The 112,262-nt window shown below is 70.8% G+C and carries 110 protein-coding genes and 1 pseudogene (1 of these 111 running past the window's edge); 56 read left to right on the plus strand and 55 right to left on the minus strand.

Going from position 1 to position 112,262, the window contains the following annotated elements; translation table 11 throughout:
- Positions 1-139 precede the first annotated feature (139 nt).
- Together AB0D18_RS31620 and AB0D18_RS31625 are read right to left on the minus strand one after the other, a co-directional pair.
- On the minus strand, positions 140-337 hold the full coding sequence (locus tag AB0D18_RS31620; protein WP_362426273.1) for a hypothetical protein: 198 nt from the start codon (positions 335-337) through the stop codon (positions 140-142).
- A 10-nt stretch (positions 338-347) separates the two neighbouring features.
- Entirely contained in the window at positions 348-506 is a 159-nt protein-coding gene (locus AB0D18_RS31625; protein ID WP_362426276.1) for a hypothetical protein, read from the minus strand.
- On the opposite strand from AB0D18_RS31625, the gene AB0D18_RS31630 reads away from it, so the two are divergent.
- The 4 genes from AB0D18_RS31630 (at position 505) to AB0D18_RS31645 (ending at position 5,077) form a co-directional block, all read left to right on the plus strand.
- Positions 505-762, plus strand: coding sequence for a hypothetical protein (locus tag AB0D18_RS31630; protein ID WP_362426278.1), 258 nt, complete (start codon positions 505-507; stop codon positions 760-762). The two genes, AB0D18_RS31625 and AB0D18_RS31630, sit on opposite strands and share 2 nt — an antisense overlap.
- Before the next feature lie 649 nt (positions 763-1,411).
- Positions 1,412-2,182 (plus strand): RNA polymerase sigma factor, encoded by a 771-nt coding sequence (locus AB0D18_RS31635; RefSeq protein ID WP_362426280.1) that lies wholly within the window; start codon positions 1,412-1,414, stop codon positions 2,180-2,182.
- A gap of 227 nt (positions 2,183-2,409) precedes the next feature.
- Positions 2,410-3,519, plus strand: coding sequence for a hypothetical protein (locus AB0D18_RS31640; RefSeq protein ID WP_362426283.1), 1,110 nt, complete (start codon positions 2,410-2,412; stop codon positions 3,517-3,519).
- A 553-nt stretch (positions 3,520-4,072) separates the two neighbouring features.
- The gene (locus tag AB0D18_RS31645; protein ID WP_362426286.1) at positions 4,073-5,077 is read left to right on the plus strand and encodes a nitroreductase/quinone reductase family protein; all 1,005 of its coding nucleotides are present in this window, start codon (positions 4,073-4,075) and stop codon (positions 5,075-5,077) included.
- On the opposite strand, the gene AB0D18_RS31650 is transcribed toward AB0D18_RS31645, so the two are convergent.
- Complete coding sequence (locus AB0D18_RS31650) at positions 5,067-6,557, minus strand: FAD-dependent monooxygenase (RefSeq protein ID WP_362426289.1); 1,491 nt, start codon at positions 6,555-6,557, stop codon at positions 5,067-5,069. The genes AB0D18_RS31645 and AB0D18_RS31650 overlap by 11 nt on opposite strands.
- 38 nt (positions 6,558-6,595) lie before the next feature.
- Between AB0D18_RS31650 and AB0D18_RS31655 the strand changes: the two genes are divergently transcribed.
- Both AB0D18_RS31655 and AB0D18_RS31660 read left to right on the plus strand, forming a co-directional pair.
- Positions 6,596-7,261 carry a TetR/AcrR family transcriptional regulator C-terminal domain-containing protein gene (locus AB0D18_RS31655; protein ID WP_362426292.1) on the plus strand — a complete coding sequence of 222 codons (666 nt, stop codon included), beginning with the start codon at positions 6,596-6,598 and terminating at the stop codon, positions 7,259-7,261.
- A 66-nt stretch (positions 7,262-7,327) separates the two neighbouring features.
- The gene (locus tag AB0D18_RS31660) at positions 7,328-7,912 is read left to right on the plus strand and encodes a Uma2 family endonuclease (RefSeq protein ID WP_362426295.1); all 585 of its coding nucleotides are present in this window, start codon (positions 7,328-7,330) and stop codon (positions 7,910-7,912) included.
- A gap of 21 nt (positions 7,913-7,933) precedes the next feature.
- On the opposite strand, the gene AB0D18_RS31665 is transcribed toward AB0D18_RS31660, so the two are convergent.
- From AB0D18_RS31665 to AB0D18_RS31685, 5 genes are all read right to left on the minus strand, one after another.
- Positions 7,934-8,371, minus strand: coding sequence for a nitroreductase family deazaflavin-dependent oxidoreductase (locus AB0D18_RS31665; protein WP_362426298.1), 438 nt, complete (start codon positions 8,369-8,371; stop codon positions 7,934-7,936).
- A gap of 205 nt (positions 8,372-8,576) precedes the next feature.
- Positions 8,577-9,542 (minus strand): hypothetical protein, encoded by a 966-nt coding sequence (locus tag AB0D18_RS31670; protein WP_362426301.1) that lies wholly within the window; start codon positions 9,540-9,542, stop codon positions 8,577-8,579.
- Positions 9,539-9,685, minus strand: a complete 147-nt coding sequence (locus AB0D18_RS31675) for a hypothetical protein (RefSeq protein ID WP_362426303.1) — start codon at positions 9,683-9,685, stop codon at positions 9,539-9,541. The genes AB0D18_RS31670 and AB0D18_RS31675 overlap by 4 nt, the downstream gene beginning before the upstream one ends.
- Before the next feature lie 179 nt (positions 9,686-9,864).
- Positions 9,865-11,232: an alpha-2,8-polysialyltransferase family protein gene (locus AB0D18_RS31680; RefSeq protein ID WP_362426306.1), complete on the minus strand. Its 1,368-nt coding sequence runs from the start codon at positions 11,230-11,232 to the stop codon at positions 9,865-9,867.
- The gene (locus tag AB0D18_RS31685) at positions 11,232-12,233 is read right to left on the minus strand and encodes a glycosyltransferase family 2 protein (protein WP_362426309.1); all 1,002 of its coding nucleotides are present in this window, start codon (positions 12,231-12,233) and stop codon (positions 11,232-11,234) included. The genes AB0D18_RS31680 and AB0D18_RS31685 overlap by 1 nt, the downstream gene beginning before the upstream one ends.
- A gap of 164 nt (positions 12,234-12,397) precedes the next feature.
- Here AB0D18_RS31685 and AB0D18_RS31690 point away from each other — a divergent pair, with 164 nt between their 5' ends.
- The 10 genes from AB0D18_RS31690 (at position 12,398) to AB0D18_RS31735 (ending at position 24,605) form a co-directional block, all read left to right on the plus strand.
- Positions 12,398-13,717, plus strand: a complete 1,320-nt coding sequence (locus AB0D18_RS31690; RefSeq protein ID WP_362426312.1) for a DUF6716 putative glycosyltransferase — start codon at positions 12,398-12,400, stop codon at positions 13,715-13,717.
- Positions 13,717-15,078, plus strand: a complete 1,362-nt coding sequence (locus AB0D18_RS31695; protein WP_362426315.1) for an acylneuraminate cytidylyltransferase — start codon at positions 13,717-13,719, stop codon at positions 15,076-15,078. Before AB0D18_RS31690 ends, AB0D18_RS31695 begins: the two co-directional genes overlap by 1 nt.
- An 11-nt stretch (positions 15,079-15,089) precedes the next feature.
- Positions 15,090-16,007, plus strand: a complete 918-nt coding sequence (locus AB0D18_RS31700) for an N-acetylneuraminate synthase family protein (RefSeq protein WP_362426318.1) — start codon at positions 15,090-15,092, stop codon at positions 16,005-16,007.
- 5 nt (positions 16,008-16,012) lie between these two features.
- Positions 16,013-17,134: a hypothetical protein gene (locus AB0D18_RS31705; protein WP_362426321.1), complete on the plus strand. Its 1,122-nt coding sequence runs from the start codon at positions 16,013-16,015 to the stop codon at positions 17,132-17,134.
- A gap of 133 nt (positions 17,135-17,267) precedes the next feature.
- Positions 17,268-18,491 carry an amidohydrolase gene (locus AB0D18_RS31710; RefSeq protein ID WP_362426598.1) on the plus strand — a complete coding sequence of 408 codons (1,224 nt, stop codon included), beginning with the start codon at positions 17,268-17,270 and terminating at the stop codon, positions 18,489-18,491.
- A gap of 261 nt (positions 18,492-18,752) precedes the next feature.
- Positions 18,753-19,796: a BMP family ABC transporter substrate-binding protein gene (locus AB0D18_RS31715; RefSeq protein WP_362426324.1), complete on the plus strand. Its 1,044-nt coding sequence runs from the start codon at positions 18,753-18,755 to the stop codon at positions 19,794-19,796.
- Between the two features lie 402 nt (positions 19,797-20,198).
- The gene (locus AB0D18_RS31720) at positions 20,199-21,806 is read left to right on the plus strand and encodes an ABC transporter ATP-binding protein (RefSeq protein WP_362426327.1); all 1,608 of its coding nucleotides are present in this window, start codon (positions 20,199-20,201) and stop codon (positions 21,804-21,806) included.
- The gene (locus tag AB0D18_RS31725) at positions 21,803-22,915 is read left to right on the plus strand and encodes an ABC transporter permease (RefSeq protein WP_362426330.1); all 1,113 of its coding nucleotides are present in this window, start codon (positions 21,803-21,805) and stop codon (positions 22,913-22,915) included. Before AB0D18_RS31720 ends, AB0D18_RS31725 begins: the two co-directional genes overlap by 4 nt.
- Positions 22,912-24,198, plus strand: coding sequence for an ABC transporter permease (locus AB0D18_RS31730; protein WP_362426333.1), 1,287 nt, complete (start codon positions 22,912-22,914; stop codon positions 24,196-24,198). The genes AB0D18_RS31725 and AB0D18_RS31730 overlap by 4 nt, the downstream gene beginning before the upstream one ends.
- Positions 24,195-24,605, plus strand: coding sequence for a cytidine deaminase (locus tag AB0D18_RS31735; RefSeq protein ID WP_362426336.1), 411 nt, complete (start codon positions 24,195-24,197; stop codon positions 24,603-24,605). Before AB0D18_RS31730 ends, AB0D18_RS31735 begins: the two co-directional genes overlap by 4 nt.
- 101 nt (positions 24,606-24,706) lie before the next feature.
- On the opposite strand, the gene AB0D18_RS31740 is transcribed toward AB0D18_RS31735, so the two are convergent.
- The gene (locus AB0D18_RS31740; protein ID WP_362426339.1) at positions 24,707-27,226 is read right to left on the minus strand and encodes an SdrD B-like domain-containing protein; all 2,520 of its coding nucleotides are present in this window, start codon (positions 27,224-27,226) and stop codon (positions 24,707-24,709) included.
- A 553-nt stretch (positions 27,227-27,779) separates the two neighbouring features.
- Here AB0D18_RS31740 and AB0D18_RS31745 point away from each other — a divergent pair.
- The 3 genes and pseudogenes from AB0D18_RS31745 to AB0D18_RS31755 all read left to right on the plus strand — a co-directional run.
- Positions 27,780-29,057, plus strand: coding sequence for a thymidine phosphorylase (locus tag AB0D18_RS31745; RefSeq protein WP_362426342.1), 1,278 nt, complete (start codon positions 27,780-27,782; stop codon positions 29,055-29,057).
- A 262-nt stretch (positions 29,058-29,319) separates the two neighbouring features.
- Positions 29,320-30,708 carry a hypothetical protein gene (locus tag AB0D18_RS31750; RefSeq protein ID WP_362426345.1) on the plus strand — a complete coding sequence of 463 codons (1,389 nt, stop codon included), beginning with the start codon at positions 29,320-29,322 and terminating at the stop codon, positions 30,706-30,708.
- 411 nt (positions 30,709-31,119) lie between these two features.
- Positions 31,120-31,308 (plus strand): annotated as a pseudogene (locus tag AB0D18_RS31755) (STAS domain-containing protein); the annotation flags it as partial.
- 33 nt (positions 31,309-31,341) lie between these two features.
- Here AB0D18_RS31755 and AB0D18_RS31760 read toward each other — a convergent pair.
- The 3 genes from AB0D18_RS31760 to AB0D18_RS31770 form a co-directional block, all read right to left on the minus strand.
- Positions 31,342-32,454, minus strand: coding sequence for a sigma-70 family RNA polymerase sigma factor (locus AB0D18_RS31760; RefSeq protein ID WP_362426348.1), 1,113 nt, complete (start codon positions 32,452-32,454; stop codon positions 31,342-31,344).
- Positions 32,455-32,553: 99 nt separating this feature from the next.
- Positions 32,554-33,279 carry a L,D-transpeptidase family protein gene (locus AB0D18_RS31765; protein WP_362426601.1) on the minus strand — a complete coding sequence of 242 codons (726 nt, stop codon included), beginning with the start codon at positions 33,277-33,279 and terminating at the stop codon, positions 32,554-32,556.
- Positions 33,280-33,400: 121 nt separating this feature from the next.
- The gene (locus AB0D18_RS31770) at positions 33,401-34,735 is read right to left on the minus strand and encodes an MFS transporter (RefSeq protein ID WP_362426351.1); all 1,335 of its coding nucleotides are present in this window, start codon (positions 34,733-34,735) and stop codon (positions 33,401-33,403) included.
- A 62-nt stretch (positions 34,736-34,797) separates the two neighbouring features.
- Between AB0D18_RS31770 and AB0D18_RS31775 the strand changes: the two genes are divergently transcribed.
- Positions 34,798-35,790 carry a LysR family transcriptional regulator gene (locus AB0D18_RS31775; RefSeq protein ID WP_362426354.1) on the plus strand — a complete coding sequence of 331 codons (993 nt, stop codon included), beginning with the start codon at positions 34,798-34,800 and terminating at the stop codon, positions 35,788-35,790.
- Positions 35,791-35,799: 9 nt separating this feature from the next.
- Here the strand turns inward: AB0D18_RS31775 and AB0D18_RS31780 are convergent, their stop codons facing one another.
- Positions 35,800-36,903, minus strand: coding sequence for an ionic transporter y4hA (locus AB0D18_RS31780; protein WP_362426357.1), 1,104 nt, complete (start codon positions 36,901-36,903; stop codon positions 35,800-35,802).
- Positions 36,904-37,217: 314 nt separating this feature from the next.
- Positions 37,218-37,973 (minus strand): prolyl oligopeptidase family serine peptidase, encoded by a 756-nt coding sequence (locus AB0D18_RS31785; RefSeq protein ID WP_362426360.1) that lies wholly within the window; start codon positions 37,971-37,973, stop codon positions 37,218-37,220.
- Between the two features lie 126 nt (positions 37,974-38,099).
- Between AB0D18_RS31785 and AB0D18_RS31790 the strand changes: the two genes are divergently transcribed.
- Entirely contained in the window at positions 38,100-39,215 is a 1,116-nt protein-coding gene (locus tag AB0D18_RS31790; protein WP_362426604.1) for an adenosine deaminase, read from the plus strand.
- Positions 39,216-39,395: 180 nt separating this feature from the next.
- The gene (locus tag AB0D18_RS31795) at positions 39,396-39,746 is read left to right on the plus strand and encodes an ATP-binding protein (RefSeq protein WP_362426363.1); all 351 of its coding nucleotides are present in this window, start codon (positions 39,396-39,398) and stop codon (positions 39,744-39,746) included.
- Between the two features lie 83 nt (positions 39,747-39,829).
- Here AB0D18_RS31795 and AB0D18_RS31800 read toward each other — a convergent pair whose 3' ends face one another.
- From AB0D18_RS31800 to afsQ1, 5 genes are all read right to left on the minus strand, one after another.
- Complete coding sequence (locus AB0D18_RS31800) at positions 39,830-40,030, minus strand: PspC domain-containing protein (protein ID WP_362426366.1); 201 nt, start codon at positions 40,028-40,030, stop codon at positions 39,830-39,832.
- 101 nt (positions 40,031-40,131) lie between these two features.
- Positions 40,132-40,704, minus strand: coding sequence for a VanZ family protein (locus AB0D18_RS31805; RefSeq protein ID WP_362426369.1), 573 nt, complete (start codon positions 40,702-40,704; stop codon positions 40,132-40,134).
- Between the two features lie 179 nt (positions 40,705-40,883).
- Positions 40,884-41,543, minus strand: coding sequence for a hypothetical protein (locus tag AB0D18_RS31810; RefSeq protein ID WP_362426372.1), 660 nt, complete (start codon positions 41,541-41,543; stop codon positions 40,884-40,886).
- The gene (locus tag AB0D18_RS31815; protein WP_362426374.1) at positions 41,543-43,072 is read right to left on the minus strand and encodes an ATP-binding protein; all 1,530 of its coding nucleotides are present in this window, start codon (positions 43,070-43,072) and stop codon (positions 41,543-41,545) included. The genes AB0D18_RS31810 and AB0D18_RS31815 overlap by 1 nt, the downstream gene beginning before the upstream one ends.
- Positions 43,069-43,746: a two-component system response regulator AfsQ1 gene (gene afsQ1, locus AB0D18_RS31820; protein ID WP_189820919.1), complete on the minus strand. Its 678-nt coding sequence runs from the start codon at positions 43,744-43,746 to the stop codon at positions 43,069-43,071. The genes AB0D18_RS31815 and afsQ1 overlap by 4 nt, the downstream gene beginning before the upstream one ends.
- A 181-nt stretch (positions 43,747-43,927) precedes the next feature.
- On the opposite strand from afsQ1, the gene AB0D18_RS31825 reads away from it, so the two are divergent.
- Entirely contained in the window at positions 43,928-44,767 is an 840-nt protein-coding gene (locus AB0D18_RS31825; protein ID WP_362426376.1) for a SigE family RNA polymerase sigma factor, read from the plus strand.
- Positions 44,768-45,198: 431 nt separating this feature from the next.
- On the opposite strand, the gene AB0D18_RS31830 is transcribed toward AB0D18_RS31825, so the two are convergent.
- Entirely contained in the window at positions 45,199-45,900 is a 702-nt protein-coding gene (locus AB0D18_RS31830; RefSeq protein WP_362426378.1) for a uridine kinase, read from the minus strand.
- Positions 45,901-46,081: 181 nt separating this feature from the next.
- Between AB0D18_RS31830 and AB0D18_RS31835 the strand changes: the two genes are divergently transcribed.
- On the plus strand, positions 46,082-46,510 hold the full coding sequence (locus AB0D18_RS31835; protein ID WP_362426380.1) for a hypothetical protein: 429 nt from the start codon (positions 46,082-46,084) through the stop codon (positions 46,508-46,510).
- A 246-nt stretch (positions 46,511-46,756) separates the two neighbouring features.
- Positions 46,757-47,878 carry a hypothetical protein gene (locus AB0D18_RS31840; RefSeq protein ID WP_362426383.1) on the plus strand — a complete coding sequence of 374 codons (1,122 nt, stop codon included), beginning with the start codon at positions 46,757-46,759 and terminating at the stop codon, positions 47,876-47,878.
- A 78-nt stretch (positions 47,879-47,956) separates the two neighbouring features.
- Here AB0D18_RS31840 and AB0D18_RS31845 read toward each other — a convergent pair whose 3' ends face one another.
- Positions 47,957-48,607, minus strand: a complete 651-nt coding sequence (locus AB0D18_RS31845; RefSeq protein ID WP_362426386.1) for a PH domain-containing protein — start codon at positions 48,605-48,607, stop codon at positions 47,957-47,959.
- A gap of 171 nt (positions 48,608-48,778) precedes the next feature.
- Here AB0D18_RS31845 and deoC point away from each other — a divergent pair, with 171 nt between their 5' ends.
- Genes deoC through AB0D18_RS31860 form a run of 3 tightly spaced genes read left to right on the plus strand, consistent with a single transcriptional unit; the run spans position 48,779 to position 52,090 of the window.
- The gene (gene deoC, locus AB0D18_RS31850) at positions 48,779-49,741 is read left to right on the plus strand and encodes a deoxyribose-phosphate aldolase (RefSeq protein WP_362426389.1); all 963 of its coding nucleotides are present in this window, start codon (positions 48,779-48,781) and stop codon (positions 49,739-49,741) included.
- Entirely contained in the window at positions 49,741-51,177 is a 1,437-nt protein-coding gene (locus AB0D18_RS31855) for an aldehyde dehydrogenase family protein (RefSeq protein WP_362426606.1), read from the plus strand. The genes deoC and AB0D18_RS31855 overlap by 1 nt, the downstream gene beginning before the upstream one ends.
- Complete coding sequence (locus AB0D18_RS31860) at positions 51,170-52,090, plus strand: aldehyde dehydrogenase family protein (RefSeq protein ID WP_362426392.1); 921 nt, start codon at positions 51,170-51,172, stop codon at positions 52,088-52,090. Before AB0D18_RS31855 ends, AB0D18_RS31860 begins: the two co-directional genes overlap by 8 nt.
- Before the next feature lie 112 nt (positions 52,091-52,202).
- Here AB0D18_RS31860 and AB0D18_RS31865 read toward each other — a convergent pair whose 3' ends face one another.
- The 6 genes from AB0D18_RS31865 to AB0D18_RS31890 all read right to left on the minus strand — a co-directional run bounded on the left by AB0D18_RS31865 (position 52,203) and on the right by AB0D18_RS31890 (position 57,271).
- Positions 52,203-52,670: a hypothetical protein gene (locus AB0D18_RS31865; RefSeq protein WP_362426395.1), complete on the minus strand. Its 468-nt coding sequence runs from the start codon at positions 52,668-52,670 to the stop codon at positions 52,203-52,205.
- A 226-nt stretch (positions 52,671-52,896) separates the two neighbouring features.
- On the minus strand, positions 52,897-53,958 hold the full coding sequence (locus tag AB0D18_RS31870; protein ID WP_362426398.1) for a hypothetical protein: 1,062 nt from the start codon (positions 53,956-53,958) through the stop codon (positions 52,897-52,899).
- The gene (locus AB0D18_RS31875; RefSeq protein WP_362426401.1) at positions 53,958-56,192 is read right to left on the minus strand and encodes a hypothetical protein; all 2,235 of its coding nucleotides are present in this window, start codon (positions 56,190-56,192) and stop codon (positions 53,958-53,960) included. The genes AB0D18_RS31870 and AB0D18_RS31875 overlap by 1 nt, the downstream gene beginning before the upstream one ends.
- A gap of 46 nt (positions 56,193-56,238) precedes the next feature.
- On the minus strand, positions 56,239-56,634 hold the full coding sequence (locus AB0D18_RS31880) for a hypothetical protein (RefSeq protein ID WP_362426404.1): 396 nt from the start codon (positions 56,632-56,634) through the stop codon (positions 56,239-56,241).
- A gap of 62 nt (positions 56,635-56,696) precedes the next feature.
- The gene (locus tag AB0D18_RS31885) at positions 56,697-56,972 is read right to left on the minus strand and encodes a hypothetical protein (protein ID WP_362426407.1); all 276 of its coding nucleotides are present in this window, start codon (positions 56,970-56,972) and stop codon (positions 56,697-56,699) included.
- Positions 56,969-57,271, minus strand: coding sequence for a hypothetical protein (locus AB0D18_RS31890; RefSeq protein ID WP_362426410.1), 303 nt, complete (start codon positions 57,269-57,271; stop codon positions 56,969-56,971). The genes AB0D18_RS31885 and AB0D18_RS31890 overlap by 4 nt, the downstream gene beginning before the upstream one ends.
- A gap of 170 nt (positions 57,272-57,441) precedes the next feature.
- On the opposite strand from AB0D18_RS31890, the gene AB0D18_RS31895 reads away from it, so the two are divergent.
- Positions 57,442-57,657, plus strand: a complete 216-nt coding sequence (locus tag AB0D18_RS31895) for a DUF397 domain-containing protein (protein ID WP_362426413.1) — start codon at positions 57,442-57,444, stop codon at positions 57,655-57,657.
- Between the two features lie 7 nt (positions 57,658-57,664).
- Here AB0D18_RS31895 and AB0D18_RS31900 read toward each other — a convergent pair whose 3' ends face one another.
- The 5 genes from AB0D18_RS31900 to AB0D18_RS31920 form a co-directional block, all read right to left on the minus strand.
- Complete coding sequence (locus AB0D18_RS31900; RefSeq protein WP_362426416.1) at positions 57,665-58,225, minus strand: YbaK/EbsC family protein; 561 nt, start codon at positions 58,223-58,225, stop codon at positions 57,665-57,667.
- A gap of 109 nt (positions 58,226-58,334) precedes the next feature.
- Positions 58,335-59,441 (minus strand): hypothetical protein, encoded by a 1,107-nt coding sequence (locus tag AB0D18_RS31905; RefSeq protein WP_362426419.1) that lies wholly within the window; start codon positions 59,439-59,441, stop codon positions 58,335-58,337.
- Between the two features lie 144 nt (positions 59,442-59,585).
- Positions 59,586-61,268 carry a phospho-sugar mutase gene (locus AB0D18_RS31910; protein ID WP_362426422.1) on the minus strand — a complete coding sequence of 561 codons (1,683 nt, stop codon included), beginning with the start codon at positions 61,266-61,268 and terminating at the stop codon, positions 59,586-59,588.
- A 362-nt stretch (positions 61,269-61,630) separates the two neighbouring features.
- Positions 61,631-62,440 (minus strand): purine-nucleoside phosphorylase, encoded by an 810-nt coding sequence (locus AB0D18_RS31915; protein ID WP_362426425.1) that lies wholly within the window; start codon positions 62,438-62,440, stop codon positions 61,631-61,633.
- A gap of 124 nt (positions 62,441-62,564) precedes the next feature.
- The gene (locus tag AB0D18_RS31920) at positions 62,565-63,002 is read right to left on the minus strand and encodes a gamma-glutamylcyclotransferase (protein ID WP_362426427.1); all 438 of its coding nucleotides are present in this window, start codon (positions 63,000-63,002) and stop codon (positions 62,565-62,567) included.
- A 365-nt stretch (positions 63,003-63,367) separates the two neighbouring features.
- Here AB0D18_RS31920 and AB0D18_RS31925 point away from each other — a divergent pair, with 365 nt between their 5' ends.
- Complete coding sequence (locus AB0D18_RS31925) at positions 63,368-64,807, plus strand: NAD(P)H-quinone dehydrogenase (protein WP_362426430.1); 1,440 nt, start codon at positions 63,368-63,370, stop codon at positions 64,805-64,807.
- Positions 64,808-64,965: 158 nt separating this feature from the next.
- Entirely contained in the window at positions 64,966-65,949 is a 984-nt protein-coding gene (locus tag AB0D18_RS31930) for a DeoR/GlpR family DNA-binding transcription regulator (RefSeq protein ID WP_362426433.1), read from the plus strand.
- A 183-nt stretch (positions 65,950-66,132) separates the two neighbouring features.
- Here the strand turns inward: AB0D18_RS31930 and AB0D18_RS31935 are convergent, their stop codons facing one another.
- Together AB0D18_RS31935 and AB0D18_RS31940 are read right to left on the minus strand one after the other, a co-directional pair.
- Positions 66,133-66,723 carry a TetR/AcrR family transcriptional regulator gene (locus AB0D18_RS31935; protein ID WP_362426609.1) on the minus strand — a complete coding sequence of 197 codons (591 nt, stop codon included), beginning with the start codon at positions 66,721-66,723 and terminating at the stop codon, positions 66,133-66,135.
- A 345-nt stretch (positions 66,724-67,068) separates the two neighbouring features.
- Positions 67,069-68,823, minus strand: a complete 1,755-nt coding sequence (locus AB0D18_RS31940) for a biotin carboxylase N-terminal domain-containing protein (RefSeq protein ID WP_362426436.1) — start codon at positions 68,821-68,823, stop codon at positions 67,069-67,071.
- Positions 68,824-69,193: 370 nt separating this feature from the next.
- Between AB0D18_RS31940 and AB0D18_RS31945 the strand changes: the two genes are divergently transcribed.
- Positions 69,194-69,673 (plus strand): hypothetical protein, encoded by a 480-nt coding sequence (locus AB0D18_RS31945; protein ID WP_362426439.1) that lies wholly within the window; start codon positions 69,194-69,196, stop codon positions 69,671-69,673.
- On the opposite strand, the gene AB0D18_RS31950 is transcribed toward AB0D18_RS31945, so the two are convergent.
- Together AB0D18_RS31950 and AB0D18_RS31955 are read right to left on the minus strand one after the other, a co-directional pair.
- Complete coding sequence (locus tag AB0D18_RS31950; RefSeq protein WP_362426442.1) at positions 69,654-70,283, minus strand: nucleoside triphosphate pyrophosphatase; 630 nt, start codon at positions 70,281-70,283, stop codon at positions 69,654-69,656. The genes AB0D18_RS31945 and AB0D18_RS31950 overlap by 20 nt on opposite strands.
- Positions 70,284-70,364: 81 nt before the next feature.
- Positions 70,365-70,493, minus strand: a complete 129-nt coding sequence (locus tag AB0D18_RS31955; RefSeq protein WP_362426445.1) for a hypothetical protein — start codon at positions 70,491-70,493, stop codon at positions 70,365-70,367.
- A gap of 198 nt (positions 70,494-70,691) precedes the next feature.
- Between AB0D18_RS31955 and AB0D18_RS31960 the strand changes: the two genes are divergently transcribed.
- Positions 70,692-71,957 carry an SGNH/GDSL hydrolase family protein gene (locus tag AB0D18_RS31960; protein ID WP_362426448.1) on the plus strand — a complete coding sequence of 422 codons (1,266 nt, stop codon included), beginning with the start codon at positions 70,692-70,694 and terminating at the stop codon, positions 71,955-71,957.
- Between the two features lie 95 nt (positions 71,958-72,052).
- On the opposite strand, the gene AB0D18_RS31965 is transcribed toward AB0D18_RS31960, so the two are convergent.
- Both AB0D18_RS31965 and AB0D18_RS31970 read right to left on the minus strand, forming a co-directional pair.
- Entirely contained in the window at positions 72,053-72,259 is a 207-nt protein-coding gene (locus AB0D18_RS31965; RefSeq protein ID WP_362426612.1) for an acyl-CoA carboxylase epsilon subunit, read from the minus strand.
- Positions 72,260-72,288: 29 nt separating this feature from the next.
- Positions 72,289-73,884 carry an acyl-CoA carboxylase subunit beta gene (locus tag AB0D18_RS31970; RefSeq protein WP_362426451.1) on the minus strand — a complete coding sequence of 532 codons (1,596 nt, stop codon included), beginning with the start codon at positions 73,882-73,884 and terminating at the stop codon, positions 72,289-72,291.
- Positions 73,885-74,024: 140 nt separating this feature from the next.
- Here AB0D18_RS31970 and AB0D18_RS31975 point away from each other — a divergent pair, with 140 nt between their 5' ends.
- The 4 genes from AB0D18_RS31975 (at position 74,025) to AB0D18_RS31990 (ending at position 78,541) form a co-directional block, all read left to right on the plus strand.
- Positions 74,025-74,912 (plus strand): biotin--[acetyl-CoA-carboxylase] ligase, encoded by an 888-nt coding sequence (locus AB0D18_RS31975; protein ID WP_362426454.1) that lies wholly within the window; start codon positions 74,025-74,027, stop codon positions 74,910-74,912.
- Between the two features lie 283 nt (positions 74,913-75,195).
- Positions 75,196-76,428: an adenylate/guanylate cyclase domain-containing protein gene (locus AB0D18_RS31980; RefSeq protein ID WP_362426457.1), complete on the plus strand. Its 1,233-nt coding sequence runs from the start codon at positions 75,196-75,198 to the stop codon at positions 76,426-76,428.
- Between the two features lie 69 nt (positions 76,429-76,497).
- On the plus strand, positions 76,498-77,301 hold the full coding sequence (locus AB0D18_RS31985; RefSeq protein ID WP_362426615.1) for an enoyl-CoA hydratase-related protein: 804 nt from the start codon (positions 76,498-76,500) through the stop codon (positions 77,299-77,301).
- Positions 77,302-77,395: 94 nt separating this feature from the next.
- Entirely contained in the window at positions 77,396-78,541 is a 1,146-nt protein-coding gene (locus AB0D18_RS31990; RefSeq protein WP_362426460.1) for a sensor domain-containing diguanylate cyclase, read from the plus strand.
- A gap of 174 nt (positions 78,542-78,715) precedes the next feature.
- On the opposite strand, the gene AB0D18_RS31995 is transcribed toward AB0D18_RS31990, so the two are convergent.
- The 3 genes from AB0D18_RS31995 to AB0D18_RS32005 all read right to left on the minus strand — a co-directional run bounded on the left by AB0D18_RS31995 (position 78,716) and on the right by AB0D18_RS32005 (position 80,827).
- Positions 78,716-79,114 (minus strand): RidA family protein, encoded by a 399-nt coding sequence (locus AB0D18_RS31995; protein WP_362426462.1) that lies wholly within the window; start codon positions 79,112-79,114, stop codon positions 78,716-78,718.
- A gap of 75 nt (positions 79,115-79,189) precedes the next feature.
- A complete protein-coding gene (locus AB0D18_RS32000) occupies positions 79,190-79,375 on the minus strand; it encodes an antitoxin (RefSeq protein ID WP_362426465.1) in 186 nt (61 codons plus the stop codon).
- A 72-nt stretch (positions 79,376-79,447) separates the two neighbouring features.
- Positions 79,448-80,827 (minus strand): DUF2079 domain-containing protein, encoded by a 1,380-nt coding sequence (locus AB0D18_RS32005; RefSeq protein ID WP_362426468.1) that lies wholly within the window; start codon positions 80,825-80,827, stop codon positions 79,448-79,450.
- A 95-nt stretch (positions 80,828-80,922) separates the two neighbouring features.
- Between AB0D18_RS32005 and AB0D18_RS32010 the strand changes: the two genes are divergently transcribed.
- The 5 genes from AB0D18_RS32010 to AB0D18_RS32030 all read left to right on the plus strand — a co-directional run bounded on the left by AB0D18_RS32010 (position 80,923) and on the right by AB0D18_RS32030 (position 88,212).
- The gene (locus AB0D18_RS32010; protein ID WP_362426471.1) at positions 80,923-81,600 is read left to right on the plus strand and encodes a response regulator transcription factor; all 678 of its coding nucleotides are present in this window, start codon (positions 80,923-80,925) and stop codon (positions 81,598-81,600) included.
- Positions 81,601-82,057: 457 nt separating this feature from the next.
- The gene (locus AB0D18_RS32015; protein WP_362426474.1) at positions 82,058-84,235 is read left to right on the plus strand and encodes an ATP-binding protein; all 2,178 of its coding nucleotides are present in this window, start codon (positions 82,058-82,060) and stop codon (positions 84,233-84,235) included.
- A gap of 64 nt (positions 84,236-84,299) precedes the next feature.
- Positions 84,300-85,865 (plus strand): histidine ammonia-lyase, encoded by a 1,566-nt coding sequence (gene hutH, locus AB0D18_RS32020; RefSeq protein ID WP_362426618.1) that lies wholly within the window; start codon positions 84,300-84,302, stop codon positions 85,863-85,865.
- Positions 85,866-85,984: 119 nt separating this feature from the next.
- The gene (locus AB0D18_RS32025) at positions 85,985-87,643 is read left to right on the plus strand and encodes a DHA2 family efflux MFS transporter permease subunit (protein ID WP_362426477.1); all 1,659 of its coding nucleotides are present in this window, start codon (positions 85,985-85,987) and stop codon (positions 87,641-87,643) included.
- A 50-nt stretch (positions 87,644-87,693) separates the two neighbouring features.
- Complete coding sequence (locus tag AB0D18_RS32030) at positions 87,694-88,212, plus strand: MarR family transcriptional regulator (RefSeq protein WP_362426480.1); 519 nt, start codon at positions 87,694-87,696, stop codon at positions 88,210-88,212.
- Here AB0D18_RS32030 and AB0D18_RS32035 read toward each other — a convergent pair.
- Complete coding sequence (locus tag AB0D18_RS32035) at positions 88,209-88,565, minus strand: hypothetical protein (RefSeq protein ID WP_362426483.1); 357 nt, start codon at positions 88,563-88,565, stop codon at positions 88,209-88,211. The two genes, AB0D18_RS32030 and AB0D18_RS32035, sit on opposite strands and share 4 nt — an antisense overlap.
- Before the next feature lie 381 nt (positions 88,566-88,946).
- Between AB0D18_RS32035 and AB0D18_RS32040 the strand changes: the two genes are divergently transcribed.
- On the plus strand, positions 88,947-90,215 hold the full coding sequence (locus AB0D18_RS32040; RefSeq protein ID WP_362426485.1) for an Ig-like domain-containing protein: 1,269 nt from the start codon (positions 88,947-88,949) through the stop codon (positions 90,213-90,215).
- 125 nt (positions 90,216-90,340) lie between these two features.
- Here the strand turns inward: AB0D18_RS32040 and AB0D18_RS32045 are convergent, their stop codons facing one another.
- Positions 90,341-90,847, minus strand: coding sequence for a GNAT family N-acetyltransferase (locus tag AB0D18_RS32045; protein ID WP_362426488.1), 507 nt, complete (start codon positions 90,845-90,847; stop codon positions 90,341-90,343).
- 98 nt (positions 90,848-90,945) lie between these two features.
- Between AB0D18_RS32045 and AB0D18_RS32050 the strand changes: the two genes are divergently transcribed.
- Complete coding sequence (locus AB0D18_RS32050; protein WP_362426491.1) at positions 90,946-91,284, plus strand: DUF1330 domain-containing protein; 339 nt, start codon at positions 90,946-90,948, stop codon at positions 91,282-91,284.
- A 24-nt stretch (positions 91,285-91,308) separates the two neighbouring features.
- On the opposite strand, the gene AB0D18_RS32055 is transcribed toward AB0D18_RS32050, so the two are convergent.
- Positions 91,309-92,229, minus strand: coding sequence for a TetR/AcrR family transcriptional regulator C-terminal domain-containing protein (locus tag AB0D18_RS32055; RefSeq protein ID WP_362426494.1), 921 nt, complete (start codon positions 92,227-92,229; stop codon positions 91,309-91,311).
- A 253-nt stretch (positions 92,230-92,482) separates the two neighbouring features.
- Here AB0D18_RS32055 and AB0D18_RS32060 point away from each other — a divergent pair, with 253 nt between their 5' ends.
- From AB0D18_RS32060 to AB0D18_RS32070, 3 genes are all read left to right on the plus strand, one after another.
- Complete coding sequence (locus tag AB0D18_RS32060) at positions 92,483-93,985, plus strand: MFS transporter (protein ID WP_362426621.1); 1,503 nt, start codon at positions 92,483-92,485, stop codon at positions 93,983-93,985.
- A 6-nt stretch (positions 93,986-93,991) separates the two neighbouring features.
- Positions 93,992-95,338, plus strand: a complete 1,347-nt coding sequence (locus AB0D18_RS32065; protein ID WP_362426496.1) for an alpha/beta hydrolase — start codon at positions 93,992-93,994, stop codon at positions 95,336-95,338.
- Positions 95,339-95,511: 173 nt separating this feature from the next.
- Positions 95,512-96,324, plus strand: a complete 813-nt coding sequence (locus AB0D18_RS32070) for a GNAT family N-acetyltransferase (protein WP_362426499.1) — start codon at positions 95,512-95,514, stop codon at positions 96,322-96,324.
- Here AB0D18_RS32070 and AB0D18_RS32075 read toward each other — a convergent pair whose 3' ends face one another.
- The 3 genes from AB0D18_RS32075 to AB0D18_RS32085 form a co-directional block, all read right to left on the minus strand.
- A complete protein-coding gene (locus tag AB0D18_RS32075) occupies positions 96,325-96,672 on the minus strand; it encodes a hypothetical protein (RefSeq protein WP_362426501.1) in 348 nt (115 codons plus the stop codon).
- Positions 96,673-96,732: 60 nt separating this feature from the next.
- Positions 96,733-97,482 (minus strand): SDR family oxidoreductase, encoded by a 750-nt coding sequence (locus tag AB0D18_RS32080; RefSeq protein ID WP_362426504.1) that lies wholly within the window; start codon positions 97,480-97,482, stop codon positions 96,733-96,735.
- Between the two features lie 128 nt (positions 97,483-97,610).
- Positions 97,611-98,033: a MarR family transcriptional regulator gene (locus tag AB0D18_RS32085; RefSeq protein WP_362426507.1), complete on the minus strand. Its 423-nt coding sequence runs from the start codon at positions 98,031-98,033 to the stop codon at positions 97,611-97,613.
- A 162-nt stretch (positions 98,034-98,195) separates the two neighbouring features.
- Here AB0D18_RS32085 and eno point away from each other — a divergent pair, with 162 nt between their 5' ends.
- Positions 98,196-99,527, plus strand: coding sequence for a phosphopyruvate hydratase (gene eno / locus AB0D18_RS32090; protein WP_362426510.1), 1,332 nt, complete (start codon positions 98,196-98,198; stop codon positions 99,525-99,527).
- A 21-nt stretch (positions 99,528-99,548) separates the two neighbouring features.
- Here the strand turns inward: eno and AB0D18_RS32095 are convergent, their stop codons facing one another.
- Complete coding sequence (locus tag AB0D18_RS32095; RefSeq protein ID WP_362426513.1) at positions 99,549-99,911, minus strand: DUF6086 family protein; 363 nt, start codon at positions 99,909-99,911, stop codon at positions 99,549-99,551.
- A gap of 296 nt (positions 99,912-100,207) precedes the next feature.
- Between AB0D18_RS32095 and AB0D18_RS32100 the strand changes: the two genes are divergently transcribed.
- A complete protein-coding gene (locus AB0D18_RS32100) occupies positions 100,208-100,714 on the plus strand; it encodes a SigE family RNA polymerase sigma factor (RefSeq protein WP_362426516.1) in 507 nt (168 codons plus the stop codon).
- Between the two features lie 66 nt (positions 100,715-100,780).
- A complete protein-coding gene (locus AB0D18_RS32105; RefSeq protein ID WP_362426519.1) occupies positions 100,781-101,599 on the plus strand; it encodes a hypothetical protein in 819 nt (272 codons plus the stop codon).
- Positions 101,600-101,611: 12 nt separating this feature from the next.
- On the opposite strand, the gene msrA is transcribed toward AB0D18_RS32105, so the two are convergent.
- Together msrA and AB0D18_RS32115 are read right to left on the minus strand one after the other, a co-directional pair.
- Entirely contained in the window at positions 101,612-102,274 is a 663-nt protein-coding gene (msrA, locus tag AB0D18_RS32110) for a peptide-methionine (S)-S-oxide reductase MsrA (RefSeq protein WP_362426522.1), read from the minus strand.
- Between the two features lie 131 nt (positions 102,275-102,405).
- Entirely contained in the window at positions 102,406-103,509 is a 1,104-nt protein-coding gene (locus AB0D18_RS32115; protein ID WP_362426524.1) for a hypothetical protein, read from the minus strand.
- 84 nt (positions 103,510-103,593) lie between these two features.
- Between AB0D18_RS32115 and AB0D18_RS32120 the strand changes: the two genes are divergently transcribed.
- The gene (locus tag AB0D18_RS32120) at positions 103,594-104,754 is read left to right on the plus strand and encodes a cystathionine gamma-synthase (protein WP_362426527.1); all 1,161 of its coding nucleotides are present in this window, start codon (positions 103,594-103,596) and stop codon (positions 104,752-104,754) included.
- Between the two features lie 100 nt (positions 104,755-104,854).
- Here AB0D18_RS32120 and AB0D18_RS32125 read toward each other — a convergent pair whose 3' ends face one another.
- The 3 genes from AB0D18_RS32125 to AB0D18_RS32135 form a co-directional block, all read right to left on the minus strand.
- Positions 104,855-105,109 carry a hypothetical protein gene (locus AB0D18_RS32125; RefSeq protein ID WP_362426530.1) on the minus strand — a complete coding sequence of 85 codons (255 nt, stop codon included), beginning with the start codon at positions 105,107-105,109 and terminating at the stop codon, positions 104,855-104,857.
- Entirely contained in the window at positions 105,106-105,606 is a 501-nt protein-coding gene (locus tag AB0D18_RS32130) for a sigma factor-like helix-turn-helix DNA-binding protein (protein WP_362426533.1), read from the minus strand. Before AB0D18_RS32130 ends, AB0D18_RS32125 begins: the two co-directional genes overlap by 4 nt.
- A gap of 90 nt (positions 105,607-105,696) precedes the next feature.
- Entirely contained in the window at positions 105,697-106,200 is a 504-nt protein-coding gene (locus AB0D18_RS32135) for a MarR family transcriptional regulator (RefSeq protein ID WP_362426536.1), read from the minus strand.
- Positions 106,201-106,377: 177 nt separating this feature from the next.
- Here AB0D18_RS32135 and ilvA point away from each other — a divergent pair, with 177 nt between their 5' ends.
- The 3 genes from ilvA to AB0D18_RS32150 all read left to right on the plus strand — a co-directional run bounded on the left by ilvA (position 106,378) and on the right by AB0D18_RS32150 (position 109,742).
- A complete protein-coding gene (gene ilvA, locus AB0D18_RS32140) occupies positions 106,378-107,607 on the plus strand; it encodes a threonine ammonia-lyase (protein ID WP_362426539.1) in 1,230 nt (409 codons plus the stop codon).
- A 291-nt stretch (positions 107,608-107,898) separates the two neighbouring features.
- Complete coding sequence (locus AB0D18_RS32145; protein ID WP_362426542.1) at positions 107,899-108,885, plus strand: ATP-binding cassette domain-containing protein; 987 nt, start codon at positions 107,899-107,901, stop codon at positions 108,883-108,885.
- A 50-nt stretch (positions 108,886-108,935) separates the two neighbouring features.
- Positions 108,936-109,742: an ABC transporter permease gene (locus AB0D18_RS32150; RefSeq protein ID WP_362426624.1), complete on the plus strand. Its 807-nt coding sequence runs from the start codon at positions 108,936-108,938 to the stop codon at positions 109,740-109,742.
- Positions 109,743-109,833: 91 nt separating this feature from the next.
- On the opposite strand, the gene greA is transcribed toward AB0D18_RS32150, so the two are convergent.
- Positions 109,834-110,331: a transcription elongation factor GreA gene (gene greA, locus AB0D18_RS32155; RefSeq protein ID WP_362426545.1), complete on the minus strand. Its 498-nt coding sequence runs from the start codon at positions 110,329-110,331 to the stop codon at positions 109,834-109,836.
- Positions 110,332-110,516: 185 nt separating this feature from the next.
- The gene (locus tag AB0D18_RS32160) at positions 110,517-111,002 is read right to left on the minus strand and encodes a DUF4307 domain-containing protein (RefSeq protein WP_362426547.1); all 486 of its coding nucleotides are present in this window, start codon (positions 111,000-111,002) and stop codon (positions 110,517-110,519) included.
- Between the two features lie 119 nt (positions 111,003-111,121).
- Between AB0D18_RS32160 and mca the strand changes: the two genes are divergently transcribed.
- Together mca and AB0D18_RS32170 are read left to right on the plus strand one after the other, a co-directional pair.
- Entirely contained in the window at positions 111,122-112,003 is an 882-nt protein-coding gene (gene mca / locus AB0D18_RS32165) for a mycothiol conjugate amidase Mca (RefSeq protein WP_362426550.1), read from the plus strand.
- Between the two features lie 21 nt (positions 112,004-112,024).
- A protein-coding gene (locus AB0D18_RS32170; protein WP_362426627.1) for a hypothetical protein crosses the window boundary here: on the plus strand, positions 112,025-112,262 show its 5' portion. 80 nt of this gene lie beyond the right edge of the window; only the first 238 of its 318 coding nucleotides appear in the window; the start codon lies at positions 112,025-112,027; its stop codon lies off the right edge, out of view.

The following is a 112,262-nucleotide window of genomic DNA, read 5'->3' on the forward strand; positions in this document are numbered from 1 at the left end:
GGGCCGTCTTGGCGGCGTGGAATGCCTCGACTGCCGACGGTGTAGGGCGGGGTGCGGGGGCCCATCCGTCGGGTGTTGCGGTGAAGGGGTACCAGCACCGGTTTCAAACCGGTGAGGCCCTCCTCGTTCCGTTCCCTGTCTACCTGCCGCTCTGTCGGCCGGTCTGCTTCTGCTCGGTGTTCTGGGCGAGGTTGTAGCACCCCAGGATCATGGCGAGCAGCAAGGGCGTCACCACGGCGGCCGGGCTGCGGCCGAGCAGTTGGGCCACGAGCGCCAGCGCGAGGAGAATTCCCGTACAGATCCAGCGTATGCGCTCGCCCAGCTTATTGCGGTCCATTCCTTCTCCTTCATTCGATGCCGCTTCCCGGTCGTTCCGCCTTGTTGCCGACGAGCATGCTGGCGCCGACACAGGTCAATGAAGTGACCCAGTCCCAGGCGCCGGCGGCGCTGAAGTCTTCCAGGTGCTGGTCGTCGATCTCTTGGAGGATTCCAACGTTGGGGCTCATGATGAAAAAATCCGATTCACTTGTCTTTGAATGCGCAGCGGAGCGGGGTAAATCCCTCTCATTGCTGGTCTGGACCTGGAAGACTGTAGTGGGCGCGCATCCACATTTCCCCCGTCCCGAGTACGGGGTTTCCACCTCGACCAAAGACGGGGACGGTGCGGCGGAAATCCGTCCGTCCGGCCACGACGACAAAACCCTGAGCGCGTGGCGCGCCCCGGACTTCGAGTTGCCGTGCTGTCCTGGCATCGGCCAGTGAGCCTCTTCCAACCTGCCGGTGAGGCCATCGAGTTGGCTTGCTGCACGACGCAACGAAGCCCCTGGTGGGCGGGTTCTCGACCAAGGTCGCCCGTGTCCGCCAAGAGCTTCGCTTGCTTGTCCACCCGCCGTCGGTCGATCTGTCCGGCCGCACGCGACGAGAACCCTGTCGAGGTCTCTGCCAACGTTCGGCACCACTCCCCGGGATACGCGATGGCGCAGTACGGTCAGCGCCGCGCGGAGGGGGCCAGGAAGCTCGCCTCTGGGACGGCGCAACGCATCGGCCTGGGGGGGATTGAGTGAATGCCCGGATGCGTTGGTCACGCGGGGGGGGGGGGGGGGGGCATAAAATGCCTGGTCAGGGGCCTAAATGCCGGAAGGACGGCCGGGGCCGCCACCCCCCACAGGAGTGACCCCGGCCGCCAATCCGCACGGGCTGTGCGACGAGCCCGTACTCCACTCAGCGCCGCGAGTGCGTTTTCTGTCACACCTCGGTCTGTCAGCGGGTTGTTGCACGTTGTACAGGTCATGGACTAATCGCCCTTTGACGTCGTAGCGTGCACATTCGCGCTGGGGTGGGTCGTGCTGCGTACGCCCACGGGAGAGCCAGTACATCGAAGACCAGCATCGACTGGGGACAGGTTGAGAGAGTGCTGGGGGACGACGCGGAGCTGACCGCCGCGGTGCTCGCGGCGCAGGACGGGAACGAGCAGGCTTTCCGGACTGTGTACCGCGCCGTGCACCCACGGCTGTTGGGTTACATACGCACACTGGTCGGCGAGCCCGAGGCGGAGGACGTCGCGTCCGAGGCGTGGCTCCAGATAGCGCGCGACCTCGACCGGTTCAGCGGCGACGCCGACCGGTTCAGGGGCTGGGCGGCGCGGATCGGCCGCAACCGGGCGCTCGACCACATCCGGATGCGGGGCCGGCGCCCCGCCGTGGGCGGCGACGACACCGAACTCACCGAGAAACCGGCCGAATCGGACACCGTGGGCGAAGCGATGGAATCGCTCGCGACGCACCGGACGATGGCCCTCATCGCGCAGCTGCCGCAGGACCAGGCGGAGGCGGTGGTGCTGCGCGTGGTGGTCGGGCTTGACGCGAAGAGCGCGGCGAAGACGCTGGGCAAGAGGCCGGGTGCGGTACGGACGGCCGCCCACCGGGGGCTGAAGAGGCTCGCGGAACTGCTGGAGAGCAGGGGGGTCGGCGAGCACGCGGAGTACGTGGAGCACGAGGATCGTGCGGCGTACGAGGAGTCGGAGCACGCGGGGCGTGCCGAGTGGGCTGCGGGGGGCGAACTGGACGGCGTACCTCCGCAGCGGGACCGGCGGGCGGCCGCAGTGGCAGGACTGATGCGCGGGAGGCCGCGCGCATCGCAGGGTGTGACGCAATCGCGCGCGCGGACGCAGAAGGAAACGTGATGGCCGACGAGCGCTACGAGTGGCTTGACAAGGAAACGGCGGAACGGCTGCTGCGCGGACAGGCGGGCGACGGGACGTCGGGTTCCGGGTCTGAGTCTGGTTTCGCTTCGGGTTCCGGGTCCGCTTCGGGCCCGGGTTCTGTATTCGCGTCAGGGGCCGATGACGCGTCGGGAGCCGATGTCGCGTCCGAGGCCGAGGGCGTGTCCCGGTCCGAGGGGGCCGAGGGCATGTCCCAGTCCGAGGGCGTGTCCGGGCCCGAGGGCGCGTCCCGGTCCGAGGGCGCGTCCGGGGCCGAGGTCGCGTCCGAGGTGGCGCGGCTTGCCGTCGTGCTCGACGGGTTGCGTACGGGCGTGGGAGCGGCAGGTGCGGGAGCGGGCGCCGGAACCGGTGAGCTTCCCGGTGAGGCAGCCGCGTTGGCGGCGTTCCGGCAGTCCAGGACCGTCGTTTCGGCGCGGCGGCGCAATCGGTGGGGCCGGCCGTTGCGCCTCGGTCTGGTGAGCGTGCTCGCGGCGGGGACGCTCGGCGGTGTGGCCGTCGCCGCCGGTGCGGGGGTGCTGCCCTCGCCCTTCCCGTTCGCCCGCTCCGGCTCGGAGCCCGATCCCGCCTCGTCGGTGTCGGCCGCGTCCGACCCCGACTCTTCGGACTCCGACGGGACCGGTCAGGACGTGGAAGCGGACGTGGATCCGGAACGCAGCGGACGCCCCGAAGACCCGGCGGACGCCCATACCTCCGGCACCTCCGACCGCGACCCGTCCCCCGGTACCGGCGCGAACCGCGAGGTCCCAGGGAAGGACAAGGACCGGGGCAGCGGCTCGAACGATTCGGGTTCGGGCGCCGTCGCGGGGACCGGTTCGGACCACGGCACATCCGACAGCTCCGACTCCTCGGGCTCGTCGTCCTCGGGTACGGACGCGACCGACAGCGCCGGTACGCAGGGCAGACCGTCCGGCGAGTGGCAGCGCCGTACCGCGAAGGCCTGCCGGGAATACCGGGCCAACCGGCTCCCCCCGCACGTCAGGAAGTACCTGGAAGCCCAGGCCCAGGGCTCCGACGGCGTCAACCGCCTCTGCGACCGCGTGCTCGGTGGCGGCTCCGTGCCCGTACCCGGCCCGGGGCAGAGCGACGGCGCCCAGGGCGGCAACGGAGCACCCAGCGGCGGGAGCGGCCCCGGAAGCGGAACCGGAAACGGAGACGGCGACGGAGCCGGTGGCAAGGACGAGAACGACGGCGGGGACGGTGGGAACGGCAAGCAGGGCGAAGCCGGCGGCACTCAGCAGAGTGGCGTCAGGAGCGCGGTCATGAGCCCTGCCCTGAGCCTCGTCCGCAGCGCCGCCTGAGCCCTGTCCGCAGCCGTGACTCCGCCTGCGGTGGCCCTGCTGCTCACCACTTCGCGCATGGTGTGACGTTTTTCGGGGCGGTGACGCTGTAGAGAGTGAGCCGACTGGTCATCGGCTGCGCATGAGCCGGGGTTCCCCCCGTACCTACGGCTCTGCGCACCTGGCGCGGGCGGGATTCGTTCCCCCGGTCCCGCCCGCGCCTCTTTTCACGGGCCTCGTCCCTTTCATGGGCCTCGTACCGCAGCTGCTTCTGTCCGCCGTTGACAATCGCTCCGCCGTTGACAACCGCCGTCCGCCCGGTCTCTAATGGCCGGCGTGCAGCGCGGTGCCGGCCACAGAGCAGTGGGCAGGCCGGCGACCGAGCCAGCACCTTCTCCGCAAGGGGCCAACGCGATGAGTCCAGACTCAGCACCCCTCACCTGACGCCGTTCGTTCCGCGTCCCGCTCCACCTTTCTCCGCTCCACACTTCTCCTCCGCGCCGCACGAGTGCGCCCCAGTGCGCCTCGCTTGCCACGGAGTCACCCACACCTGTTCAGGAGATGTCGACACCGCATGTCGTCCGCAGCCACGCCCGCAGCCACGCCCGCAGCAGAGCCCTTCGACTTCAACCAGTGGGTCATCGACCAGTTCCGTGCCCACGAGGGAAAGGTGGGCGGCCCCTTCGAGGGCGGTGACCTGCTCCTTCTCACCACCAGGGGCGCGAGGTCCGGCAGGCAGTTCACCGTTCCGCTCGGGTACGCCCGTACCGAGGACGGTCAGCTCATCGTCACCGGCTCGAACATGGGCGCCCCGGAACACCCCGCCTGGTACCACAACCTCCTCGCCCACCCCGCCGTCGAGGTCGAGGTCGGCGCGTCGTCCTTCGGCGCGGTCGCCGTCCCGGCGGAGGGCGAACGCCGCGACCGCCTCTTCGAGCGGATCGTCCGCGCCGCCCCCGGCTACGCCGACTACCAGAAGCAGACCACCCGCACGCTCCCGGTGGTCGTCCTCGAACGCACCGAGTATGGAGCCAAGTCCGGAGTTGGGTCCGGAGCTGAGTCCGGAGTGGAGTCCGGCCCCGGGAACGGCGGGCCGCGCCCGATCCTGACCGTCGGCGACAAGCTCATGGAGATCCACACCTGGCTGCGCGGCCAGCTCGCCCGCATCCGTACGGACGCCGAGGCCCACTTCGAGGCGGCGGTCTCGTTCCCGGGCGCGCCCACCCTCCCCGGCCTGGGCCTCCAGATCCGCCAGCACTGCCTGGCCTTCTGCGAGACCCTCGACTTCCACCACAAGAGCGAGGACGCGGCGGTCTTCCCGCAGATCGAACTGCACCACCCGCACCTCGCGGACGCGCTCGCCCAACTCCGCGACGAACACGCAAGGGTGTCGGAGCTCAAGTCCCAACTTGCCGCGCTTCTGGGCGAGTTCCAGACCGCCGACCCCGGTGTCTTCCTCGCCGAACTCACCCGAATGTCCGACGAGTTGACCGCTCACATGGACTACGAGGAGTCGGTGATCCTCCCGATCCTGTCCGGCATCCCGCTCCCGTCGGGCCCGCCCCCGGTTAGCGCGTAGCAGTGGCCATGGCGGTGAACCGGTGAAGCAGCACGTCCAGTTCACCGCCTGCGCTCTTTCCGGCCCACGCCAGATACCCGTCGGGCCGCACGAGAAAGAGCCCGTCGCCGTACGCGGCCAGGGTGGGGACGTGCAGCGTCCGCAGCCAGTCCCTCTCGTACGAATCCAGGTCCGGGTCCGCACTCCCCGCCGCCGGATTCCCCACCGCGAGCAGTGTGAAGTGCGGCCCCCGGAGGGCGTCGAAGAGCCGCCCGGCGCCGCCCGGCAGTACCGCGTCCGGTGCCCGGTCGCCCGCCTCCAGTACCCCGGCGGCGCCGACGGCGAGCGGTCCGCCCCGGTAGCCGATCCCCATCTGCTGGGTGGCCGCGCCCCGCCGCTCCTGCCCGTGGTGCACCCGGGTGCTCAGCCCCAGCATGGCGACGGCGACGGGGCGGCGCTCCGCCTCGTACGTGTCGAGGAGCGCGGGATCGGCCCCGTACCGCAGCACCTGGCCAAGCTTCCAGCCCAGGTTGTACGCGTCCTGGACGGAGGTGTTGAGGCCCTGGCCGCCTGCCGGGGAGTGGACGTGCGCGGCGTCCCCGGCGAGGAAGACGCGGCCTTCCCGGAATCGTTCGGCGAGGGCGGCGCGCGGCCGGAAGTCCGACGTCCACAGCACGTCGGTGACGTCCTCGGCGCTCAAGTGGGTGCGTTGGGCGATGAGTTGGCGGACTCCGGCGGTGGACGTGTCGGGGGTCGAGCCCTCGCTCGCGTACCGCGCCATGAGCTGGAAGTCGCCCGTCCCCGGCAGCGGGCAGAGCGTCAGCAGGCCGTCCGGGGCCTCCGCGAAGAAGTGCCAGTTATCGCGGTCGAGGGCGTCGGGCCGTAGGCGTACGTCGGCGACGAGCATGGGCGCCGGGTCGACGCTCTCGCCGTCCATCCGGATCCCGAGCGCGGCCCGGACCGTACTGCGCCCGCCGTCGGCAGCGACGACGTACGAGGCGCGCAGGGTGCTCCCGTCGTCGAACCGGACGCTCACACCATCCCCGTCCTGCATCAACTCACTTACGGGACAGCTGAATTGGACGGACCCTCCCAGCTCCTCCAGCCTCCCGTGCAGAATCTCCTGCGTCCGCCACTGGGGCAGCATCCACGGCCGACCGCAGTAGGGCTCGGCCTCCGTCTGCGCCGTCGACTCGAACATGTCGTACGCGCCGATCCGCTCGCCGCCCTCCCGCCAGGCCATCCCCACGGGCGCGGGACCGCCGGCCGCGAGGACCGCCCCGACTACCCCCAGGTCGTCGAAGACCTCCATGGTCCGGGGCTGCATGCCCTTGCCGCGCGAGCCGGGGAAGAGCCGGTCGGCCCGTTCGGCGACGAGGGTGCGTACGCCGCGCCGGGCGAGCTCGCAGGCGAGGGCGAGCCCGGTGGGCCCGGCGCCGACGATCAGAACCTCTACGTCTTCCCCGGATTCCCGGGCGTCCTTAACGTTGTTAAGTTCCATGTTCGCCAGCCTGCGCTTAACGCTGTTAAATTGTCAAGGTGGCTACGACGAAACTGGACCGGAAACTGGTCGCCGAGACCGCCCTGCGACTGCTCAACGAGGTGGGCCTGGAGGGCCTGACCCTCCGGGCCATCGCCAAGGAACTGGATGTCAAGGCCCCCGCCCTCTACTGGCACTTCAAGAACAAACAGGCCCTGCTCGACGAGATGGCCACCGAGATGCTGCGCCGCATGACGGCTGAGTTCATGGGTCGCACGGGCGGCCTGACCTGGGACGAAGCCCTCTCCCTCGCGATGCGCGGCCTCCGCGCCCATCTCCTGCGCTACCGCGACGGAGCGAAGGTCTACAGCGGCACGCACTTCACCGACACGTCGTACGCGGCCCCGATGGAAGCCCACCTCCGCGCCCTCGTCGACGGCGGCTTCACGCCGGAGAGGGCGGCCCGTGCCTGGTTCACCGCGTACGGCTACACGATCGGGTACGTCATCGAGGAGCAGTCGATGGGTCCTGCGCCGGGGGAGGCACCCGAGGAGGGGTACGACCTCGCGGCCCGCGCGGAGCGGCTGGCCGCCTACCCGCTGGCGGCCCGGTCGGGCCCGGTCATCTTCGCCTCGGCCGACGAGGGCTTCGAGCTGGGCCTGAAGGCGGTGGTGGCGGGGATCGGGGCGGTGTTGCGGGCACCGGCGGGCCACTCGGACGAGTGATCTCGAGCGGAACGTCAGCTCTGCTGGTTACGCTCGTGGACAGTGGACTCCCGGAAGGAGAATGCCGTGGCCGTAATACAGCACGAGACGACGATCGGCGAGGTCGCTGAGCAGATCACCCGCGTGCTGACGGGGCACCGCGTGGAGATCATCCAGGGGAGGATCACTGTGACACCGCCAGCGGACGGGGGGCATGCCCTGACGTTGACCTGGGTGATTGAGGAATACGGAAGGACGGTGCGGGGGAAGGGGCTGCGGTCGGTGCAGGGAGTCGGCCTGTGGCTGCCGTCAGGCCCGCAGGACTACGCGGTTCCGGATCTCTCGATCGTGGACGCGGATTTCCGCGATGCCCACGTGGAGAAGAACTGCTTCGCTCCGCACGTCTTCCGCATGGTGCTGGAGGTGACCTCCTCCAATTGGGCCGACGACCTCGGCCCCAAGGTCGAGTGCTACGCGCAGGCGGGCATCCCGATCTACGTCGTCGCCGACCGGCGTCACGACGAGGTCCTGCTGTACACGGACCCTCGCGAGGGTGTGTACCAGACCCGCACCCCGTACAAGCGCGGTACGTCCGTCCAGGTGCCGAAGTCGCTCGGCCTGGACATGGAGCTGTCCGTGGACCAACTCCTGGACGGCGACCCCGACGACTGACGTCCCGGCCCGGTTTCCGGCTCAGCCCTGTGTCGTACGCCGCAGCCGCACCACCGGGATGTCCCGGTCCGTCTTCTTCTGGTAGTCCGCGTACGGCGCGAACAGCTCCACCAGTCCCGGCCAGACCCGCGCCTTCTCCTCCGCCGACAGCGTCTCCGCCCGCGCCGCGAACCGCTCGGTCTCGACACGGAGTTGGACGTCCGGGTTCTCCTGGAGGTTCAGGTACCACAGCGGGTGCTCGTCGGCCCCGCCCTTCGACGCGACGATCAGATAGTCGTCGCCGTCGCGGCCGTAGATGAGGACCGTGCGGCGCAGGGTGCCGGAGCGGCGGCCGGTGTAGTCGAGCAGCAGGCACGGGGCGCCCTGGATGGTCAGGCCCTTCGTGCCGCCGGAGGATTCGTACAGCTCGGCCTGCTTGGCCACCCAGCCGGTGGGGCTGACCTCGACCTTCTCGGTCATGTGAACTCCCGTGGTGCGTCGGTGCGTCGGTGCGTCGGTCCGTCGACGAGATGCTTCTTCCGTGCAACGTACGGTCCCGCTGGGTGATTCCTTCCGGGCGACACGGGCGCGGTCTCGGTATGGGCCAGGGGCTCCGCCTGCTCGTGGCCTGAGCGACACGACATGCACCGCAAGCACCGCATGCACCGCATGCACCGCATGGTGCTCAGTCCGCCAGGACATCCACGTGCGGCAGATCCCGGTGCCGGTGGTGGGCCGTGGTCATGGCGGCCAGGTGGGGGCGGTCCAGGGCCGTGTACGCCAGAGTGAGGAGTGTGTGGGCGTGCGCTTCGAGAGCCGTGTCGCCGGCCGAGGCCCAGTGCAGGTCGCGGCCCAGGGTGAGGGCCTCCGCCGGGTCGCCCGCCGCGCAGCGGGTGCGGGCCTCGGCCGTCCGTTCGGCGACCGTTGCCGGGTTGTCCAGCTCCCCGTACACGTACCGCGCGAACTTCTCCTCGTCCGCCCCGTTGTGCGGCGGCCGGTCCAGGATCGTGTCGCCCGCGACCAGGGCGCCCGCACTGTCGAGGGTGGTGAGACGGGTGGGGTCCACGGGGGAGTGGAAGAAGCTTGGGTCGTACGTACGGGAGTAGGCGAGGCCGTGCTCGGGGCGGTCGGCCGTCTCGAACTCACCTATATGCGATCGGAGTTGAGTGAGTGCGTCGACGCGCCTCGTGACTTCCGGGTCCGTCGGGTCGTCGTCGTGCAGGTCGCGCCAGACCCGCTCCAGGATGTCGCGTACGGCGGTGAGCGGGGTGCCGGTCGGGGTGAGCTCGATGCCTCCGCCGTCGTTGTTGTAGTACGAGGCGACTCCGCCGCACGTAAGCCCGTCGTCGAACCACAGGCCGTAGTGCAGGCCGTCCGAGCCGCCGTGCAGGAAGGTCAGGAACTCCGGGGGATCGCGGTAGTAGCGGCCGTGCACGCGGATGTCGAGGCCGGGGCGGGGCGCGCGGGCGGGGTCCGCCAGTACGTCCATGATCCCGGCGGGGGAGACGCCCATGTCCGCGAGAGCGCGGGCGCACTCGGGGGAGAGTGTGTCCAGGAACTCCTTGAAGCGGAAGAGGGAGTCGGGGAGTTCGAAGCCCCAGGTGCGGAGGACTGCCGTCCGGGCGGAATCGGGTTCTTGGTGTGTGCTCATGGGGCGAGGCTAGCCACCTCTTGCACCGCCGCCGTCGGCCGCTCCGGCTGCGGCGCGGACTCCAGCGCGTGCATCATCGGAAACTGCAGGGCCAGCGCGATGACGGTGATGATCACGTGCCGTCGGGGAATGTACGTGGTCATGGTGGGGCTCCCCTCACTGGCCGCCGGTGCCTGGTGGTGCGTATGGGCCAGTGAAGAGAATCTAGGCCGGGGAGAGGGGATCGCGCGTCACCCCCCAGGCCCAACTCCCCTCTGGTACCTGGGTACCAGAGGACTACCCGGCCCCGGCCGGCCGGCCGCCGGCCGGAGTGCTCCTGCCGTTACGCCAGCAGCCGCCGCGCCCGCCGCGCCATCCTCCGTACCGTCGCATTGCGCGGAATGAACGCCAGCTGCTGCGGCACCGCCCCCGGCAGCGCGAGCGCCGTCAGTCGGCGGCGCTTGAAGTAGCGGCGGGTCCTGGGCGAGAGGTGGGAGAGCAAGTAGCCCTCGGCGCGCGTGCGTTGGGCGCGCAGGACCTGCGGCTGCATCGCGAAGCCGACGGCTGCGAGGAGCGCGCTCAGCTCGCCGACGGGTGGGGGAGGGGCGGCACCCGAGCCCGACGCCTCCAGGTCCGGGAGGAGCGCGTCGACCAGCGTCACCGGGATGCGGTTGCTGTTCTCGTACGGGGTGAGGCGTTCGAGGAGTACGTCGGTGCCCACGCGTGCCACCGGGATCCCGTAGAAGGTGTGCGCGGTGAGGAGCGCCGTCGAGAAGCAGCTGACGACCAGGGCCGGGCGCAGTCGGCGGAAGAGCACTTCGGCGAGCAACGGTGCGTCGAAGACGGTGAGTTGGGCGCCGAGCCTCTCCGCCTCCCGCTCCAGCAGCTGCGACCAGCGGCCCGGTGCGGACGGGTGCGGCTTGAAGACCACCCGGCGGTGGCCGCGCGCGACCGCACCCCGCAGCATCCGTACATGCAGGTCCTCTTCCTCCTGTGGCGTGAGGATGGAGAGCGCGGAGAGGTACTGGCCGAGGAGGAGGGCTGGGGCGTCGGCATCAGTGTCCGATGCCAGGCCGCCGTCGCTGTCACCGGCGCCGTCGGACAGTTCGCCCAGTACGGACAGGAACGCTTCCTTCGGTACGATCCCCGGCCGCACCCCGAACTCACTCAGCAGCAGTGGCCGCAGGCCCGGCACCAGGTCCAGGTGGAGCAGGCGCCGAACCCGCCCGCCGACCAGCGGATCCAGCTTGTTGCGGGTAGGGCCGTAGCTCATCAGCCCGTCCGCGTACACGTCGATCGGGGCGTCGGGGAAGCAATGGGCGACCGCCTGCGCGGGAGCGACCTGGATCGACTCCAGGACGAGGGAGAGCGAGGAGTCTCCGAGGTTCCACTCGCGCCTCAACTGCCGTTCCCACAGGGGGACATCGTCTCCGCGCGGTGTCCATCCGCCCGGGTGCAGCGGGGCGATCGCCGCGTTCCAGTCGAGCACGTCGTCGAAGCGGCCCCGGAGCGACTCGAAGCCCGGGGCCTCCGTCAGCGGTGGGGTCGTCTCCGGGGTGGCCGCGTTGTTGCTGACCAGCAGGATGCGGCGGGTGGCGGGCGGGAAGAGGTCGCTGTCGATCGCGGCGGCGAGGGTGGCCGTTCCGTACAGGGTGGAGGCCAGGAAGATCTGCGTCGTGGGTGCCGGGGTCATCGGCGGCGTCGGTGACATCAGCGCACAGCTCCCGTCGGTCCCTGCACCTGTCCCAGCCCCAGCCCGGGTGCGCGCCGCAGTCTCCGCAGCCGGGTCGCCCGGTCCGTGTCCATCGAGTTCAGGGCCTCGTTGAGGATCTGCTGCGGCATTCGCCGCAGTGCCGCCGCGCTCATCGCCCGCAATTTCCTCGCCACCGCCGGTTCGAACCTTTCCGTACTTCCCAGATGGTGGGAAATGATCGCGCAATATGTGCGTACCACCTTCGGAAGAAGGGAACGCGCGTCCGCATCCTGGGCTGTTTCCGCCAGTACCTGATCAAAAGCGCGGATGAAATCCAGTTGGCGCACATCCCCGATCTGAGTGAGCGAGGAGGAAATTCCCCGGCGGTAGAAGACGCCGAGAAGTCCCACCACTCCGAAGGAATCCGCCTCCCGGTGCAGCCGCCAGATCCACGGCCGGTCCTCAGCCGTGCGCAGCCCGTCCGTGAAATGCAGCAGACCCCGGTCCAGGAGGCGGCGGTGGTAGATGCCGGCCCAGGCGTACGCGTAGTCCACCGAGGTCGACCGGTCGGCGGGGAGGATCGCCTCGCGCGGCGACCCGGACTCGCCGCGCCGGCCGTGCGGGACGCGCTGCACCGTACGGGTGCGGCCCGTGCACTGGACGTGGTCCGTACGGACGAAGTCGCAACCCAACTCCTCGATTGTGGCGAGGAGTTGACCGAGATAGCCGGGGGCGAGCCAGTCGTCGCCGTCCAGGAAGGTCAGGTATGTGCCGCGCGCCGCGTCCAGGCCCGTGTTGCGGGCGGTCGCCAGGCCGCCGTTGCGCTCGTGTCTGAGGAGGACCGCGCCCGGAAGGTCGCGTTCCGCGCGACGGAGGAGCTCCGGGGTCTCGTCCGTCGAACAGTCGTCGACGAGAAGGAATTCGAAGTCCTCGCGCGCGTTCGCACGCAGACTTCTCAGGGCATCTGGGGCGTATGTCTGCACGTTGTAGAACGGCACGACGACGGAGAGCTTGACCACCCGGGGGACATTAGGGCGTGCGGACGGATCAGGAGTGAACTGGTCATGTCGCAAAGGTGAATCACGAGGTCTTCCGGCACCGGAATCCGAGCGTCGATTGCTGTTAACCGGCTGTTGCAGCCGAGTTGGGCCGAGAAACGGAACCGTTCTCTAGCTTTCTCGTCGTGCCAGCAAGAACAAGCAGCGGAACAAGCAGCGGTAATTCACTGCGAGTTGCTGTACTCGCGGATTCGGACACTCGTTGGAAATGGGGTGCGCTCACTGCTCGTCGGATTGTGGGAAAGAGCGACCCCGACGGCTCCGGCGACTCCACCGTCACCGGCTTCCTGCTGCGAGGCCGCGCCACTCCCACCGCACGTCAGCTCAGCGAGGTCGGCGGGGGGCTGTCCGCGCCGCGTGAGGTGACCGGAGCCGAATTCATCGGCGCCGTGGGCCGGGAATCGTACGACGTGATCGTCCTCGCCCTGGTGGGCGGCTCCGTCCAGGCACTGCTGCACGGCCTCGCCCGCCTCTGGACCGGCCGGGCCCGCCGGCCGGTCCTCGTCACCGGCTACGTCGGAGTCGTGTACGAAAAGCTCGCCGACGGCCTGCTGCTGCGGCACGGAGCGGACCTCGTCCTCGCCAACTCGCCTCATGACGAACGGCGGTTCAGGGAGGTGTACGAGGGAGTGGGCGCGGACGCGTCGGCGGTGACCGGCGCGCAGCTGCCCTTCCTCGGCGGTACGCCCTACGGCGGTGTCGCCGACACGGTCGTCTTCGCCGCACAGCCGTCCGTGCCGGAGCGGCGGGCCGACCGCACGTATCTGCTGCGCCGGCTGGTCGAGCACGCACGGCTGCACCCGAGGCGTGAGGTGGTGCTGAAGCTGCGCAGCAAGCCGGGGGAGCACACCACGCATGTGGAGGAGCTCCCCTACCAGCGGCTGGTACAGGACCTCGCCCTCGCCCCGCCGCCCAACTTCCGCCTCGCGTACGGGCACATGGGGGAGGTGCTGGACCGGACCGGACTGCTGGTCACGGTCAGCTCCACGGCCGCGCTGGAATCGCTGCACCGCGGCATTCCCACCGCCGTACTGACCGATCTGGGCGTACGCGAGCCGTTGGGCAACCACCACTTCCTCGGCTCCGGCTGCCTGACCTCGTGGGACCGCCTCGACGCGGGGCACCGGCCGACGGCGGACGAGGAGTGGCTGGTCAGGCACGGCGTGACGACGCAGCACGATCCGTACGAGGCGGTACGGGAGAAGATCGCGGACCTCCTCGCCCGCCCCGCCCTTCCGCCGCCCGCGCCCTTCTACACCGCGGAAACCGCCCCCGGCTACCTCCCCGGCATCCTCGCCCGCCACCGCCTCGACGAGGCGCCGCCCGCGCAGGTCACGGGCGTACGGCGGGTCGTACGCGACGCGGTGCGGGATGCGGCGCGGGGGGCCTACCGGCACGGGGTGCAGCGGGTGGCGCCCGTAATCCGACGCATGGGAGAGCTGTGATGCATGCCCCTCGAAGAGTCCTGGCGGTCATCCCCGCACGGGGTGGGTCCAAGGGCGTTCCCGGAAAGAACCTCGCCGAGGTGGGGGGAGTGCCGCTGCTGGTACGTGCGGTACGGGCGTGCCTGGCCGCGCGGCATGTGACCGAGGTGGTCGTCTCGACGGACGACGACAAGATCGCGGCGGCCGCGCTGGCTGCCGGGGCGGAAGTGGTGGTGCGGCCGGGGTCGCTGGCGGGCGACACCGCCACGAGCGAGGCGGCCGTGCTGCATGCGCTGGACGCGCAGGAGCACGACCCGTCCGTGGTGCTGCTGGTGCAGTGCACGAGTCCTTTTCTTACGGGGGAGGACGTGGACGGGGTGGCGGGGGAGGTCCTCGCGGGGGCGGATACGGCGGTGACGGTGGCGCCCTTCCACGGGTTCGTGTGGCGGGAGGGGGAGCTTTCCGAGGAGGAGCCGCTGCCTGAGGCGGTGGCGAGCGCGGACCGGAGCGTGGGGGCGCGCTCCGCGTGGGGGCCGCCCCCTTGCCCGCCCGTTCCGCCCCCGGGGGGCGGCCCCGCCGCCCAAGGGGGCTCGGGGCGCGGGGAACTGCGCGACCAGCCACGACGCACCCGCACGGGATCCGGCGTCAACCATGACAAGTCCACCCGGCCCCGCCGGCAGGACCGTCCCCAGGACTTCCTCGAAACCGGTGCCGCGTACGCCATGGCCGTCCCCGGCTTCCGTACCCACCGGCACCGTTTCTTCGGGCACACCGCCCTGGTCCTTACCGACCCCGCCCGGGTCCTCGAAGTCGACGATCCCTGCGACCTCGGCCGGGCCCGTGCCCTCGCGCCCCTTCTCGATCCGCCCTCGCGGCCCACCCTCCAGGACGTCGACGCCGTCGTCATGGACTTCGACGGGACGCAGACCGACGACCGCGTGCTGGTCGACGCCGACGGGCGCGAGACCGTCGCCGTGCACCGGGGCGACGGGCTCGCAATCGCCGCGCTCCGCGACGCCGGGATTTTGGTGCTCACCCTCTCCACCGAGCGCAACCCCGTCGTCGCCGCCCGCGCCCGCAAGCTCCGCATCCCCGTCCTGCACGGCATCGACCGCAAGGACCTCGCGCTGAAGGAGTGGTGCGAGGAGCAGGGCGTGGACCCCTCCCGCGTCCTCTACGTCGGCAACGACGTCAACGACCTCCCCTGTTTCGCCCTCGCGGGCTGGCCCGTTGCCGTGGCCGACGCCCACGGCAGCGTCCGCGCCGCCGCCCGCACCGTGACCACCACACCCGGCGGCAGCGGAGCCATCCGCGAGATCGCCGCCTGGCTCCTCGGCCCGACCCTCAACACCCCTACCCGTCACACCCCCAACTCCCTTTAAGGACACGCAAGATGACCAACACCTCCCGCCTGCGCACCCTCGGTACCAAGACCGCGGGCCCCGGCCACCCCGTCTACATCACCGGCGAGATCGGCATCAACCACAACGGCGACCTCGACAAGGCCCTCGCGCTGGTCGACGCCGCCGCCGAAGCCGGCTGTGACGCCGTGAAGTTCCAGAAGCGGACCCCCGAGATCTGCACCCCGCGCGACCAGTGGGACATCGAGCGCGACACCCCCTGGGGCCGCATGACGTACATCGACTACCGGCACCGCGTCGAGTTCGGCGAGGACGAGTACCGGGCGATCGACGCGCACTGCCGCGAGCGCGGCATCGACTGGTTCGCCTCCCCGTGGGACACCGAGGCCGTCGCCTTCCTGGAGAAGTTCGACGTGCCCGCCCACAAGGTGGCGTCCGCCTCGCTCACCGACGACGAGCTGCTCCGCGAGCTCCGCGCCACCGGCCGTACGGTCATCCTCTCCACCGGCATGTCGACCCCGGCCCAGATCCGGCACGCCGTCGAGGTGCTCGGCAGCGCCAACATCCTTCTCTGCCACGCCACTTCGACCTACCCGGCCGTCGCGGGCGAGCTGAACCTGCGGGTCATCAACACCCTCCAGGCCGAGTACCCCAACGTCCCGATCGGCTACAGCGGCCACGAGACCGGCCTCCAGACCACCCTCGCCGCCGTCGCCCTCGGCGCCGCGTTCGTCGAGCGGCACATCACGCTCGACCGCGCCATGTGGGGCTCCGACCAGGCCGCGTCCGTCGAGCCCGGCGGCCTCACCCGCCTCGTCCGCGACATCCGCACCATCGAGGCCTCGCTCGGCGACGGCGTCAAGAAGGTGTACGAGTCCGAGCTCGCCCCGATGCGCAAGCTGCGCCGGGTCCCGGGCGTGGTCGCCGAGCAGCAGCCCGTAGGAGTCTGATCGCCATGCCTCCAGCCAGCACCCCGGCCGGCAGCCCCGCCAGTACCCCCGCCAGTACCCCCGCCGGCACCTCGGCACCCGCCACCCCCCGCACCCTCGCCTTCGTCGAGAGCCCCGTTCAGCTCCTCAACGTCCTGGAGTGGGCCCACGTCAGCGCGCACGACATGGCGGAGGTGACCGTCGTCGTCCTCTCTCCCCGCGACCCCATGTCCCGCGGCCAGCTCCGCCGGATGGCCGAGCTGGCCCGGGACGAGGGCTGTGCGGTGCGCTGGGAGGAGGCCCGGGAGGGGGCCGGGGCGCCGCTGCGTACCGTCGGGGGGCTCGCACCCGCCCTGCGGCGGGCCGAGCGGGTCGTCATCGGCGACCCCTTCTCCCGGTACGTACAGCTGCTTCTCACGCTCGTACGGGCCCAGGCCCTGGTGGTCGTGGACGACGGGACGGCGACGATGGAGTTCGCCGGGCAGCTCGCCCGCGGGGAGCGCCTGGTGCGCTGGCACCGGCGCGGCAGCCGCCCGGGGTTGCGCGAGCTCCTCCTCGCCCCCGTCACCACCTCCGCGCGCCGCCGGCTCGCCCCTGGCCCCCGGCGCACCGTGGAGCTCTTCACCGCCATGCCGGTCACCGAGGCCCTGCCCGGCATCACCGTCACCTCCAACGACCTCGCCTGGACCCGCGCCAGGTTCGGCCCGCCCCGGATCACCCGCAGCGCGGACCTCGTCGGTACGTCCCTGGTGGAGACGGGCGTGGTGGACCTGGAGCACTACCTCCGCGCCGTCCGTTCCCTCACCCTCAGCCACGGCGCCACCCGCTACTTCGCCCACCGCCGCGAGAGCACCGACAAGCTGCACCGGCTCGCCCTGGAGACCGGTCTGGAGATCGTCCGGCCCGATCTGCCCCTCGAAGTGATCGCCAGGCGGGGCCCGATCGGGCGTACGATCCTGAGCTTTCCGTCCACGGTCGTACACACGCTCCCGCGCGCACTCGTGGGGACGGACGTAAAAGTTGCGGTGTGCGACATCGACCCCGGCTGGCTGGCGGCCGACGCCTCGCCGCGCGCCCGCGGATTCCTCGCCGGAGTCACCGGGACCGCCCGTGACGTGCGGAAACTCCGCGTACTGCCCGCGACGTAACCAGAAGTCATACCCGTCTCACATCCTGGGCACACCTCGCTCCGTCATTATTCTTACGCCTATCGGGCTGAACTTTTGTTGATGGGTAGGCAGTTGGGGGTCAGGAGCGCCTACCGTGGACGGGGTGAACCAGTTGATCTCCCTCGTGTCCGAAGCCGGTCCCGACGCCGGAGACGATCTCCCCGGCACGCTGCCAGATGCGCTGCGTGCCGAACTGATCGCATTCCGCCGGGACTTGCACATGCACCCCGAGCTCGGCAACCAGGAGTTCCGCACCACCGCCGCGATCAAGGCGCGCTTGGAGCAGGCGGGCCTCGCGCCGCGCGTGCTCGCCTCCGGCACCGGCCTCGTCTGCGACATCGGCGACTGGGACGGCGTGACGCCGATGCTCGCCATGCGGGCGGACATCGACGCGCTGCCCATTCCGGACGCCAAGGTCGGCGTGGCGTACCGCTCGACCGTCCCGGACCGGGCGCACGCCTGTGGCCACGACGTGCACACGACCGTCGCCCTTGGCGCCGGCCTGGTCCTCGCGGAACTGCACGAGCGGGGGCAACTGCCGCAGCCGGTACGGCTGTTGTTCCAGCCCGCCGAGGAGGTACTGCCCGGCGGCGCCGCCGACGCGATCAAGTGCGGGGTACTGGAAGGCGTCGGCAGGATGATCGCCGTGCACTGCGACCCCAAGGTCGACGCGGGGAAGGTCGGCCTCCGTACGGGGCCCATCACGTCGGCCTGCGACCGGCTGGAAATCGCTCTTGACGGACCCGGCGGACATACCGCCCGCCCGCACCTGACCACGGACCTCGTGACCGCTGTGGCGAAGGTGGTGACAGAGGTCCCCGCGGTCATCTCGCGCCGCGTCGACGCCCGCTCCGGGCTCTCCGTCACCTGGGGCCGCATCGAGTCCGGCCACGCCTGCAACGTCATCCCGATGCACGCCGAGCTGGCCGGCACGGTCCGCTGCCTGGACCTGGACACCTGGCGCGACGCGCCCGACCTCATCCACGCGGCCGTCGCCGACATCGCCGACCTGCACGGCGCCAAGTCGCAGATCAACTACATCCGGGGCGTCCCGCCGGTCGTCAACGACGCCGCGGTCGTCGACCTGCTGGTCGGCGCGATGGCGGCCCGGCGCGGCCCGCACTCCATCGAGGACACCGAGCAGAGCCTCGGCGGCGAGGACTTCTCCTGGTACCTCGAACACGTCCCGGGCGCGATGGCCCGCCTGGGCGTCCGTACCCCCGGCGACACCACCAAGCGAGATCTGCACCGGGGTGACTTCGACGCCGACGAAAGTGCCATCACGGTCGGGGTCGAACTGTTCACCGCGGCAGCGCTCCTGGACGTACGGAGCTAGTCCCGGAAGGACGGCAGGAGGGGCGTTCGCGGTGGCCGGAAAGGCCCCGCGGGCGCCCTTTGTAGGTTCCTCCAGGGGTGTTCGCTATGCCCCTTGTGAGTATGTACATTGCTTATGTGCAACACCGTCTGGCGAATCAAACGCGCGCGACGATCCGGTAACGACTGCTGAACGGGTCTTTACGTGACATCTACGCGCGTTACGATCGCCGCGAAACCAGCGCCGCTCAGAGGCGCTTCGGTCAGGTTGAAGGAGCGTCCCGTGCGCCGGGTATCCAAGATCGCTGCTGCGAGCATCGCCACTGCGGCCCTCGCATTCACCGCCACCGCGTGTGGCGAGTCCTCCACCGGGAGCTCCAGCTCCGGTGAGAGCGGCAAGCTCAAGATCGGCATGGCCTACGACGTCGGCGGCCGTGGCGACAACTCGTTCAACGACTCCGCCGCGCGCGGCCTGGACAAGGCCAAGAAGGAGTTCGGCGCGGAGACCAAGGAGCTGACCGCCAAGGCCAGCGAGACCCCGGCCGACCGCGAGGCGCGCCTCGCCTCGCTCGCCGAGGGCGGCTTCAACCCGGTCGTGGCCGTCGGCTTCGCCTACAAGGACGCGGTCGACAAGGTCGCCAAGAAGCACCCGAAGGTCGCCTTCGGCCTGATCGACTCGATCTCCTCCGCGAAGAACGTCGACAGCATCGTCTTCACCGAGGAGCAGGGTTCCTACCTCGCCGGTGTCGCCGCGGCGCTGAAGTCCAAGACCGGTGAGGTCGGCTTCATCGGCGGCGTCGACGTTCCGCTGATCAAGAAGTTCGCCGCCGGCTTCCAGCAGGGCGTCAAGGAGACGAACCCGAAGGCCAAGGTGCAGATCCAGTACCTGTCCACGGGTACGGACATCACCGGCTTCGGCAGCCCCGACAAGGGCAAGCAGGCCGCCAAGGGCATGCTCGACAAGGGCATGGACGTCATCTTCGCCGCCGCGGGCGGCTCCGGCGCCGGCTCCATCGAGGCCGTCGCGGACAAGAAGGGTGCCTGGGCCATCGGCGTCGACTCCGACCAGGCCATGGACCCGTCGCTGTCGAAGTACAAGGCGTCGATCCTCACCTCCGTCGTGAAGAACGTCGACACCGGTGTCTACGAGCTGGTCAAGTCCGTCAAGGACGGCAAGCCGAAGGCCGGCACCTCCACCTACTCCCTCGCCGAGAACGGCGTCGCCCTGACCACCACGGGTGACCACCTCAAGGACATCCAGGCCAAGCTGGACGAGGCGAAGAAGAAGATCGTGGACGGCACCATCCAGGTCAAGTCCACCCTCTGAGCCACCCCCTGAGGGCCACCTCTTGAGGAGGGGGCCCGGCGAGGAGCTTCGGCTGCTCGCCGGGCCCCCTTCACTGTCCGCTGCTCGCCGGGCCCCCTTCACTGTCCGCTGCTCGCCGGGCCCCCTTCACTGTCCGCGCCCGGGTGCCGGAACCGTCGGACGAACCGGAACGGCCTCGCCCCGCTTCACTTTTGGGCCAGGCTGCTCCACAATTTGGCGGAGCTACGCGCGTAGCGAGCGCCGTGCGCGGTACTTTTCCGCCACACCCTGCACGCGACACCCCGTACGCCGTACCCGCCGAATTCCCCGCCTCAGCTTCTCTTCGCCTCCTGCCTAGGAGAGTGCGCCATCAAAGCGTCCAGCAGTCCCCATGCCGCCTCCGGTGCCGCAGCCAGTCCCGCTGTGGAACTGCACGGCATCACCAAGCGTTTCCCCGGTGTCGTCGCCAACCACGACATCGCCATCACCGTGCGCCGCGGCACCGTCCACGCCCTCGTAGGTGAGAACGGTGCGGGCAAGTCCACCCTGATGAAGATCCTCTACGGCATGCAGAAGCCGGACGAGGGCACCATCACCGTCGACGGCACCCAGGTGACCTTCAACAGCCCCGGCGACGCCATCGCCCGCGGCATCGGCATGGTGCACCAGCACTTCATGCTCGCGGACTACCTCACGGTCCTCGAAAACGTCGTGCTCGGCTCGGAGAAGCTGTACGGCATCGGCGACAGGGCCCGCGCCAAGATCAAGGAACTCTCCGACGCGTACGGGCTGAACGTCCGGCCCGACGCCGTCGTCGAGGACCTCGGCGTCGCCGACCGCCAGCGCGTGGAGATCCTCAAGGTCCTCTACCGCGGCGCCCGCACCCTGATCCTCGACGAGCCGACCGCCGTGCTCGTACCCCAGGAGGTCGACGCGCTCTTCGCGAACCTGCGCGAGCTCAAGGCCGAGGGCCTCACCGTCATCTTCATCTCGCACAAGCTGGGCGAGGTCCTCTCGGTGGCCGACGACATCACCGTCATCCGGCGCGGCACCACGGTCGGCACCGCCGACCCGGCGCACACCACGCCCAAGCAGCTCGCCGAGCTCATGGTCGGCAGCGAACTGCCGTCCCCCGAGACGCGCGAGTCGACCGTCACCGACGTACCGATGCTCACCCTCTCGGACCTGCGGCTGAGCGCGACCGACCCGGACGGCGTAGTCCGCACGGTGCTCGACGACATTGCCTTCACCATCCACAAGGGCGAGGTCCTGGGCATCGCCGGCGTCGAGGGCAACGGCCAGGCCGAACTCGTCGAAGCCATCATGGGCATGCGCACCCCGGACACCGGAGCGCTCACCCTCGACGGCGCCGACATCTCGGCCACCCCCACCCGCAAGCGGCGCGAGAGCGGCGTCGGGTACATCCCCGAGGACCGCCACAAGCACGGCCTCCTCCTGGAGTCCCCGCTGTGGGAGAACCGGATCCTGGGCCACGTCACCGAGAAGCCCAACAGCGGCAAGGGGCTCCTCGACCTCAAGGCGGCCCGCGCCGACACCCAGCGGATCGTGCGCGAGTACGACGTCCGCACCCCGGGCATCGACGTCACCGCGGCCTCCCTCTCCGGCGGCAACCAGCAGAAGCTGATCGTCGGCCGCGAGATGAGCCACACGCCCAAGCTGCTCATCGCCGCCCACCCCACCCGTGGTGTGGACGTCGGCGCACAGGCGCAGATCTGGGACCAGATCCGCGAGGCGCGCCGCGAAGGTCTTGCCGTACTCCTCATCTCGGCCGACCTGGACGAGCTGATCGGGCTCTCCGACACCCTGCGGGTCATGTACCGGGGCCGCCTGGTCGCCGACGCCAACCCCGCCACCGTCACCCCGGAGGAACTGGGCTCGGCCATGACCGGCGCCGCCGCCGGACACCTGGTGGCCAGCGCCGAGGACCTGGCACAGGCCCAGGCCGAAGCCGCCGCCGGGCGCGAAGAAGTCTCCGACACCCACCCCCTGACTGGGGGAGAGGACCGATGAAGAAGTTCGACAAGGAGCGGTTGCTCCTGGGCATCGCGGCCCCGCTGCTCGCGATCGTGGCCGCATTCCTGGTCACCGCCGTGGTGCTGCTCGCCACCGGCAAGGAACCGTTCAGCGCCTTCGGGATCATGTTCGACTACGGCACCAAGTCGGACAGCCAGGTCTACATCCTGAACAAGGCCACCACGTACTACCTGGCAGGTCTCGCGGTCGCCGTCGGCTTCCGCATGAACCTCTTCAACATCGGCGTCGACGGCCAGTACCGCCTGGCGGCCTTCTTCGCCGCCGCGGTCGGCGGCGCGCTGACCCTGCCCGGCATCGTCCAGATCCCGCTGATCATCCTCACCGCGATGATCGTCGGCGCCATGTGGGCCGGCATCGCGGGTGTCCTCAAGGTCACCCGCGGCGTCTCCGAGGTCGTCTCCACGATCATGCTGAACATGATCGCCACCGCGATCATCGGCTACCTCCTCCAGCAGGGCCGCCTCGGCCACCTCGACGCCGCCGGCACCAAGGTCGCCACCACGCCGCTGCCGGAGTCCTCGCGCTTCTTCGTCTTCCCGACGCTGCCCGACCCCATCTGGGGCTTCATCGTGGTCGCCGCGATCGCGGGCGTCGCGTACTGGTTCATCCTGTCGCGCACCCGCTTCGGCTTCGACCTGCGCACGGTCGGCCAGTCCGAGTCGGCGGCCGAGGCGAGCGGCGTCAACGTCAAGAAGATGATCGTCACCTCGATGCTGATCTCCGGCCTCGTCGCCGGTCTGGTCGGCATGCCGACCCTGCTCAACGACTCCTTCGAGTACGGCGGCGACTTCCCCACCGGCATCGGTTTCACCGGCATCGCCATCGCCCTCCTGGGCCGCAACCACCCCATCGGCATCGCGCTCGGCGCGCTCCTGTGGGGCTTCCTGGAACGCGGCGCGGGCAAGCTCGAATTCGAGGGATACGACCGGGAGATCGTCGGCGTCATCCAGGGCGTCATCGTCCTGTGCGTCGTCATCGCCTACGAAGTCGTGCGCCGTTACGGCCTCAAGCGCCAGCAGCGGCAGGTCGGCGAGAAGCTCGCCGCCCAGGCCAACAACTCCGAGAAGCAGGAGGTGTCGGCGTGAGTACGGCGACTTCCGTCCCGGCGGCGGCCCCCAAGGCCCCCCGGGGCAAGCAGGCGGGCAAGCGCCGCCTCTCCTTCCCCACGGTTCTGCTGATCATCGCGGGCGCGCTGGTCGCGCTCTCGGCGGTACGCGCCATCACCGGCGCGCAGGACATCACCGCGGCCGGCCAGATCGGCGCCGCGCTCTCTATGGCCGTACCGATCGGCCTCGCGGGACTCGGCGGCCTGTGGGCCGAGCGCGCGGGCGTCGTCAACATCGGCCTCGAAGGCATGATGATCCTGGGCACCTTCTTCGGCGCCTGGGCCGGCTGGCAGACCAACCCCTGGATCGGCGTGCTCGCCGGTGTCGTCGGCGGCATGTTCGGCGGTCTGCTGCACGCCGTCGCCACCGTCACCTTCGGCGTCGACCACATCATCTCCGGCATCGCGATCAACATCCTGGCGCTCGGCGTCACCACGTACTTCGCCAAGCTCTGGTTCAACAGCGGCGAAGCGATGACCAAGGGCGGCAGCCCCAAGCAGTCCCCGCCCGCCGACGACATCGGCACGGTGACCTTCCCCGGCGTCTCCGACTGGCTGTCGAGCATCGAGAAGCACCACTGGTTCTTCGTCTCGGACGTCGCGGGCATCCTCGGCGGCCTGGTCACCAAGGTGTCGCTGCTGACGGTCCTCGCGGTCCTCCTCTTCGCCCTGACCTTCTGGGTGCTGTGGAAGACCTCGTTCGGGCTGCGGCTGCGCTCCTGCGGCGAGAACCCCATCGCCGCCGAGTCGCTCGGCGTCAACGTCTACAAGTACAAGTACATCGCCGTCATCGTCTCCGGCGGCATGGCAGGGCTCGGCGGCGCCTTCCTCTCCCTGGTCACCTCGCACATCTACAACGAGGGCCAGACCGGCGGCCGCGGCTACATCGGCCTCGCGGCGATGATCTTCGGCAACTGGCGGCCGGGCGGCCTCGCCATGGGCGCGGGCCTGTTCGGCTTCGCCGACGCGCTCCAGCTGCGCAACGGCGGCTCGTCCGTGCACGCGCTGCTGCTGCTCCTCGTGGTGCTGCTGGCGGTCCTGGCGCTCTGGAAGGCGTACAAGAAGGCGTACATCGCGGCTGCCATCTCCGCCGTCGTCGCGGCCGGAATGCTGGTCTGGTACCTCGGTACGGACACCGTGCCCACCGAGTTCGTGAGCGCCACCCCGTACGTGGTGACGCTGCTCGTGCTGTCGCTGTCCGCGCAACGGCTGCGGATGCCGAAGGCGGACGGTATGAAGTACCGCAAGGGGCAGGGCAAGTGACGCTCACCGAAGCCGGCTGGGAGAAGCTGCGGGTGGCCGCGCGGGACGCCATGTCCCGGGCGTACGTCCCGTACTCGAAGTACCCGGTCGGCGCGGCGGCGCTGGCCGACGACGGCAGCGGCACGGTCCGCACCGTCGTCGGCTGCAACGTCGAGAACGCGTCGTACGGCCTGTCGCTGTGCGCGGAGTGCGGCCTGGTCTCCGCGCTCCAGGCCGGTGGCGGCGGCCGCCTGACGCACTTCACGTGCGTCGACGGGCAGGGCGCGACCCTGATGCCGTGCGGGCGCTGCCGTCAGCTGCTGTACGAGTTCGGCGGCCCCGAGCTCCTGCTGGAGACCTCGACGGGGGTCCGCACCCTCGGCGAGATGCTGCCGGACGCCTTTGGACCGCAGCACCTCACGGGCTGAGGTCCACGGCAGCGCACGGACCGGAACACGACGACGGCCTCCCTCTTGTCACAGAGGGAGGCCGCCGTCGTCACCCCTGGCTGTCAGGGGTGGGGGTGGGGCTACTTCTTCTTCTTTTCTTCCTCACCCGGCGTGTTCTTGAGGGTGAGACGGTACGGGTTGAACTCGCAGTTCCGCTCCGTGATCTTGATCGGTCCTGTGACGGCCTTGCGGCCCACCGGCAGTACGAAGCCGTCCGGTACGGCGGTCTCGACCAGGTAGTAGCTGCCGACCCCGATCTTCTGGAAGGTGCACTTGCCCTTGGCGTCGGTCGCGCACTCGTCGCGCCGCTTGTCGGGCTTGCCACCGGTGCGCTGCAGACCCGCCTGGCCGTTGGACTCCTGCCACAGCTGGAAGACCGCGCCCTGGACGGGCTTGCCGTCCTTGGCGTTGACCTTGCTCAGGATGATCTGCGTCGGCTTGATGAAGCCGAAGTCGATGTCGTGGTCGTTCTCCCCGGCACCGTCGATGTCGACCTCGGTCGCGGAGAAGCGGCCGCCGTTGCCGTACGGCTTGCCGTTGGAGTCGATGGCCATGTTGCCGCCGTTGCCGAACTGGGTGGGCTGGTAGCCCTCCAGGACGCCGCCCGCGGCGTAGTCGGCCGGGTTGTCCATCCGCACGAAGTACTTGCGGCCGTACACCCAGTCGGCCGGGTCGACGTTCTTGACCAGCGTCGAGTCGAAGTAGTACTCGCCCCGGGCGTTGGTCGTCGTCGTGCCGATCTTCTTGTTGTCCTTGTCGTACAGGTTGACCGTGGCGCCCACGACCGGCTTCTCGTCCGGGTCCTGGACACCGTTCTTCATGCGCTTGCCGTTGTCGTACCAGACCCGGTTGCCGATCTGGAACGGGGCCTCGTCACACAGCACTTCGAGGTCGGCCATGGAGCCGCCCTTGCCGAAGGTGGTGGTGAGCTGGTTGCCCAGCTTCGGGTCACGGGATCCGTCACGGTTGACGAACATCGTGCCGCTGTTCCACGTGGTGTCGACCACGTCGATACCGGAGGTGGCGATGTAGTCCTCGACCTTGGACAGTGCGATGCCGGAGAACGCCGACTCCAGGTGCCAGCCGGCCCGGTACTCACCGGGGTAGTACTCCTTGACGTCGTCGGGCTGTCCGCCGGTGGGGTTGGTCTCGGCGTTGTTCTTGCAGCCGCCGTTGCCGTCCAGGACGAACTTTCCGCCCTTCTTGCACGCCCGGTTCAGGTCACCGCCCGAAGACGGGTCAGCCAGTCCGCCGCCGGTCTTGTTGCGCAGGCCGTTGCCCGACTGGTCGGTGTGGCGGTCGCGGAAGCCCAGGATCAGGTCCCCGTCGGTGTCCACCACGATGTCGCCGAGGATCGGCTGCGGGTAGGCGTAGCGCAGGCCACAGGCCTGGCCGTCCTGCTGGTCACGCCAGCCGTCGGCCCACGGGAACCAGCCGCGGCCCTTGCAGGTGGCGGGCAGGTTGTCGGCCACACCGCGCGGGAAGTCGAGCTTCTCGTCCATGATCGTGCCGGTGAACGTGCCACCCTTGGGATCGAACGTCTGCACGACGGCCCGCATGTCGTCCTTGCTCTGGCTCGACTCCGCCGAGCAGACGCCGCCGACGTAGACCGTGCCGTCCTGGACACCCAGACCGAACGGACGCCAGTCACCGGCCGCCGCACACCCCGGGTTGGGGATCGCGTACGAGGCCTTGGGGGCCGCCGCGGTCTTCTTGGTCGCGTCGTAGCGGTACAGCTTGCGGTCGTTCAGGTTGACGACGTAGAGGTCCTTGCCGTCCTCGGACACCTCCACGTCACCCAGGGACTCCTTGGTCACCTTCGGGCTGAAGGCCAGGTCCATGTCGGGCATCGACATGTCGTGCGCCGTGTTACCGACGTTGGGGACCGTGGTGAACTGGGTGGTCTGCTTGCTCGCCCGGTCGGTGAGGTAGATCGCACCCGGGCCGCCGGGGCCGTACTTGGCGGCGCGGCGTGCCATCGCCCCGGAGAAGACCCACTTCTTCTGCTTGCTCCAGCCGATGCCGTACAGCGCACCCGTGGTGCCCTTGTCCGACAGGTCCGTCGTCTGGTTGTCGTTGCCGCGGGCGTTGTACGGGAAGCCCACCAGCGTGCGACGGCTGTCCGGCTCGGAGAAGCCCTCGATGTCCTTGCCGATACAGGCGGTCACCAGCTCGGCGTTCTTCTGGCAGTAGTCGGCCGGGTTCCAGAACGACGTGGTGACCTCGGCGGTCGCGCCGTCCTTGAGGTCGACGAATTCGACGTTCGACGACAGGACGGTCGGGTCGCTCAGATCGTCCTTCGGTGACGCGAATCCCGGGAAAAGGACTCCCGACTTGGGATTCTTGGCCTCGATGCGGTACTTACCACCGCGCAGCTGGGCGCCGGGACTCAGCGTCACCGTGCCGTCCGCGGCCGTCGTACCGGTGATGCTGCGGCCGTCCGCGTCGGTCAGGGTGACCTTGACCCCGGCCATGCCGGGCTCCAGGACCTCGTCCCACTTGCCGTTTGCGTTGACCTCGCGCACCACGCGGACCGTGGCGCTGCCGTCACCCTCGTCGGCTTGTGCCGTCTGGAGGCTGAGTACCGCTCCTGAAGCCATTACCGGTAGCACCACGGCCAGCGCACCGACTTTTCGCGGCAGCTGTCTGCCGCGGAGAGCGGTAGGAATGATCGTTGGCAAAGCGACTCCTGTCATCGTCCGGACCCGCAGGTTCACAGCAAAACGGGCCACTGTGGGGCTCAGAAGAACTCATGGGCCGGGGAATCGCGCGGCTGAACACTCCAGATGGGAACAAGGTTGCGCCAGACAGCCGCATAAATGGACCAATGTGTACTGCATTCGAATCGAGAGCGATTCAATGACCGAAGTCGGATCGAATTGCATGTAGTGGCGCAAATGGCGGTTGAATTCCACTCGATGACGACCCGTCCGGACCTTTCCCCACAGAGGCGCGGGGCCGCGTCGGCATGCGGCTTTGCCGCGTGGGCGCGACCGGTCACGACAGCGCCGCAGCTCAACGACCGCCCCTCACGGACCCTCGGTGGAGTTCACCAAGTGGCGTGATCGGTGCGGATTGTTGCCCAGCGGGTCTTGGCGTACCGCGTGACGCGCGTAGATTTACGCACAGAGCCGTACGACCGGAAGGAACCCCATGGACGTCATCTCCATCATCCGCACCAAGCGTGACCGCGGTGAGCTGAGCCCCGAGCAGATCGACTGGGTCATCGACGCGTACACGCGCGGCATCGTCGCCGACGAGCAGATGTCGGCGCTGGCCATGGCGATCCTGCTGAACGGCATGAACCGCGGCGAGATCGCCCACTGGACCGCCGCGATGATCGCGTCCGGCGAGCGCATGAACTTCGACTCCCTGTCGCGGCCGACCGCCGACAAGCACTCCACCGGCGGCGTCGGCGACAAGATCACGCTGCCGCTGGCCCCGCTGGTGGCGGCCTGCGGCGCGGCCGTGCCGCAGCTGTCCGGGCGGGGCCTGGGCCACACCGGCGGCACGCTCGACAAGCTGGAGTCCATCCCCGGCTGGCGCGCGCTGCTCTCCAACGCGGAGATGCTCGACGTGCTCGACTCGACGGGCGCCGTGATCTGCGCCGCCGGCGACGGCCTCGCCCCCGCCGACAAGAAGCTGTACGCGCTGCGCGACGTGACGGGCACGGTGGAGGCGATTCCGCTCATCGCCTCGTCGATCATGTCGAAGAAGATCGCGGAAGGCACCGGCTCGCTGGTCCTGGACGTGAAGGTCGGCTCCGGCGCCTTCATGAAGAACATCGAGGACGCGCGCGAGCTCGCCGCCACGATGGTGGGCCTGGGCACGGACCACGGCGTGAAGACCGTCGCGCTGCTGACGGACATGGCGACGCCGCTCGGCCTGACGGCCGGAAACGCACTGGAGGTACGGGAGTCCGTGGAGGTCCTCGCGGGCGGCGGCCCTGCGGACGTCGTCGAGCTGACCCTGGCGCTGGCCCGCGAAATGCTGGACGCGGCGGGACTCGGCGACGCCGACCCGGAGAAGGCGCTGCGCGACGGCTCCGCGATGGACGTCTGGCGGCGCATGATCCAGGCGCAGGGCGGCGACCCGGACGCGGCGCTCCCGGTCGCCCGCGAGCAGCATGTGATCAACGCGTCGTCCAGCGGTGTGCTGACGAAGCTGGACGCGTACGCGGTGGGCGTCGCGGCCTGGCGCCTCGGCGCGGGCCGTGCGCGCAAGGAGGACAAGGTGCAGGCGGGCGCGGGCATCGAACTGCACGCCAAGCCGGGTGACAAGGTCGTCGCGGGCCAGCCGCTGATGACGCTGCACACCGACACCCCGGAGAAGTTCGCGTACGCCCTTGAGGCGCTGGAGGGCGGAGTCCTGACCGCCCCCGAGGGCACCGACTTCGTACCGGCGCCGATCGTGCTGGACCGGATCGCCTGAGTCGGGGCACCCTGGGGGTGTTGCTCGTGTGATGCACGGGGCCGGTGGGAAGTCTTTGGGACTTCCTGCCGGCCCTGTTCTTCGCCGCGTCTTCGTCGTACGCAGAAAGCTTTCGGCGGGGGCCGGGAACGGTTCGCGGCCCCTCTGCCCTCTTTCCGTAAGACACCTGCCTCGCGTACTCATGTACGAACCACCGTGCGTGCCCCGTGCCTGCCCTATGCCTGCCCCATGCCTGCCCCACGTCGCTCAGGAGAGCCGGACCATGACCGTCGCGCCCCCGCCCCAGCGGACCGCCACGCGCCCCGCCCCAGCCCCCGCGGGCAGGGGCACGTCCACGGGCGGGCGGAAGCCGCACCTCCGCGGGCTGTCCCGGCTCCGCCTCCGGCTGCCGCTGAACGGCGACGACCGGGACGTGCTCTGGCTGTACCTGCTCACCCGGGTCGGGCTGTGGGTCACCTCGTACAGCGTGGCCTGGATCTTCCCGAGCGACGGCGAGGCGAAGAGCGCACCGTCGGCGCTGTCGCGCTGGGAGCAGTGGGACTGGACGCACTTCCTGCACATCGCGCAGTCCGGCTACTTCCCGGACGGCGCGGGGCCCTCCACCCCGGACTGGGACAACCGGGAGGCGTTCTTCCCCGGGTTCCCGGTGGCGCTGCGGGCCGTGCATGTGATCGTGCCGAACTGGACGCTCGCCGGGCTGCTGATCTCGTTCGTCGCGGGCGCGGTGGCAGTGCTCGCCCTGGCCCGAATAGCCAGGCTGCACCTGCCCGGGGAGAGCACTGCTCCGGGTTCGGTGCGGCGCTCCGGTCGGGGTGCGGGGGTACGGGGCGAGAGCAGTGCTCCGCTTCCGGCGCAGCGCTCCGGGAGGGGCGCGCCGGCACACGACGAGAGCACTGCTCCCGGCATGGCGCAGCGCTCCGTACTGTTTCTACTGCTCTCGCCGTGTGCGGTGTTCCTCGCCGCCGGGTACACCGAGGCGCTCTTCCTCGCGCTCGCACTGCCCGCCTGGCTGGCGGCGCAGCGCCACCAGTGGCTGCTGGCCGGTGTCCTCACCGCCCTCGCCACCACCGTCCGCATCAGCGGCCTCTTCTTCGCCGCCGCCATCGGCGTGCACTTCCTGATCACCGCCTGGAAGGCCCGCACCGCCCGCGCCTGGCGCCCGCTGCCCTGGACCCTCCTGCCCGCGCTCCCAGCCTTCCTCTACAGCGCCTACCTGCACGCCCACACCGGCGACTGGATGGCCTGGCAGCATGCCCAGGAGCGCGGCTGGTACCGGGAGTTCCACGCCCCCTGGGAGGCGTGGCGGACCACCTGGCAGGCCGCCTTCGAAGGCGCCTACAGCACCGGTTACGCGTACATGTGGCAGGCCGAGCTGCTCGCGATGGTCGTCGGACTGGTCCTGCTCGGCGTCCTGATCGGACTGCGCCGCTGGCCCGAGGCCGTGTACATGGGGCTCAGCCTGTGGGCGCTGGGCACGTCGTACTGGTTCACGTCCGTGCCCCGCGCGACGCTCCTGTGGTGGCCGCTGTGGACGCTGCTCGCCGCGTGGAGCCTGCGCAGGCCACGGATCAAGACGGCGTACGTGGCGGTGGCCGCGCCGCTCATGGTGGTCTTCGCGGTGTCGTTCCTGTCGGGCCGCTGGACGGGCTGAGCCCCCTCGGACCCGAGCCCGCCGAACGACGACCGGGCCGCCGCATCGCGGGCCCGCCGCCTGGCGGGGCACGCCGAACGACCGGGCCCGCCGCACTGCCGAGCACGCCGAACCACCGGGCCCGCCGCCTCGTGGGGCCCGCCGAACCACCGGGCCCGCCGCACTGCCGAGCACGCCGAACCACCGGGCCCGCCGCCTCGCGGGGCCCGCCAAACCACCGGGCACACCGCATCGCGGGGCCCGCCGAACCGCCGTGCCCGCCGAACCGCCGTGCCCGCCGAACCGCCGTGCCCGCCGCACCGCCGGCCACGCCGCACCGGCCCGCCGCACCGCTGATTCCGGGCCTACCGATGAGTTTCGGTCGCCCGTCCGGTCCTACCTCACGTGGAAGACTCAGCGACGCACCACCCCATGGCGATCGCCGGCCCGGTGACCAGGGCCGACGTACCGCACCTGTGCGAGCGGCTGCGCGCGCACATCCTGGCCACCGGCGCGACGGAACTCGCCTGTGACGTCTCGGCCCTCACCGCACCCGGGCTGCCCGCCGTGGAGGCGCTGGCCCGGATGCGGCTCACCGCCCGGCGGCTGGGATGCCGGCTCCTGCTCTGGCACCCCAGCCGCGAGCTGCGCGACCTACTCGACCTTGTCGGTCTGTCCTTCGACTCCGGGGGCCCCAGCGGCAGCGGCAGCCGCGGCGGCGGCCTCGAATCCGGAGATCCCCCCGGGCTCGGCGAGCGGGCCGGGAGTGCCGTCCGCCTCGATCCGCGCCGGGACGCCGAACAGCGGGAACCACCGCTTGGTGTCGAGGAACGTGTTGATGTGGGAGATCCGGCCGTCTGAGATTTCGACGACCTGGAGCGCCCACGGCTCGAAGTGACCCTCGGCCGTCGGGTGGTACTGCGCGAAGGCGGGCGTCCCGTTGGCCACGGTCGCCAGCATCCGCGACCCCTTGCAGGCCGCACCGTGCGTGAGCATGAAGCCCGTGATGTCCGGCGCGCCGACCAGCCACAGGTCGAACGGGGGCATGGAGAGCACGGCGTCCTCGTGGAGCAACGCCGTAAGGGCCTTCATGTCGTAGCCCTCGAACGCCGCCACGTACCGCTCAAGGAGCTTCTGCTGCTCCTCGTCCATCGGCTTCACCGTGTCCGACGAGGCCGTCTGCGACTCGGCGAGCGTGGCCCGCGCCCGCTGCAGCGCGCTGTTGACCGAGGCCACGCTCGTCTCCAGGAGCTCCGCGACCTCGCTCGCCTTCCAGGCGAGCACCTCGCGCAGGATCAGCACCGCCCGCTGCTTCGGCGGCAGATGCTGCAGGGCCGCCACGAAGGCCAGGCGGACCGACTCGCGCGCCACCGCCGTCTCGGCCGGGTCGGCGACGGCGGTCAGCACCCGCCCGTCCGGGACCGGCTCCAGCCAGGTCGCCTCCGGCTGCGGGTTCAACTGCGCCTGGGCGAGCGGTCGCGAGTCAGTGAAGTCCATCGGCCGGGCCCTCTTCTTGCTGCTGCCCAGCATGTCCAGACACACATTGGTCGCGATGCGGTACAGCCAGGACCGCAGCGAGGAGCGGCCCTCGAAACGGTCCTGACTGCGCCAGGCGCGCACCATCGTGTCCTGAACGGCGTCCTCCGCCTCGAAGGCGGAGCCGAGCATCCGGTAACAGAAACCGGTCAACTCGGTCCGGTAGTCCTCCAGTTGTGCATCCACACCTGGCGTCGCGACATCACTCACAGGGTCCACCCCACCGCTCATCCACCCACAACTCCTGTGCTGTGGAACTCTACGGGAGGGGTCTGACAACGGGGGGTGCAATGCCGCGAACTGCCCTTCCCCGTACGGGTGGCGGCCCGGTCAGGTCCCCGGCTTGCGCCCGTACACGAAGACGTCGTCGCCCTTCTTCAGCAGCCCCCAGTACTTCTTCGCGTCCGAAGGGCGCATGTTCACGCACCCGTGCGAGCCCGGCGGGTTCGACATCGGGACCCCCACCGAGTGGAAGGCGATGCCGCCGTCGAAGAACTGCGAGTACGGCATCCGTACGTGGTAGATCGTCGAGTAGTGGTTGATGCTGCGCTGGTAGATCCGCTTCAGGCCGGTCCGCGTCTCGTACCCGTCGCGCCCCGAACGGATCGGCACCGGGCCGTACTTGAGCTTCTTGCCGTCCTGGATCCAGGTCAGCTGCCGCGTCAGGTCGACGCAGGCGATGCGGCCCTTGTTCGTCGGGCACTTCCCGGCCGCGTTCGGATTGCGGGCGGCCTGCTGCCTGTTGATGAGGTCCATCGCCCGCCAGGTCACCGGGCCCGCGTAGCCGATGGCCGGGGTGATGCCGTGCTTGGTCTGGAAGCCGCGTATCGCCTTGCAGTCGGTGGCCGACTGCCTGCCGTCCGCCTTCAGCCCCAGGAACTTCTCCACCTGCTTCTGGTACGGACCCGTACTGGTCGAGCACGAGGCCGCCTGCGCGGGAGCGGCGGCTCCCACCGTCAGTACCGCCGGGACCACCAGCGCGGTGATCCCGACGGCTATGCCCGTACGGGTGCGGAGCGCTGCGCGCACTCTCTTCGTGTCCCCCGTGGATGCCATGGTTGCCATGGATTTCCCTTTCCCCTGCCGTGCGGCACGCGCGTGCGTGCGGTGCTGCACGTTCTGTCCGGCTAGACGGCCCAGGGGTCGATCCGGTTGTACGGACAAGGGAGTCGAAGTGTCACGAATTCGCGACAACGAGGGAGGTACGCCGCTGCAGACGCCGTTCCACCCGCGCGCAGCGCGTCCCGTACAGCGTGATCGACACGACGCCGACGACGGCCAGCAGCCCGAGTGCCACGGTGGCCTCCCAGCCGCCCGCGTGGAACGCCATCGCGCCGAGGGTGCCGCCGACGCTGGAGCCGAGGTAGTACGCCGACTGGTACAGCGCGGAGGCCTGGGCGCGCCCGGTCTTCGCCGCGCGGCTGACCGACGACGAGGCGACCGCGTGCCCGGCGAAGAAGCCCGCCGTGATGAGGACGAGCCCGGCCAGCACACCGGCCAGGGAGTCCGACAGCGACAGCAGGAGTCCGGCGGCGGTGGTGGTCACGGCCAGGTACAGCGCGCCGCGCCGCCCGGTCCGCGCCACCAGCTTGCCGGCGCCCGCCGAGGACACCGTCCCCACCAGGTACACCAGGAAGATCGAGCCGACCACGCCCTGCGGCAGGCTGAAGGGCGCCTCGACGAGCCGGTAGCCGATCACGGTGTAGACCGCGCCGAAGACCGTCATGAAGAGCGCGCCGATCGCGTACAGCCGCCGCAGCAGCGGATCGGAGAGGTGCGTGCCCACGGTCTTGGCGAGCACCCGCGGACTCAGCGTCCCGGGGCGGAAGTTGCGCGCCTTCGGCAGCATCAGCCGGAACACCGCCGCGCACACCAGCGCCATCAGCCCCACGGCGGCGAGCGAGGCCCGCCAGCCCCACAGCTGCGCGACCCACCCGGTCACGATGCGCCCGCTCATCCCGCCGATCGAGTTCCCGGCCACGAACAGCCCGATCGCCGCCACGAGCGCCTTCGGCCGCACTTCCTCCGCGAGGTACGCCATCGCGGACGCCGGCAGTCCGGCCAGCGCCGCACCCTGCACGGCACGCAGCGCGATCAGCCACCCCACGTTGGGTGCGAGCGGAATCAGCAGCGCGACGGCGACCGCCACGACCAGGGAGTACGTCATCAGGGTCCGCCGCCCGAAGCGCTCGGACAGCGCACTCAGCGGCAGTACGAACAGGGCGAGCGCGCCGGTCGCGGCCGACACCGTCCAACTGGCCTGCGCGGCGCTCACGCCGAGATCGGCGGAGATCGCGGGCAGCAGCGCCTGCGTGGAGTAGAGAAGGGCGAAGGCCGCCATGCCGGCCGCGAAGAGCGCGAAGCTCATCCGCCGGAAACCGGGGGAGGAGGGCGCCAGCCGGGTGTCGGCAGCGACAGGGGTGGCGGCAGGGGAATCAGAAGAAACAAGGGGAACGGGGTTCGCGGCGCCCACAATCACAGGTGTGGACGCCGTGGTACTGGCGGAAGGCATGCCAAGAACCTAGACCCGGCCTTCTCATGCGTCCAATGCACAAACCCGCGATAATCCATCCCATGCTGCATAAGCAAAGCTCACAGCGTCGGCTGTCACCGAGTAGTTACGAAGAAGACATCTCGCAGGTGCTCGCGCCACGCCTCGCCCAGTTCGCGGCGGTCGCCCGCCACGAGCACGTCACCCGCGCCGCGCACGAACTCGGCGTCCCGCAGTCCACCCTGTCCCGCGCCATGGTCCGGCTCGAACAGGACCTGGACGTCAGCCTGTTCGCCCGCAAGGGCCGCACGGTCTCGCTCACCCCGGCCGGCCGCGCCTTCCTCACCGCGGTCGAACGCGCCCTCACCGAGGTCGAGAAGGCTGCCGAACTGGTCCGGGCCGACGCCGACCCCACCACCGGCAAGATCGCCTTCGGCTTTCTGCACACCATGGGTTCGGAGACCGTCCCCGCCCTGATTCGCGCCTTCCGCGCCGACCACCCGCACATCCGCTTCCAGCTGATCCAGAACTACGGCGAGGCGATGCTGGAGCGCCTGCGCGCAGGCGACCTCGACCTCTGCCTGACGTCCCCGGTCCCCGAGGCCCCCGACCTGGTCGCCCGCCGCCTCGACGAACAGCGCCTGCGCCTGGTCGTCCCCGACGACCACCGCCTCGCCACCCGCAAACGGGTCCGGCTCGCGGAGGCCGCCGAGGAATCCTTCGTCACCCTCGAACCCGGCTACGGCCTGCGCCGCATCACCGACGACCTGTGCGCCGAGGCGGGCTTCAAGCCCAAGGTCGCCTTCGAGGGAGAGGAGGCGGAGACCCTCCGCGGCCTGGTCGCGGCCGGCTTGGGCGTAGCGCTCCTGCCGCCTCCCGCGGTGGCCCGCCCCGGTGTCGTGGAACTCACCGTCACGGCCCCGCGCGCGGCCCGCGAGATCGGCGTGGCCTGGCTGGACGGCCACCCGGACACACCCCCGGTCGCCGCCTTCAAACGCTTCCTGCTCGCCCGCCGCGGCAACATCCTGCCGCAGACGGCCCTGGTGGACGTCACGGAGCGGGACGCCAAGGACTGAGGCAGACGGTTACGGACTGACGGCCAGCACCAGGTAAGCCGCGAACAACGACAAGTGCACCCCACCCTGCAACGGCGTCGCCCGCCCCGGTACGAGCGTCAGCGTGCCGACCGCCACGGTCAGCGCAAGCAGCACCATGTGCGTCGCCCCGAGCCCCAGCAGCAAGGGCCCGTCCATCCAGATCGACGCCACCGCCACGGCCGGAATCGTCAGCCCGATGCTCGCCATGGCCGACCCGAGCCCGAGATTCAGACTGGTCTGTACGCGGTCCCGCTTGGCCGCCCGTACGGCCGCGATGCTCTCCGGCAGCAGCACCAGCAGCGCGATCACCACACCGACGACGGACGCGGGCAGCCCGGCGGCATCGACCCCTCTCTCGATGGTCGGCGACACGCCCTTCGCGAGCCCGACCACGGCCACCAGCGAGACGGCGAGCAGCCCGAGGCTGATGAAGGCCACCCGGGCGGGCGGCGGATCGGCGTGGTCGTCCTCGTCGATGACCTTGCCCTGCTGCGTCACGGGGAGGAAGTAGTCCCGGTGCCGGACGGTCTGCATCACGACGAACAGCCCGTACAGGACCACGGCCGCGATCGCCGCGAAGACCAGCTGCGTCGGGGTGAACTCCGCCTCCGGGGTGCTCGTCGTGAACGTCGGCAGCGCGAGGCTCAGTCCGGCCAGGGTGGCGACGGCCCCGAAGGCGGAGACGGACCCCTCCGGGTTGAACACGGCCACCCGGCGTTTGAGCGAGCCGACCAGGAGCGAGATGCCGACGATGCCGTTCGTCGTGATCATCACGGCGGCGAAGACGGTGTCCCGCGCGAGGGAAGCGCTCTTGTCCCCGCCATCGGCCATCAGGGTGACGATGAGGGCCACCTCGATGATCGTCACGGCAACGGCCAGCACGAGCGAGCCGAACGGCTCACCCACCCGGTGCGCGACCACTTCGGCGTGGTGCACGGCGGCAAGAACGGCCCCACCGAGAAAGCACGCAAGCAGCGCCACGACGGGCCCCGGCATGTCCCGCCCCCAGGAGAACCCGAGAAGCACGAGGGCGAGCAGGGGGACGAGGGTGGCCCAGTGGGTGGGTTTGATGTGGTCCACGCTGGTGCTCATGCGACGAGGGTGGCAGAGGGGCGGCGGAGAGGCATCTCCAGCGCCCCCCGCTGCCCAAGAGGGCAGGCATTCAGGGGCGCGGGGAACTGCGCGACCAGCCACCACGCACCCGCACGACGACCACCGGCCCGCACCCGCACGGCGCCCCCCCCCGTGCTCCGCTGCCCAAGAGGGCCAGAGGGCTGAGGGGCAGGCATTTAGGGGCGCGGGGAACTGCGCGACCAGCCACGACGCACCCGCACGACGCCCCCGGCCCCGCACCCGCACGACGCACCCGGCCGACGACCCCCGCCCCCGCACCCGCACGGAGGTGGCTACCCCCGCCCGAAGCCCGTGGACAGTGGCATGCGGAGGCCCAACGGCGGAGGAGCCGCCAACGCGTCCGCCAGCGGGCGCGCGTACGGCCGGCCGAAGAGGGAGCCCAGCACGAAGTCCGTGGACAGTGCCCGTACCTCCGCCCGGTGCTGCCGCATCCCGTGCCCGTCCGAGTGCACCTCGAACCTGCACACCTCCCGGTTCGACTTCTTCGCACGGGCCGCCAGCCGGAACGACAGCTCGGGAGCCGCCCGCTCGTCGTTCGTGCCGTGCACGATCAGCACCCGCCGCCCCGCCAACTGCCGCACGGGCTCCGCATCCGCCCCCTGTGTCCCGTCAGCCCCGTCCGGCAGCCAAGGCGCAAGCGCCACCACCGAGTTGACCGCCCCGGCCCCCGCCGCCCGCAGCGCCGCCCGGCCGCCCATGCCGACCCCGGCCAGGCACACCGGTACGTCCCCGTACTTCCGTACGACCTCGGCCACGGCCCACTCCGCGTCCGCCGCGAGCCGCGCCGCGTCGCCGTTCCAGCCGCGTCCCCGGTAGCGGACGACATGGGCCACGAGGCCCTCGGCCGCTCCGGCCCCGGCCAGCTCGCGGGTGAGGGCGCGCACGGACGTGTGTGCCAGTGCGGAAGGGCCGCGCGCGGACTCCGGCTCCCCGGGCGGCAGTACGAGCACGACGCCCGCCACCGCCCCGTTCGTCCCAACGGCCCGTCCCAGCCGGGCGGTCGGGCCCGGCTCGACTTGCTGTGTCATAACAGAACAGTCTCAGAACCCGAGATGGACGCCACCCGTCCGCACGGTCACTGTTACGTATCGACCGGCATGATCTACGCGCGTAGGGGCTACAGTGCCTCAATGACGAGCCAGACCACGAAGCAGATGCCGGCACAGCCGCTCAACACGCCCACGGCGGACCAGATCCGCCGCGCACCGAAGGTGCTCCTGCACGACCACCTCGACGGTGGCCTGCGCCCCGGCACGATCGTCGAACTCGCCCGCGAGGTCGGCTACGACAACCTCCCCGAGACCGACGCCGACAAGCTCGGCCTCTGGTTCCGCGAGGCCGCCGACTCCGGCTCGCTGGAGCGCTACCTGGAGACCTTCGCGCACACCTGTGCCGTCATGCAGACCCGCGAGGCACTCTTCCGCGTCGCCGCCGAGTGCGCCGAGGACCTCGCCGAGGACGGCGTCGTCTACGCCGAGATCCGGTACGCCCCCGAGCAGCACCTGGAGAGCGGCCTCTCCCTCGAAGAGGTCGTCGAAGCGGTCAACGAGGGCTTCCGCGAGGGCGAGAAGCGGGCCCGCGCGAACGGCCACCGGATCCGCGTCGGCGCCCTCCTCACCGCGATGCGGCACGCCGCCCGCGCCCTGGAGATCGCCGAACTCGCCAACCGCTACCGCGACCTGGGCGTCGTCGGCTTCGACATCGCGGGCGCCGAGGCGGGCTTCCCGCCCACCCGCCACCTCGACGCCTTCGAGTACCTCAAGCGCGAGAACAACCACTTCACCATCCACGCGGGCGAGGCCTTCGGGCTCCCCTCCATCTGGCAGGCGCTCCAGTGGTGCGGCGCCGACCGCCTCGGCCACGGCGTCCGCATCATCGACGACATCGAGGTCGACGAGGACGGCTCCGTGAAGCTGGGCCGCCTCGCCGCCTACGTACGGGACATGCGGATCCCGCTGGAGATGTGCCCCACCTCCAACCTCCAGACCGGCGCGGCCACCTCGTACGCCGAGCACCCCTTCGGCCTGCTGCGCAGGCTGCAGTTCCGGGTCACGGTGAACACCGACAACCGTCTGATGTCCGGCACCAGCATGAGCCGCGAGTTCGAGCACCTGATCGGGGCTTTCGGCTACACGCTCGACGACATGCTGTGGACCACGGTCAATGCGATGAAGAGCGCTTTCATTCCTTTCGATGAACGTCTCGCGATGATCAGCGACGTGATCAAGCCCGGATACGCCGAGCTGAAGTCCGAGTGGCTCTTCCAGTAAGCCGCTGAAACTGCTCTGACCTGCGGTTTCACTGCCGGGGGCAGGTAACTGGTCTCATGCATTACACAGGCGGCCGGGAATATCAACTCCCGGCCGCCCGGTGGTGTTTGCGGGTTGCGGATAGCTCTGACTAGCTTGCAGAGCCGCTCACTTCCCCCCATTTCTGAGGACGTTGTTTTCATGAAGCAGTCTGCTGCCAAGACCCTCGGTGCCGCCGCTCTCGGTGCCGCCTTCGTCGCCGCTGCCGCCGGCTCCGCGAGCGCCGCCCCCGCCGCCCCGGACGCCGCCGCCGCGCTGGGCACCGTCACCGGCGCACTCCCGGTCGACCAGGTCACGAGCCAGCTCCCCGGCGCCTCGCAGGCCCTGAAGTCCGGCACGGACGCGCTCAGCAAGGGTGCCGCCAACGCCCCGAAGCCTGGCGACCCGGTCGGCGGCCTCCTCGGCGGCCTGCCGGCCGGCAACGCGCTGCCCACCGGCTCCCTGCCCACCAGCGGCCTGCCCACCGGTGCGCTCCCCGGTCTCGGCGGCTGATCCGGCACCCGCCCACGGAAAGGGGCGCGCCTCCCTCGCGGGAAGCGCGCCCCTTCGGCGTACGGACTTTTGAGCGGCGGTGGCTACCAGGCGGTCTTCGAGCTCTTCTCACCCGGCAGGAAGACCCACAGACCCAGGTAGATCAGGAACTGCGGCCCCGGCAGCAGACAAGAGGCCAGGAAGATCACGCGCATCGTGGTCGCGGAGGTGCCGAAACGCCGGGCCAGCGCTGCGCACACTCCGCCGATCACACGGCCGTCGCTGGGGCGGACAAGTGCGGTCATGGCGGGCTCCTTCGCGAGCTCAAGTGGGCTCAAGTGGGGGAGCCCTTCGTCGGCTCCCGATGTACTCAATACTCCCGCCGTCACTCGAACCGGGCATCGCTCTACGGGGCGACCCCGACCCTGGAAATCCTCGGGGTCGACCCCCGGCCCGCCTCCTCCTCAGTCGGGGTGGCACCCCCTACCCGGGTACGAGTCGCCCCCCGGGCCCCCTCCCACCTGCGCCGCAGCCGCGCCCGTGTCAGCGGTACGACGACGAGGTGGGCCAGGGCGACGCCCACGGTGTTCAGCAGCAGCGAGTCGACGTCCACGACCTGCCCCGGCACCCCGGTCTGCCACAGCTCGATGCCGAGCGACAGCAGGGCGCCGGCCGCCACGGTACGCAGGAGAGAGACGAACGGGGACACCTGAAGCCGCCCGCCCGCCATCGGCAGCAGAACCCCCAGCGGTGCCAGCAGCGCCAGCCCCTCGCCGATCCGGCGGGCGGCCTCCACGGGGCCGAGTGCCAGGTCCGCCCGGATGCCGGCCAGCGGCTGGAGATTGGGGGCGGTCACCCACAGCACGTCGTCGAGGGGGAGCAGACTCACCCAAGCAACGAGCAGCAGATGCGCGAGGAGGAGAAGACTCCCCGTCACGCGGTAGCGGATGACGGCACTGCCGCTCAGACCTTGACGCACGCCCCCCAAGACGCGAGGGCCACGCGGATCGGTTCCCCCGCGGGGCAAGAGGACCCGGAAAGGTGCGATCCGGGCCCGCACGGAGGTTTATTTACAAGCCATCGCCACAAACCGCCACCGCCGGCCGTCACCACTGGCCGTCACCGTCGGTGGTCGCTGCCGACGGTCACCGCCGGCCGTCACGAGGGCGAGGCGCCCGGAGCCGTCGGATCCGTACCGGTTGTCGCCACCGGTGAGCGCCGTAGGTCGCCCAGTGGCGGCACCATCTCGGGGCGTGCCTTCAGGGCCGCCGTGCACTGGTACTTCCGGGGCGGATCCTCGGAGGGCCCGCCCAGCTCGACCGAGCCGCCGCCGTCGTCGGCCGCGCTCCCCGAGTACGTACAGACGATCTGGGCCAGCGCGTGCGTGGGCAGGTCGTCGGGCTGCCGGCTGAGCCGCAGCGTCTGCCGCGGGTCCCCGGCCCGGGGCCTGGACACCGTCAGCGAGCCGCGCACGTCCGTACTGAACCCGGCCCTCTCCTCCTCGTCGGACGGATCCCGCTGGAGCTCGTCGAGGAGCGCCTGGGCGGCCCGCATCCGGTCCGCCGCCATGGTCTCCTCGGGCACCGCGACCACCCGCTGCACGGACACCAGACCGGCCCCGCACACCAGGAACACCCGCACCGTGGAGCCCGCCTGCGACTGCTCGTCGGCGGACTTGGCCGGCACGTCGCAGGACACCCGGGACGGCGCGGCCCCCGCGTCGACGGGCACCTGGGTGGTGCGGATGCCGCACCCGGCGGTGGCCGCGAGGACCACCAGCGCGGCGCACACGAGCCCCGCCCTCTTCTTCACCTGCATCAGCTCTGCCCCCGGACCTGGGTGTCGTCGGTCTGCTCCTCGGGCTCCGCGTCCTCGGCGCCCCGGGGCAGCCGCAGGGTGAACACCGCGCCGCCGTCGGGCGAGTTGGCGGCCGTGATGCCGCCCCCGTGGATGAGCGCGTTCTCCATGGCGATGGAGAGACCGAGCCCGCTGCCCTCCGACCGGGGCCGGGACGCGCTCGCCTTGTAGAAGCGGTCGAAGACGTGCGGCAGCACGTCCGCCGGGATGCCGGGGCCGTGGTCCCGTACCTCGATCACCAGCTCGCCGTCGTCTGCCCGTACGGACACCCCGACCGGCGAACCGCCGTGCTTGAGGGCGTTGCCGACCAGATTGGCCAGGATCACGTCGAGCCGCCGCGGATCCAGCCGCACCATCAGCCCGCGCGTCGCGTCCAGCTCCACCGCGTCCAGCCAGGCCCGCGCATCGAGACAGGCCGTCACCTGGTCGACGACATCGACGTTGTCGACCACCAGCCGGGCCGTCCCCGCGTCGAACCGTGTGACCTCCATCAGATTCTCGACCAGATCGTTCAGCCGCCGCGTCTCGCTCACCACCAGATGGACCGCGGGCGCGATCATCGGATCGAGGCTGTCCGCCTCGTCCTCCAGGACCTCCGCCACGGCGGTGATCGCGGTCAGCGGTGTCCGCAGCTCGTGCGACATGTCGGCGACGAACCGCCGGCTCGCCTCCTCCCGCGCACTCATGTCCGCGACCTTCTTCTCCAGCTGGGCGGCGGTCCTGTTGAACGTCCGCGACAGATCGGCGAGTTCATCGGTCCCCGACACCCGCAGCCGCGTGTCCAGCTTCCCTTCCCCCAGCCGCCGCGCGGCGTCTCCCAGCCGCTGCACCGGCTTCAGTACGGTCGTGGCGGCGGCCTGCGCGAGCAGCGCGGAACCCAGCAGCGCCAGCCCGGTCGCGATCCCCAGCGACCAGGCCAGGGAGTTGAGATCGTCCCGCTCCTGCTGGAGCGAGGTCAGCATGTACCCGGTCGGCCCGCCCCCGATGACCTTGGCCCCGCCCACCAGATACGGCGTGTTGCGCAGGTTCGCCCGTACCCAGAACAGGTGGTACGGATACGCGTTCCCCGCGCTGACCGGCTGCTCCCGGCTCACCTGCTCCTGGAGCTTCGCCGGTACGTCGTCGAGCGTGAAGGCGTCGAGGTCGGAGTACCCGACCACGGGCTTGCCGCCGTCGCGGCTGTCCACGAGCAGCACGCTGTACCCGGGGCTGGTGCTCGTCGCCGACATCTGCTCGGCGGCGCTCTGGAGTTCGGCCTGGGTGGGCTGGAGCGGCAGGGTGGCGACCCGGCTCTGCATGGCCTGCCGGAAGTCGTTGAGCGCGCTGTCCTGGGTGCGGGTCAGTACGGCTTCCCTGTTGAGCCAGTACGCGATCCCCGCCACGGACACGGCAGCGGTCAGCGCCACCAGGGCGAACACCACCACGAGCCGCAGCCGCAGACTGGTCCAGCGCAGGCCGGCGATCAGGGCCCGTTTGGCGACCGTACTCACGAAGGCGTGTCCAGCCGGTAGCCCACACCACGGACCGTACGGATCAGCGTCGGCGACGACGGGACGTCCTCGACCTTCGCCCGCAGCCGCTGCACACAGGCGTCGACCAGCCGGGAGTCCCCGAGGTAGTCGTGCTCCCACACCAGCCGCAGCAACTGCTGCCGCGACAGGGCCTGTCCGGGCCTGCGGCTCAGTTCGAGCAGCAACCGCAGCTCGGTCGGTGTCAGTTGCAGATCCTCCCCGTTCTTCGTCACGGTCATCGCCGAGCGGTCGATCACCAGCGACCCGAACGAGGCCGCGTCGTTGGCCTCCCTCTCGCCGCGCCGCAGCACGGCGCGGATCCGGGCGTCGAGCACCCGCCCCTGCACCGGCTTGACCACATAGTCGTCGGCGCCGGACTCCAGCCCGACCACGACGTCGATGTCGTCGCTGCGGGCCGTCAGCAGGATGATCGGCAGCTGATCGGTGCGTCTGATGCGCCTGCACACCTCGAATCCGTCGATTCCGGGCAGCATCACATCCAGCACGATCAGATCAGGCCGCTGTTCGCGCAGCAGTTTCAGTCCGTCTTCACCCGTGGCTGCCGTGGCAACACGGTGTCCCTGGCGCGTGAGCGACAGCTCAAGCGCCGTACGGATGGCGTCGTCGTCCTCGATCAGCAACAGGAATGGCACGCGCCCATTCTGGCCCATGGGGGCGTACGAGTTCGACAGTTGGAGCGCTCCCATCCGAGCCGACCTGCCGACACGGCCCCTGTGACAGCCCTGTGACAGTCGCCGGACCTCGTCATGAAACTGCTCGGGCAATCTCATTTGCACACGGCACGCTACGGACTCCACCGACGGGGGGCGCGAGATGAACGCACTGCACAGCACCAACTCAAGCGCAGTTGTCACGCGTCTCCACGACGTCGTGAGGAGCATGGAGAAGTCCGGTGCTGTGACCGGGCGGGGGTGCGGTCGCAGCACCGGGCGTCAGCGGACGTCTTCGTACAGCCAGTACATGACGGTCGTGGACGTGCCGGTGGGAACCAAGGGGGGGACCACCGGGGGGACCAACGGGGGAGCCGGCGGGGGGAACGGGGAAGCTGCCGCAGGGACGCTCGGGGGAGCGTCGGCAGCACCGGCGGTGACGTACGGGGAGGGCTCGGGGGAGCGGGCGCACGCGACCGAGGCGGAGGCGGAGTTCACCGCCTACGTCCAGGAGCGCCGTGCCTCCCTGTACGCAACCGCCTACCACCTGACCGGCGACCGCTTCGAAGCGGAGGACCTCCTCCAGAGCGCCCTCTTCTCGACGTACCGCGCCTGGGACAGGATCAGCGACAAGGCGGCGGTCGGGGGCTACCTCCGCCGCACCATGACCAACCTGCACATCAGCGCGTGGCGCCGCCGCAAGCTGAACGAATACCCGACGGAGGAGCTGCCGGAGACGGTCGGTGACACGGACGCCATGCGCGGCACGGAGCTGCGCGCGGTCCTGTGGCAGGCCCTGGCACGCCTTCCCGAACTCCAGCGCACGATGCTCGTCCTGCGCTACTACGAGGGCCGCACCGATCCTGAGATCGCGGACATCCTCGACATCAGTGTCGGCACGGTGAAGTCCAGCATCTGGCGGTCGCTCCGCCGGCTGCGCGAGGACGAGGTCCTCAGCTTCGGCCGTGACGAGGAGGAGTCCTTCGGCGAGCTTGTCGCCTGAAGGATGTGAGGTGCCCGGGGCCGAGAGTTTCGGTCGGCCCTGGGCAACGGGGGAACGGGGGGCCGCCGTTTCGGGGGAGACGGCGGCGGTACGGGGATCCGGGGGGATCCACGGGGGATCGGGGGATCCGGGGGGATCACGGGGGGGATCACGGGGGGGGTACGGGGGAAAGCGGAGCGGGACCACGTCGGCGGGGGGCCGGCGGGGTCCCGTTTTCGTATGCCGGGCAACTTCGGCCCATCCCGGCCCATCCCGGCGCATCCCGGCCCGTCCGGCGTTTGAGGACGCGCGGCGCAGCCGTGCACAGGGCGCAGCCCGGGACATCGGCCTTCACCAGCCACGCGGCAGCGGTTTCGGGAAGGGGCGGGGAGGGGCAAGCGCCGCAGGCAACCCGCACCACCCACCCGGCCACCCATCCGGCCGCACGCAGCCTACGCAGCCGGTTCCGGAGCCCCCGCCGCCGAAGAGGAAGCCGCCCCCGCCGCCGAAGACGGCGCCCGTACAACCGCCGGTCCTGCCCCAGGACACCGACCCGCCGCCGCAGCCGCCAGGCGCCCAAGTGCCTCGTCCTTGCCACACGGATAGGCCCCGAGCGCCGCCTGCCGCGCCACGATTCCCCGTTCGGCGCGCATCAGCCGCCACCCCCGCCTCAGCAGGAACGGCGCCGACTTCCGGCCCTCGCGCAGATCACGCATCAGCCGCCGCCGGAACGTCGTGAAGGGCCGCCCGCGCAGACACAGCGCGTCCGCCAGCACTCCCCGCTCCCGGCACCGCGCCACGATGTCCGCCGCGAAGATTCCCTCCGCCACGAACAGGGGCGTGCGCTCGATGTCGAGCGCCTCCTCGCCCACCCGCGAGCTGGAGGCGATGTCGTACACCGGAACAGTTGTACGCCCGGTCCTGCAGAGCTCCTCGACGGCGGCGACGGCCACGTCCGCGTCCCAGGAGAGCGGAGAGTCCCAGTCGATGTCCGTACTGCCCATGACCTGCGGCAACGTGGGGTCGTCGGCCTCCTTGTAGAAGTCGTCGAGGCGCAGCACGGGCAGCTGGGCGCGCGCGGCGAGGGACGACTTGCCGGAGCCGGAGGGGCCTGCGAGGAGGACTACGCGGGCGCGTACGGGAGAAGAGCTCACGGGATACAAGTGTGCGGCATTCACCCCGCGCAGGTCTCCCCGGGCGACGTCGTTCGTTTCGAGCCCGGCTCCTCAACTACGCTGCGTGCGCACGTGATTACCAGATCGTGGTCATTCGTTCACGACCACCGCCCACGATTACCCGATTACTTCGCTCCAAGACGCAGATGGGTAGCACTTCATGGCACGTCACTCAGCACCCAAGTCCCCGCGCCGCACCCTGCTCCAGGCCGGTCTCACGGTGACGGCGGTCGGCGCCGCGCTGTCGGCAGGAGCGGGCGCCGCCCAGGCTGCACCGGCCGCCGGGCCCGCCGCGCTCGCGGTGGCCCCGGTCGCCCTGCCGGCCTTCGAAGAGGAGGGTCCGACCCCGGGGCAGGCGCTGACCGGCGCGCTCCAGTATGCGACGGCGGGCGGCATCGGCCCCACGACGAGCATGCGGCTCAACCCGCTCGCCGGGACGGCGGTCGACCCCCTCGACAACACGATCGGCACCCAGGTCGCCGACTTCCAGCCGGTCACCACGGGGGCGGCGACGGGCTCCCTGACAAAGGGTGCCGCGCTGAAGGACCTGCCGGTGGTGGGAGCGGTGACGGGCGCCCTGCCGGGCTAGGGGTTGCTTGCCTGGGTGCGGGGGCGTCGTGCGGGGCGGGGTGGGCCGGTGGGCGTCGTGCGGGTGCGTCGTGGCTGATCGCGCAGTTCCCCGCGCCCCTAACTGCCTGCCCCTCAGCCCGCTAGCCTCCCTAGCCCTCTTGGGCAGCGGGGCCGCCCCCGGGGGCGGGACGGGTGGGCAAGGGGGCGGCCCCCCACGCGAGCACGCCGTCCCGCGACCGCACGCCCCCCAGGAGCCAGGCCCGCCTTGTACGCGCAACGTACGACCATCGCCCCCACCCCTGCCCCCGCCCTCCTCGGCTACCTCGCCGTCCACCTCCTCGGTCTCGCCGTCCTCGTCCCCTGGACGCATCTCCGCGGCCACGGCGTATGGCCGCTGCTGGCCGGCTCCTGGGACTCCGAGTGGTACGCCGGCATCGCAGGGCGCGGCTACGCCGGCCTCCGCAGCCTGGCCTTCTTCCCGCTCCAGCCGCTCCTGGTCAGAGGCGCGGACCACGCACTCCCCGGGGCCGTTCCCAGCCCGGCCACTCTCGGTCTGCTCCTCGCGGTCGCCGCGTCGTTCGTCGCCGCATGGGGGATCTTCGCCGTCGGGAACCACCTCCACGGACGCCGTACGGGCACGCTTCTGGCCGTCCTCTGGGGCGCGCACCCGGTGGCCCTCGTCCAGTGGATGGGCTACACGGAGTCGCTGTTCACCGCGCTCGCCGCCTGGACCCTGTACGCGGTCCTGACCGGCCGCTGGCTCACCGCCGCGACCCTCGCCTGCCTCGCGGGCCTCACCCGCCCCACGGGCATCGCCGTCGCGGCGGCGGTCATGGCCGCGGCCTGCTTCGGCAGCAACGCCGACAGCGACATCGGCAGCGGTCGCACCCACCGCACCCTCGCCGCCGGCCTGCTCGCGCCCTTCGGCTGGTTCTGTTACGTCGGCTGGGTGAGCCTGTGTCTCGGCCGCTGGGACGGCTATCTCGCCGTACAACGCCGCTGGGACAACGCGTGGGACGGCGGCGCCTCGACCCTGCGCGAGATGCGCGGGCTGCTGATGTACTCCGCCGAGCCACCGCTCTTCCCGGTCCTGGTGACGGGAGTGCTGGTGGCCTCCGCCGTGCTCTGGGTCCTCTGCGCCGTCGGCAGGCAGCCGCTCCCGCTGCTCGTGTTCAGTGCGGTGATACTGCTGATCGTCCTCGGCACCGACGGCGTGTACTTCCCGCGCGCCCGCTTCCTGCTCCCGGCGTTCCCGCTGCTGCTGCCGGTCGCGGTGGCCCTCGCGCGGGCGCGGGTGTCGACGGCGGTGCTGGTGGTGGGCGGTGCGGCGCTGTTCTCGGCGTACGTCGGCGGCCATATGACGCTGGTCTGGCCGGGCGCGCCGTAAACCCAGCGCGCCGTAAAGCTGGCACACCGTAAAGCCGGGCACACCGTAAAGCCGGGCACGCCGTAGAACCGATCGCCCCTAGATCGCCAGCAGCACGATCAGCGCCACAAGCCCCACCACGCACGGCGCGATGATCTCGAACGCCCACCGCACCGACGGCTTGCCCGCGGTGCCCGGCCGCGTGGCCGAGGACTCGGCGAGGTCCTGGAGGTCCCGTACGATCTGGTCGCTCGCGGCGACCTGCGGCCGCTCGCCCGACGACCGCCCGAACGCGGCACGGCTCGCCTTCGGGTCGTCCGCGGCAGCGGCCCTCGACTGGTTACGGAGGGCCTTCTTCCGCTGCCGGAGGGACACCGGCACGGCCCACATCTGGTACTTCGCACCGTCCGCCAGGACCTCACTGGAGTAACCGGTGCGGATCGCGTCGACCGACGCCCAGGGGAGCACGATCGTACGGAACGGATTGCGGATCCTGAGCCGCTCCTGGCCCGCGTACACGGCGGGCCGCAGCATGAACGCCACCACCAGCGGCACCGCGAACAGCAGTCCGGCCAGCACCTTCCAGACCGTCATGGCCTCGCTCTTGAGTGCCGCGTCGATGCCGAGCCAGGCGCAGACGGCGAGCATCAGGCAGCCCCAGACGACATTGGCGCCCGTACGGAAGACGCGGTCGGCGTAGACCGTCGGCTCGCTGGAGTCCGAGGGGGGAGTGGGACCGGTGCTTGTCATGGGCCCGATTCTGCCTGACGGCCGGTGGGAGGCCGAAGAAGCCCTTCTTCCCGCACGAGGTGGCCCCACTTTCTTCCGCGAGGTGGCCCCTCTTTCCCCACGGGGGTGGCCCCTTTCTTCCCTACGGGGTGTACAGGACGCTACGCGCGTAGATATGCTCCAGTGGTGACCATGCCCACCTCTGCATCCGCTCCCGCATCCGCATTTGTCGACGCGACCGCGTCCGACAGCGCACTGCGCCGCTTCCTGCACGGGCTGCCCGGCGTCGACGCCGTCGGCCTGGAGGCCCGCGCCGCCGCGCTCGGCACTCGCTCGATCAAGACCACGGCCAAGGCGTACGCCATCGACCTGGCCATCTCGATGATCGACCTGACCACGCTCGAAGGCGCGGACACCCCGGGCAAGGTCCGGGCGCTGTGCGCCAAGGGCGCCCACCCGGACCCCACCGACCGTACGACCCCCAGGGTCGCCGCGATCTGCGTCTATCCGGACATGGCGGCCACCGCCAAGGAGGCCCTGGCCGGTACCGGCATCAAGGTCGCCTCCGTGGCCACCGCCTTCCCGGCCGGACGTGCCGCCCTCCCCGTCAAGCTGGCCGACGTGCGCGACGCCGTCGAAGCGGGCGCGGACGAGATCGACATGGTGATCGACCGGGGAGCCTTCCTCTCCGGGCACTACCTCAAGGTCTACGAAGAGATCCTCGCTGTGAAGGCGGAGTGCGGCGACAAGGCCCGCCTCAAGGTCATCTTCGAGACCGGCGAGCTGTCCACGTACGACAACATCCGCCGCGCCTCCTGGCTCGGCATGCTGGCCGGCGCGGACTTCATCAAGACCTCCACGGGCAAGGTCGCGGTCAACGCGACCCCGCCCAACACCCTCCTCATGCTGGAGGCCGTCCGGGACTACCGTGCCCAGACCGGCATCCAGATCGGCGTGAAGCCGGCCGGCGGCATCCGCTCCACCAAGGACGCGATCAAGTTCCTGGTGCTGGTCAACGAGACCGTGGGCGAGGACTGGCTGGACAACCACTGGTTCCGCTTCGGCGCATCCAGCCTGCTCAACGACCTGCTGATGCAGCGTCAGAAGCTCAGCACGGGCCGCTACTCCGGCCCCGACTACGTGACGGTGGACTGATCCGCATGACTTTTGAGTACGCACCCGCGCCGGAGTCGCGCGCAGTCGTCGACATCGCACCGTCGTACGGCCTGTTCATCGACGGAGAGTTCACGGAGGCGGCGGACGGCAAGGTCTTCAAGACCGTGTCCCCGTCCACCGAAGAGGTCCTGTCCGAGGTGGCCCTGGCGGGTCAGGACGACGTGGACCGGGCCGTGAAGGCCGCCCGCAAGGCGTTCGAGAAGTGGTCGGCGCTGCCGGGCTCGGAGCGCGCCAAGTACCTCTTCCGTATCGCCCGCATCATCCAGGAGCGCTCGCGCGAGCTGGCGGTCCTCGAAACGCTGGACAACGGCAAGCCGATCAAGGAGACGAGGGACGCCGACCTTCCCCTCGTCGCCGCGCACTTCTTCTACTACGCGGGCTGGGCCGACAAGCTCGACCACGCGGGCTACGGCGCCAACCCCCGCCCGCTGGGCGTCGCGGGCCAGGTCATCCCCTGGAACTTCCCGCTCCTGATGCTGGCCTGGAAGATCGCCCCGGCACTCGCCACCGGCAACACGGTCGTCCTGAAGCCGGCGGAGACCACCCCGCTCTCCGCGCTCTTCTTCGCCGACATCTGCCGCCAGGCGGGCCTGCCGCGCGGCGTCGTCAACATCCTCCCCGGATACGGCGACACGGGCGCGGCCCTGGTCAACCACCCCGACGTCAACAAGGTCGCCTTCACAGGATCGACCGCCGTCGGCAAGGCCATCGCCCGCTCGGTGGCGGGCACGAACAAGAAGGTCACCCTCGAACTGGGCGGCAAGGGCGCGAACATCGTCTTCGACGACGCCCCCATCGACCAGGCCGTCGAGGGCATCGTCACCGGCATCTTCTTCAACCAGGGCCAGGTCTGCTGCGCGGGCTCGCGCCTCCTCGTACAGGAGTCGATCCAGGACGAGCTGCTGGACGCCCTGAAGCGCCGCCTCTCCACCCTGCGCCTGGGCGACCCGCTCGACAAGAACACCGACATCGGCGCGATCAACTCCGCCGAACAGCTCGCCCGTATCAAGGCCGTGGCCGACACGGGCGAGGCGGAGGGCGCCGAGCGCTGGTCCGCCCCGTGCGAACTCCCGTCCTCCGGCTACTGGTTCGCCCCGACGCTCTTCACGAACGTCACCCAGGCGCACACGGTCGCCCGCGACGAGATCTTCGGCCCGGTCCTCTCCGTGCTGTCCTTCCGTACGCCCGACGAGGCCGTCGCCAAGGCCAACAACACCCAATACGGCCTCTCCGCCGGCATCTGGACGGAGAAGGGCTCGCGCATCCTCGCGGTCGCGAACAAGCTCCGGGCGGGCGTCGTCTGGGCCAACACATTCAACAAGTTCGACCCCACTTCGCCGTTCGGCGGTTACAAGGAGTCGGGTTACGGCCGCGAGGGCGGTCGCCACGGCCTGGAGGCGTACCTCGATGTCTGAGTCCTCAACTGCGACGACCGACGTGAAGCGTCTGAGCGTCTTCAAGACCTACAAGCTGTACGTGGGGGGTAAGTTCCCGCGTTCCGAGAGCGGCCGGGTGTACGAAGTGCAGGACGCGAAGAACAACTGGCTCGCCAACGCGCCCCTCGCCTCCCGCAAGGACGCCCGGGACGCCGTCGTCGTCGCTCGCAAGGCCTTCGGCGGCTGGTCCGGCGCGACCGCGTACAACCGCGGTCAGATCCTCTACCGCATCGCGGAGATGCTGGAGGGCCGCCGCGAGCAGTTCGTCCGCGAGGTCGGCGAGGCCGAGGGCCTCTCCAAGTCCAAGGCGGGCGCGGTCGTCGACGCAGCCATCGACCGCTGGGTCTGGTACGCGGGCTGGACCGACAAGATCGCCCAGATCGCGGGCGGCGGAAACCCGGTCGCGGGCCCGTTCTTCAACCTCTCCACCCCGGAGCCCACGGGCGTCGTCGCGGTCCTGGCCCCGCAGGAGTCGTCCTTCCTGGGCCTGGTCTCGACGATCGCCCCGGTGATCGCGACCGGCAACACGGTCGTCGTCATCGCCTCGGAATCGGCCCCCCTCCCCGCCCTCTCCCTGGGCGAGGTACTGGCCACCTCCGACCTCCCCGGCGGCGTGATCAACATCCTGACCGGCAAGGCCTCGGAGATCGCCCCCTCCCTCGCCTCCCACCAGGACGTCAACGCGATCGACCTCACGGGAGCGGGCGCGGGCACCGACCTGGCCCGCGACCTGGAGATCGCGGCGGCGGACAACCTGAAGCGCGTCCTGCGCCCGTCGGCCTCGACGGACTGGAACGCGCCCCAGGGCACGGAGCGCCTGACCACCTTCCTGGAGACCAAGACGGTCTGGCACCCGACGGGTTCGCTGGGCGCGTCGGGGTCGGCGTACTGATCCCCCGCGCTTCGGCGTACTGATTTTCCGCGCTTCGGCGTGATGACCCTCTGCGCTGAGGGATGCGAAGCCCCGTACCCCCCACTGAGCGGGGGGTACGGGGCTTCGCCCGTCACGGCCCGGTGCAGCCGAGCTTGGCGGCGGCGGCCTTGGAGAAGGCGGCGAACAGATCGCGGGGCGACGGCCCGCCCGCGCCGAGCGACTCGGTGTAGCGGGGCCCGGAGTCCATGGTGAAGTACGTCGGTGCGCCGGAGCAGTCCGAGACGGTGTGGATGGCGTCGAAGCCCCGCCCCGTGAACCCCTTCGACCTGCGGATTCCGGCGATGACCGCCGGGTCCCGCGTCGCGGAGAAGGTGGCGTAGGCCTTCCCGGGCCCTTCGCCGGTCGCAGTCCCGCAACTCCACGTCTGGCCGGGACCGTCCCCGAAGTCCCGGACGGTCTCCCTCTTGACCGCTGGCAGCGCTAATCCCGGCAGACCGCACACGCTGCCCGCGGTGGCGGTCCGCTGCTGCGCCTCCGGAGCGAGGCGGCCGGGAGCGGTCGGAGGGGTCGCGGGGGCGTAACCGGAGTACCCAGCCACGGCCGGGGGCCGCGCCGCCGCCCGGGAAGAACGACACCGTCGAGGCGTCGGGCCACCGGCCGCCGGTGAAGGCTAAGTCCCCGCTGCGCGGACCCGTCCGGTCGGAGATGCGGCCCGGCCCCGCGAGGACGGCCTCGACGTCCGATGCCACCACCACCCCTGTACGGGGCCTTCTTGTACGGGGCCTTCTTGCACGGCGCCTCGGCCGTCCGCTGCGGGGATGTGCTCATCGTGCGCCCCCTCCGCCTCTCCCGCTTGTTGGTTCGTGCGGCTCGTCCGACTTCAAGGCGTGGGGGGCACCACATCCGTAACGTCGCGCCGACTCGACGGCGAAGGCACGGAAGGCACGCCGTGCCTCGTCGGAGCCGATGGGTCGGGGGAGAAGTGCCGTACTGGTGAAGAGGGCCTCTCCTGAGGGGCAGGAGGCCGTCGTCCAGGACGTCGGGCCGTTGGCCCCCGATGTACCGCGGTAGTCGTCCGGGCTCCTGGACGGGTCGCGGCGCGGCGCGTCGGGGTACGGCCCGTAGTAGGCGGCGAGCCGGTGGGTCCGCGCGCCGCCCGGATCGGCGAGTACGCACTGCTCGACGGGCGCGGCGGCATCGGCCGGGGCCTCGTACCCCGCGACACCCGTGTTCCGGCAGGTACCGGTGGTCGCGCCCGGCTCCTTCAGGACCTCGAACGCCCCGGAAGACACCTTGGGTTCGCCGACGTCCGGCAGCGCGCACCCGTGCTTCGCGGCGGCCTGTTCCAGTGCGCGGGTCACCAGTTCCGCCGTTGCCTCCCGGCGCTGCTGGATCCGGCCGCCGCTCTCGGCCTGTACGGCGGTCAGGCCGAGGACGAGAGAGTCCCCGGCCGCCTTCTGCAGTCCCGGTTTCTGGGTGCCGCAGGGCAGGAGAGCGGTGGCGTACGACTCGCCACCGCCGGCGGCCGTCACCAGGGCGGGCCAGCCGCCGCCGACCGGTACCAGGAGCGACTCCGGGTCCTTCGAGAGGATCTGCCGGGCGTGCTGTACGACCGAAGCGGGGCGGGGGCCGCGTTCCACCGTCACCGTCACCGACGCCCTGCCGTCGGGATCGTAGGCCCGGCAGCCGAGGTCACCCAGCTGTTTGCCGCTCACCCGCTCGGCGCCCAGGGTCCGCTTCATCACGGACGCGTCCACCATCCCGCCGCAGCCGTCGGCCAGCGCCCGGCTGTCGCTCCACGTGTCGAACGCCCCGGTCGCACAGGCGACTCCACCGCCCGCGACGAGGATTGTGACGATTGCGGCGGCGGCGATGGACTTCCTCATCAGGACAGTCCCCTGTGCAGGTCGGCGAGTGCTTGGTTGCGTGAGGCGTTGTAGTGGAGGTCCGACTGGTCACGCAGGAAGTTGACGACGCTGTCCTTCATGGGATCCCTCCCGCGGCCGTCGGCCCACTGGTTGATCAGGTCATGGGCGCCCTGCGCCCTGGCGCCCATCTCCTTCGCCACGCCGACGTTCGCGGTCTGGTCGGCCTCCGCCTTCACGTCCTTGGACCACTCGTAGGTGGCCGCGTCCACCGTGCGCTGGGCCACGTCCCCGACGATGGGGACGAGCGTCAGGGGAGCGCCGACGCCGTGGTACGAGTACCGGGCCACGTCGTCGATCCAGGTCTTCCTGGCGTCCCGGTCGTCGAGGATGACATCGACTCCGATCGCGTTGAATGCGCCCGCGCCCATGCCGACGTCCGCAGTGCGGTTCTCCCAGTCCTTGTCGTTGCTGTAGGTGGCGCTCGCCCCCTCCAGGGTGCGGGCCGACTGGGCACGTTCGGCCTCGTAGAGGTTGGCGAAGTTCTCCGGGTTGTCGGACACCCCCCGCAGAACCCGGGTGAGGGATTCCTGGGCGACGTTCAGGTGGCTCCCGTCGCCGTCGTGGAGCACCTGACCACCCGAGACGTGTGCGTAACGGGGGTCGTGGGTCAGAATGTTGTGGGTGTCGGGGGCGTAGTCGACGAGAGCCCGTGCGAGCGGGTCGCGCAGGTTGGCATCGATGCTGTCGCCCTTGGTGTCCTGGTCGAGCGACTGCACGGTGCTCTGCATGATGCGGGCCTCGCCCGCGCTGTGCTTGCCGTCGCTGGGCTGTGAGGTGTCGCCGGCCGGGTGCCCGGTGGCGCCGGCTTCGATCACGGCCCCCAGGCCGATCCGGTTGTCGTCGTCCGCCTCGTCCTTGCCGGTGCGCTCGATGTTGCCGGACCAGTTGGTGGTGTTCTGGTGCTCCCAGTCGCGATCGGTGAGCAGGTAGTCGAGGTTGTCGTTCTTGCCGTCGGGCCCCGGGTCCAGGTAACTGGTGGCGGTCCCCGGATCCTTGGACATGAAGCCCAGGACTCCGTCGAGCGGGTCGTTGGCGAACCAGCTCCGGTCCTTGCCCGTGTAGTCGCCGTACAGGTCCCAGATCTGCGGGTCGCCGCCCTGTCCCTTGTCCTCGGCCTTGCGGATATCCGTGGCGAGGTCCTTGAGGAAGGTGCCCGAGTACCCGTTCCCGTGCTGCATGAGGGTGACCAGGCTCTGGTAGCCACGTACCTCCTGGCCGTGTCCCTTGGCCACCGTGTTGACGGCGTCGCCCGCGGCCTTGAGGTCGTAGGTCTCAAGCCCGGCCTCGTTCAGCTGGGTGCGGAAGTTTTTGTAGAAGCCGGACTTCGGGTCCGCCATCGCGTTGGACAGCGAGTTGGCGAGGCCCTTCTGCAGGTCCAGGTAGCGCTGTTTGTTGCCCTTGTCGTCGCTGTACGCGCGGTCGTTCAACGTGTTGGTGAACTCAAGGGTGTTCTTGGCGCCCATCCCGTTCAGGAAGGTCTGGGCGAACTCCTGACGTCCGGCGTTGTCGCGGAAAGCACGGTTGAGCTCCGCGTAGTCGGCGTCCGGGAGCTTCTCGCCGTTGTTGAGCCGGGTGGCTATCTCCTTTGCGTTGCGGGCCTCGTAGATCTCGACGTCACCCTGTGCTCCGGCGTTGAAGCCGTTGAGGGTTTCGTCGTTGCCCTTCCCGAAGGCGTCCTTGTTGCTGTCGACCACCACGGCCTCGAGAGCGATCTTCACGCCCTGGTCGGCCTCGGAGACCGCCTTCACACAGTCGTCGATGTGCTTCTGCCACTTGGCGACCGAGGTACGGACGGCACTCTCACCGTCCGGGTCGTTCCGGATCGCTCTGAGTTCCTGCGGGGAGAGTTTGTCGTAGTCGTAGCCGACGGTGCCCTGCTCCGAGACCTTCATGCCGGCCTTGATCGCGTCGGCCCGCCCGTTCTCCACCTGCTTCTTGAGTTCGGTGAACTGGCCGTGTGCGTCGCGCAGCAGGCTCGCGACGGCTTTGGCCTGGGTCTGGGACGCGGAGTATTCGTAGCGGGTGGCCGTGAAGCGCGTATGGGCCACCCCGACGCTGACACCGGACCAGTTCTGCCCCATGGTGATCTTCTGGACGCTTTCTCCGTAGCGTCCTTCGACCTTCTTCAACTCGCCCGCCATGGAGTCCCATTTGCCGGCGGCCGTCGTCAGCAGACCGAGGTCGGTGGTCATTATCTCGTAGTACGTCAGCATCTGTTCCCCCTCCGGTGCGTGGTGTTCAGAGCCCGTTGAGCTTCGAGTCCCGGAGGAGCGGGAACTTGTCGCCCGTGCCGATGTCGGTGCTCACGAACAGCCCCGAGGTGCTGCGCAGTGCGGCCCTCTCCGAAACGAGGCGGCCCATCAGCGACTTGACCTGCTGGTCCCAGGTGTCCGCGACCTTCTTCAGGCCTGCGGCGGTGTCCCAGCCTTTGAAGCCCTTCGCCGCGGTGGTCGTCGCCTCGTCGGCGTGCTCCGTGGCCTTCTTGGTGTTCGGCTGGAGCTCGGTCTCGATCGTTTTCGCGGCCGCCGCCTTCTCGGACGGCTTGGACCCGAAGACTCCCGGGCCCCCACCTGGCAGTGGTGGCCCCGCGGGCCCGCCCATGCCGTTCAACTGCATGTGCAACTCCCCCGACATGTGAGCGTCCCTCCTTCGACCCTTCCACCTCTCTTGATCGTAGACATGGCCACTACACCTATTTACTGCCGTATCCAGGCAACGTTCGCCGCGCCACATTGCCGGACTCTGTTGCCGCTCGCGGCCAGTGCCGGGGGCGACGGTGGGGTGAGCGGGGGTGGGGCGGCGGCGAGGGCCAGTTCGAACCAGATGGTCTTGCCGCCCTGGCCGTACGGCCCGTCCCCTATGGCGCAGCCGCCCCACCGGTCGGCGACGAGGTCGAGGATGGCGAGGCCGCGTCCGGTCTCGTCGTGGACGGAGGGGCGGCTGCGGAGGGGGCGGGGGAGATCAGGGCTCAAGTCCCAGACGCTGACGCGGAGTACGGGGTGCAGCCAGTGGAGGCGGACGGTCGCCGGGCCCTTGGTGTGTGTCGTACGGAGTTGGTGGCCAGCTCCGAGACCAACAACTCGGCGCGCTCGGCGAGTTCGGTGAGGCCGTGCGCCTTGAGGATGGCGCAGAGGGTCATCCGGGCGATGCGGGGGCCGCGGGGGGCGCAGGGGAAGTTGAGCTCGTACTGCCAGGGGTGGTGGAAGGGGATGGGGGTGGGGTGGTCGAGCTGCGGCTGTTCGGTGTGGCTGGGGTCGGGTTCTGTCCTCACGGGGCACCTCCTGCGGTGCGGATGAGCGGGCAACTGGATTGGTATTGGGCCCACTTCCTGGACGCCCCGACGCCCTTGGTCAACTACCGCCACCTGCTGGACCTGATGGAGCGGAGTGCACTTGCGCCCGGAGAGTCCAGAGACCTCATCCGATCCGTCGCACGCGAATTGTGAAAGGCAAAGCCTTGTCCGAGCAAAACTGGCAGCGCTCCTCCTTCTGCGCAGGGGGAGGCAACAACTGTGTGGAAGTTGCGGCGTACGAGAGGGCCGGTATTGCGCTCCGGGAGAGCGAGGACCCCGGTGCGGTCCTCTCAACCCGACGGACCGCGCTCAGCGCGCTCGTCCGCAGCGTGAAGGCCGGGCCGGCCGCGCAACCCCGTCCCTGACAGGCGGTCAGCGGGACAGGTCGGGGACCGGTGTCGCGCTCGGGAGTTGGGTGAACGCCTTGCCGGGGACGATGAGTTTGCCGGTTCGGCGGCCGCTGCCGACCAGTACGTGTTCCAGGTCGAGCAGGGACTCGTCCACCAGGAGCGGCCAGTCGGCCGGCAGGCCGATCGGGGTGATGCCGCCGTGCTCCATGCCCGTGCGGCCCACCGCCGTGTCCATCGGGGCGAACGACACCTTGCGGGCGCCGAGCAGCCGGCGTACGGCCCCGTTGACGTCGGCGCGGGCGGCGGAGGGGATCAGGCAGGCGGCAAGTGTGGTCTCGCCGCCTCGTTTGGCGGCCACGACCACGCAGTTCGCCGATGCGGCCAGCAGGCCGGGCCCGTAGTGCTCGACGAACGTGGCGGTGTCGGCGATCGCCGGATCGGTGTCGACGTAAAGGACCTCGTCGGCGGGGACCGGCCCGCTCCAGTCGCGGAGGGCGGCGGCGACCGGGGCCACGAGGTCGCCGAGGCGGTCGGGGGCGGGAACGGGGGCCGGGTCGCTGAAGCAGTCGAAAGGCGCGTGCATGCGGGTCATCGTGCCTCGCCCCTGCGGCTGGGCGTAGGTCCTGTCCGGCATGTGGCCGGGGGGCGTACGCAGTAGGCCCGATCCGCCCCCTCGCGCGCCCCGGCGGTGCTCATGACCGTGTTGCGGTCCCGCAGCCCGGGTTGCTGCCCTTGTCCGTACGGTCGGACATCGGCGTGCTGCGGTCGTACGGGTCGACCCGGCTGCCGGCGTCCGCCCCGTTCGTCAGGCGGTCCGCGCCGAACTCCGGGGCGAAGTAGCCGGTGTTGGCGCCGCAGCCGCCGTTGGTCATGTCGAGCTTGTACGAGATGAGGGAGAAGGTGCCCGGATCGGTGTGCACCTTTGCCGGGTCGTCCCAGCTCAGGACTACCTCACGGCGCGCGATCGTACGGGTGACTTCGTCGCTGTTCGGCGCCGCCCGCACTACCGGGTAGACGTAGGTGACGTCGGTGGTCACCTGGAGGGCGCCTCGTTCGCCCTCCCGGAACGTCATCCGCCCCCTGGTCCTGACCACGTCGCCGACGAGGCGGGCGCTCGACTTGTCGAAGCGGCTGAAGAGCAGCAGGGGGTCGTTGTCCTTGCTCGGTGTGCGCAGCGAGGTCTTCAGGAAGCCCTGGACGTCCTGCTGCTTGGGGTTGATCAGGGCGATCGCCTGCTCCGGGCGCCCGCCCGCCAGCACCCCCGGGTCCAGGCTCGACGCGGCGAGGAAGTCCCGGGTGCGGGCGAGGGCCTGTGCCACCTGTGCCGTGTTCATCCAGCCGGTTGCTTTGGCCGTGGGGACCGTGATCCCGGCCGCGCCGTCCGCCCAGAGCGCGGCGGGCGAACCCTTGAACGGCTCGTCGAGGGTGGGGCGTTGGGGATCCTGTGCGGGAGGCGGCTGGTCCGGGCGTTCCGATTCCGCGGCGAGAGGACCCGTGGACCCGGTCTCACCTCCGAACCAGCCGAGCACCCGTCCCGGGGCCAGCGCCACGAGCAGCAGGGCCAGTGCCGCCAGCAGCCCGGCGACGTACCAGCCGGTCCTGCGTCTTGGCCTGACCGGCGTGTACGTACGCCACGCCTGGCCCCCCGAGGGATCCTCGCGCAGCCGTCGCGCCACGATCCGGGCCCGTGCCGACGGTTCCTTGGGTGCGTCGGGTGAGCCCGCCTCCGATTCCCGGAGGAACCGCTCCCACTCCTCGTCGGACACGGACGAACCGCCCTGTTCCCCACCCGCGTTCACGCTACTGCCCCCACATGCGTCGACTCTTCTCGGGCCCTCCCCCAGGGCTCGTGAAAGAACCGTATGTGATTTCGAGCGTTGAGTGCTCGAAACCACATACGGTCCGTGTCTCCGTACTGCTGCTGGACTCTGCCGAAGGCCCGCTCAGATGCCCGCTGCCGCCGACAGGTCGCGCTTGATGGCGGTCAGGGTGTCGGTGGCCTGTGCGCGGGCCGCCGGGAGGGCGGACGCGTCCGGGACCGGGACGACGACTTCCAGGTAGCACTTGAGCTTGGGCTCGGTGCCGGACGGGCGGACGATCACGCGGGCGCCCGTGAGGTGGTAGCGGAGGCCGTCCGTCGGGGGGAGGGTGGAGGTGCCCCGGGTGAGGTCCTCGGCGGAGGTCACCGGGAGGCCCGCCAGGGTGGTGGGCGGGTTCTCGCGGAGGCGGGCCATCGCGTGGGTGATGATGCTCAAGTCCTCGACGCGTACCGAGAGTTGATCGGTGGCGTGCAGGCCGTGGGTGACGGCCAGGTCGTCGAGGAGGTCCAGGAGGGTGCGGTTCTCCTGCTTGAGCTCGGAGGCGAGTTCGGTGATGGCGAGGGCGGCGGTGATGCCGTCCTTGTCGCGTACGCCCTGCGGGTCGACGCAGTAGCCGAGGGCCTCTTCGTACCCGTAACGGAGGTTGTCGACGCGGGCGATCCACTTGAAGCCGGTGAGGGTCTCCTCGTAGCCGATCCCGGCGTGCTCGGCGATGCGGCCGAGGAGGGAGGACGAGACGATCGACTCGGCGAAGACCGCGTCCGGGGCGAGGCCGCCCTTGCGGGCGATGTGGGCCGCGAGGAGGGCGCCCACCTCGTCGCCGCGCAGCATGCGCCAGCCGCCTTCGACCGTGGCGTCCGCAACCGCCACCGCGCAGCGGTCCGCGTCCGGGTCGTTGGCGATGACCAGGTCGGGGGCGGGGGTGGTACGGCGCGCCGTCGCGAAGGACAGGTCCATCGCGCCGGGCTCTTCCGGGTTGGGGAAGGCGACCGTGGGGAAGTCCGGGTCGGGCTCGGCCTGTTCGGCGACGAGGGTCGGGGCCGGGAAGCCCGCGCGGGCGAAGGCGGCGAGGAGGACGTCCTTGCCGACGCCGTGCATCGCCGTGTAGACGGTGTTCGCCGTGCGCGGGGAGGAGGGGGAGAGGACCGCGTCCGTACGGGCCAGGTAGGCCTCCAGGACTTCCTCGCCGAGGACCGTCCAGCCGGACTCCGAGCGCGGTACGTCCGCGAGGGCCTCGACCGCGTCGATCTCGGCGGCGATCTCCGCGTCGGCGGGCGGCACGATCTGGGAGCCGTCGCCCAGGTAGACCTTGTAGCCGTTGTCGCGCGGGGGGTTGTGGCTGGCCGTGACCTCGACGCCCGCGACCGCGCCCAAGTTCCTTATGGCGAAGGCGAGTACGGGGGTGGGGAGGGGGCGGGGGAGAACGACCGCGCGGAGCCCCGCACCGGTCATGACGGCCGCCGTGTCGCGCGCGAAGTCGGCGGACTTGTGGCGCGCGTCGTAGCCGATGACGACCACGTTGTCGGTGGAGCGGGCGTGGCCGGGCTGCTTCGCGAGGTACGCGGCGAGGCCGGCGGCGGCGCGGATGACGACGGCGCGGTTCATCCGCATGGGGCCCGCGCCGAGTTCGCCGCGGAGGCCTGCGGTGCCGAACTGGAGGGTGCCGGAGAAGCGCTCCGCGAGTTCGGCGGTGGCTTCGGCGTCGATGAGCTTGGCGAGCTCTTCGCGGGTTTCGGGGTCGGGATCCTCGGCGAGCCAGGCGCTGGCGCGGGCGAGGAGGGTGGGGTCCTGGGGGGCCTGGGGCACGGTTCGCCTTCCGGAGGGTGGGGTGGTGGGGCTGGTCGCGGGGGCGGGTTTGGGGGTGGGTGCGGGGTGGTGGGTGGCGCGGGTTGTCTGCGGCGCAGTTCCCCTACCCGCCCCTTCCCGACTGTGACATTTGCGGCTCCGCCGCGTGAGGGGGCAAGCCCCCGGACCCCCGGCACGGCTGCGCCGCGCGTCCTCAAACGCCGGACGGGCTGAAGGTGCCTGCTTCTAGGGGCGCGGGGAACTGCGCGACCAGCCACGACGCACCCGCACGGACGCCCCCCGACCGGGGGGCAGGGCCGGGGGCCGGGGCCGCGCAGCGGCACCCGCCCCCGTCCGCCCCCGCCCGGCCCCCGACAGAGCTGCTAGATCCGCTCCAGCACCCGCGCCAGCAGACTGCCCATCCGGGCCGCGCTGTCACGGCCGGCCTGGAGGACCTCCTCGTGGTTCAGCGGCTCGCCCGAGAGCCCCGCTGCGAGGTTCGTCACCAGCGAGATGCCGAGCACCTCCGCGCCCGCCTCACGCGCCGCGATGGCCTCCAGGACCGTGGACATGCCGACGAGGTCGCCGCCCATGACGCGGACCATGTTGATCTCGGCCGGGGTCTCGTAGTGCGGGCCGGGGAACTGGACGTAGACGCCCTCCTCCAGGGTCTCGTCCACCTCCTTGCACAGGGCGCGCAGACGCGGCGAGTAGAGGTCCGTGAGGTCGACGAAGTTCGCGCCGATGATCGGCGAGGCGGCCGTCAGGTTCAGGTGGTCGCTGATCAGGACCGGCTGGCCGGGGCGCATGCCGTCGCGCAGGCCACCACAGCCGTTGGTGAGGACGACCGTCTTGCAGCCGGCGGCCACGGCGGTGCGGACACCGTGCGCGACGGCGGCCACGCCACGGCCCTCGTAGAAGTGCGTACGTCCGAGGAAGACCAGCGCGCGCTTGTCGCCGATCTTGTACGAGCGGATCTTGCCGCCGTGTCCTTCCACGGCCGGGGGCGGGAAGCCGGGCAGGTCCGTGACCGGGAACTCGGCGTCGGCCTCGCCGAGGGCATCGACGGCGGGAGCCCAGCCGGAGCCCATCACGAGGGCGACGTCATGGGTCTCGGCGCCGGTCAGCTCGCGCAGACGGGCGGCCGCGGCGTCGGCGGCGGCCTGGGGGTCCGAAATAACAGATGCGTTCACGCGGACGAGGGTAGCCGGTCCAGCCCTACGCGCGTAGATGTCACGGCGGACGGCAACCCGATTGTTGCGTTGGAGGAAGTGACGAACCGGTGCCAGAAGGCCCCGGCAATGCCTCAGCAGGGGCTCAGCAGGGCCGTTTGCGGAGTTCCATCACATAGTCGTGCGGGGCGCCCGCCGACTCCGCCGCGTCGGCGATCTCACCCAGGTAGCGGGCGGACGGCAGCCCGCCCTCGTACCCGTTGAGGACGTACATCCAGGTGGCTTCCTCGCCGTCCAGCGTGTGTACGCGGACCCGCATGCGGCGGTAGATGTCCAGGCCGACGCCCTCCCACCGGTCCATGGACTCCTCGTCCATCGGGGCGATGTCGTACAGGGCCACGAAGACCTGTGAGCGCGGGGCCTCGACCACCGTGGCGAGCGAGCCCTCCCAGCCCATCTGCTCGCCGCCGAAGGTCAGCCGCCAGCCGTTCAGCCAGCCGGTGCTGCGCAGCGGGGAGTGCGGGGCGCGGCGGGTCATGAGCCGCGCGTCGAGGTTGCCGGCGTACGCGGCGTAGAGCGACATGGCTCCGAGGGTACGGGAGGCCCGCCGATCGCGTACGGACGGAAGGGATCTCGTACCGGAAGAGATGAGGAGGTCAGGGGGAGGTACACGGGCAGGCCCACCGGGAGGCAGTCCGGGTGGCACACCGGGAGGCACCCGGCCGGGGGCCGGGGGACTACAACGAGCGTTCCGCCCCGCGAGTTCCCGTATGGAGGGCCCCGGGGCGAAGCCCACGCCCGCGTGCGGGACAATGAAGTACGTACTGCACTCCTCCGGGGCGATCCCCCGGAACCCCGGCCGGGGCAGGCAGGACGGGCCGGGCGGAGTCACAGCGCACCCAAGCGACACCCAGACTCAGGCTCAAGCGAACGCGAGGCGGACTTTTCGTGACCCGGATCGTGATCATCGGTGGCGGACCCGGCGGGTACGAGGCGGCCCTGGTGGGCACCCAGCTCGGCGCAGAGGTGACCGTCGTCGACTGCGACGGACTCGGCGGGGCGTCGGTGCTGACCGACTGCGTACCGTCCAAGACTCTGATCGCCACGGCCGAGGTGATGACGACCTTCGACTCCTCGTACGAGGAGCTGGGCATCCTCGTGGCCGACGACACTCCCCCGGAGGAGCAGTCCGCGCGTGTCGTGGGCGTGGACCTCGGCAAGGTGAACCGGCGGGTGAAGCGGCTCGCGCTCGCGCAGTCGCACGACATCGCCGCCTCCGTGACCCGGGCCGGTGCGCGCGTGCTGCGCGGCCGGGGCCGGCTGGAGGGCCAGCAGGCCATGGACGGCTCGCGCACCGTCGTCGTCACCGCCGCCGACGGGACCGAGCAGCGGCTGACGGCCGACGCCGTGCTGATCGCGACCGGCGGGCACCCGCGGGAGATCCCGGACGCGCTGCCGGACGGCGAGCGGATCCTGAACTGGACGCAGGTGTACGACCTCGACGAGCTCCCGGAGGAGCTGATCGTGGTCGGGTCGGGTGTGACCGGTGCCGAGTTCGCGGGCGCCTACCAGGCGCTGGGCTCGCGCGTCACCCTCGTCTCCTCGCGCGACCGCGTGCTGCCGGGCGAGGACCCGGACGCGGCGGCCGTCCTGGAGGACGTCTTCAGGCGCCGCGGCATGAACGTGATGGCGCGCTCGCGGGCGGAGTCCGCCAAGCGGGTCGGCGACCGCGTCGAGGTGACCCTCGCCGACGGCCGGGTCATCTCCGGATCGCACTGCCTGATGGCCGTCGGTGCCATCCCCAACTCCGCGGGCATGGGCCTGGAGGAGGCCGGGGTCAAGGTCAAGGACAGCGGCCACATCTGGACCGACCGGGTGTCCAGGACCTCCGCACCCGGTGTGTACGCGGCCGGAGACGTCACCGGCGTCTTCGCCCTCGCCTCCGTGGCGGCGATGCAGGGACGTATCGCCATGTACCACTTCCTCGGTGACGCCGTCGCCCCGCTCGACCTCAAGACGGTCTCGTCGAACGTCTTCACCGACCCCGAGATCGCGACCGTCGGTTACACCCAGGCGGACGTCGACGCGGGCCGGATCGACGCGCGCGGCGTCAAGCTGCCGCTGCTGCGCAACCCGCGGGCCAAGATGCAGGGCATCCGGGACGGCTTCGTGAAGCTGTTCTGCCGCCCGGGTACGGGGATCGTCGTCGGCGGCGTGGTCGTCGCGCCGCGCGCGAGCGAGCTGATCCACCCGATCTCGATCGCCGTCGACAACAGCCTGACGGTGGAACAGATCGCTAAGGCGTTCACGGTCTATCCCTCTCTGTCGGGTTCGCTCGCAGAGGTGGCGCGACAGCTGCACACGCGGAAGACCGCGGGCGACAACTGATCGTCAACTGACCGCAGGGCACGTGGAGTTACCGGCCGGGGCGTGAACTCGCCACCGGCCGGGGCCGTATACCACTCCAGAGGGCTGTTTACGACCAACTTCTGTTATTCGGCGCAAACTGCTGAAAACTATCGGCCGGTCAGGTTACTGTCAGTTTCGTGTTCGCTGCAGAACGTCGCCAATTGATCCTCGAAATGGTGCGGGCCAACGGGGCGGTTTCGCTCCGTGAGCTCGCCCGCGTCGTCCAGACCTCCGAAGTGACCGTACGGCGGGACGTGCGGGCGCTGGAGGCAGAAGGACTCCTCGACCGCCGGCACGGCGGTGCGGTACTGCCGGGCGGGTTCACCCGTGAATCCGGCTTTCCGCAGAAATCCCACCTCGCGACCGCGGAGAAGACGGCCATCGCCGACCTCGCCGCGGGGCTCGTGGAGGAGGGGGAGGCCATCGTCGTCGGCGCCGGTACGACCACGCAGGAGCTGGCGAGACGGCTCGCCCGGGTCCCCGGGCTGACCGTCGTCACCAACTCCCTGCTGGTCGCCCAGGCGTTGGCGCATGCCAACCGTGTCGAAGTCGTCATGACGGGTGGAACCCTGCGCGGTTCCAACTACGCGCTGGTGGGAAGCGGTGCCGAGCAGTCCCTCCAGGGGCTGCGCGTCTCCCGCGCCTTCCTCTCCGGAAGCGGCCTGACCGCCGAGCGCGGCCTGTCCACCTCCAACATGCTCTCCGCGAGCGTCGACCGGGCCCTGGTGCAGGCCGCCGCCGAGGTGGTGGTCCTCGCGGACCACACCAAGCTCGGCACCGACACCATGTTCCAGACCGTTCCGACGGATGTGATCACCCGGCTCGTCACGGACGAGCCGCCGCCCCACGACGAGCGTGCCGCAACGGAGTTGCAGGCGCTCGCCGACCAGGGCGTGCAGATCACCGTCGCCGGGGCGGGGGCCGGAGCGTCCGGCTCCGCGGGTGACGGCGTCCCGGGGGGCCGTCCGCAGCCCCGCCGGGACATGCCGCCGCTGCCGGGTCAGCGCAGGACCCATCCGGGCGGCCCCGGTTCGCAGTTGCGCAGCGCGGCCTCGATCGCGGAGCAACAGGCGCAGTCGCCCGTGGAGCGGGCCAGGGTGGCCGATATGCGTCGTCGCTAGGGCCTGTCCGGCGGATCAGGCCGCATGGGAGTGACCTTGCCCTTTCACTACCGCTGAGCGGGGCATGGTGCGTGCAGCTGCAAGGCGGAGGATTGAGACATGGCGGAGCCATGGCGATTGACGACAACGCCGCAGATGGGCGTGCCAGGGCACGCGACCGCGGCAAGATCTGCCGGACAGGCCCTAGTCGTCGGTACGGGGGCGGAGCCCTCGTACCGCGAGTGACAGCAGCCGGTCGGCCAACTCCGGGTCGTCCGGGGACTGTTCGGCGGCCAGCGCGATCGCGTTGGTGAGCTGCATGAGGTCCCGGATGGGTACGTCGGGACGTACGGCGCCGGACTGCTGGGCGCGTACGAGCAGGGCGGTGCCGGCCTCGCGCATCGGGATGCTGCAGGCGGACATTGCCGCGGCGCAGCCGGTGTCCGTGCCCGGGGTCAGGTCGGGTCCGGTGCCGGATGCCGACATGAGTGCGCGGGCCAGGCCCCGGTACTCACCCGCATGAGTGATGATGGCGCGCAGCCAGGTGACGAGGGCCTCGCAGGGGGCCGGCGAGCCCGCCAATTCGCGGGCGCGGGCGATCAGTTGGTCCACGGCGCCCTGGAAAACCGCGCTCATCAGGGCGTACCGGGTCGGGAAGTGCCGGTACAGGGTGCCGATGCCGACGCCTGCGCGGCGGGCGATCTCCTCCAGCGAGGCATCCGTACCGTGCGCGGCGAACGCGGCGTGTGCTTCGGCCAGCAGCTTGTCGTAGTTGCGACGGGCGTCGGCACGCATGGGCCGCGTGGGGCGGGGGCCCGGGACGGTGGGGGGACTGGTGGTCGCCATGGATCACAGCATGCCATTGGGAGGGGCGGCTGTGGGCGGTCGCGGAGGGGTTGCGCTCTGCGTGGGGCCGCCCCCCTTGCCCACCCGTCCCGCCCCCGGGGGCGGCCCCGCTGCCCAAGGAGGCTAGGGGCCGACGGCGTCAGCCGCCCAGGAGGCTAGGGGGGAAGGGGCAGTCTTTTAGGGGCGCGGGGAACTGCGCGATCAGCCACGACGTACCCGCACGATGTCCCCTACGCGCAGCGGCCCGCCTCCCCCGAGAGGGACGCGGGCCGCTGCACGGGGGAGCGGCGGAGATCAGTCCTTGATCTCGCAGATGAGCGCTCCGGAGGTGACGGAGCCACCCACCTCCGCCGCCAGCCCCTTGACCGTCCCCGCGCGGTGAGCGTTCAGCGGCTGTTCCATCTTCATGGCCTCCAGGACGACGATCAGGTCACCCTCGTTGACCTGCTGGCCCTCCTCGACCGCGACCTTGACGATCGTGCCCTGCATGGGCGAGGCGAGGCTGTCGCCGGAAGCGGCGGAGCCCGACTTCTTCGCGGCGCGGCGCTTCGGCTTCGCGCCGGCGGCCAGGCCGGTACGGGCCAGCGTCATGCCGAGCGAAGACGGCAGCGACACCTCAAGACGCTTGCCGCCGACCTCGACGACGATCGTCTCGCGGCCCGACTCGTCCTCGTCGCCCTCGGCGCCGGGCACCGTGAAAGCAGGGATCTCGTTGACGAACTCGGTCTCGATCCACCGGGTGTGCACCGTGAAGGGGTCGGAGGTGAACGCCGGGTCCACCACCACCGCACGGTGGAAGGGAATTGCCGTCGCCATGCCCTCGACGTTGAACTCCGCCAGCGCCCGCGCCGCCCGCTGCAGCGCCTGCTCGCGCGTCGCACCGGTGACGATCAGCTTGGCGAGGAGCGAGTCCCACGCCGGGCCGATGACCGATCCGGACTCGACACCCGCGTCCAGCCGGACACCGGGGCCGCTCGGCGTGGCGAAAGTGGTGACCGTGCCCGGTGCGGGCAGGAAGCCGCGCCCCGGGTCCTCGCCATTGATACGGAACTCGAAGGAGTGGCCGCGTACGGCCGGGTCGTCGTAACCCAGCTCCTCGCCGTCCGCGATGCGGAACATCTCGCGGACCAGGTCGATGCCGGACACCTCTTCGGTGACCGGGTGCTCCACCTGGAGGCGGGTGTTGACCTCCAGGAAGGAGATCGTGCCGTCGGCGCCGACGAGGAACTCCACGGTGCCCGCGCCGACGTAGCCCGCCTCGCGCAGGATCGCCTTGGAGGAGGCGTACAGCTCGGCGTTCTGAGCGTCGCTCAGGAACGGCGCGGGTGCCTCCTCGACCAGCTTCTGGTGGCGGCGCTGCAGCGAGCAGTCACGGGTCGACACGACGACGACGTTGCCGTGGCTGTCGGCCAGGCACTGCGTCTCGACGTGCCGCGGCTTGTCCAGGTAGCGCTCGACGAAGCACTCGCCGCGCCCGAAGGCGGCGACGGCCTCGCGGACGGCCGAGTCGTACAGCTCGGGGACTTCCTCCAGCGTGCGCGCGACCTTGAGGCCGCGCCCGCCACCGCCGAAGGCGGCCTTGATCGCGATCGGCAGCCCGTGCTCCTGCGCGAACGCCACGACCTCGTCGGACCCCGACACCGGGTCCGGGGTGCCCGCGACCAGCGGGGCACCGGCGCGCTGCGCGATGTGGCGCGCGGCGACCTTGTCACCCAGGTCGCGGATGGCCTGCGGCGGCGGGCCGATCCAGGTCAGACCGGCGTCCAGGACCGCCTGCGCGAACTCCGCGTTCTCGGAGAGGAATCCGTAACCCGGGTGGATGGCGTCCGCACCCGAGTCCTTCGCGGCCTGCAGCACCTTGGCCATGTCCAGATAGCTGGCGGCCGGGGTGTCACCGCCCAGGGCGAACGCCTCGTCGGCCGCGCGGACGTGCAGAGCGTCCCGGTCCGGATCGGCGTAGACGGCTACGCTCCCGATTCCGGCGTCCCGACAGGCTCGGGCAACGCGGACAGCGATTTCGCCTCGGTTGGCGATGAGCACCTTGCGCACGATGGCTCCCTCCTTGTGAAACAAGCTGAGTTTAGGGACTGCCCACACGGCCCTACGACCCGTCCCCAATGGTGAGCTTGCCCACACGGAGTGTGATTCGAGGCGTGGTTGAGTCGCGAAATCCCTTGTCGTACCACGGTACGACGGGTTACGTCATCGCACAGTAGCCCTGTGGTGTGGCCAAGGTCTCTGTCCTGCGGGCCAGTGGGGTGAGGGGTTTCTTTGTGGAGTCCCTACGAAGGGGCGGGTCAATCTTTGCCGTACGAGCGGCTCGGTGGGGAGGTTGCGCGGAACCCCTTGTCGTGGGCATTACCGGTTAGTAGCGTGCGCCGTTGACAAGGCCCCTCTGGCAAGTCCCGTACGGAAGTGGGTGGGCGCGGTGGCGCGCAGGCCGATAGCCGCTGTGACGGCGCTCGTGCTGTTCCTGGAGGCGATCGGCGTCGTCTTCGTCAACTACGTGCTGGGCCGGGTCGTGGACGGCCAGTCGATGTCCCTGGCGGGCCTTGACCCCGACGCGATGGCGACGGGCGCGTGGGCGCTGGGCGGCGTGGCCGGCCTCTTCCTCGCGGTCTGCGGGGTGTTCCTGCTGGTCGCGGCCGTCCAGGACCGGGCGCCCGCCCGCCCCGTACGCATCCTGCTGATCGTCTGCGCGGTGGTGCACGGGGTGCTGGGGGCCGCGATGGTCGGCCTGGTCAGCTGGTGGGCGTTCGCCTGGATGATGGTGGTGCTGGGGCTGCTCGTACTGAGTCTGCTGATGTACGGGACGAGGGACGCACAGCCGCGGGGCGCCGCGCCCGTGAAGCCCGCGGCGCCCCAGACGGGACCGGACCTCAGGCCCACAAGTCCGTGATGGCCACGTCCAGCTCGGCGAGCAGGTTCCGCAGCAGGGGCAGTGAGAGCCCGATGACGTTCCCGGGGTCGCCCTCGATACCGCGTACGAAGGGTGCCGAGCGGCCGTCGAGGGTGAACGCACCCGCCACGTAAAGAGGTTCGCCGCTCGCCACGTACGCCGCGATCTCCGCGTCCGAGGGGTCCGCGAAGTGGACGGTCGTCGACGCGGTCGCCGCGGCGCGCCGGCCGCTCGCCGTGTCGATCACGCAGTGCCCGGTCTGCAGGATCCCGGAACGCCCGCGCATCGACTTCCAGCGGGCGGTGGCGTCCTCGGCGTCGTCGGGCTTGCCGAGCGCCTGCCCGTCCAGTTCCAGTACGGAGTCGCAGCCGACGACCAGTGCCCCGGTGGCCTCCGGGAGCGCGGCCACCACGTCGGCCTTCGCCTTCGCCAGTACGAGGGCCAGCTCGCCCGGCGTCGGCGCGCTCAGCGCGTCCTCGTCGACACCGCTGACGATCACCTCGGGTGCGAGTCCCGCCTGCCGCAGCAGCCCGAGCCGGGCGGGGGAGGCGGAGCCGAGGACGAGGCGACGGGCGGGGGAGGACGGGGAAGCGGAGGCGCTGACAGTCATGTGTGCAGGGTAGTCAGTGCCGGCAGGCCCCTGCCACGAGCGGTGTCAGCGCCACGAGCGGTGTCAGCGCCACGAGCGGTGTCAGCGCACCCCCGCCACCAGCATCGCCACCACCATCGCCAGTGCCAGCACCAGGCCCGCGCGGCGCAGCATCGCCTGCATGTCGCGCAGTTCTTTGGGCGGCTCGTTCTTCGGGTCGGACCACAGCATGCCTTCGATAGTGCTGCCGGGACGCCCGTGGCGCCTGAGTACGTGTACTCAGCCGGTACCGCGCACGGTGACTATTTCGCGGACTATTTCGCGCCCCGGGAGGTCGCCCTCAAACGGGTCTCCTGTTCCATTTGCGGCTCCGGCTCTGCTACTGTCCTCGTACTTAACGGAACCAGCAGCCCATTAGGAGTGCCTGTCATGGAGACCGTCCGGCGCACCCGCCGTATCGCCGCCCCCGTCGTGGCCGCCGCCCTCGTCCTCGGCGCCCTCGTCGGCACCGGTAGCGGCGCCGAGAAGGCCGAGGCCAGGACGGGGGCCGTCCGCTGGTCCGCCGCCTGGGGTGCGGCTCCGCAGCTGCCCAGTACCGGGTTCACCCCCAACTGGTCGCAGGAGGGCTTCTCGCGCCAGTCGCTGCGCCAGGTCGTCCGCGTCACCGAGGGCGGCGACCGGGCCCGTATCCGGCTCTCCCACGCGTACGGGACCTCCCCGCTGAAGATCACCGGCGCCACCATCGCCCGCACCGCGAAAGGCGCGGCCGTGCAGGAAGGGTCGGTGCGCCACCTCACCTTCGGCGGGAAGCGGTCGGCCGAGATCCCGGCCAGGGGGGAACTGCGCAGCGACGCCGCCCCGCTCCGGCTGAAGGAGCTGGATTCGGTGACCGTCACCCTCTACCTCGCCGGAACCACGGGCCCCGCCACCTTCCACTCCCAGGGCTGGAGCGACACCTACCGCGCCGACGGCGACCACCGGGCCGACGCGTCGGGCGTCGCGTACACGAGCAGGACCCAGTCCTGGTACTACCTGACGGGCGTCGAGGTCGGCGGCGGCGCGGAGCCCGCGAAGCGGGACGGGATCGTCCTCTTCGGCGACTCCGTCACCGACGGCTTCGGGTCCACCCCGAACACCAACCGCCGCTACTCCGACGCCCTCGCCGAGCGCACAGGCCGCCCCGTCATCAACCAGGGCATCGGCGGCAACCTCGTCCTCAACGACTCCGCCTGGTACGGCGAGCGCGCCACCGCCCGCTTCGGCCGTGATGTCCTTGACCAGCCCGGTGTCTCCACCGTGGTCATCCTCGAAGGGCTCAACGACATCGGGTTCAGCGAGGCCAAGGGGCAGCCCACCTACAAGCCGTCACCGGTCGTCTCTTCCGCCGAACTGATCGACGGCTACCGGAAGTTGATCGGCGCCGCGCACGACAAGGGGCTGAAGGCCGTCGGGGCGACCCTGCTCCCGCTCAAGGGATCCGATCACTGGGGCGCCCACGCGGCCCGTACCAGCGACGAGGTCAACGAGTGGATCCGTCACTCCGGGGAATTCGACGCGGTCGCCGACTTCGACAAGGCGCTCGCCGACCCGGCCGACCCGGACAGGCTCAACCCGGCGTACGACTTCAAGGACGCGCTGCACCCCAATGACGCGGGCTACCGCGTGATGGCGAAGACGGTCGCCGACGTCCTGTGACGCACGGGTCACGGACAGGGCACGAACTACGGGGTACGGAGTACGGGGTGCCGGGTCCGCAGCAGCGGACCCGGCACCCCGTCATTCAGATCCGCTTACGCGGGCCAGTAGGTACGCGCCCAGGCCCGCGGGCCCGGCTGATGGCGCCCGCGCCGTGCGATGCGCCCCGGGTCGGACCACTGCTCGGGACCCTCGGGCGCGCCGGACGAGACAGCGGCGGTCGCCGCGGCGCGCGCCTGGACCACCGCGAGTGCGGCGGCCAGCTCCTCCGGGGTCGGATTGCCCCGTACGACCTTGATCATGTCGTTCATGGTGTTGACCAAGTCCCTTTCTAGAGCGGGATGTTGCCGTGCTTCTTCGGCGGCAGCGACTCGCGCTTGGTGCGCAGCTGGCGCAGGCCGCGGACGATGTGCGCGCGGGTGTCCGAGGGCATGATCACCGCGTCGACGTAGCCGCGCTCGGCCGCCACGTACGGGTTGAGGAGGGTGTCCTCGTAGTCCGCGATCAGCTCGGCGCGGGTCGCCTCCTGGTCCTCGGCGGCGGCGATGGTGCGGCGGTGCAGGATGTTCACCGCGCCCTGGGCGCCCATGACGGCGATCTGGGCGGTCGGCCAGGCCAGGTTGAGGTCCGCGCCCAGGTGCTTGGAGCCCATGACGTCGTACGCGCCGCCGAACGCCTTGCGGGTGATCACCGTGATCAGCGGGACGGTCGCCTCGGCGTACGCGTAGATGAGCTTGGCGCCACGCCGGATGATGCCGCCGTACTCCTGGTCGACACCCGGCAGGAAGCCGGGGACGTCCACGAAGGTGAGCACGGGGACGTTGAAGGCGTCGCAGGTACGGACGAAACGCGCGGCCTTCTCGCTCGCGTTGATGTCGAGGCAGCCGGCGAACTGCATCGGCTGGTTGGCGACGATGCCGACCGGGTGGCCCTCGACGCGGCCGAAGCCGGTGAGGATGTTCGGCGCGAACAGGGCCTGGGTCTCCAGGAATTCGCCCTCGTCCAGGACGTGCTCGATCGCCGTGTGCATGTCGTACGGCTGGTTGGCGCTGTCCGGGATGAGGGTGTCCAGCTCCCGGTCCTCGTCGCTGGTCTCCAGGTCCGCCTCCTCGGGGAAGGCGGGCGCCTCGCTGAGGTTGTTCGAAGGGAGGTAGGAGAGCAGCGACTTCACGTACTCGATGGCGTCCTTCTCGTCGCCCGCCATGTGGTGCGCGACACCGGACGTGGTGTTGTGGGTGCGCGCGCCGCCGAGCTCCTCGAAGCCGACGTCCTCACCGGTGACCGTCTTGATGACGTCGGGGCCCGTGATGAACATGTGCGAGGTCTGGTCGACCATGACCGTGAAGTCGGTGATGGCGGGGGAGTAGACGGCCCCGCCCGCACACGGGCCGACGATCAGCGAGATCTGGGGCACGACGCCCGACGCGTGCACATTGCGGCGGAAGATCTCCGCGAACAGGCCGAGCGCGGCGACGCCCTCCTGGATGCGGGCGCCGCCGCCGTCGTTGATGCCGATGACCGGACAGCCGGTCTTCAGCGCGAAGTCCATGACCTTGACGATCTTCTCGCCGTACACCTCGCCGAGCGAGCCGCCGAAGATGGTGAAGTCCTGCGAGTACACGCAGACGGGGCGGCCGTCGACGGTTCCGTACCCGGTGACGACGCCGTCGCCGTAGGGGCGGTTCTTCTCGATGCCGAAGTTCGTGGAGCGGTGCCGGGCGAACTCGTCCAGCTCGACGAACGAGCCCTCGTCCATGAGGAGTTCGATCCGCTCGCGCGCCGTCAGCTTGCCCTTGGCGTGCTGCTTCTCGACCGCGCGCGCGGAACCCGCGTGGGTGGCTTCGTCGATGCGGCGCTGCAAATCCGCAATTTTGCCGGAAGTGGTATGAATGTCGATCTTTGCGGATCCTGCGGATTCTGCGGACACGGGGCTGCGGCTCCCTGCTTCGACTGCGTCAACGGCACGCACGGTGTCAACGGCGACGGTACGGACGGCTACTGGTCCGTAGCGTAATCGCGGGACTGCCGGGCGGCAGTGCGTCGTTTGCCACACCTACGCTGGCTTGCATGACGCCTCCCGATGCTTCAGAAGGCCGTTGGTCCGACCTCGACCGGCCTCCCCTCAACATCACCGCGCTCCGTCGTGGGCTGCTGCGGCCCGGCGGGCTGTGGACCTCGTTCGACGTGGTCGAGTCGACCGGATCGACCAACAGCGACCTCGCCGGACGCGGAGATTCCGGAGCTTCCGCCGCCGCGGAGGGTGCGGTGCTCGTCGCCGAGGAGCAGACGCAGGGCCGGGGCCGCCTGGACCGCCGCTGGACGGCGCCCGCCCGCTCCGGCCTCTTCTTCTCCTTCGTCCTCAAGCCGGGCGAGTCCGTCCCGGTGGAGCGCTGGGGCTGGCTCCCCCTCCTGACCGGAGTCGCGGTCGCCGCCGCGCTGTCCCGGGCGGCGGGCGTGGACACGGCCCTCAAGTGGCCGAACGACCTGCTGGTCACGGTGGACGGCGAGGAACGCAAGACCGGCGGCATCCTCGCCGAGCGGGTGGGCGACGGCGTCGTGGTCGGCGTCGGCCTCAACGTCTCCCTGCGCGCCGACGAACTCCCCGTCCCGACGGCGGGCTCCCTCGCCCTCGCAGGCGCGATCACCCTCGACCGCGACCCGCTGCTGCGGGCCGTCCTGCGCTCGATCGAGGAGTGGTACGAGGCCTGGCGCACGGCCGACGGAGACCCCGCGGGCAGCCGCCTCCAGGAGGCGTACGCGGCAGGCTGCTCGACGCTGGGACGGACGGTACGGGCAGAACTACCGGGCGGCCACGTACTGACGGGCGAGGCGATGGCGGTTGACGGCGACGGCCGCTTGGTCATCGGAACGGGGGACGGGGTACAGAGGCCGGTGGGGGCGGGGGATGTCGTGCACCTGAGGCCGGGGGGCGGCCCCGCTGCCCAAGGAGGCTAGGGGGCTGAGGGGCAGGCGTTTGGGGGCGCGGGGAACTGCGCGATCAGCCACGACGCGCCCGCACGACGACCACCGGCCCCGCGGCCCGGAAGGCCGGGGCGGCAGGCGGCGGGGACCCCGCTGCGGAAGGGGTCCGGGTGCCGGGAGTGAGCCAGGGCACATCTGCCGTATCGTTGAGGCGACCCGCGGCACGCGGTCCGTGACGGGCGGTCCGGATCAGTTCGCGCGACAGATCGACAGGTGGCGGCAGAGTAGTGCGCAGGGAACGGGCAGGAGGCGGCAGGTGACCGTCGACGACACCACGTCCGACGGGGACTCGGACCCCAACCCCTCTACTCCGAAGACCCCGGATACCCGGGACGCCCGAGAGACCCCGGTCACGCGGGATACCCGGGACGCACCGGAGAAGCCGGCATCCCCGGTCTTCCACGAGGTCGACCACACCGCCGAACCCTCCGACGACCCCCTCGCCATCCGCCTGGAGCAGCTCATCCTCGGCGCCGAGCGCCGGTACACCGCCTTCCAGGCGGCCCGTACCGCCGGTGTGTCCATGGATCTCGCCTCCCGCTTCTGGCGTGCCATGGGTTTCCCCGACATCGGCCAGGCCAAGGCCCTCACCGAGGCAGACGTCCTCGCCCTGCGCCGGCTGTCGGGACTCGTCGAGGCCGGGCTGCTCAGTGAGCCGATGGCCGTCCAGGTCGCCCGCTCCACCGGGCAGACCACCGCCCGCCTGGCCGAATGGCAGATCGACAGTTTTCTGGAGGGCCTCACCGAGCCCCCCGAGCCCGGCATGACCCGTACCGAGGTGACGTACCCCCTCGTCGAGCTGCTCCTCCCCGAACTGGAGGAGTTCCTGGTCTACGTCTGGCGCCGGCAGCTCGCCGCCGCGACCGGCCGGGTCGTTCAGGCCGCCGACGACGACGAGATGGTGGACCGCCGCCTCGCCGTCGGCTTCGCGGACCTGGTCGGCTTCACCCGCCTCACCCGCCGGCTGGAGGAGGAGGAGCTCGGCGAGCTGGTCGAGGCGTTCGAGACGACCTGTGCCGACCTCGTCGCCGCCCACGGCGGCCGCCTCATCAAGACCCTCGGCGACGAGGTCCTCTACTGCGCCGACGACGCGGGCACGGCGGCCGAGATCGCGCTGCGCCTCATCGAGACCCTGTCCCACGACCAGACGATGCCCGCTCTGCGCGTCGGCATCGCCTTCGGCACCGTCACGACCCGCATGGGCGACGTCTTCGGTACGACGGTGAACCTGGCGAGCCGTCTCACGTCGATAGCAGCCAAGGACACCGTCCTGGTCGACGGTGCGCTCGCCGAGGAGCTGTCCCGTACCGGCGACGCGCCCGTCTCCGAGGCGGAGGCCGCCGCCGAGGCGGAGAAGGCGGAGAAGGAGGGCACGGAAGCACCCACGTACCGCTTCGGCCTCCAGCCGATGTGGCAGCGCCCGGTGCGCGGCCTCGGAATAGTGGAACCGTGGATGCTGGGCCGGCGGGCAAAACCGGACTCTTCCTGAGCGGTGCCCCGGCTGCCTAAGATCCTCCCGGAAACGATCGTTAACCGGGAGGGTGCAGTCGTGGCAGGCATGGACGAGCAGCGGTACGGGGAATTCGTAGCGGTACGGCGCCACGGCGAGGGCGGTCACGTCGCCGAGCTGGTCCTGGACCGCCCCAAGGCGATGAACGCGGTGTCGTCCGCCATGGCCGCCTCGATCGCGGAGGCCTGTGCGGCACTGGCCGCCGACCCGGCGGTCCGTACGACGGTCCTCACCTCCTCCCACGACCGCGCCTTCTGCGTCGGCGCGGACCTCAAGGAGCGCAACTCCTTCACCGACGCCGAGCTGGTCCGCCAGCGCCCCACCGCCCGCGCCGCGTACACCGGCGTCCTCGACCTCCCGATGCCGACGGTCGCCGCCGTGCACGGCTTCGCCCTCGGCGGCGGCTACGAGCTGGCGCTGGCCTGCGACGTGATCGTCGCCGACGCGACGGCCGTCGTCGGCCTGCCCGAGGTCTCCGTGGGCGTCATCCCGGGCGGCGGCGGTACGCAGCTGCTGCCGCGCCGCGTGGGGGCGGCACGGGCGGCGGAGCTGGTGTTCACGGCGCGCCGGGTGGAGGCGGCGGAGGCGGCGGAGCTCGGCCTGGTCGACGTACTGGCAAAAGCCGGTGACGCACGCGAGGAGGCTCTCGCGCTGGCGGCCCGTATCGCGGCCAATTCGCCCGTCGGTCTGCGCGCCGCGAAGAAGGCGCTGCGGCTGGGGCAGGGGCTCGACCTGCGGGCGGGCCTGGAGGTGGAGGACGCGGCCTGGCGGTCGGTGGCCTTCTCCGGGGACCGGGCGGAGGGCGTCGCCGCGTTCAACGAGAAGCGGAAGCCTGAGTGGCCCGGCGAGTAAGGCCCGGCGAGTAAGGCCCGGAGAGTGGGGCCCGGCGAGTAGGGCCCGGAGAGTAGGGCATCAAAACGTCCCCAACCATGCCTAACCTGTACGAATGGGTGAGGACGTACGGGTGAAGGCCGTGGTCGCGCTGGCGCAGGCGATGGCGGCCGCACACACTCCGCGCGGGACGTGGCGGGCGGCGGCGCTGGGCGTGCGGGACGCGCTCGGCGGCAGCTTCGCCGCGCTCTCGGTGTGGGAGCGGGAGGCGGGCCGGCTCCGCGTCCTGGTCAACGAGGGGGAGCGCGCGCCGGGCGAAGCACAATTCCCGGACGACGAGACGTATCCGGTCCACCAGTTCCCCGAGATCACCGAATTCCTGCACGAGCAGTGGGTGGGCGGCGGCGAACCGGACGCCTGGGTGGAGACGGCGGACGGCCCGGCGTCGCCCCGCCCCGGCTACTGCCACCAGCGGGTGGCGGCCCTGCGCCGCCGGGGCCGGGGCTGCTGCGTGGTCGCGCCGATCGTGCTGCACGGCAGGGCGTGGGGCGAGCTGTACGTGGCCCGGCCGCCGGGCCGGCCGGTCTTCGACCGTGCGGACGCGGACTTCGCGACGGTCCTCGCCTCCGTCGTCGCCGCCGGAATCGTCCAGACGGAACGCCTGGAGGAGGTCCGCACCCTGGCCTTCACCGACCCCCTCACCGGTCTCGCGAACCGGCGCGCCGTCGACATACGTCTCGACGAGGCGGTGGAGGCGCACCGTACGGCGGGGGCGGTCGTCAGCCTGGTCGTCTGCGACGTCAACGGCCTCAAACAGGTCAACGACACCCACGGCCATGCGACAGGTGACCGCCTCCTGGAACGCTTCGGCTGCGTGCTCTCGCGCTGCGGCGCGATGCTTCCCGGCGCGCTGGCCGCCCGTCTCGGCGGCGACGAGTTCTGCCTCCTCTCCGTGGGCCCGACGGCCGACGAGGTGGTCCGCGTGGCCGACGAACTCTGCCTCCGCGCGGCGGAGTTGGAGCACGGCGACGGCGTGGCCTGCGGCATCGCCTCCACCGGCGACCCGATCGGCGAGATCACCTCGGCCCGCCGCCTGTTCCGCCTGGCGGACGCGGCCCAGTACCGGGCCAAGGCGGCCCGCTCACGCAAGCCGGTGGTGGCGGGGAGGGACGGGTCGGTACTCCCCCTGGCCGAAGCCCCACGCGGGCCCCTGCCGGGCACGGGGGAACGACGGAGGTTTCGGGGGGCGGGGCGGGAGTAGGGGGCGGGGGTGCGGGTGAGTCTGCCTGCGGCGTTGGAGGACGCGCGGGCGTAGTCCGTGCACGGGGAACGGTGGAAGGGCGGGGCGGGGAGAGAGGAACCTGGGCCCCGCCCCTACGATTCCCTGTTCCGCCGGGAAGCAACCAGTCGGTGGTGAGCGGCAGTTGGTCCCCGCTCAGTCCTCGATCGCCGGGACCACGGCCAGCGCGTCGATCTCGACCCGGAACGCCGGGTTGACCAGGCCGGCCACCTGGACCAGCGAGCAGGCGGGCGGGCGGGCCGCATCCTGGTGTTCGTCCCGCACCCGGCGGAAGGCGGGCAGGTCGCCGAGGTCGGTCAGGTACACCGTCAGCTTGACGACGTGCTGGAGGTCGGAACCCGCCGCCTTCAGTGCCGCCGTCAGGTTCGCGTACACCTGCCGCACCTGAGCCTCGGCATCGTCCCCGCCCACCAGGCGGCCCTCCGGGTCGACCGGCACCTGCCCGGACACGGCGACCATCGCCCCGGCGAACGAGACGGCGTGGCTGTAGCCGTTGACCGGCGGAGCCCCCTCCGGCCGTATGAAGTGCTGCACTTCGCTCCCCCTCGAACGACTGAACTCGTGGCTACAGCACAGCAGCGTATATCCGGCCGGCTCCGCGCCAGGGCCTCAAGGCTGCGGCGGCCGGTTCTCGCGGTCGATGTACTCCTTGGTCTTGTCCTGTGCCATGTCGACCTTGTCGGCGTACTTGCCCGCCGTGCGCTGGTCGACCATGTCTCCGGCTCTGTCCACGCCCTGCTTGGCCTTGTCCGAGTGCTGGCCGAGCATCGCCTTGACCTTGTCCATGATCGACATGGGTGCCCTCTTTCGGAGGTGGTGTGCCACTCCAAGTGTCGCTCGCCCCCCTGTGCGCCGCATCCGAGCCGGTTACGGGGCCCGGCGCAGGACGACGTAGCCCTCCGCCTCGTACACCTGCTGGAAGCCGGGCTGTGACGGGTTCGGGCGGTCCACCGAGAACGTCGTGTCCAACGCGTCCAGCACCATCCAGTCGACCCGTGCGTCCGGCCGGCCCGGGGCGTGGAGGTAGACCGTCGTGCGGTCGGTGAGGTGGGGGGCGAGGCGGTTGGTGGCCGCGACCCTGGCGTCGTCCGGGACGAGGGCGAGTGCCTGCCGGGCGGCCCACGTCCTCGGCGGGTCCCGCCAGAAGGCCGGGCGGACGGCTTCGGCCAGGGGCAGGGCAGTGGCGAGCAGAGCGGCGACGGCCAGTACTGCCGTATGGGCGTGGGGAATCGGCTGCGACCTGCGGTCCAGGGAGTCGATCAGGGCGAGGAAGACGATCGGCATCAGGACGGCCGAGTAGTGGTGGTCGGTGTCCCAGTACATGACGTTGGAGGACGTGAACCGCCAGGCCAGCGTGGGCAGTACGAGCAGGATCAGCGGGCTGCGCAGGGCGAGGAACAGGGTGGGGAGCAGGAGGCAGAGGAGGGTGGTGGTCTTGGTGTCCAGTCCGGACGGGGCGGCCGTGTCCGTGCCGCCCATGTTGGCGAGGTATGTGTAGTCGCCGCTCGGGTTGAAGTGCGGGAGGACGACGAGGACGGCCAGCGCCGCTGCCGCCGGGCCCAGTACGCACAGCGCCGTACCCGCCCTCCGGTCGTGGCGGAGCAGGAGCAGGCCGAGGACCAGCACCGTCGCGCCCAGGTCCTCCTTGACCAGGACGAGTCCGGCCGCCCACGCCGCACACGCCCGCCACCGGCCCTCGCGGTACGCGGCCAGGGAGAGCGCGAGGAGGGGGAGGGCGAAGGCGACCTCGTGGAAGTCGAAACCGATCAGCTTCTGGACGCCCCAGGACAGTGCGTACGCGACCCCGATCCGCCGCCCTCCGGCCCGCGTGATCACGTACACCGACCAGGCGGCGAGGGCTGCCTGCGCGAGGAGCAGGAGCTCGACGTGCGGGGCGAGGCGGTAGAGCGGGGCCAGGACGGCCAGGACCGGGTGGAAGTGGTCGCCGAGGAGCGGGAACGGGGTGTCCGGGGCCAGGGCCGTGGCCGCCCTGATCTCCGAGGCGGGGAGGGCGAGTCGGGCGTACGAGCGGATGGCCTGGCCGAAGATGCCGAGGTCGTAGCCGGTCGTACGGAAACTCGCGTGCATCCGCAGTGCGTAGGCCGCGTACGCGGTGAACGCGAGCAGGGCGACGAGGGCGGCGTACGCCCGGCGGGCGCCGGGACCCGACCGCAAGTCGGTGCGCAATGCGCGCAGGACGCGGGCGGGCCCTCGTGAGGCGACGAGGCGCGGAAGGGTGCTCGGCATGCCCGGGAGCATGGCCGTCACCTGCTGAGACGACGCTGAAGCTCCCTGAAGATCGCTTCAGGAACAGGGCCGGGGCTCCGTGAATACTGGGGGCCATGAGACTGCTGGTGGTGGAGGACGAGGAGCGTCTCGCCGCGTCCCTGAAGCGGGGGCTCGGCGCGGCCGGGTACGCCGTCGACGTGGCGAGCGACGGCCTCGACGGGCTGTGGCGGGCGACCGAGCACCCGTACAGCGCGATCGTCCTCGACATCATGCTGCCCGGCCTCAACGGCTACCGGGTGTGCGAACGGCTGCGGCGGGCCGGGATCGACACCCCGATCCTGATGCTGACCGCGAAGAACGGCGAGTACGACGAGGCGGAGGCGCTCGACACGGGCGCGGACGACTATCTGGCGAAACCGTTCTCGTACGTGGTGCTGGAGGCCCGCTTGCGTGCACTGCTGCGCAGGGGCGGGGCGCGCCGGGGGACCGTGCTGCGGCTCGGCGACCTGTGGCTGGACCCGGCGGGGCGGGAGTGCGGTCGGGGCGAGACCCGAATACCTCTGACCGGCAAGGAGTACGCGGTACTGGAGTGTCTGGCGCGGCGGGCGGGGGAGGTGGTGCCGAAGGTGGACGTGGTGGACGAGGTGTGGGACGCGTCCTACGACGGGGACCTCAACATCGTCGAGGTGTACGTCAGCGCGCTGCGCAAGAAGATCGACGTGCCGTTCGGGCGGGCGGCGATCGAGACGGTGCGGGGTGGGGGATACCGGGTGGGGAGTGACGGTGGCTGAGACGGGTGGGGGAGGGGGAGGGGAACGGGCGGGCCGCTCTCGGCCGACGGGGTTTCGGCCGACGGGGTTTCGTCCGGTGGGGGACGGTGGGGACGGTTCTGTACGTTCCCGGCCGGTGGGGGACGGTGGGGACGGTTCTGTACGTTCCCGGCCGGCGGGGGGTCGGCCGGCGGCGGGGGATTTGTCGGCGGCGGGGGATCGGCTGGCGGCGGCCCGCTCGGCCAGTCCCCAGCCTGTGGGGGGTGCGTCGGCCGGTCCCCCGCCAGGAGGGGGTGCGTTGGCCGGCCCCCCGCCTGTGGGGGGTGCGTCGGCCGGCCCCCCGCCAGGAGGGGGTGCGTCGGCCGGTTCCCGGCCGGTGGGGGGTGCGTCCGCCGGTCCCCCGCCAGGAGGAGGTGCGTCGCCCGGTTTCCGGCCCGTTGGGACCCGGCCGGCCCGCTTCCGGCTGCGCGCCGCCTGGGTGGCAGGACTCTCCGCCGGGCTCGTCGTCGCCCTGCTGGCCGCCGCCTGGCTGCTCGCCGACCGGCTGGTGCCGTACACCGGCGCGGCGGGGCCTTTCGGCCGCCTGTTGCCCGTCGTCGACGGCATGCTCTGGCCGGGGGTTCCGCTCGGCGCGATTCTGGTGGGCCTCGCCATGTGGGCGGCCGTCCGGCGGTGGGGGGCCGTGCTCGTGGTGGCCGGTGTCACCGCTGCGCTGCTGTGGGCGCACGCCGTCTGGGCGCAGCACTTCAACAAGGCCGACCCCTGGGGGGCCGCGAGCGCGGCCCTGCGCACCGGGTTCGGGTTCGCCGTCCCCGTGACCGCCCTTGTCGTCGGCTTCGCGGCCTGGGTCGCGGTGGAACCGCTGGGCCGCCCGGCGCCATGGCGGGGCGGGGCCCGGCTGATTCCGGCCGCCCTCGGGACCGTGCTCGCCGGTACGGGGGTGGTGTGGGGGTTCGTACAGCCCTGGGACCGCTTCCCGTCCCACCGCGGCGACAGTGGCGGCCCCCTGTGGCTGCTCATCGTCGGTGCCACGCTCCTTCTCGTGGTCACCGGCTGGGTCGCCGCCCGCCTGACTCTCCGCCCGGTGGAGGCGATGCGCGCCGAGCTCGCCGACATCACCGCCAGTTCCCTGGACCGCCGCGTCCCGGTGCCCGCCCTCGGCGGCGTGCTGCACCAGCTCGCCCGTACCCTCAACGCCACCCTCGACCGGCTCCAGGCCGCCGCCGACCGGCAGGCCCGCTTCGTCGCCGATGCCTCGCACGAGCTGCGCAGCCCCATCGCCGGCCTGCGCGCCTCGCTGGAGTCCTCGCTCACCCACCCCGACGGCGTGGACTGGCCGGGCACCGCGCGCGGCACCCTCGCCGACGTCGAGCGCATCCAGCACCTCACCGACGACCTCCTGCTGCTCACCCGTATCGACGGGCCCGCCCCGAACGCCGATCAGCAGGTCCAACTGCCGGACCTGGCAAGCGATTTGGTGGAGGAGCTCCGGCATCTGCGCCGTAACAGCTCCCTGCACGTCACCTGCGCCGCCCCGGCCGGCCTGCCCCCGCTCACCGGCAGCCCCCTCCGGCTGGAGCGGCTGCTACGCAACCTGCTGGAGAACGCCTGCCGGCACGCCCGTACGGAGGTGGAATGCGTTCTGAGCGTGGACGGGACGGGCGAGACCGTACGGGTCGAGGTGCGGGACGACGGCCCCGGCATCCCGCCCGCCGACCGCGAGCGCGTCTTCGAGCGCTTCACTCGCCTCGACGACTCCCGCACCCGTGCCGACGGCAGCGGCGCGGGGCTCGGGCTTGCCATCGCCCGGGAGATCGCCGTACGGCAGGGCGGATCGTTGTACGTGGCGGACGGCGACGGGCCGGGCGCGGTGCTGGTCGCGGAGTTCCCGGTCGTACGGGGCGAGGACGGGGACCTTCTGGAAGATGCCCCGGGCGAGGTGGTTCCGTCGGGCAGCCGGCCTCGTACGGTGAACTGGGTGGTGGGGGCGGCGGTCGCGGTGACGGTGCCGCTGCTCGCGGTGGCCTTCGCGCTGTCGGTGCAGGGGGCTTGGTCGGGGGCGAAGCCCGAGCCTTCCTTGGCCCCCGCGCCGGTCGACAGCGGGGCCGGGCAGGCGCCCGTCGACGCACTGCACCCGGCCACCACCGACCTCCGGGCCGAAGGAACGTCCGTGAAGATCCACCTCTACGCCCCGGCCCGCACCGAGGCCGAGGCGTGGGCGCAGCTGGCCGCCGTGCGGAAGGCGTGGCCGGGCACGGTGTTCGGCGGCGCAGTGCGCACGCCCGGGGCGAAGCCCCCGTACGGCGTCGGCAACACTCTCTTCGTGGCGGCCATGCGGCCCGAGGACGGGGCGGGAGTGCTCGCGTACGGCGTACTGCCCGCGGCCGGCGAAGGCAGTACGCGTACCGCTGCGGTCGTGCTGACGGACCCCGTCGACCCGGCCAGGGAGCGTGCCGAGCTCGTCCTCGGCTGGGCCCCGCCCACCGTCGGCGCCGTGAGCTACCGGTGGGACGACGGGTCCGTCAAGTGGCCGGAGTTGCAGAAGGTGCTGGGCTCGGACCGCCGCTGGTTCCTCACGCTGGGCCGGCCCGGCGCGAAATTCAGCGGCTACGACGTCTACGACCTCACCGACCGCCACACCGTCGGCAATCGGTAAGGACCCAACCCGCCCACCACTAGTGACAGGCGCGCATTCAAAACGTAGGCTCCTGAATATGGATATGCACACCCTGGTCACCCCCGCCGCCCCCGCCCCTGTCGTGCTCAGCACCGCCGGGACCACCGTCGAAGACGTCATCGCGGTGGCCCGGGGCAATGCCCGTATCGAGCTGTCCGCCGAGGCCGTCGCCGCGCTCGCCGCCTCGCGCGAGATCGTGGACGCGCTGGCTGCCAAGCCGGAGCCGGTGTACGGGGTGTCGACCGGGTTCGGCGCGTTGGCGAGCCGGCACATCAGCCATGAGCTGCGCGCCCAGCTCCAGCGCAACATCGTGCGCTCGCACGCCGCCGGCATGGGGCCGCGCGTCGAGCGCGAGGTCGTGCGTGCGCTGATGTTCCTGCGGCTGAAGACGGTCGCGTCCGGGCACACGGGCGTACGTCCGTCGGTCGCGCAGACCATGGCGGACGTGCTGAACGCGGGCATCACGCCGGTCGTGCACGAGTACGGCTCGCTCGGGTGTTCCGGGGACCTCGCCCCGCTGTCGCACTGCGCGCTGACGCTGATGGGCGAGGGAGACGCCGAGGGTCCGGACGGCACCGTCCGCCCCGCGGGCGAGCTGCTCGCCGAGCACGGGATCGCGCCCGTCGAGCTCAAGGAGAAGGAGGGCCTCGCCCTCCTCAACGGCACCGACGGCATGCTCGGCATGCTGATCATGGCGATCGCCGACCTGAAGCGGCTGTACACGTCCGCCGACATCACCGCGGCGCTCAGCCTGGAAGCGCTGCTGGGAACCGAGAAGGTGCTCGCCCCCGAGCTGCACGTGATCCGTCCGCACCCGGGGCAGGGCGCCTCCGCCGACAACATGCTGCGGGTGCTTGAGGGTTCGGGGCTCACCGGGCACCACCAGGACGACGCGCCGCGCGTCCAGGACGCGTACTCGGTGCGCTGTGCTCCGCAGGTCGCCGGTGCGGGTCGCGACACCATCGCGTACGCCATCACCGTCGCCGAGCGCGAGCTCGCCGCCGCCGTCGACAACCCGGTGGTGCTGCCCGACGGGCGCGTCGAGTCCAACGGGAACTTCCACGGTGCGCCCGTCGCGTACGTCCTCGACTTCCTCGCCATCGTCGCCGCCGACCTCGGGTCGATCGCCGAGCGGCGCACGGACCGGCTGCTCGACAAGAACCGGAGCCACGGACTGCCCGCGTTCCTCGCGGACGACGCCGGTGTCGACTCCGGGCTGATGATCGCCCAGTACACGCAGGCGGCCCTGGTGAGCGAGATGAAGCGGCTGGCGAACCCGGCCTCCGTCGACTCGATCCCGTCCTCCGCCATGCAGGAGGACCACGTGTCGATGGGCTGGTCGGCGGCGCGCAAGCTCCGTACCAGCATCGACAACCTCACCCGGATCGTCGCGGTGGAGCTGTACGCCGCCACCCGCGGCATCGAGCTGCGGCACGGGCTGACCCCGGCGCCCGCCTCGCAGGCAGCCATCACGGCGGTACGGGCGGCGGGCGTGCAGGGTCCTGGCCCTGACCGGTTCCTGGCGCCCGACCTGGCCGCCGCCGACGCGTTCGTACGGAGCGGTGCTCTCGTCGCGGCCGTCGAGCCGGTCACGGGGAAGCTGGCGTAACTCACGTACGCAGACAAAGGAGGGGCGTCCGGCACACGGCCGGGCGCCCCTCCTTTGTGTGTTCCGCGTCCCGCTGGTACCTTCATGATGGAAATACTTCACCGTGGAGGAATCTAATCGTGACGCAAGACCCGCCAACCCCCAGCAGCACCCGCCGCTGGCTCGGCCTCATCGCCCTCGCCCTCGGCGTCGCGCTGATCGTCGTCGACACCACGATCGTGAATGTGATCGTCCCGTCGGTCATCGAGGACCTGGACGTCAACTCCGGCCAGATGCAATGGATCCAGGAGTCGTACGCGATCGTCTTCGCGGCCCTGCTCCTGCTGGTCGGCCGCTTCGCGGACCTCATCGGCGCGCGGCGCGTCTTCATCGCGGGCGTCGTGATCTTCGGCGCGACCAGCGTGCTCGCCGGGCTCGCGCCCAACGGCGACATGCTCGTCGTCGCACGGTTCGTCCAGGGTGTCGGCGGCGCGATGATCCTGCCGACCTCGCTGTCCCTGCTCAACGCCACCTTCACCGGCAAGGCGCGCGGCCAGGCCTTCGCCGTCTGGGGCTCCACCATCGGCGCCGCCTCCGCACTGGGCCCGCTGCTCGGCGGCTGGCTGGCCGAACACGCCACCTGGCGCTGGGCGTTCGGCATCAACGTGCCGCTGTCGATCCTCATCGCGGTGGGCGCCCTGATGTACCTGGCGCCGTCGCCGAAGACCAAGGGAAAGATCGACGCCATCGGCGCGGTCCTGTCCGTCGCCGGCCTCGGACTGCTCGCCTTCGGGCTCGTCGAGGGGCGTACGTACGGCTGGTTCACGGTCGTCCGCCCGCTGGACCTCTTCGGCTTCCGCTGGGACGGCGGGCCCTCGCCCGTCCTGGTCGCCCTCGTCCTGTCCGTCGTCGCGCTGGCGGCCTTCGTGACCCGGCAGGCGGCGATCACCCGCAGCAGCGACCCGTCGCGGGCGCTCATGGACACCCGGCTCTTCTCCATCTCCTCCTTCCGCAACGGCAACATCGCCACCCTGATCATCGGCCTCGGCGAGTTCGGCATCGTGGCCGTGCTGCCGCTGTGGCTGCAGTTCACGCTCGACTACAGCGCCGTACAGGCCGGACTCGCGCTCGTCCCCATCGCCATCGGCAGCTTCGTCGCGAGCGGCGCCAGCTTCGGGCTCGCCGCCAAGGTCCACGCGCTCAACCAGCTGCGGATCGGGCTCGCGCTCGAAGTCGCCGGGCTGGCGGGACTCGGGCTGATCGCCGCCACCGACAGCCCGTGGTGGACGGTCGCGCTCGTCCTCTTCCTGTACGGAATCGGCGTCGGCTTCGCGACCGCCCAGGTCACCAACGTCGTGCTCGCCGAGATCCCCGACAGCAGCGCGGGCCAGGGCTCCGGCATTCAGAGCGCCTTCCGGCAGCTGGGCTCCGCGCTCGGCATCGCCGTCCTGACCACGCTGTTCTTCAGCACTCTCAGCAACAAGCTCGGCGACAGGCTGGACGGGGCGGGGCTGACGAGCGGGCAGGTCGACAAGTTCACCCACGCCGTCACCGACAGTGCGGGCGCCGCGATCGGCCCTCTCTCCGGCAACCCGCAGACCGCACCGGTCGCCGACGCGGCCCGCTGGGCGATGACCGAGGGCATCACCCTCGGCGGCCTGGTCGCGGCGGGCTTCGTGGTCCTCGGCCTGATCGCCACCGTGCTCATTCCGTCGGCGGGCGTACGGGCGGCGACCTCGACCCCGACCTCGACCCCGACCTCGTCCTCGCCGGAGGAGGAGGTCCCGGTCGCCCGTTAGGTTGGGCAGCGGTGACGTACCGGACCTGAAGAGAGAAGCGGACTGCCCCGATGAGTGCGACGGAGAGCAAGCAGCGCGGCACGCCCGCCCCCGAGGGGCCCGGTGGACAGCGGGAGCGGCTGACCGAGGGGCTGCGGCTGTACGGGGCCGACTACCAGGAGGTGGGGCGCAGGTTCGCGTCCTGGCTCGGCCTGCACACCACCGACGCCGAAGCCCTGATCCAGATCCTGTTCGGAGAGGAGCGCGGCGCGCCCCTCTCCCCGGCCCGCCTCAGCGAGCGCATCCAGCTCTCGTCCGGCGCCACCACCGCCCTGCTCAACCGGCTGGAGAAGGCCGGTCACGTCGTCCGTACCCGGGAGCAGACCGACCGGCGGATCGTCACGCTGCGCGGCAGCGCCCGCATCCAGGAGCTGACCGACGACTTCTTCCGGCCGCTGGGGGAGCGCATGGAGCGGATGCTGGCCCGCTACTCGGCCGAGCAGCTCCAGCAGTTCGAGGGCTTCCTGAACGACCTGCACACCACGATGAACGAGCACCTGGCAGAGCTGGACGAGTCGGGCAACCCCTAGACAAGGCCTCCGGGAGTCCCGGTCGCGCCCCTGCGCCGCACCGAGTACGTCATGAAGCCCGCGCCGATCCCCAGGAAGGCCGTGCCGCCGATGACGTACGGAGTGGTGTCGACGCTGCCGGTGTCGGCGAGGGCGAGGGCCGCGTCCGGCCTCGCGGGGGTCCTGGCGGAAGGGGTGGAAGCTGTGGGCTCGGCGGAGGTCCGGGCGGCCTGCTGGGCCTGGGACGTCCCTCCGGCAGTGCCGGCCGTCCGCTGCGGGACCTCGACCGTCGCGTTCGCCGACGGTACGAACCACAGCGCGGCGAGCATCCCACCGGCAGCGGTGGCGGTCAGCAGTGGTCGGAGTGCGGCCACGGTATCGATCCCCCTTGAGGCACCCGCGAATTGGTCGTGCGCGCCGATGCTAATGAAAGCAGCGGGTCCAAGGAAAGAGATGTGGGGGTGGAACCTTTCGTTCCGCCCGGCGAAACAGTCTCGAAACGGGACTTACGGCGGCCCGGAATCTCTGCTTCCCGTGCATGACCCCGCCCGAGCAGGGGCAAATAGGGCGGCGTAGCGTCGTAAGGGAGCAGACGTCGGGCGACAGCTCGGGCGAGTGGCATTGCCCACACTTTCCACGGAAGTGGAACTGGGGCGTCGGTGCGAGGGTTGTTAGTGCATTGACGGGGACGTGCTGCCCGGCGAGACCCGGGGAGTCCCGGTGTGGCCGGGGAAGATCGTGGGGAAGCGGCAACGATGGAGAAGCGTGTGATCACGAACAGCAAGCGACGCAAGGGTCTGATAGCCGCGTCCGCGCTGCTCGGCGGCGTACTGGTGCTTACGGGCTGCAGCGACGACGGCAAGGGCGACGGCGGCAACAGCGCCGACAGTGCGAAGAAGTCGCAGGAGCAGGCCGACGCCGCAGCGGCCAAGGACACCTCCAAGGCCCGAATAGAGATCACCCCCAAGGCCGGTGCCACCAACGTCGGCATCAACAACGACGCCAAGGTCACCGTCGCCGACGGCAAGCTGACCGCGGTCAAGCTCACCGACGCGGCGGGCAAGGAAGTCAAGGGCAGCATTTCGGCCGACGGGCTGAGCTGGAAGCCGGAGGGCCGCCTGGAGCGCGCCACCGTCTACAAGCTCAGCGCGACTGCCGTGGACGCGGACAAGCGCAGCGCCCACGAGAACCGCTCCTTCACCACGGTCTCCCCGAAGAACAGCTTCATCGGCAGCTTCACGCCCGAGGACGGCTCCAAGGTCGGCGTCGGCATGCCGGTCTCGCTCCGCTTCGACAAGCCGATCACGAACAAGAAGGCCGTCCAGGGCGGCATCACCGTCACCTCCAGCAGCGGCCAGGAAGTCGTCGGCCACTGGTTCGACTCGCAGCGCCTCGACTTCCGCCCCCAGGACTACTGGAAGGGCAACTCCACCGTCACCATGAAGCTCGCGCTGGACGGCGTCGAGGGTGCGGACGGCGTGCTGGGCGTCCAGGACAAGACGGTCAAGTTCACCGTGGGCCGCAACCAGGTCTCCACCGTCGACGCCAAGTCGAAGCAGATGACCGTCACCCAGGACGGCAAGGTGATCAAGACGATCCCGATCTCCGCCGGTTCGCCCGACAACCCCACGTACAACGGCAAGATGGTGATCTCCGAGAAGTTCAAGGAGACCCGCATGGACGGCTCGACGGTCGGCTTCACGGACGACGACGGCAAGGGTGAGTACGACATCAAGGACGTCCCGCACGCCATGCGGCTGTCCACGTCGGGCACCTTCATCCACGGCAACTACTGGGGCAAGGGCATCTTCGGCAGCGCCAACACCAGCCACGGCTGCGTGGGCCTGTCGGACGCCAAGGGCGCCAACGACCCGAACACGCCCGGCGCGTGGTTCTTCAACAACTCGATGGTCGGCGACGTCGTCGTCGTGAAGAACTCCCCGGACAAGACCATCAAGCCGGACAACGGCCTCAACGGCTGGAACCTGGACTGGGCGGCCTGGAAGGCGGGCTCGGAGGGCTGATCCTCCGCCCCTCCCCGGTACGCATGAGGGCGGGCGCCACCCCACACGGGTGGCGCCCGCCCTCTTCGTACGTCCGGGGCCACGGCTCCTACGGCTTCCGGGGCCTCCTGTGGCTTCTACGGCTTCTACGGCTTCCAGACGAACCTGACGTCCGGCTCCCGCTCCTCGTTGCGCGAGCCGTCCGTCCGCTCGGCCTCGGTGAAGCCGTGCCGTACGTAGAACCGGTGGGCGGGGGTGTTGGCCTGGAAGGTCCACAACTCCAGCCCGCCGGGCCTCAGTTCCTTGGCCCTCGCCACGAACAGGTCGCCGAGCCCGCGCCCGCGCTGCTCCGGGGCCAGGTACAGCTGGTCGATGCCCGCCTCGTCCAGCACCATCACACCCGCGAGCGCACCTGCACCTGCACCTGCACCTGCGCCCGCGCCCGCGCCGTCCTCCGCGACCCAGGTGCCGCCGCCCGGCACCAGCACGTACCGGAACCAGCCCCGCACCTCGTCGTCGCTGTGTGCCCGCCGCACGCCGGGCAGCGCGGCGTCGTACGAGCGCAGCCACACGCCGGCGGCGGCCTCCGCGTCGGCCTCGACGGCGGGGCGGAGGGTGAACGGGGCCGGGGCGCGTTGGGCCTCAAGATCCATCCGGTCAACCTACCTCTGACGTAATCGACCCCGCGCGGCCTTTTCGGCAGGATTCAACTCATCGCACCAGCAGGGGAATTCACCGTCAGGAGCAAGCCATGACCGCGTACGCCATCGCCCACATCGGCCCCGGAGAGCTCCACGAGGAGGTCTTCACCTACATGGACCGGATCCAGTCCACCTTCGCCCCCTTCGGCGGCCACTTCCTCGTGCACGCCACCCCGCACGAGGTCCTGGAGGGCGAGTGGCGCGGCGGCCCCGTCCTGGTCTCCTTCCCGGACCTGGAAGCCGGTCGCGCCTGGTACAGGTCCGCCGCCTACCAGGAGATCCTCCCGCTGCGCACCCGCCACCTCGCGGGCGACATCATCCTGGTCGACGGAGTGCCGGAGGGCTACGACGCGGGGGCGACGGCGGACCGGCTGCGCGCAGCCCAGTAGCTCGGTAGTCCCGGCGCAGTCCCGTCAAGTCGCGCTGTTCTTGCGGGAGATGAGGACCGCCACCCCGTCCAGGATCCGTTCCACCCCGAACGCGAACAGGGTCTCCAGGTCCAGATCGAAGTCGTCCCGCGCGAAGAGCGCGCCGAGGATCGGGTACTCGCCGGACGCCTGGACCGCCTCCGCACGCGGCTCGTTGGAGGCCATCCACTCCTCCGGAGTCATCCCGGTGTCCTGTCGGGCCCGGTTCTCCAGCTCCAGGGTGGTGGCCAGCCCCTGGACGTGCCCGAAGAGGGTGAGGTGGATGTGCAGCATCTCGGACGGACTGAGGCCCTGGCCGCTCAGCGCCCGCAGCACCCACTCGGTGTACCGCATGGCCTGCGGGGCGGCCGTCGGCCGGGTGAGGGTGGCCATGGCCTGCGCCATCCACGGATGCCGTGTGTACATCTTCCACAACCAGCCCGCCGCGTAGGTGAGTTGAGGCCGCCACCCCGGCAGCGGGCCGGTCTTCATCGGGTGCTCCCCGAACACCTCCTCCGACATGAGGTGCACGAGCTCGGCCTTGCCCGGGACATGCCGGTACAGGGCCATCGTCGAGGTCCCGAGGTCGGTGGCGACGCGGCGCATGGTGAGGGTGGCGAGCCCTTCGGCGTCCGCGATCGCGAGGGCGGCGCGGACGATGCGTGCCCGGGTCAGCCCGCCGGGCCGCGGCCCGGCCGCCCCGCCGCCGCGCCCGGCGGGCGGCCCCGCGACGACCGTGCCCACACCGGGCACCGGACGTACGAGGCCCTCCTGGGCGAGAGCCGCGAGGGCCTTGCTCGCGGTGGCCATGGCGACGCCCCACTCCTGGGTGATGCGCCGGGTGGAGGGAACCCTGTCGCCGGGTGCGAGGGCGCCGGACGTGATGCGGCGGCGGATGTCGTCGACGATCCGGGCGGAGGAGGTCATGGCGGCGAGCCTAGTCCAGTGCGGCCAGGTGTACTAGTGCACCGAGGTAGTGCGGAAGCCTCCAACAGCCCTGCTGTCCCAGGTGCACTAGGTCGCTGATTGCCGCGCGGGTGAAGGCCTGTTTACCTCGTACGCAGACGGCGTGCGTACGTCGTACAGACACCCACTTGGAGTCCTCGTGGCCACTTCGGTACCTCCCGCCCCTCCTGCTCCACTTGCCGGACGCAGGGAATGGACCGCCCTCGGCGTCCTGATGCTGCCCCTCCTCCTGGTCTCCATGGACGTCTCCGTCCTCTATTTCGCGATCCCCTTCATCGGCCGCGACCTCGCCCCGAGCGCCACCCAGCAGCTCTGGATCCTGGACGTGTACGGCTTCGTACTCGCCGGACTCCTCATCACGATGGGCGCACTCGGCGACCGCATCGGCCGCCGCAAGCTGCTCCTCCTCGGTGCGGCGGCCTTCGGGGCGGCGTCGGTGGCCGCCGCGTACGCCCGTACCCCCGAAATGCTCATCACCGTAAGGGCGTTGCTCGGCATCGGCGGTGCGACCCTGATGCCGTCCACGCTCGCCCTCATCCGCAACCTGTTCCGCGACGCGGGACAGCGGGCCAAGGCCATCACCGCCTGGACGGCCGTCATGACCGCCGGGATCTCGCTCGGCCCGGTCCTCAGCGGCGTACTCCTCGAACACTTCTGGTGGGGTTCGGTCTTCCTCATCAACCTCCCCGCGATGCTCCTGCTCCTGGTCCTCGCGCCCTTCCTCCTCCCGGAGTTCAAGGGTTCGGCGGCCGGGCCCTTCGACGTGCCGAGCGCCGTGCTCTCGCTGGCCGCCGTGCTCCCCGTCATCCACGGCATCAAGGAACTCGCCAAGAACGGCGCCCAGTTGACCCCGTTCCTGAGCATTGCCGCGGGCCTCGCCGTCGGTGCGTTCTTCGTCCGCCGCCAGCGCACCCTCGCCCACCCCATGGTCGATCTGGCGCTGCTGCGCCGCCGGATGTTCGGCGGGGCGGTCCTAGCGAACGTCGTCGCGATGTTCGGCACGGTCGGCTTCGCGGTCTTCTTCACGCAGTACCTCCAGTCGGTGCGCGGCATGAGCCCCCTCACCTCCGCCCTCTGGAGCCTGGTCCCGTCGGCCGCGGTGCTCGTCCTCGCCCCGGCGGGCGCGGCACTCGCCGCCCGTACGGACCGTGCGTACGTCATGACCGGCGGCTTCGTCCTCGCCGCGACCGGCTTCCTCTGGCTCACCGGCGTCCGCACCGACTCCCCGCTCTGGTACGTCCTCACCGGCTGCTCGCTGTACGTCGGCGGCATCGTCGTCGCCATGACCCTCGCCAACGAAATGGCTCTCGGCGCGGCCCCGCCGGAACAGGCGGGCTCGGCGGCGGCGGTCGTCGAATCGGGCACGGAGTTCGGCGGCGCACTGGGCATGGCGGTCCTCGGCAGCATCGGCGCGGCGGTCTACACCCGGGGAATGGCCGGTACGGAGCCCGCTGCGGTACGGGAAACCCTGGGCGGCGCACTCGCCACCGCACCCCAACTCCCGCCCCACCGGGCCGAATCACTCCTCGCCACGGCCCGGGACGCCTTCACGGGCGGTCTGAACTGGGCGGCACTGGGCTCGGCGGTCGTCATGCTGACGGCGGCGGCACTGGTCTGCACGCTGCTGCGCACCCGCAGGACGACGCCGTCGGAGGTGCGGCGGGGGAGTGAGCCGGCAGGGGGTGAGGCAACCGTCGGGACGGCGGGGGTGGTCTAGCGGGGTATGACTCACACGGACGAGAACCTCAAAAGGCGTACGGGGCAAGTTGCTTGGCGCAACCGGGTACTCGCGTCGGGCGCCGCGGCAGTCCTCGCGGCCCTCGCGGCGACTCCAGCTGCGGCGGTGCCTCCGACTCCGGCGCCCGCGATTCCGACCCTCGCGTACTCACCCAACTCGCCGAACTCACCCAACTCACCGAACTCACCGGACCGGGAACCGTTACTCGTCTCCGTCACCCCCCTCGGCACCCAGACCCGCGCCCAGATCGTCGCGTCGACCCTCAAGCACGGCTTCAAGGGGACGACGGACGACCTCAAGGCCATCCGCCACGACGTGGCCGCGTACCGGATCGTCTACCGCACCACCACCCCCGCCGGCGCCCCGACCACCGCCTCCGGCCTCCTCGCTCTCCCCGTACCCCCTGCCACCCGTCCCGGCCGCCCCTCCCGCCCCCTCCCCACCGTGATCCACACCCACGGATCGATGACCTTCCGGGGCCGGGCGCCCTCCCTCAGCTTCCTCGGCCCGGACGGCACCGCCGCCCATGCCTACGCCGCCGGTGGCCGTGGAGTGATCGCCCCCGACTATCCGGGCCTGGGAGAGGGCCCCGGCCGGCACCCCTTCATGGACAACGCGTCCTCGGTCTCCGCGACCCTGGACCTCCTGAAAGCCGTCCGCACCCTGCCCGCCCTCCGCCTCTCCCACCAGGCGTACGTCACCGGCTTCTCGCAGGGCGGTCAGGTCGCCATGGCGGTGGGCAGGGCGGTCGCCGCCGGTGCGGTGCCGCACCTCCGCCTCGCCGGACTGCGTGCCGGAGCGGGCCCGTACGACCTCCAGCACGTCGAGATCCCCGCGATGATCGACGGTACGGTCCCGGGTCGCGCGGCGGTCATCCTCCTCGCGTACGTACTCACGGCGCAGAACGCCCTCCACTCGCCGTCGTTGTACCGGGACCCGGCGGAGGTGTTCCGTGCCCCGTACGCGGCCCGTGTCGAAGGGCTCTTCGACGGCACCCACAAGGAGGAGGAGATCATCCCTCAACTCCCGGCCACCGTAAGGGAACTCTTCACCCCCGCCTGGTACGAGAACCTCCGCAGGCCCACCGGCCCCCTCCTTGACGTCGTCAACAGGATCGACACGACGTGCGCATGGACCCCGAAGGTCCCGGTCACGCTCTACAGCGCAACCGGTGACCACGAAGCCCCGATCGCCAACACCCTCAGCTGTGCACGGCAGTTGACCGCGCGAGGCGCCAGGGCGAAGGTTGTCGACCAGGGCGCCACGACGAACCACTTCGGCGTCTTCCAGAGCTCGATGCTGGACGTGGCGAAGGCCTTCCCCGGGGCGTAGTCCGCATAACAGCTGCCCATCCGGGCCAGATATCCAGAGGCCCCCGCCCTGCCCGCCACCTCAAGGAGCCCCGGATGCACCCCCAGCCGCCCCGCTCACCCCAGTCGCCCCGATCACCCCAGCCACTCCCACCCACCCGTATCGCCGCCGCGAGCGTATGTGACCTGCACCTGATGCGAGACTGGGCGCACGCGGAGGGCTGGAATCCGGGGATCGCCGACGCGCAGCCGTTCTTCGCCGCCGACCCGCGAGGCTTCCTGCTCGCCCGCCGCGAGGACGACGACACCCCCGCCTCCTGTGTCTCGGTGGTCCGCTACGGCACCGACCACGCCTTCCTCGGCCTCTACCTCGCCCGCCCCGACCTGCGCGGACAGGGCTACGGAATCCAGGTCTGGAACGCAGGCATGGAACGCCTGGCCGGCCGCAACGTCGGCCTCGACGGTGTGGTCGCCCAACAGCCCAACTACCGTAAGTCCGGCTTTACTTCAGCCTGGACGAACACCCGCTACGAAGGAATTCCGGCAGGCGGCTCCCGCGTCGCCGCTGCCGACGGCGTCACGGTGGTCGACGCCGCCACGCTCCCCTTCGAACTCCTCGCCGCGTACGACCGCCGCTTCTTCCCGGCCCCCCGCGACGCCTTCCTCGCCTCCTGGCTGACGGCCCCGCACCGCAGGGCCGTAGCGGCGATTCGCGACGGAAACCTCGCAGGCCTGGCCGTACTGCGTACCTGCTCCGCCGCCTCCCGCGTCGGCCCCCTCTACGCGGCGACCCCCGACATCGCCGCCACGCTCCTCACCACCCTGGCGGCCACCACCCCCGGCACCCCGATCGCCCTGGACGCCCCCGACTGCAACCCCGCCGCAATCCGCCTCGCGGAACGACTGGCCCTGACCCCGACCTTCGAAACGGCCCGCATGTACACGTCCGAGCCCCCGGACATCGACCGCACGGGCCTGTACGCGCTCACCACCCTGGAACTGGGCTGACTACCCTTCCACCGTCAGCCCGGCCGGATCGGGCCACCCGGTCAGCGGCTCGTCCGCGCCGGAGTAGATCTCCAGCCCCGACAGATACCCGCCCGCCGTGAAGAGCAGCACCCCAGCCCCGTACTCCGAATCCGCCCAGAACGCCTCCGCCACCGGGCTGCCGTGGACCGGCGCCGCCGCCACGGCCCCCCGGTCCACCCCCAGATCCACACTCGCGCACCCACACCGGCACCGTCCTGTCACCCGCACATACGGAACCTGCTCCCGCAAAGCGGCGAGCACCGCCCCCGGCCCGTCCAGCAGGACGGCGAGGACGGCGGCGGCATCGGGAGCAAGCGGCTCATTCACTGGTGAAGAGGTCCTCGGCGGTGACGGTGACGGTGACGGATCCGGTCTGGGCCGGTCCGATCAGACCAGATGCCCCCCACCGTCCACCAGCAGGACCTCCCCCGTGATGTACGAAGCGTTGGCCAGGTCGAACACCGCGTCCGCGACGTCCTCCGCCCGCCCGATCCGCCCCAGCGGCACCGCCGCCGCGACCGCTTCCTTGGCCGCGTCCACACCCTCGACCCCTTCGAACCACGGGGTGTCGATCATGCCCGGGGCCACCGCGTTGACGCGGACCTCCGGGCCGAGGGTCTTCGCCAGGAGCTGCGTCATGTGGTTCACGGCGGCCTTGCTCACCGCGTACGGAATGGAACTCCCGCCGGGCCGCACGCCCGCCTGCGACGAGATGTTCACGACGCTGCCCGCACCGCTCTTCCGTAGGTGCGGGACTGCCGCCGTGATCGTCTGCCAGACCCCGACGACGTTGACGTCGTAGATCTGCCGCCACACTTCGGGCCCGGCGGCGTCCAGGTCCGCGTGGTCGATGAACCGGGTGATCCCGGCACAGTTCACGAGGATGTCGAGCCGCCCGTACGCGGCGACGGCCGCCGACACGAGCGCCGCCGCCCCGCCGTCCGCGGACACATCGGCCCGTACGTAAACGGCATCCGGCAGCGAAGCTGCCAACTCCTCACCCGCGGCAACCGAGTGGGCGGAATTCACCACCACCCGGATCCCGGCCCCGGCCATCCGCCGCGCCACCGCCGCCCCGATCCCGGACGACGACCCCGTGACCAGGGCAACCCGCCGCTCATCTCGCTCCGCACTCATGCTGCTTCCCCTTCGCACTGCTGCATGTCATGCCTGCGCGCCCCCGAAGATCATGCCAGGTGTCCGGGCACGGACCGGCCGGGCCCTGTGCGGTCGGTCCGGCGGGCCGGACGATGCCTGTCCGGGTACTAGCGGGTGGCGAGCCGCTCCAGCAGGGCGGTGCTCCGGGCCAGCAGCGCCCGCTCCTCGTCGGTGAGTTCGGCCTCGATGGCCTGCGCGAGCCAGCCGACCCGGCGGCCGCGCTCCGCTTCGAGGGCGGCCCGGCCCGCATCGGAGAGCTCGACCAGCGACTTGCGGCCGTCCGTGGGGTGCGCCCGGCGCGTGATCAGGTTCTGCTCCATGAGGAGCCCCACCGCCCGAGCCATCGACTGGGGGCGTACGCGCTGATCGGCAGCGAGGTCGCTGGTGGTCATGGCGCCGTCGCGGTCGAGGGCGCCGAGGACGGCGACCTGCCCCAGCGGGATGAGGTCCTCGTGCTTGACGCGTCGGGTGAGCTTGCCCATCGCGGTGCGCAGTTCTGCGGCGATGGCGGCGGCTTCCGGGGTGGGCATAGGGCACTTTACCCCGTTGGTCAGCAAAGCTGCGTACCTGACCTGTACAGCAATGCTGTACAGCAAAACTGAGCAGCATTGCTGTACGGTTTGACGTGTCGGGCTCAGCGCCAGCGTTGTCGCAGCCGGGGCCACGGCATACGACTACGGGAAGGAACTCCCATGTCCGCGAAGGCAGTCGGCACCGTCAACGCCACCATCGAGACGGTCAACGCCCGCCAGATCATCGACAGCCGTGGCAACCCCACGGTCGAGGTCGACGTCGTCCTGACGGACGGGTCCCTGGGGCGCGCGGCCGTCCCCTCCGGTGCCTCCACCGGTGCCCGGGAGGCCGTGGAACTGCGTGACGGAGACTCCGCGCGCTGGCACGGCAAGGGCGTCGACCGCGCGGTGGCCCACGTCAACGGGGAGATCGCGGCGGCCGTGCGCGGCCGGGACGCGGCGGACCAGGCGGGTCTCGACGCCGCGCTGATCGCCCTCGACGGCACCGCCACGAAGTCCCGGCTCGGCGCCAACGCGATCCTCGGCGTCTCCCTCGCCACCGCCAAGGCCGCCGCGGCGGCCCACCGCCGGCCCCTCTACCGCTACCTCGGCGGCGCGGACGCGCATCTCCTGCCGCTGCCGATGATGAACATCATCAACGGCGGGGCCCACGCCGACAATCCGCTGGACTTCCAGGAGTTCATGATCGCACCCGTGGGCGCGGACACCTTCGCCGAAGCCGTCCGCATGGGCAGCGAGGTCTTCCACACCCTGCGCCGCGATCTGCTGTCCGCCGGGCACTCTACGGGCGTCGGCGACGAGGGCGGCTTCGCGCCCGCGCTGCGCACCGCCGAGGAGGCGCTCGACTTCGTGATGACCGCCATCGAGCGCACCGGCTACCGCCCCGGCACGGACATCGGCCTGATCATGGACCCGGCATCGTCGGAGTTCTTCCGCGACGGGGTGTACGACTACACGGGCGAGGGGGTGCGCCGCACCCCCTCCGAGAACGTCGACTACCTGGCCAAGCTCATCGACGCCTACCCGATCGTCTCCATCGAGGACCCGATGGCGGAGAACGACCTGGACGGCTGGCGCGAGCTGACCGCCCGCGTCGGCGACCGCTGCCAGCTCACCGGCGACGACGTCTTCTGCACCAACGAGACCCTGCTGCGCGAGGGCATCCGCTCCGGCGTGGGCAACTCGGTCCTGGTCAAGGTCAACCAGATCGGCACCCTGACCGAGGCCCTGGCCGCGGTGGCCACGGCCCGCCGGGCGGGCTGGACGGCCGTCATCTCGCACCGCTCGGGCGAGACCGAGGACACCACCATCGCGGACCTGGCGGTGGCCACCGGCTGCGGCCAGATCAAGACCGGCTCGCTCTCCCGCTCCGACCGCACGGCGAAGTACAACCAACTGATCCGCATCGAAGAGGAACTGGGCGGCGCGGCCCGCTTCGCGGGGCGCGCCGCACTGCATCGGGCCCCGGCCCGGAGCACTGGACAGCACTAGGAGGGGGCCGGGCGCACCGGCTCAGCCGGCCATGCACCGGGCCATTTCCCGCGCCCGCGTGTCCAGCCCCGATCCGGGCACCCCGGTCTCGATTCCCGCGCGCCGCGCGAGCGCGACCGCCGTCGCCACGAACCCTTCGGACAGCGCGAGGATCACCGAGTGATTCGCCCGGCAGTACCAGGCGACGAGGCCGCGGACGAACTCCGCGTACCGGGCCGGATCCACCTCGACCGTGCCCGGGTCGCCCCAGTGCTTGCCCCGGCCGATTCCCGAGGGCAGGTCGAGTTCCGCCTCGAAGACCTTCACCTGCCCCAAAAAGAGGCGGCCGGCACCGTTCGACGGGTTCCACAGCGTCTCGTCACCGATGTCGAAGTACATGCTCATCGCCGGTTCCCCTCCGGGTGTTGTCGCTCCGATCGAGCCGGAGCAATGATCCGACACCCGGGGGCGGTCGCAGCCGGCCGCTCGGTACCCGGATTGCCGCACCTCGCCGCGTCGGCTCACGTGAGCACTGCGGTGCCCTTGCGCCCGCCCGGCCAGCACTTTCTGCGACACCACCGCGCCCAGCCGCCACCCGCCGGCGGAAAAGAAAGTGCTCCTGCCGCGCGACACTCTGACGTCTCACGTAGTCAGAGGGGTATGCACGGAGATCGCAGATCACGAGAAGCGGGCGGGGCCGAGTGAAATCAGCACAGGAGGACGAGTACCTGGCGTTCGTGGCCGCGCGGGCGAAGGTGTTGTACCGGTCGGCGTACGTACTCGCGGCGGGGGACTCGCACCTCGCCGAGGACCTGGTCCAGGAGACCCTCGGCCGGGTGTACGTGCACTGGAAGAAGGTGGCCCGTGCGGACAGCCCGGCGGCCTACGCGCAGACGGTTCTGGTCCGCACCTTCCTCAGCCTGCGGCGCCGGCGCAGCACCGGGGAGCGTCCCCTCGGGAACATGCCCGACAGCGCGGCGCCCGGTCCGGACGCCGCGCTGCGGCTCACCCTGCTGGACGCGCTGGGTCAACTGCCGCCCCGCGACCGGGCGGTGCTGCTGCTGCGCTACTGGGAGGACCGCAGCATCGAGGAGACCGCGCAGATGCTCAGGCTGAGCAGCAGTGCGGTCCGCTCCCAGGGCACCCGCGCGCTCGGCAGGGTGCGTGCGCTGCTCGGCGACAGCCTGTCCGACCTGGTTCGGCACTGAGTGCCGGTGCACACAGGCCGGACCCGCCGCACAGTTCCCCTCAGCGACAGAAAAGGTGACGCCAGCATGCCGTTCGAAACAGACCTCGCCCATGCCCTGGACCGTACGACCGACTCCCTCGAACCCGATCTCACCGCACTCGTGGACGGAGCGGTCCGGCGCGGGCGGAGCCGTCGGCGCAGGCGCAGCGCTGCCGCCGTCGTCGCCGGGGTCGGCGCCTGCACCGTGATCGCCCTGGCCGGCGTGGTGATCCCCGGCGCGCTCGCCGGGGCCCGTTCTGCAGGATCGGACATGGAGACGGTGTCCGCGCTGGCGGTGCCCCGCACCGCGGTCACCGGTGACCAGATGATCGAGGCCCTGAAGAAGACGTACCCCGGGGCCAGGTTCGGCCGGGCGGAGGGGCAGAGCAACAACCCCTCGGACCCGTCCGGCGGGAAGGTCGCCAACGGTTCGCTGGACGTCGACGACGGGCACGGCGCCGCCAGGGTCGGCATCTCGGCGATGCGGCTCAAGCTGCCGCTCCGGGACGGCGAGGGGCTGGACTGCGAGGAGGAGCGGACGCCCGCGCGCGCCGAGGGCGACACCTGCACGCTGAGCGAGCTGCCGAGCAGCGACAGGCTTCCCGGCGGAGCCCTGGTGATGTCGGAACGGATCGCGGACAAGCACCCGGCGGACGGCGCCGAGCCCGCCCACCGCTGGACGGTGACGGTCACGGTGAAGGCGACCGGCGCGCAGCTTCAGCTGGTGCAGTGGAACACCGCCGGCGACTTCGGCGCCCCCAGGACACCGAAGCCGACGCGTCCCGCTCCGCCGCTCACCGAGCAGCAGGCGGCGGCCGCACTCACCGGACCCGCCTGGGCGCCGGTCCTCGCCGCCATCGGCTGATCCGGCCGCTGCCTAGCCGTTCGCGGGCGCGACACCGATCGGGCAGGAGACGCCCGTGCCGCCGATGCCGCAGTAGCCCGCCGGGTTCTTCTCCAGGTACTGCTGGTGGGCAGGCTCCGCCGGCCAGAAGGCGTTGTCGGCCGCCGGGAGGATTTCGGTGGTGATCCGCCCGAAGCCGGACCCCGCCAGGACCTCCTGGTAGGCGGCGCGCGAGGCTTCCGCCTCCGTGGCCTGCTCGGGGGTGTGGGGGTAGATCGCGGAGCGGTACTGGGTGCCCACGTCATTGCCCTGACGGAAGCCCTGGGTGGGGTTGTGGGACTCCCAGAAGAGCTTCAGGAGGGCGGCGTAGGAGACGACGGCCGGGTCGAAGACGACACGGACGACCTCCGTGTGCCCGGTGAGACCCGAACAGACCTCCTCGTACGCCGGGTTGGGGGTGGAGCCGCCCTGATAACCGGCCAGGGTGGTCCAGACGCCCTTGGTCTGCCAGAACTTCCGCTCGGCGCCCCAGAAACAGCCGAGACCGAAGTCCGCGACCTCCAGGTGCGAGGGGTACGGACCCGCAAGCGGGTTGCCGAGGACCGCGTGCCGGTCCGGAACCTCGAATTCCGGGACCGCGCGGCCCTTCAGGGCCTGCTCGGGGGTCGGGAGCTGCGGCGTACGGCCGAAGAGCATGGTTCCTCCAGGGACAACAGGTAAGTCGTCCGTACAACGTGGGAAGGACGGCAGGGATTCCCCCGAGTCCCTGCGTTGCCCGATTTCCTGCGTTGCCCGATTCCCTGCGTTGCCCCTCCGGCCGGCCCCGGTCAGCCCCGCAGCGTCGCCGGGCTTCCCCCGTTGGCCTCGTAGCCCGCCACCGCCAGGTTCCGGTGGACCGTGTAGTCGGCGGCCGGGTCGGGGCTGTGGGTCCACGGGAGGGCGCCCACGTAGCCGTCGACGGCCGCGATCTGCTTGACCGCCTCCGCCCAGCGTTCGGAGCGTACGAGGAAGAGGATCAGGAGGTGGCGTACGTGCGCCAGCATCGGGTCGTCCGGGCGGGCGGCGTGCACCGCGTACAGCGCGCCCTCGACCGCCCTGGTCAGCACCGCGCTCTGGTAGAAGCTGCCGACCAGCACCACCTCGGGCAGGTGGTCGTAGACGGCGAAGAGGGGGAGGGCGGCCAGGAGGGAGCCCTGGGGGGCGCGGGAGGCGGCGTGCGTCGCGAAGGTGTCCGCCTCGGCGCGCGAGCCGTGCCACTTCTCGGAGAGGTAGTGCAGGGCGACCAGGTGCGCTCCCATGTGCGTCGGGGCGCGGTCGATCACCTTCGCCCAGAGCTTGTCGAATTCGGGGCGGGGGTAGGCGAGCCCGCGCGCGACGGAGAGCTCGACGATGTACGGGATCGGGTCGCCGGGGGCCAGGAGGGCCGCCTGGGCGCAGAGGTCGCGGGCCTCTTCCAGGATGATCCGGAAGTCGTCCGTACCGGCGGACGAGGAGCGCCAGGCCTGCTGCACCAAGAACTCTGCGTGAACTTCCGCGCCGCCCGCGTCCTTCGGCATCTCCGAGCGCCAGTCGCGCAGCCAGCGGCCGCCCTCGCCGGGACGCTGGGCGAGTTCGAGGGACGCCGCGCCCGCGAACGACTGCACGCGCTGCCAGCGCACCTCGCCCTCCTTGGGCGTGCCGGAGAGCAGCTGCTGCGCCGCCCGCCAGTCCTGCGTGCGCTGTACGACGTCCAGTACGTCGAGGAGGTCCTGGTCCGGTCCCGGCAGCCGCACGTCCAGCGTTTCCTGCCGTACGAAGCCGTAGTCCTCCGGATCCGCCGCGTCGGACGAACCGGGTGCGGCCAGCCGGATGCCGCCCCGCCTGCGCAGCAGGAACGGACCGAGGGCGGCACCCAGCATGAGCGCCGCGATCAGGAACCAGAGAATCTCCATACGCCCATTGTCCCGGACATCGGATACGCCCATTGTCCCGGACATCGGACGCGCGGTGCCGGACGGCGAACTACCCTCGGGCCCATGACCCATGAGCAGAGCCGCCGAGAGCGCGCTTTCGAGACCCTCGCCATCCACGCCGGCAACACCGCCGACCCCCTGACCGGCGCCGTTGTGCCGCCGATCTACCAGGTGTCGACGTACAAGCAGGACGGGGTGGGCGGGCTGCGCGGCGGCTACGAGTACAGCCGCAGCGCCAACCCGACCCGCACTGCCCTGGAGGAGAACCTCGCCGCCCTGGAGGGCGGCCGGCGCGGGCTCGCCTTCGCGTCGGGCCTGGCCGCCGAGGACTGCCTGCTGCGCACCCTGCTGTCGCCCGGCGACCACGTGGTGATCCCCAACGACGCGTACGGCGGCACCTTCCGGCTGTTCGCGAAGGTCGTCTCGCGGTGGGGCGTGGAGTGGTCGGTGGCCGACACCTCCGACCCGGCGTCGGTACGGGCCGCCCTCACGCCCCGTACCAAGGTCGTGTGGGTCGAGACGCCGTCCAACCCGCTGCTCGGCATCACGGACATCGCCGCCGTCGCCCAGATCGCGCACTCGGCGGGCGCGAAGCTCGTCGTCGACAACACCTTCGCCAGCCCGTACCTGCAGCAGCCGATCGCGCTCGGCGCGGACGTCGTCGTGCACTCGACGACCAAGTACATGGGCGGGCACTCGGACGTCGTGGGCGGTGCGCTCGTCACCAACGACGCCGAGATCGCCGAGGAGTTGGCGTTCCACCAGAACGCGATGGGGGCCGTCGCCGGGCCCTTCGACGCGTGGCTCGTCCTGCGCGGCATCAAGACCCTCGCCGTCCGGATGGACCGGCACAGCGAGAACGCGACGCGGATCACGGACATGCTGACCGCGCACCCGTCCGTCACCCAGGTGCTCTACCCGGGTCTGCCCGAGCACCCCGGGCACGAGGTCGCCGCCAAGCAGATGAAGGCGTTCGGCGGAATGGTGTCGTTCCGGGTCAAGGGCGGCGAGGAGGCCGCCGTGGAGGTGTGCAACCGGGCGCAGCTCTTCACGCTGGGGGAGTCCCTCGGCGGTGTCGAGTCGCTGATCGAGCACCCGGGGCGGATGACGCACGCGTCGGTGGCCGGCTCCGCGCTGGAGGTGCCCGCCGACCTCGTACGGATCTCCGTCGGCATCGAGTCCGGCGACGACCTGCTCGCCGACCTCAAGCAGGCACTGGGATAAGGGAGTCGGCCCGCTGAGTGGCGTACGGGCCGTTGGCCGGCGACTCGTGCGGGCCGCCCGCTCGTACGAGTCGCTGGAAGCCCCCCGCTCGTACGAGTCGCTAGAAGCCCTCCACCGGCGGCGTGCTGTCCGCCGGTGGAGTCAGCCACGGCTGGGCGATCGACGCCCACACCAGGAACGCGATCCCGGCCGCCACCGCCAGCACCCACAGCACCCGCCGCAGCACCTTGCGCCGCCGCAGGCCGCGCACCCCGCGCTCGGTGGCCCTCACCAGCAGGTCCGCCGGTACGGGCGGGTGCGGGGCCCGCTCCAGGATCAGCCGCACCTCGTCCTCCTTCTGCCGGCGCAGACTCACGGCGCGGCCGCCGCCCGGCCCCGCGGGCCCTGCGGCTGCGGCCCGCGTGCGCTCTCGTACACCTGGGAGACCGCGCGGGCGCAGATCGCCCGCACCCGTTGCACCGGCAGCCCGATCTGGGCCGCGGTCTGCTCCTCGGGGACCCCCTCGTACAGCCGCAGCACCACGATCAGCCGCTCCTGCGCGGTGAGCGACTCCAGTACGCCGCCGTGGCCGGGCTGCCGCCGCGGGCGCCGATGGTGCCAGGCGGTGCGGGCGAAGCGTGCGGCGAGTTCCTGCCGGGTGCGGTCGTACGGGTCCTCGCCGCGCAGCGAATCCCACCGGACGTACGTGCAGGCGAACGCGGCGGCGAGGAGGTGCTGGGCGTGCGGATTGGAGCCCGGCGGCTCGCCGCTGAGCAGCGTCGCGACATGCAGCAGCCGACCCGCCGCTCCCGCGACGAATGCCTCGAACTCCCCGGCGTGGCGCCGCTGTTGGGCTGCCTCGCGCTTGCGCACCGTGCCTCCTGGATGCTGCCTCCAGTCCTCATATGAGGACAGTGGATGCGCCAGGTCAAGAGGTCGGCGGGGTCGGGCCGGCGGCGCTGCTCAGGAAGCGGGCGGGACGTCCCCCAGGGCCGCCGACTGGCGGGCCGAGAGGGCGCCGTTGAAGCGGGTCAGCAGCGTCGTGAACGCCTCGCGCTCGTCCTCGCTCCAGCCGTCCGTCACCTGCGCCATCAGCTCGCGCCGCGAGGAGCGCACCTCGTCGAGGCGGGCATGGCCGCGCGGCGACAGCTGGAGCACGACCGCGCGCCCGTCCTCGGGGTGCGAGGTGCGCTTCACCAGGCCGGAGTCGACGAGCGGCGCGACCTGCCGGGTCACGGTCGACGAGTCGATGCCCATGCCCGCGGCGAGCGCCTTGACGCCCATCGGGCCTTCCTGGTCGAGGCGGTTGAGCAGCAGGTAGGCCGCGCGGTCCATCGAATTGCGGACCTGGCCGACGCCGCCGAGGCGGGTCTGTTCCGCACGCCGGGCGAAGACGGCCACCTGGTGCTGAAGGGCATCGAGGAGACCGGCTGCGGGGTCGGTCGTCATGTCCTGGGGAGGGGGCATGGCTCGGGCTCTCTTCGTACGGTGGTCGGTTGGTGGGGCAAGGGTACGCGGCCCCCGGCACGCCCGTACCTGCGCTGCGCAAACCTGTGGACAACGTAAGGAGTGCGCAGGCCCACAAGGCCCTACCAGGCCGGGGTGACCCCGGCCCGGCCCCGGCTGAGCTGCGAGACTTGCCGCATGAGCTTCCGCACCCCCGAACACGCCCGCACCCTGATCCTCGACGATGTGCGCGGTGCGCAGAAGATGCTCTCCGGGGTGGCCCGCTGCACACCCATGGAGGGCAGCCGGTACCTGACGCGCCTGGTCGGCTCGCCCGTCCATCTCAAGTGCGAGAACCTCCAGCGGACCGGGTCCTTCAAGCTGCGCGGCGCGTACATCCGGATCGCCGGGCTCTCGCCGGAGGAGCGCGCGGCCGGGGTGGTGGCCGCCAGCGCGGGCAACCACGCGCAGGGCGTGGCCCTCGCCTCCGCGCTCCTGGGTGTGCGGTCCACCGTGTTCATGCCGGTGGGCGCACCCCTGCCGAAGGTGGCGGCCACCCGCGAGTACGGCGCGGAGGTGAGGATGCACGGACAGGTCGTCGACGAGACGCTCGCCGCCGCGCAGGAGTTCGCGCACGACACCGGGGCGGTGTTCATCCACCCCTTCGACCACGAGGACATCATCGCCGGACAGGGCACGGTCGGCCTGGAGATCCTGGAGCAGTGCCCGGAAGTGGGGACGATCCTCGTCGGCATGGGCGGCGGCGGGCTCGCGGCGGGCGTCGCGGTCGCGGTGAAGGCGATGCGGCCCGACGTACGGATCGTCGGCGTGCAGGCGGAGGGCGCGGCCTGCTACCCGCCGTCGCTGGCCGTCGGGCGGCCGACCACGATCGACTCGCTGCAGACGATGGCCGACGGCATCAAGGTGGGGCGGCCGGGCGACGTGCCGTTCGCCATCGTCAACGAGCTGGTGGACGAGGTGCGGACGGTCTCCGAGGGCGAGCTCTCCAGCGCGCTGCTGCTGTGCCTGGAGCGGGCCAAGCTGGTCGTGGAGCCCGCCGGGGCCAGCCCGGTGGCGGCGCTGCTGAGCCGCCCGGAGTCCTTCACGGGGCCGGTCGTCGCGGTGCTGTCGGGCGGCAATGTGGACCCGCTGCTGATGCAGCGCACTTTGCGGCACGGAATGGCCGCGGCCGGTCGGTATCTGTCACTGCGGTTGCGGCTGACGGACCGTCCGGGAGCGCTTGCGACGCTTCTCGGGGTGTTGTCAGTGGTGGACGCTAACGTCGTTGATGTGAGCCACGCACGGACCGGCCCGGAGCTCGGACTCACGGAGGTGGAGGTGGAGTTGCAGCTGGAGACGAAGGGGCCGAAGCACTGCACGGAGGTGCGGGCGGCGCTGCGGGACGCGGGGTACCTGGTGGTTTCGTAACCCCGGGCGCCCCTTGGCGGCGGTCCCCGGAAATCCTTGGGGCGGTCCCCGGGAATCCTTGGCGGCGGCCCCCGGAAATCCTTGGGGCAGTCTCCGGAAATCCTTGGTGGCGGTCCCCGGAATTGCTCGGCGGCAGTCCCGGAAACCCCTTCTCCAGACGCGATGTATCGCGTTATGGTGTGTCTCGCGCGCCGTCTTGTGCGCTGTCCCGCGCTCTGCTCCGCCGGGCGGGACAGGTCCGGCAAACCTAAAATTCGCGTAGGAACCACCCACACACATGGGGGACCCCTTATGCCAGGCGCCATCTATGCCGAGGGGCTGGTCAAGACCTTCGGCGACGTGAAAGCCCTGGGAGGCGTCGATCTCGACGTCCCCGAGGGCACCGTCCTCGGACTGCTCGGCCCGAACGGCGCGGGGAAGACCACCGCCGTCCGCGTCCTGACCACCCTGCTCCAGCCCGACAGCGGCAAGGCGTTCGTCGCCGGGATCGACGTACTGAAGCATCCCAACGAAGTACGGCGCTCGATCGGCCTCTCCGGCCAGTTCGCGGCCGTCGACGAGTACCTCACCGGCCGCGAGAACCTCCAGATGGTCGGCAGGCTCTACCAGATGTCATCGAAGGCGGCGAAGGCCCGCGCCTCCGAGCTCCTGGAGCGCTTCCATCTCGCCGACGCCGCGGACCGTACGGCCAAGACGTACTCCGGCGGAATGCGCCGCCGCCTCGACCTCGCGGCGGCCCTCGTCGTCTCACCGCCGGTGATGTTCATGGACGAGCCGACCACCGGCCTCGACCCCCGCAACCGGCAGCAACTCTGGGAAGTCATCCAGGAGTTGGTCGCCGGAGGCACCACCCTCCTGCTCACCACCCAGTACCTGGAGGAGGCCGACCACCTCGCCCACGACATCTGCGTCATCGACCACGGCAAGGTCATCGAGCGCGGTACGTCGGACCAGCTCAAGGCCCGCACCGGCGGCGAGCGCATCGAGGTCGTCGTCCACGAGCGCGAGCACATCGTGATCGCCGACGAGGTCCTGCGCGGCTTCGGCAAGGGCGACACCAAGGTCGAGCAGCACACCCGCAAGCTGACCGTCCCGGTCACCGGCGGCGCGAAGCTCCTCGCCGAGGTCATCCGCGAACTGGACGCGCGCGGCGTCGAGATCGACGACATCGGCCTGCGCCGCCCGACCCTCGACGACGTCTTCATCTCGCTGACGGGCCATGCGGCGGAGGAACCCGCCGAAGGCCAGGAGGAGCAGGAGGAGGTGGCCAAGAAGTGAGCACCCTCACGACGGCCCAGTCCCTCGCCCCCGTGGCCAAGGGCGGCGTCATGCAGTCGGTCAACGACTCGCTGACCATCGCGAAGCGGAATCTGATCCGGATGATGCGCATCCCGGAGATGATCATCTTCGGGCTGATCCAGCCGATCATGTTCGTGGTGCTGTTCACGTACGTGTTCGGCGGGTCGATTCAGGTCGGCGGCTCGGCCTCGGCGCAGGACTACAAAGAGTTCCTGATGGCGGGCATCTTCGCCCAGACGGTCACCTTCGCGACCGCCGGCGCGGGAGCCGGCATCGCCGACGACATGCACAAGGGCCTCATCGACCGCTTCCGGTCGCTGCCCATGGCGCGCGGCGCGGTCCTCACCGGCCGCACCCTCGCCGACCTGGTGCAGACGGCGCTCACCCTGGTCGTGCTGGCGGGCGTCGCCCTGCTGATCGGCTGGCGCACCCACGAGAACATCCTCAAGGTGCTCGCCGGTTTCGGCCTGCTGCTCCTGCTCGGGTACGCGTTCTCCTGGATCGGCGCGCTGATCGGCCTGGTGGTGCGCACCCCGGAGGCGGCCACCTCGGGCGGCCTGATCTGGCTCTTCCCGCTGACGTTCATCTCGAACGCCTTCGTGCCGGTCACCGGCATGCCGACCTTCCTCCAGCACGTCGCGGAGTGGAACCCGTTCAGTGCGACGGTGCAGGCAGCCCGGCAGCTCTTCGGCAACACGTTCGAGGGGGTGCCGACCTCGGTCACCGGAGCCTGGCCGATGGAGCAGCCGGTGCTGGCCTCGCTGCTCTGGTCCGTCCTGATCATCGTGGTCTTCCGGACGCTCGCCGTCCGCAAGTACCGCTCGGCGACCGTCTGACCGTACCTACGCACACGCGAGAGCCCCCGGCGCGCAGTGGCTGCCGGGGGCTCTCGCGTAACGGGGGCTCTCGCGTACGACGTAAGGAAACTCAGCCCTGGTAGGGCGTCGCCTCCAGGATCCGCACCATGGCCTTCTTGCCGTTCGGCAGTTCGTACTCGGCGTCCTCGCCGACCTTCTTGCCGATCACGCCGGTGCCCAGCGGGGACTGCGGCGAGTACGTCTCGATGTCGGCCGTCGGGTACTCGCGCGAGGCGAGCAGGAAGGTCATCGTGTCGCTCTCGTCACCGTCGAAGGCGATCTTCACGACCATGCCGGGAGCCGCCTCACCACTGGCGGCAGGAGCCTCGCCGACCTTCGCGCGCTCCAGGAGCTGCTTCAGCTGGCGGATGCGGAGCTCCTGCTTGCCCTGCTCCTCCTTGGCCGCGTGGTACCCGCCGTTCTCACGGAGGTCGCCCTCCTCACGGGCCGCCGCGATCTTCGCAGTGATCTCACCGCGCGCCGGACCCGACAGGTACTCCAGCTCTGCCACGAGCTTGTTGTACGACTCCTGGGTCAGCCAGGTGACGTCGTCGCTGGTCTGGGTCACAGGTGCTCCTCGAAGTTACGGATAACAAAGCATCGCCCTACCCAGAAGGATGTGCCTCCACGGGCGGGCGAAACCACGAGCCTAACAATTCGATGCCCCCAAGGGGAGAACCAAAACCGTCAGACCTGAATCAACGCAGGTCAGAGGGGTTGTTACAGGTGCGGGGGTACGGGAGGGGCGGCCGGCTACTGCCCGTCGGCGGTGCAGCTCAGCAGTTCCGCGCTGGTCGCCTTCGCCGTCGTACGGATCGCGTAGATCTCGTCGATCCGGCTCTTGCCCTTCTCCGTGATCCGTACGTCCTTGCGCCCGACCTCGGCACCGCTCTGGGCGATCGCACGCACCGTGCACGTACCGGTGGCGTCGGCGTCCTTGCGGATCTCCAGGTGCACCCGCACCTCGGACTGCGAGGAACTGAGATCGAACTTGATCATCTCGGCGCTGATCACCTGCTTCGAGATGTACCCGTACCCGATCCAGCCGATCAGCAGGAGCAGCAGCACCCCGAGCACCGAACCGATGATCTTCAGCTTGCGGTCCGCACGCGCGTCGGCGGAGCGGCCGTAGCGGCCCGCGGGGACGCCGGAAGCGCCGGGCCCACCGGGAGCACCGGGGGTACCAGGCTCACCGGGAGTGCCGGGGGCGCCGGAAGCTCCGTCACGTACCGCATTCATGCTGTGATCCTTCGGCTGCGCAGGGGTCAGGAATATTCCCACCCCCGGTTCGGTCACTATATGAGTCGTACTTTGCGCCGCAGACACCGAGGGCGCCCGGATCACCGAGGATCAAGATCTTGACTGAGCAGCTGCGCTTGATGGCCGTGCACGCCCACCCCGACGACGAGTCGAGCAAGGGTGCGGCCACCATGGCGAAGTACGTGTCCGAGGGGGTGGACGTCCATGTCGTGACCTGCACGGGCGGGGAACGCGGCTCCATCCTCAATCCGAAGCTCCAGGGCGACAAGTACATCGAGGAGCACATCCACGAGGTGCGCGCCCGTGAGATGGACGAGGCCCGCGAGATCCTCGGCGTCAAGCAGGAGTGGCTCGGCTTCGTCGACTCCGGGCTGCCCGAGGGCGACCCGCTGCCGCCGCTGCCCGAGGGCTGCTTCGCGCTGGAGGACGTCAATGAGGCGGCCGGCCGCCTGGTGAAGTCGATCCGCGCCTTCCGGCCGCAGGTCGTCACCACGTACGACGAGAACGGCGGCTACCCGCACCCCGACCACATCATGACCCACCAGATCACGATGGTGGCCTTCGACGGAGCGGCCGACCCGGCGGCCTTCCCCGAGGACGAGTTCGGACCGGTCTGGCAGCCGCTGAAGCTCTACTACAACCAGGGCTTCAACAAGCCGCGCACGGTCGCGCTGCACGAGGCGCTGCTGGCCCGCGGCCTGGAGTCGCCCTACGCGGACTGGCTGAAGCGCTGGGAGGAGTTCGAGCGCGTCGAGCGCACACTGACCACCTTCGTGCCCTGCGGCGAGTTCTTCGAGATCCGCGACAAGGCGCTGCTCGCGCACGCCACCCAGATCGACCCGGACGGCGGCTGGTTCCGGATCCCGATGGACATCCAGCGGGAGATCTGGCCGACGGAGGAGTACGAACTGGCGAAGGCACTCGTGCCGACGTCCCTCCCCGAGAGCGACCTCTTCGCGGGCATCCGCGACAATGCGTAGGTGAACGTTTCCCAGGCAGCAATGACTCAGCTCGTGCCGCTCGCCGCCGAAGGCTTCGACAAGAACAAGGTGACCCCGGGAATCCTGGGCTTCATCGTGTTCGCGGCGCTGGCCCTCGGGGTGTGGGCGCTGATGAAGTCGATGAACCGGCACATGGGCAAGGTCTCCTTCGAGGAGGCACCGGATCCGGACGCACCGGTCTCCAAGGCTCCGGAAGGTGCGGAGGGTGCGGAGGGTGCGGAGGGTGGCGTCAAGCCGA

Source organism: Streptomyces sp. NPDC048442 (assembly GCF_040651475.1).
Taxonomy (GTDB): domain Bacteria; phylum Actinomycetota; class Actinomycetes; order Streptomycetales; family Streptomycetaceae; genus Streptomyces.

Bases quoted from the DNA above. Each gene is read 5' to 3' on its own strand.
- AB0D18_RS32120 (WP_362426527.1), top strand. From the start codon at position 103,594: ATGACCCATGAGCAGAGCCGCCGAGAGCGCGCTTTCGAGACCCTCGCC.
- AB0D18_RS31625 (WP_362426276.1), bottom strand. From the start codon at position 506: ATGAGCCCCAACGTTGGAATCCTCCAAGAGATCGACGACCAGCACCTG.
- eno (WP_362426510.1), top strand. From the start codon at position 98,196: ATGTCCGCGAAGGCAGTCGGCACCGTCAACGCCACCATCGAGACGGTC.
- AB0D18_RS31695 (WP_362426315.1), top strand. From the start codon at position 13,717: ATGCATGCCCCTCGAAGAGTCCTGGCGGTCATCCCCGCACGGGGTGGG.
- AB0D18_RS31780 (WP_362426357.1), bottom strand. From the start codon at position 36,903: ATGAGCACCAGCGTGGACCACATCAAACCCACCCACTGGGCCACCCTC.
- AB0D18_RS31705 (WP_362426321.1), top strand. From the start codon at position 16,013: ATGCCTCCAGCCAGCACCCCGGCCGGCAGCCCCGCCAGTACCCCCGCC.
- AB0D18_RS32060 (WP_362426621.1), top strand. From the start codon at position 92,483: ATGCTGCCCCTCCTCCTGGTCTCCATGGACGTCTCCGTCCTCTATTTC.
- AB0D18_RS31675 (WP_362426303.1), bottom strand. From the start codon at position 9,685: ATGACCACGTACATTCCCCGACGGCACGTGATCATCACCGTCATCGCG.
- AB0D18_RS32045 (WP_362426488.1), bottom strand. From the start codon at position 90,847: ATGGATCTTGAGGCCCAACGCGCCCCGGCCCCGTTCACCCTCCGCCCC.
- AB0D18_RS31745 (WP_362426342.1), top strand. From the start codon at position 27,780: ATGGACGTCATCTCCATCATCCGCACCAAGCGTGACCGCGGTGAGCTG.
- AB0D18_RS32080 (WP_362426504.1), bottom strand. From the start codon at position 97,482: ATGAGTGCGGAGCGAGATGAGCGGCGGGTTGCCCTGGTCACGGGGTCG.
- AB0D18_RS32150 (WP_362426624.1), top strand. From the start codon at position 108,936: ATGCAGTCGGTCAACGACTCGCTGACCATCGCGAAGCGGAATCTGATC.
- AB0D18_RS31630 (WP_362426278.1), top strand. From the start codon at position 505: ATGATGAAAAAATCCGATTCACTTGTCTTTGAATGCGCAGCGGAGCGG.
- AB0D18_RS31770 (WP_362426351.1), bottom strand. From the start codon at position 34,735: ATGCCTTCCGCCAGTACCACGGCGTCCACACCTGTGATTGTGGGCGCC.
- AB0D18_RS31835 (WP_362426380.1), top strand. From the start codon at position 46,082: ATGGCACGTCACTCAGCACCCAAGTCCCCGCGCCGCACCCTGCTCCAG.
- AB0D18_RS31740 (WP_362426339.1), bottom strand. From the start codon at position 27,226: ATGGCTTCAGGAGCGGTACTCAGCCTCCAGACGGCACAAGCCGACGAG.
- AB0D18_RS32005 (WP_362426468.1), bottom strand. From the start codon at position 80,827: ATGCCGAGCACCCTTCCGCGCCTCGTCGCCTCACGAGGGCCCGCCCGC.
- deoC (WP_362426389.1), top strand. From the start codon at position 48,779: ATGCCCACCTCTGCATCCGCTCCCGCATCCGCATTTGTCGACGCGACC.
- AB0D18_RS31640 (WP_362426283.1), top strand. From the start codon at position 2,410: ATGTCCCAGTCCGAGGGCGTGTCCGGGCCCGAGGGCGCGTCCCGGTCC.
- AB0D18_RS31810 (WP_362426372.1), bottom strand. From the start codon at position 41,543: ATGCAGGTGAAGAAGAGGGCGGGGCTCGTGTGCGCCGCGCTGGTGGTC.
- AB0D18_RS32070 (WP_362426499.1), top strand. From the start codon at position 95,512: ATGCGAGACTGGGCGCACGCGGAGGGCTGGAATCCGGGGATCGCCGAC.
- AB0D18_RS31785 (WP_362426360.1), bottom strand. From the start codon at position 37,973: ATGACACAGCAAGTCGAGCCGGGCCCGACCGCCCGGCTGGGACGGGCC.
- AB0D18_RS32160 (WP_362426547.1), bottom strand. From the start codon at position 111,002: ATGAATGCGGTACGTGACGGAGCTTCCGGCGCCCCCGGCACTCCCGGT.
- AB0D18_RS31875 (WP_362426401.1), bottom strand. From the start codon at position 56,192: ATGACCACCGACCTCGGTCTGCTGACGACGGCCGCCGGCAAATGGGAC.
- AB0D18_RS31680 (WP_362426306.1), bottom strand. From the start codon at position 11,232: ATGTCACCGACGCCGCCGATGACCCCGGCACCCACGACGCAGATCTTC.
- AB0D18_RS31645 (WP_362426286.1), top strand. From the start codon at position 4,073: ATGTCGTCCGCAGCCACGCCCGCAGCCACGCCCGCAGCAGAGCCCTTC.
- AB0D18_RS31985 (WP_362426615.1), top strand. From the start codon at position 76,498: ATGGACGAGCAGCGGTACGGGGAATTCGTAGCGGTACGGCGCCACGGC.
- AB0D18_RS31670 (WP_362426301.1), bottom strand. From the start codon at position 9,542: ATGAGCACACACCAAGAACCCGATTCCGCCCGGACGGCAGTCCTCCGC.
- AB0D18_RS31790 (WP_362426604.1), top strand. From the start codon at position 38,100: ATGCCGGCACAGCCGCTCAACACGCCCACGGCGGACCAGATCCGCCGC.
- AB0D18_RS31965 (WP_362426612.1), bottom strand. From the start codon at position 72,259: ATGATCAAGGTCGTACGGGGCAATCCGACCCCGGAGGAGCTGGCCGCC.
- AB0D18_RS32095 (WP_362426513.1), bottom strand. From the start codon at position 99,911: ATGAGCATGTACTTCGACATCGGTGACGAGACGCTGTGGAACCCGTCG.
- AB0D18_RS31725 (WP_362426330.1), top strand. From the start codon at position 21,803: ATGAAGAAGTTCGACAAGGAGCGGTTGCTCCTGGGCATCGCGGCCCCG.
- AB0D18_RS31870 (WP_362426398.1), bottom strand. From the start codon at position 53,958: ATGAGGAAGTCCATCGCCGCCGCCGCAATCGTCACAATCCTCGTCGCG.
- AB0D18_RS31950 (WP_362426442.1), bottom strand. From the start codon at position 70,283: ATGACTGTCAGCGCCTCCGCTTCCCCGTCCTCCCCCGCCCGTCGCCTC.
- AB0D18_RS31955 (WP_362426445.1), bottom strand. From the start codon at position 70,493: ATGCTGTGGTCCGACCCGAAGAACGAGCCGCCCAAAGAACTGCGCGAC.
- AB0D18_RS32115 (WP_362426524.1), bottom strand. From the start codon at position 103,509: ATGGAGATTCTCTGGTTCCTGATCGCGGCGCTCATGCTGGGTGCCGCC.
- AB0D18_RS31665 (WP_362426298.1), bottom strand. From the start codon at position 8,371: ATGACCGAGAAGGTCGAGGTCAGCCCCACCGGCTGGGTGGCCAAGCAG.
- AB0D18_RS32050 (WP_362426491.1), top strand. From the start codon at position 90,946: ATGACCGCGTACGCCATCGCCCACATCGGCCCCGGAGAGCTCCACGAG.
- AB0D18_RS32010 (WP_362426471.1), top strand. From the start codon at position 80,923: ATGAGACTGCTGGTGGTGGAGGACGAGGAGCGTCTCGCCGCGTCCCTG.
- AB0D18_RS31960 (WP_362426448.1), top strand. From the start codon at position 70,692: ATGGAGACCGTCCGGCGCACCCGCCGTATCGCCGCCCCCGTCGTGGCC.
- hutH (WP_362426618.1), top strand. From the start codon at position 84,300: ATGCACACCCTGGTCACCCCCGCCGCCCCCGCCCCTGTCGTGCTCAGC.
- AB0D18_RS31650 (WP_362426289.1), bottom strand. From the start codon at position 6,557: ATGGAACTTAACAACGTTAAGGACGCCCGGGAATCCGGGGAAGACGTA.
- AB0D18_RS31935 (WP_362426609.1), bottom strand. From the start codon at position 66,723: ATGCGTGCCGACGCCCGTCGCAACTACGACAAGCTGCTGGCCGAAGCA.
- AB0D18_RS31795 (WP_362426363.1), top strand. From the start codon at position 39,396: ATGAAGCAGTCTGCTGCCAAGACCCTCGGTGCCGCCGCTCTCGGTGCC.
- AB0D18_RS31845 (WP_362426386.1), bottom strand. From the start codon at position 48,607: ATGACAAGCACCGGTCCCACTCCCCCCTCGGACTCCAGCGAGCCGACG.
- AB0D18_RS32030 (WP_362426480.1), top strand. From the start codon at position 87,694: ATGAGTGCGACGGAGAGCAAGCAGCGCGGCACGCCCGCCCCCGAGGGG.
- AB0D18_RS31750 (WP_362426345.1), top strand. From the start codon at position 29,320: ATGACCGTCGCGCCCCCGCCCCAGCGGACCGCCACGCGCCCCGCCCCA.
- AB0D18_RS31765 (WP_362426601.1), bottom strand. From the start codon at position 33,279: ATGGCATCCACGGGGGACACGAAGAGAGTGCGCGCAGCGCTCCGCACC.
- AB0D18_RS32145 (WP_362426542.1), top strand. From the start codon at position 107,899: ATGCCAGGCGCCATCTATGCCGAGGGGCTGGTCAAGACCTTCGGCGAC.
- AB0D18_RS31775 (WP_362426354.1), top strand. From the start codon at position 34,798: ATGCTGCATAAGCAAAGCTCACAGCGTCGGCTGTCACCGAGTAGTTAC.
- msrA (WP_362426522.1), bottom strand. From the start codon at position 102,274: ATGCTCTTCGGCCGTACGCCGCAGCTCCCGACCCCCGAGCAGGCCCTG.
- AB0D18_RS32065 (WP_362426496.1), top strand. From the start codon at position 93,992: ATGACTCACACGGACGAGAACCTCAAAAGGCGTACGGGGCAAGTTGCT.
- AB0D18_RS31760 (WP_362426348.1), bottom strand. From the start codon at position 32,454: ATGAGCGGTGGGGTGGACCCTGTGAGTGATGTCGCGACGCCAGGTGTG.
- AB0D18_RS31620 (WP_362426273.1), bottom strand. From the start codon at position 337: ATGGACCGCAATAAGCTGGGCGAGCGCATACGCTGGATCTGTACGGGA.
- AB0D18_RS32085 (WP_362426507.1), bottom strand. From the start codon at position 98,033: ATGCCCACCCCGGAAGCCGCCGCCATCGCCGCAGAACTGCGCACCGCG.
- AB0D18_RS32000 (WP_362426465.1), bottom strand. From the start codon at position 79,375: ATGTCGATCATGGACAAGGTCAAGGCGATGCTCGGCCAGCACTCGGAC.
- AB0D18_RS31860 (WP_362426392.1), top strand. From the start codon at position 51,170: ATGTCTGAGTCCTCAACTGCGACGACCGACGTGAAGCGTCTGAGCGTC.
- AB0D18_RS31825 (WP_362426376.1), top strand. From the start codon at position 43,928: ATGAACGCACTGCACAGCACCAACTCAAGCGCAGTTGTCACGCGTCTC.
- AB0D18_RS32135 (WP_362426536.1), bottom strand. From the start codon at position 106,200: ATGCCCCCTCCCCAGGACATGACGACCGACCCCGCAGCCGGTCTCCTC.
- AB0D18_RS31900 (WP_362426416.1), bottom strand. From the start codon at position 58,225: ATGCACGCGCCTTTCGACTGCTTCAGCGACCCGGCCCCCGTTCCCGCC.
- AB0D18_RS31800 (WP_362426366.1), bottom strand. From the start codon at position 40,030: ATGACCGCACTTGTCCGCCCCAGCGACGGCCGTGTGATCGGCGGAGTG.
- AB0D18_RS32040 (WP_362426485.1), top strand. From the start codon at position 88,947: ATGGAGAAGCGTGTGATCACGAACAGCAAGCGACGCAAGGGTCTGATA.
- AB0D18_RS32105 (WP_362426519.1), top strand. From the start codon at position 100,781: ATGCCGTTCGAAACAGACCTCGCCCATGCCCTGGACCGTACGACCGAC.
- AB0D18_RS31880 (WP_362426404.1), bottom strand. From the start codon at position 56,634: ATGTCGGGGGAGTTGCACATGCAGTTGAACGGCATGGGCGGGCCCGCG.
- AB0D18_RS31920 (WP_362426427.1), bottom strand. From the start codon at position 63,002: ATGTCGCTCTACGCCGCGTACGCCGGCAACCTCGACGCGCGGCTCATG.
- AB0D18_RS31700 (WP_362426318.1), top strand. From the start codon at position 15,090: ATGACCAACACCTCCCGCCTGCGCACCCTCGGTACCAAGACCGCGGGC.
- AB0D18_RS32055 (WP_362426494.1), bottom strand. From the start codon at position 92,229: ATGACCTCCTCCGCCCGGATCGTCGACGACATCCGCCGCCGCATCACG.
- ilvA (WP_362426539.1), top strand. From the start codon at position 106,378: ATGAGCTTCCGCACCCCCGAACACGCCCGCACCCTGATCCTCGACGAT.
- AB0D18_RS31975 (WP_362426454.1), top strand. From the start codon at position 74,025: ATGACGCCTCCCGATGCTTCAGAAGGCCGTTGGTCCGACCTCGACCGG.
- AB0D18_RS31990 (WP_362426460.1), top strand. From the start codon at position 77,396: ATGGGTGAGGACGTACGGGTGAAGGCCGTGGTCGCGCTGGCGCAGGCG.